This window comes from Nostoc sp. (assembly GCF_036917575.1).
Taxonomy (GTDB): domain Bacteria; phylum Cyanobacteriota; class Cyanobacteriia; order Cyanobacteriales; family Nostocaceae; genus Nostoc.
In genome coordinates, this window is sequence record NZ_JBALDC010000104.1 from 1 (window position 1) to 115343 (window position 115343).

The 115343-nt window shown below is 41.3% G+C and carries 94 protein-coding genes, 26 tRNA genes and 1 pseudogene (1 of these 121 running past the window's edge); 50 read left to right on the forward strand and 71 right to left on the reverse strand.

All coding sequences use genetic code 11. The annotated features are described in order from the left end of the window. Positions 1 to 268 precede the first annotated feature (268 nt). From xylB to V7K79_RS29090, 4 genes are read right to left on the reverse strand one after another with little or no spacing between them, the layout of a single operon-like run. Entirely contained in the window at positions 269 to 1735 is a 1467-nt protein-coding gene (gene xylB / locus V7K79_RS29075) for a xylulokinase (protein WP_335052916.1), read from the reverse strand. Between the two features lie 42 nt (positions 1736 to 1777). After that, positions 1778 to 2128, reverse strand: coding sequence for a hypothetical protein (locus V7K79_RS29080; RefSeq protein ID WP_335052918.1), 351 nt, complete (start codon positions 2126 to 2128; stop codon positions 1778 to 1780). After that, a complete protein-coding gene (locus V7K79_RS29085) occupies positions 2085 to 2240 on the reverse strand; it encodes a hypothetical protein (protein WP_335052920.1) in 156 nt (51 codons plus the stop codon). Before V7K79_RS29085 ends, V7K79_RS29080 begins: the two co-directional genes overlap by 44 nt. A 32-nt stretch (positions 2241 to 2272) precedes the next feature. Further along, positions 2273 to 2506: a hypothetical protein gene (locus V7K79_RS29090; protein ID WP_335052922.1), complete on the reverse strand. Its 234-nt coding sequence runs from the start codon at positions 2504 to 2506 to the stop codon at positions 2273 to 2275. A 150-nt stretch (positions 2507 to 2656) separates the two neighbouring features. Here V7K79_RS29090 and V7K79_RS29095 point away from each other — a divergent pair, with 150 nt between their 5' ends. Beyond that, positions 2657 to 3457: an SDR family NAD(P)-dependent oxidoreductase gene (locus V7K79_RS29095; RefSeq protein ID WP_335052924.1), complete on the forward strand. Its 801-nt coding sequence runs from the start codon at positions 2657 to 2659 to the stop codon at positions 3455 to 3457. Between the two features lie 85 nt (positions 3458 to 3542). On the opposite strand, the gene V7K79_RS29100 is transcribed toward V7K79_RS29095, so the two are convergent. Further along, on the reverse strand, positions 3543 to 4292 hold the full coding sequence (locus tag V7K79_RS29100; protein ID WP_335052926.1) for an SDR family NAD(P)-dependent oxidoreductase: 750 nt from the start codon (positions 4290 to 4292) through the stop codon (positions 3543 to 3545). Positions 4293 to 4543: 251 nt separating this feature from the next. Beyond that, positions 4544 to 8056, reverse strand: coding sequence for a transcription-repair coupling factor (gene mfd, locus V7K79_RS29105; protein WP_335052928.1), 3513 nt, complete (start codon positions 8054 to 8056; stop codon positions 4544 to 4546). Between the two features lie 240 nt (positions 8057 to 8296). Between mfd and V7K79_RS29110 the strand changes: the two genes are divergently transcribed. Continuing rightward, positions 8297 to 9625 carry a hemolysin family protein gene (locus tag V7K79_RS29110; RefSeq protein ID WP_335052930.1) on the forward strand — a complete coding sequence of 443 codons (1329 nt, stop codon included), beginning with the start codon at positions 8297 to 8299 and terminating at the stop codon, positions 9623 to 9625. 192 nt (positions 9626 to 9817) lie between these two features. Here the strand turns inward: V7K79_RS29110 and V7K79_RS29115 are convergent, their stop codons facing one another. Together V7K79_RS29115 and V7K79_RS29120 are read right to left on the reverse strand one after the other, a co-directional pair. Continuing rightward, positions 9818 to 10999, reverse strand: a complete 1182-nt coding sequence (locus V7K79_RS29115) for an aldo/keto reductase (protein WP_335052932.1) — start codon at positions 10997 to 10999, stop codon at positions 9818 to 9820. A gap of 302 nt (positions 11000 to 11301) precedes the next feature. After that, positions 11302 to 17259, reverse strand: a complete 5958-nt coding sequence (locus V7K79_RS29120; RefSeq protein ID WP_335052934.1) for an amino acid adenylation domain-containing protein — start codon at positions 17257 to 17259, stop codon at positions 11302 to 11304. A gap of 2378 nt (positions 17260 to 19637) precedes the next feature. Between V7K79_RS29120 and V7K79_RS29125 the strand changes: the two genes are divergently transcribed. From V7K79_RS29125 to V7K79_RS29135, 3 genes are all read left to right on the forward strand, one after another. Continuing rightward, a complete protein-coding gene (locus tag V7K79_RS29125; protein ID WP_335052936.1) occupies positions 19638 to 21080 on the forward strand; it encodes a sugar transferase in 1443 nt (480 codons plus the stop codon). Between the two features lie 243 nt (positions 21081 to 21323). After that, positions 21324 to 22751, forward strand: coding sequence for an oligosaccharide flippase family protein (locus tag V7K79_RS29130; protein WP_335052938.1), 1428 nt, complete (start codon positions 21324 to 21326; stop codon positions 22749 to 22751). A gap of 67 nt (positions 22752 to 22818) precedes the next feature. After that, positions 22819 to 23922, forward strand: coding sequence for a glycosyltransferase family 4 protein (locus V7K79_RS29135; RefSeq protein WP_335052940.1), 1104 nt, complete (start codon positions 22819 to 22821; stop codon positions 23920 to 23922). Between the two features lie 242 nt (positions 23923 to 24164). Here V7K79_RS29135 and V7K79_RS29140 read toward each other — a convergent pair whose 3' ends face one another. After that, positions 24165 to 24362, reverse strand: a complete 198-nt coding sequence (locus tag V7K79_RS29140; protein ID WP_335052942.1) for a hypothetical protein — start codon at positions 24360 to 24362, stop codon at positions 24165 to 24167. Between the two features lie 88 nt (positions 24363 to 24450). Here V7K79_RS29140 and V7K79_RS29145 point away from each other — a divergent pair, with 88 nt between their 5' ends. The 3 genes from V7K79_RS29145 to V7K79_RS29155 all read left to right on the forward strand — a co-directional run bounded on the left by V7K79_RS29145 (position 24451) and on the right by V7K79_RS29155 (position 29470). Beyond that, entirely contained in the window at positions 24451 to 25146 is a 696-nt protein-coding gene (locus tag V7K79_RS29145) for an O-antigen ligase family protein (RefSeq protein WP_335052944.1), read from the forward strand. 275 nt (positions 25147 to 25421) lie between these two features. Next, the gene (locus tag V7K79_RS29150; RefSeq protein WP_335052945.1) at positions 25422 to 26618 is read left to right on the forward strand and encodes a glycosyltransferase family 4 protein; all 1197 of its coding nucleotides are present in this window, start codon (positions 25422 to 25424) and stop codon (positions 26616 to 26618) included. A 623-nt stretch (positions 26619 to 27241) separates the two neighbouring features. After that, complete coding sequence (locus V7K79_RS29155) at positions 27242 to 29470, forward strand: GumC family protein (RefSeq protein WP_335052947.1); 2229 nt, start codon at positions 27242 to 27244, stop codon at positions 29468 to 29470. 633 nt (positions 29471 to 30103) lie between these two features. Here V7K79_RS29155 and V7K79_RS29160 read toward each other — a convergent pair. From V7K79_RS29160 to fabI, 5 genes are all read right to left on the reverse strand, one after another. Next, complete coding sequence (locus V7K79_RS29160; protein ID WP_335052949.1) at positions 30104 to 31489, reverse strand: choice-of-anchor Q domain-containing protein; 1386 nt, start codon at positions 31487 to 31489, stop codon at positions 30104 to 30106. Between the two features lie 827 nt (positions 31490 to 32316). Then, a complete protein-coding gene (locus tag V7K79_RS29165) occupies positions 32317 to 33786 on the reverse strand; it encodes an SLBB domain-containing protein (RefSeq protein ID WP_335052951.1) in 1470 nt (489 codons plus the stop codon). Between the two features lie 498 nt (positions 33787 to 34284). After that, a complete protein-coding gene (locus V7K79_RS29170; protein WP_335052952.1) occupies positions 34285 to 35268 on the reverse strand; it encodes an ABC transporter ATP-binding protein in 984 nt (327 codons plus the stop codon). A gap of 277 nt (positions 35269 to 35545) precedes the next feature. Continuing rightward, complete coding sequence (hisB, locus tag V7K79_RS29175) at positions 35546 to 36187, reverse strand: imidazoleglycerol-phosphate dehydratase HisB (protein ID WP_335052954.1); 642 nt, start codon at positions 36185 to 36187, stop codon at positions 35546 to 35548. 101 nt (positions 36188 to 36288) lie between these two features. Continuing rightward, on the reverse strand, positions 36289 to 37065 hold the full coding sequence (gene fabI, locus V7K79_RS29180) for an enoyl-ACP reductase FabI (RefSeq protein WP_335052956.1): 777 nt from the start codon (positions 37063 to 37065) through the stop codon (positions 36289 to 36291). A gap of 378 nt (positions 37066 to 37443) precedes the next feature. On the opposite strand from fabI, the gene ntcA reads away from it, so the two are divergent. The 3 genes from ntcA (at position 37444) to V7K79_RS29195 (ending at position 40369) form a co-directional block, all read left to right on the forward strand. Beyond that, positions 37444 to 38115, forward strand: coding sequence for a global nitrogen regulator NtcA (ntcA, locus tag V7K79_RS29185; RefSeq protein WP_094347373.1), 672 nt, complete (start codon positions 37444 to 37446; stop codon positions 38113 to 38115). Between the two features lie 168 nt (positions 38116 to 38283). Next, the gene (locus V7K79_RS29190; RefSeq protein WP_335052958.1) at positions 38284 to 39774 is read left to right on the forward strand and encodes a DUF3084 domain-containing protein; all 1491 of its coding nucleotides are present in this window, start codon (positions 38284 to 38286) and stop codon (positions 39772 to 39774) included. 142 nt (positions 39775 to 39916) lie between these two features. Further along, entirely contained in the window at positions 39917 to 40369 is a 453-nt protein-coding gene (locus tag V7K79_RS29195; RefSeq protein ID WP_335052960.1) for a resolvase, read from the forward strand. 52 nt (positions 40370 to 40421) lie between these two features. Here V7K79_RS29195 and V7K79_RS29200 read toward each other — a convergent pair whose 3' ends face one another. Next, positions 40422 to 40685, reverse strand: a complete 264-nt coding sequence (locus tag V7K79_RS29200; protein ID WP_069070640.1) for a DUF3146 family protein — start codon at positions 40683 to 40685, stop codon at positions 40422 to 40424. A gap of 232 nt (positions 40686 to 40917) precedes the next feature. Here V7K79_RS29200 and V7K79_RS29205 point away from each other — a divergent pair, with 232 nt between their 5' ends. The 6 genes from V7K79_RS29205 (at position 40918) to V7K79_RS29230 (ending at position 44766) form a co-directional block, all read left to right on the forward strand. Then, the gene (locus tag V7K79_RS29205; RefSeq protein WP_335052962.1) at positions 40918 to 41136 is read left to right on the forward strand and encodes a hypothetical protein; all 219 of its coding nucleotides are present in this window, start codon (positions 40918 to 40920) and stop codon (positions 41134 to 41136) included. 411 nt (positions 41137 to 41547) lie between these two features. Next, positions 41548 to 41748 (forward strand): heavy-metal-associated domain-containing protein, encoded by a 201-nt coding sequence (locus V7K79_RS29210; RefSeq protein WP_335052964.1) that lies wholly within the window; start codon positions 41548 to 41550, stop codon positions 41746 to 41748. A 560-nt stretch (positions 41749 to 42308) separates the two neighbouring features. After that, positions 42309 to 43175, forward strand: a complete 867-nt coding sequence (locus V7K79_RS29215) for an aldo/keto reductase (protein WP_335052966.1) — start codon at positions 42309 to 42311, stop codon at positions 43173 to 43175. A gap of 172 nt (positions 43176 to 43347) precedes the next feature. Beyond that, complete coding sequence (locus V7K79_RS29220; protein ID WP_335052968.1) at positions 43348 to 43887, forward strand: GNAT family N-acetyltransferase; 540 nt, start codon at positions 43348 to 43350, stop codon at positions 43885 to 43887. A gap of 83 nt (positions 43888 to 43970) precedes the next feature. Then, complete coding sequence (locus V7K79_RS29225; RefSeq protein ID WP_335052970.1) at positions 43971 to 44171, forward strand: hypothetical protein; 201 nt, start codon at positions 43971 to 43973, stop codon at positions 44169 to 44171. Between the two features lie 109 nt (positions 44172 to 44280). Continuing rightward, complete coding sequence (locus V7K79_RS29230) at positions 44281 to 44766, forward strand: hypothetical protein (protein WP_335053133.1); 486 nt, start codon at positions 44281 to 44283, stop codon at positions 44764 to 44766. 151 nt (positions 44767 to 44917) lie between these two features. Here the strand turns inward: V7K79_RS29230 and V7K79_RS29235 are convergent, their stop codons facing one another. The 6 genes from V7K79_RS29235 to V7K79_RS29260 form a co-directional block, all read right to left on the reverse strand. Further along, positions 44918 to 45613, reverse strand: a complete 696-nt coding sequence (locus V7K79_RS29235) for a Crp/Fnr family transcriptional regulator (protein WP_335052972.1) — start codon at positions 45611 to 45613, stop codon at positions 44918 to 44920. A gap of 2 nt (positions 45614 to 45615) precedes the next feature. After that, positions 45616 to 47019: an amidase gene (locus tag V7K79_RS29240; RefSeq protein ID WP_335052974.1), complete on the reverse strand. Its 1404-nt coding sequence runs from the start codon at positions 47017 to 47019 to the stop codon at positions 45616 to 45618. A gap of 147 nt (positions 47020 to 47166) precedes the next feature. Further along, positions 47167 to 47994 (reverse strand): type I methionyl aminopeptidase, encoded by an 828-nt coding sequence (gene map, locus V7K79_RS29245; protein WP_335052976.1) that lies wholly within the window; start codon positions 47992 to 47994, stop codon positions 47167 to 47169. A 565-nt stretch (positions 47995 to 48559) separates the two neighbouring features. Then, positions 48560 to 51421 carry a M16 family metallopeptidase gene (locus V7K79_RS29250; RefSeq protein ID WP_335052978.1) on the reverse strand — a complete coding sequence of 954 codons (2862 nt, stop codon included), beginning with the start codon at positions 51419 to 51421 and terminating at the stop codon, positions 48560 to 48562. Positions 51422 to 51563: 142 nt separating this feature from the next. After that, complete coding sequence (locus V7K79_RS29255) at positions 51564 to 52007, reverse strand: VOC family protein (RefSeq protein WP_335053135.1); 444 nt, start codon at positions 52005 to 52007, stop codon at positions 51564 to 51566. A 66-nt stretch (positions 52008 to 52073) separates the two neighbouring features. Beyond that, positions 52074 to 52583 (reverse strand): TIGR02652 family protein, encoded by a 510-nt coding sequence (locus V7K79_RS29260; protein WP_442938986.1) that lies wholly within the window; start codon positions 52581 to 52583, stop codon positions 52074 to 52076. Between the two features lie 242 nt (positions 52584 to 52825). Here V7K79_RS29260 and V7K79_RS29265 point away from each other — a divergent pair, with 242 nt between their 5' ends. The 3 genes and pseudogenes from V7K79_RS29265 to V7K79_RS29275 form a co-directional block, all read left to right on the forward strand. Further along, a complete protein-coding gene (locus V7K79_RS29265; RefSeq protein ID WP_335052982.1) occupies positions 52826 to 53353 on the forward strand; it encodes a gamma carbonic anhydrase family protein in 528 nt (175 codons plus the stop codon). 189 nt (positions 53354 to 53542) lie between these two features. After that, complete coding sequence (locus V7K79_RS29270; protein WP_322671746.1) at positions 53543 to 53668, forward strand: photosystem II protein Y; 126 nt, start codon at positions 53543 to 53545, stop codon at positions 53666 to 53668. A 164-nt stretch (positions 53669 to 53832) separates the two neighbouring features. Continuing rightward, positions 53833 to 55104 (forward strand): annotated as a pseudogene (locus V7K79_RS29275) (bifunctional folylpolyglutamate synthase/dihydrofolate synthase); the annotation flags it as partial. Positions 55105 to 55257: 153 nt separating this feature from the next. Here the strand turns inward: V7K79_RS29275 and V7K79_RS29280 are convergent. Beyond that, positions 55258 to 56556, reverse strand: a complete 1299-nt coding sequence (locus tag V7K79_RS29280) for an ABC transporter substrate-binding protein (protein ID WP_335052985.1) — start codon at positions 56554 to 56556, stop codon at positions 55258 to 55260. Positions 56557 to 56708: 152 nt separating this feature from the next. Between V7K79_RS29280 and pilM the strand changes: the two genes are divergently transcribed. The 6 genes from pilM to V7K79_RS30100 all read left to right on the forward strand — a co-directional run bounded on the left by pilM (position 56709) and on the right by V7K79_RS30100 (position 62433). Beyond that, positions 56709 to 57815 (forward strand): type IV pilus biogenesis protein PilM, encoded by a 1107-nt coding sequence (gene pilM, locus V7K79_RS29285; RefSeq protein WP_335052987.1) that lies wholly within the window; start codon positions 56709 to 56711, stop codon positions 57813 to 57815. A gap of 4 nt (positions 57816 to 57819) precedes the next feature. After that, positions 57820 to 58596, forward strand: coding sequence for a PilN domain-containing protein (locus V7K79_RS29290; protein ID WP_335052988.1), 777 nt, complete (start codon positions 57820 to 57822; stop codon positions 58594 to 58596). Further along, entirely contained in the window at positions 58593 to 59357 is a 765-nt protein-coding gene (locus tag V7K79_RS29295) for a pilus assembly protein PilO (protein WP_335052990.1), read from the forward strand. The genes V7K79_RS29290 and V7K79_RS29295 overlap by 4 nt, the downstream gene beginning before the upstream one ends. A gap of 278 nt (positions 59358 to 59635) precedes the next feature. Further along, a complete protein-coding gene (locus V7K79_RS29300) occupies positions 59636 to 61804 on the forward strand; it encodes an AMIN domain-containing protein (protein WP_335052991.1) in 2169 nt (722 codons plus the stop codon). 255 nt (positions 61805 to 62059) lie between these two features. Further along, positions 62060 to 62212: a hypothetical protein gene (locus tag V7K79_RS29305; RefSeq protein ID WP_335052993.1), complete on the forward strand. Its 153-nt coding sequence runs from the start codon at positions 62060 to 62062 to the stop codon at positions 62210 to 62212. Beyond that, entirely contained in the window at positions 62209 to 62433 is a 225-nt protein-coding gene (locus V7K79_RS30100) for a hypothetical protein (RefSeq protein WP_442938985.1), read from the forward strand. Before V7K79_RS29305 ends, V7K79_RS30100 begins: the two co-directional genes overlap by 4 nt. A gap of 61 nt (positions 62434 to 62494) precedes the next feature. Here V7K79_RS30100 and V7K79_RS29315 read toward each other — a convergent pair whose 3' ends face one another. Continuing rightward, positions 62495 to 63115, reverse strand: a complete 621-nt coding sequence (locus V7K79_RS29315; RefSeq protein ID WP_335052995.1) for a Uma2 family endonuclease — start codon at positions 63113 to 63115, stop codon at positions 62495 to 62497. A 111-nt stretch (positions 63116 to 63226) separates the two neighbouring features. Between V7K79_RS29315 and V7K79_RS29320 the strand changes: the two genes are divergently transcribed. The 4 genes from V7K79_RS29320 to V7K79_RS29335 all read left to right on the forward strand — a co-directional run bounded on the left by V7K79_RS29320 (position 63227) and on the right by V7K79_RS29335 (position 67549). Continuing rightward, positions 63227 to 63868 (forward strand): Uma2 family endonuclease, encoded by a 642-nt coding sequence (locus V7K79_RS29320; RefSeq protein WP_335052997.1) that lies wholly within the window; start codon positions 63227 to 63229, stop codon positions 63866 to 63868. A 799-nt stretch (positions 63869 to 64667) separates the two neighbouring features. Beyond that, positions 64668 to 64952, forward strand: coding sequence for an HU family DNA-binding protein (locus V7K79_RS29325; RefSeq protein ID WP_010998076.1), 285 nt, complete (start codon positions 64668 to 64670; stop codon positions 64950 to 64952). A gap of 26 nt (positions 64953 to 64978) precedes the next feature. Then, positions 64979 to 66016, forward strand: a complete 1038-nt coding sequence (cobD, locus tag V7K79_RS29330; protein WP_335052999.1) for a threonine-phosphate decarboxylase CobD — start codon at positions 64979 to 64981, stop codon at positions 66014 to 66016. 81 nt (positions 66017 to 66097) lie between these two features. Beyond that, positions 66098 to 67549, forward strand: a complete 1452-nt coding sequence (locus tag V7K79_RS29335) for a dihydrolipoyl dehydrogenase family protein (protein ID WP_335053001.1) — start codon at positions 66098 to 66100, stop codon at positions 67547 to 67549. Positions 67550 to 67958: 409 nt separating this feature from the next. On the opposite strand, the gene V7K79_RS29340 is transcribed toward V7K79_RS29335, so the two are convergent. Both V7K79_RS29340 and V7K79_RS29345 read right to left on the reverse strand, forming a co-directional pair. Continuing rightward, positions 67959 to 68666: a diacylglycerol/polyprenol kinase family protein gene (locus V7K79_RS29340; protein WP_335053003.1), complete on the reverse strand. Its 708-nt coding sequence runs from the start codon at positions 68664 to 68666 to the stop codon at positions 67959 to 67961. Between the two features lie 84 nt (positions 68667 to 68750). Beyond that, a complete protein-coding gene (locus V7K79_RS29345; RefSeq protein ID WP_335053005.1) occupies positions 68751 to 70520 on the reverse strand; it encodes a DUF3685 domain-containing protein in 1770 nt (589 codons plus the stop codon). A 388-nt stretch (positions 70521 to 70908) separates the two neighbouring features. On the opposite strand from V7K79_RS29345, the gene V7K79_RS29350 reads away from it, so the two are divergent. Both V7K79_RS29350 and V7K79_RS29355 read left to right on the forward strand, forming a co-directional pair. Continuing rightward, positions 70909 to 71175: a hypothetical protein gene (locus V7K79_RS29350; protein ID WP_335053007.1), complete on the forward strand. Its 267-nt coding sequence runs from the start codon at positions 70909 to 70911 to the stop codon at positions 71173 to 71175. A 48-nt stretch (positions 71176 to 71223) separates the two neighbouring features. Beyond that, positions 71224 to 71541 (forward strand): hypothetical protein, encoded by a 318-nt coding sequence (locus tag V7K79_RS29355; RefSeq protein WP_335053008.1) that lies wholly within the window; start codon positions 71224 to 71226, stop codon positions 71539 to 71541. 140 nt (positions 71542 to 71681) lie between these two features. Here the strand turns inward: V7K79_RS29355 and V7K79_RS29360 are convergent, their stop codons facing one another. After that, entirely contained in the window at positions 71682 to 72128 is a 447-nt protein-coding gene (locus tag V7K79_RS29360) for a Fur family transcriptional regulator (RefSeq protein WP_335053009.1), read from the reverse strand. A 733-nt stretch (positions 72129 to 72861) separates the two neighbouring features. Further along, positions 72862 to 74208: a glutamate-cysteine ligase family protein gene (locus V7K79_RS29365; RefSeq protein WP_335053011.1), complete on the reverse strand. Its 1347-nt coding sequence runs from the start codon at positions 74206 to 74208 to the stop codon at positions 72862 to 72864. A gap of 423 nt (positions 74209 to 74631) precedes the next feature. Between V7K79_RS29365 and V7K79_RS29370 the strand changes: the two genes are divergently transcribed. Both V7K79_RS29370 and V7K79_RS29375 read left to right on the forward strand, forming a co-directional pair. Beyond that, positions 74632 to 75102, forward strand: a complete 471-nt coding sequence (locus V7K79_RS29370) for a CRR6 family NdhI maturation factor (protein WP_335053137.1) — start codon at positions 74632 to 74634, stop codon at positions 75100 to 75102. Positions 75103 to 75539: 437 nt separating this feature from the next. Then, on the forward strand, positions 75540 to 76268 hold the full coding sequence (locus tag V7K79_RS29375; protein WP_335053013.1) for a class I SAM-dependent methyltransferase: 729 nt from the start codon (positions 75540 to 75542) through the stop codon (positions 76266 to 76268). 503 nt (positions 76269 to 76771) lie between these two features. On the opposite strand, the gene V7K79_RS29380 is transcribed toward V7K79_RS29375, so the two are convergent. After that, positions 76772 to 77731, reverse strand: coding sequence for a glycosyltransferase family 9 protein (locus V7K79_RS29380; protein WP_335053015.1), 960 nt, complete (start codon positions 77729 to 77731; stop codon positions 76772 to 76774). A 69-nt stretch (positions 77732 to 77800) separates the two neighbouring features. Here V7K79_RS29380 and ispD point away from each other — a divergent pair, with 69 nt between their 5' ends. The 3 genes from ispD (at position 77801) to V7K79_RS29395 (ending at position 79936) form a co-directional block, all read left to right on the forward strand. Continuing rightward, complete coding sequence (gene ispD, locus V7K79_RS29385; RefSeq protein ID WP_335053017.1) at positions 77801 to 78484, forward strand: 2-C-methyl-D-erythritol 4-phosphate cytidylyltransferase; 684 nt, start codon at positions 77801 to 77803, stop codon at positions 78482 to 78484. A gap of 273 nt (positions 78485 to 78757) precedes the next feature. Further along, entirely contained in the window at positions 78758 to 79387 is a 630-nt protein-coding gene (scpB, locus tag V7K79_RS29390; RefSeq protein ID WP_335053019.1) for an SMC-Scp complex subunit ScpB, read from the forward strand. 201 nt (positions 79388 to 79588) lie between these two features. Further along, positions 79589 to 79936, forward strand: a complete 348-nt coding sequence (locus V7K79_RS29395) for a DUF760 domain-containing protein (RefSeq protein WP_335053021.1) — start codon at positions 79589 to 79591, stop codon at positions 79934 to 79936. 255 nt (positions 79937 to 80191) lie between these two features. Here V7K79_RS29395 and V7K79_RS29400 read toward each other — a convergent pair whose 3' ends face one another. Continuing rightward, the gene (locus V7K79_RS29400) at positions 80192 to 81400 is read right to left on the reverse strand and encodes an HhoA/HhoB/HtrA family serine endopeptidase (protein WP_335053023.1); all 1209 of its coding nucleotides are present in this window, start codon (positions 81398 to 81400) and stop codon (positions 80192 to 80194) included. Positions 81401 to 81626: 226 nt separating this feature from the next. Between V7K79_RS29400 and V7K79_RS29405 the strand changes: the two genes are divergently transcribed. Then, complete coding sequence (locus V7K79_RS29405) at positions 81627 to 82520, forward strand: LysM peptidoglycan-binding domain-containing M23 family metallopeptidase (protein WP_335053025.1); 894 nt, start codon at positions 81627 to 81629, stop codon at positions 82518 to 82520. Positions 82521 to 82600: 80 nt separating this feature from the next. Here the strand turns inward: V7K79_RS29405 and V7K79_RS29410 are convergent, their stop codons facing one another. Next, complete coding sequence (locus V7K79_RS29410) at positions 82601 to 83635, reverse strand: isochorismatase (RefSeq protein WP_335053027.1); 1035 nt, start codon at positions 83633 to 83635, stop codon at positions 82601 to 82603. Positions 83636 to 83954: 319 nt separating this feature from the next. On the opposite strand from V7K79_RS29410, the gene ispG reads away from it, so the two are divergent. Continuing rightward, a complete protein-coding gene (gene ispG / locus V7K79_RS29415) occupies positions 83955 to 85181 on the forward strand; it encodes a (E)-4-hydroxy-3-methylbut-2-enyl-diphosphate synthase (protein ID WP_335053029.1) in 1227 nt (408 codons plus the stop codon). 256 nt (positions 85182 to 85437) lie between these two features. Then, positions 85438 to 86721 carry a carboxyl-terminal processing protease CtpC gene (ctpC, locus tag V7K79_RS29420; protein ID WP_335053031.1) on the forward strand — a complete coding sequence of 428 codons (1284 nt, stop codon included), beginning with the start codon at positions 85438 to 85440 and terminating at the stop codon, positions 86719 to 86721. Positions 86722 to 86800: 79 nt separating this feature from the next. On the opposite strand, the gene V7K79_RS29425 is transcribed toward ctpC, so the two are convergent. Further along, positions 86801 to 86986: a DDE transposase family protein gene (locus V7K79_RS29425; RefSeq protein WP_335053033.1), complete on the reverse strand. Its 186-nt coding sequence runs from the start codon at positions 86984 to 86986 to the stop codon at positions 86801 to 86803. 172 nt (positions 86987 to 87158) lie between these two features. Between V7K79_RS29425 and V7K79_RS29430 the strand changes: the two genes are divergently transcribed. Then, positions 87159 to 87362, forward strand: coding sequence for a DUF6887 family protein (locus V7K79_RS29430; RefSeq protein ID WP_335053035.1), 204 nt, complete (start codon positions 87159 to 87161; stop codon positions 87360 to 87362). A 121-nt stretch (positions 87363 to 87483) separates the two neighbouring features. Here the strand turns inward: V7K79_RS29430 and V7K79_RS29435 are convergent, their stop codons facing one another. The 3 genes from V7K79_RS29435 to V7K79_RS29445 all read right to left on the reverse strand — a co-directional run bounded on the left by V7K79_RS29435 (position 87484) and on the right by V7K79_RS29445 (position 90317). Then, positions 87484 to 87894 (reverse strand): DNA mismatch repair protein, encoded by a 411-nt coding sequence (locus V7K79_RS29435; RefSeq protein ID WP_335053036.1) that lies wholly within the window; start codon positions 87892 to 87894, stop codon positions 87484 to 87486. A 163-nt stretch (positions 87895 to 88057) separates the two neighbouring features. Further along, on the reverse strand, positions 88058 to 89785 hold the full coding sequence (locus V7K79_RS29440; protein WP_335053038.1) for a succinate dehydrogenase/fumarate reductase flavoprotein subunit: 1728 nt from the start codon (positions 89783 to 89785) through the stop codon (positions 88058 to 88060). Positions 89786 to 89999: 214 nt separating this feature from the next. Continuing rightward, positions 90000 to 90317 (reverse strand): hypothetical protein, encoded by a 318-nt coding sequence (locus tag V7K79_RS29445; RefSeq protein ID WP_099102821.1) that lies wholly within the window; start codon positions 90315 to 90317, stop codon positions 90000 to 90002. Positions 90318 to 90865: 548 nt separating this feature from the next. Here V7K79_RS29445 and V7K79_RS29450 point away from each other — a divergent pair. Further along, a complete protein-coding gene (locus tag V7K79_RS29450) occupies positions 90866 to 91708 on the forward strand; it encodes a hypothetical protein (protein ID WP_335053040.1) in 843 nt (280 codons plus the stop codon). 57 nt (positions 91709 to 91765) lie between these two features. On the opposite strand, the gene V7K79_RS29455 is transcribed toward V7K79_RS29450, so the two are convergent. The 4 genes from V7K79_RS29455 to pds all read right to left on the reverse strand — a co-directional run bounded on the left by V7K79_RS29455 (position 91766) and on the right by pds (position 95944). After that, positions 91766 to 93088, reverse strand: a complete 1323-nt coding sequence (locus tag V7K79_RS29455) for an ABC transporter substrate-binding protein (protein WP_335053042.1) — start codon at positions 93086 to 93088, stop codon at positions 91766 to 91768. A 296-nt stretch (positions 93089 to 93384) separates the two neighbouring features. Then, positions 93385 to 93476: transfer RNA gene (locus V7K79_RS29460), tRNA-Ser, on the reverse strand. 112 nt (positions 93477 to 93588) lie between these two features. After that, on the reverse strand, positions 93589 to 94521 hold the full coding sequence (gene crtB, locus V7K79_RS29465) for a 15-cis-phytoene synthase CrtB (RefSeq protein WP_335053044.1): 933 nt from the start codon (positions 94519 to 94521) through the stop codon (positions 93589 to 93591). Then, on the reverse strand, positions 94505 to 95944 hold the full coding sequence (gene pds / locus V7K79_RS29470; RefSeq protein ID WP_335053046.1) for a 15-cis-phytoene desaturase: 1440 nt from the start codon (positions 95942 to 95944) through the stop codon (positions 94505 to 94507). The genes crtB and pds overlap by 17 nt, the downstream gene beginning before the upstream one ends. 444 nt (positions 95945 to 96388) lie before the next feature. Here pds and V7K79_RS29475 point away from each other — a divergent pair, with 444 nt between their 5' ends. Then, positions 96389 to 97477, forward strand: a complete 1089-nt coding sequence (locus V7K79_RS29475; RefSeq protein WP_335053048.1) for a glycoside hydrolase family 3 protein — start codon at positions 96389 to 96391, stop codon at positions 97475 to 97477. A gap of 101 nt (positions 97478 to 97578) precedes the next feature. On the opposite strand, the gene V7K79_RS29480 is transcribed toward V7K79_RS29475, so the two are convergent. The 24 genes from V7K79_RS29480 to V7K79_RS29595 all read right to left on the reverse strand — a co-directional run bounded on the left by V7K79_RS29480 (position 97579) and on the right by V7K79_RS29595 (position 100100). Then, positions 97579 to 97649: transfer RNA gene (locus tag V7K79_RS29480), tRNA-Lys, on the reverse strand. Between the two features lie 153 nt (positions 97650 to 97802). Next, positions 97803 to 97885: transfer RNA gene (locus V7K79_RS29485), tRNA-OTHER, on the reverse strand. Positions 97886 to 97892: 7 nt separating this feature from the next. Next, a tRNA-His gene (locus V7K79_RS29490) sits at positions 97893 to 97966 on the reverse strand. Between the two features lie 6 nt (positions 97967 to 97972). Continuing rightward, positions 97973 to 98046, reverse strand: a tRNA-Ala gene (locus V7K79_RS29495). A 92-nt stretch (positions 98047 to 98138) separates the two neighbouring features. Next, a tRNA-Arg gene (locus V7K79_RS29500) sits at positions 98139 to 98212 on the reverse strand. A 6-nt stretch (positions 98213 to 98218) separates the two neighbouring features. Beyond that, positions 98219 to 98289: transfer RNA gene (locus V7K79_RS29505), tRNA-Val, on the reverse strand. 86 nt (positions 98290 to 98375) lie between these two features. After that, a tRNA-Gly gene (locus V7K79_RS29510) sits at positions 98376 to 98446 on the reverse strand. 4 nt (positions 98447 to 98450) lie between these two features. Further along, positions 98451 to 98523, reverse strand: a tRNA-Thr gene (locus V7K79_RS29515). Positions 98524 to 98619: 96 nt separating this feature from the next. Further along, positions 98620 to 98692 (reverse strand) — tRNA-Leu (locus tag V7K79_RS29520). 4 nt (positions 98693 to 98696) lie between these two features. Next, positions 98697 to 98769 (reverse strand) — tRNA-Pro (locus tag V7K79_RS29525). 5 nt (positions 98770 to 98774) lie between these two features. Further along, positions 98775 to 98852, reverse strand: a tRNA-Leu gene (locus V7K79_RS29530). 6 nt (positions 98853 to 98858) lie between these two features. Continuing rightward, positions 98859 to 98935, reverse strand: a tRNA-Leu gene (locus tag V7K79_RS29535). Between the two features lie 6 nt (positions 98936 to 98941). Continuing rightward, positions 98942 to 99017, reverse strand: a tRNA-Gln gene (locus V7K79_RS29540). 3 nt (positions 99018 to 99020) lie between these two features. After that, a tRNA-Gln gene (locus V7K79_RS29545) sits at positions 99021 to 99093 on the reverse strand. A gap of 5 nt (positions 99094 to 99098) precedes the next feature. Then, positions 99099 to 99173: transfer RNA gene (locus V7K79_RS29550), tRNA-Asn, on the reverse strand. A 6-nt stretch (positions 99174 to 99179) separates the two neighbouring features. After that, a tRNA-Phe gene (locus V7K79_RS29555) sits at positions 99180 to 99254 on the reverse strand. A gap of 21 nt (positions 99255 to 99275) precedes the next feature. Continuing rightward, a tRNA-Arg gene (locus tag V7K79_RS29560) sits at positions 99276 to 99350 on the reverse strand. A gap of 4 nt (positions 99351 to 99354) precedes the next feature. Beyond that, a tRNA-Ser gene (locus V7K79_RS29565) sits at positions 99355 to 99444 on the reverse strand. Between the two features lie 4 nt (positions 99445 to 99448). Beyond that, positions 99449 to 99532: transfer RNA gene (locus tag V7K79_RS29570), tRNA-Tyr, on the reverse strand. A gap of 7 nt (positions 99533 to 99539) precedes the next feature. Continuing rightward, positions 99540 to 99610 (reverse strand) — tRNA-Glu (locus V7K79_RS29575). Between the two features lie 57 nt (positions 99611 to 99667). After that, a tRNA-Trp gene (locus tag V7K79_RS29580) sits at positions 99668 to 99739 on the reverse strand. A 6-nt stretch (positions 99740 to 99745) separates the two neighbouring features. After that, positions 99746 to 99818, reverse strand: a tRNA-Met gene (locus tag V7K79_RS29585). A gap of 10 nt (positions 99819 to 99828) precedes the next feature. Further along, positions 99829 to 99901: transfer RNA gene (locus tag V7K79_RS29590), tRNA-Cys, on the reverse strand. A 125-nt stretch (positions 99902 to 100026) separates the two neighbouring features. Then, positions 100027 to 100100, reverse strand: a tRNA-Asp gene (locus V7K79_RS29595). A 185-nt stretch (positions 100101 to 100285) separates the two neighbouring features. On the opposite strand from V7K79_RS29595, the gene V7K79_RS29600 reads away from it, so the two are divergent. Together V7K79_RS29600 and V7K79_RS29605 are read left to right on the forward strand one after the other, a co-directional pair. Beyond that, on the forward strand, positions 100286 to 100408 hold the full coding sequence (locus V7K79_RS29600; protein ID WP_335053050.1) for a hypothetical protein: 123 nt from the start codon (positions 100286 to 100288) through the stop codon (positions 100406 to 100408). A gap of 199 nt (positions 100409 to 100607) precedes the next feature. Further along, on the forward strand, positions 100608 to 101450 hold the full coding sequence (locus tag V7K79_RS29605; protein ID WP_335053051.1) for a polysaccharide deacetylase family protein: 843 nt from the start codon (positions 100608 to 100610) through the stop codon (positions 101448 to 101450). A 34-nt stretch (positions 101451 to 101484) separates the two neighbouring features. Here V7K79_RS29605 and V7K79_RS29610 read toward each other — a convergent pair whose 3' ends face one another. Both V7K79_RS29610 and V7K79_RS29615 read right to left on the reverse strand, forming a co-directional pair. Continuing rightward, positions 101485 to 101874: an alr0857 family protein gene (locus tag V7K79_RS29610; protein WP_335053052.1), complete on the reverse strand. Its 390-nt coding sequence runs from the start codon at positions 101872 to 101874 to the stop codon at positions 101485 to 101487. A 16-nt stretch (positions 101875 to 101890) separates the two neighbouring features. Further along, on the reverse strand, positions 101891 to 102397 hold the full coding sequence (locus tag V7K79_RS29615) for an HNH endonuclease (protein ID WP_335053139.1): 507 nt from the start codon (positions 102395 to 102397) through the stop codon (positions 101891 to 101893). A 437-nt stretch (positions 102398 to 102834) separates the two neighbouring features. Between V7K79_RS29615 and V7K79_RS29620 the strand changes: the two genes are divergently transcribed. The 3 genes from V7K79_RS29620 (at position 102835) to V7K79_RS29630 (ending at position 106633) form a co-directional block, all read left to right on the forward strand. After that, positions 102835 to 103170: a hypothetical protein gene (locus V7K79_RS29620; RefSeq protein ID WP_094347436.1), complete on the forward strand. Its 336-nt coding sequence runs from the start codon at positions 102835 to 102837 to the stop codon at positions 103168 to 103170. A gap of 818 nt (positions 103171 to 103988) precedes the next feature. Then, a complete protein-coding gene (locus tag V7K79_RS29625) occupies positions 103989 to 106037 on the forward strand; it encodes a GAF domain-containing sensor histidine kinase (RefSeq protein ID WP_335053054.1) in 2049 nt (682 codons plus the stop codon). An 8-nt stretch (positions 106038 to 106045) separates the two neighbouring features. Then, positions 106046 to 106633, forward strand: coding sequence for an SRPBCC family protein (locus V7K79_RS29630; protein ID WP_335053055.1), 588 nt, complete (start codon positions 106046 to 106048; stop codon positions 106631 to 106633). 94 nt (positions 106634 to 106727) lie between these two features. On the opposite strand, the gene V7K79_RS29635 is transcribed toward V7K79_RS29630, so the two are convergent. Next, positions 106728 to 106800 (reverse strand) — tRNA-Glu (locus V7K79_RS29635). Positions 106801 to 107130: 330 nt separating this feature from the next. Here V7K79_RS29635 and V7K79_RS29640 point away from each other — a divergent pair. After that, the gene (locus tag V7K79_RS29640; protein WP_335053057.1) at positions 107131 to 109050 is read left to right on the forward strand and encodes a cation:proton antiporter; all 1920 of its coding nucleotides are present in this window, start codon (positions 107131 to 107133) and stop codon (positions 109048 to 109050) included. Positions 109051 to 109098: 48 nt separating this feature from the next. Here V7K79_RS29640 and V7K79_RS29645 read toward each other — a convergent pair whose 3' ends face one another. Together V7K79_RS29645 and V7K79_RS29650 are read right to left on the reverse strand one after the other, a co-directional pair. After that, the gene (locus V7K79_RS29645) at positions 109099 to 109725 is read right to left on the reverse strand and encodes a cytochrome b N-terminal domain-containing protein (RefSeq protein WP_335053059.1); all 627 of its coding nucleotides are present in this window, start codon (positions 109723 to 109725) and stop codon (positions 109099 to 109101) included. 286 nt (positions 109726 to 110011) lie between these two features. Beyond that, the gene (locus V7K79_RS29650; RefSeq protein WP_335053061.1) at positions 110012 to 110707 is read right to left on the reverse strand and encodes an esterase/lipase family protein; all 696 of its coding nucleotides are present in this window, start codon (positions 110705 to 110707) and stop codon (positions 110012 to 110014) included. 584 nt (positions 110708 to 111291) lie between these two features. On the opposite strand from V7K79_RS29650, the gene V7K79_RS29655 reads away from it, so the two are divergent. Continuing rightward, positions 111292 to 112806, forward strand: coding sequence for a hypothetical protein (locus V7K79_RS29655; RefSeq protein ID WP_335053063.1), 1515 nt, complete (start codon positions 111292 to 111294; stop codon positions 112804 to 112806). A 507-nt stretch (positions 112807 to 113313) separates the two neighbouring features. On the opposite strand, the gene petJ is transcribed toward V7K79_RS29655, so the two are convergent. The 4 genes from petJ to V7K79_RS29675 all read right to left on the reverse strand — a co-directional run. Further along, entirely contained in the window at positions 113314 to 113658 is a 345-nt protein-coding gene (petJ, locus tag V7K79_RS29660) for a cytochrome c6 PetJ (RefSeq protein ID WP_335053065.1), read from the reverse strand. A 252-nt stretch (positions 113659 to 113910) separates the two neighbouring features. Beyond that, positions 113911 to 114327 carry a plastocyanin gene (gene petE / locus V7K79_RS29665; RefSeq protein ID WP_335053067.1) on the reverse strand — a complete coding sequence of 139 codons (417 nt, stop codon included), beginning with the start codon at positions 114325 to 114327 and terminating at the stop codon, positions 113911 to 113913. Between the two features lie 245 nt (positions 114328 to 114572). Then, positions 114573 to 115064 carry a photosystem II cytochrome c-550 gene (gene psbV / locus V7K79_RS29670; RefSeq protein ID WP_335053069.1) on the reverse strand — a complete coding sequence of 164 codons (492 nt, stop codon included), beginning with the start codon at positions 115062 to 115064 and terminating at the stop codon, positions 114573 to 114575. 133 nt (positions 115065 to 115197) lie between these two features. Continuing rightward, positions 115198 to 115343, reverse strand: partial view of a hypothetical protein gene (locus V7K79_RS29675; protein ID WP_334910231.1) — the 3' portion only. The gene runs 70 nt beyond the window's last position; 146 of the gene's 216 nt are visible here — the last part of the coding sequence; the start codon falls outside the window, past its right edge — the gene reads right to left on this strand; the stop codon is at positions 115198 to 115200.

Genomic DNA, 115343 nt, shown 5'->3' on the forward strand with positions numbered 1-115343 from the left:
TTATGCTTCTGGATGATTTAGCTCCTAAACTACTTGCTTATTCCGGAAAGTGACAGAAGAGGGATATAGCCGTAGTCACATAGGTTAGGACATAAGGATGGGGTGAAAGAAGAGAGTTAGCAATAGTTTTACCTCTTGCCTCCTGCCCTCTGCCTCCTGCCTCCTGCTATATCATGTCCGGGTAAAGACTTATCATTTAGATCGTAGGGGGCAGGGAGCAGGGGGAAAGAGGCTTTTGGGATTTTTGCACAGAAAGATAATTTAATTCTCAACGAACAGCTTTCAAGGCATCGTAAAGTAGCTTGTAGCGCCCAAACCCTGCTTCATACAAAAGATTTGCCTGTGGCTGTACGACATTACTATCCTGCGGTAAAATCTTGAATGCAGTCTCTAAATTTCGGTAAACACCAATCCCCACCATTGCCAAAATAGCTGCTCCGTAAGCGGCTCCTTCTTCAGCTTTGGGAGCAATGAGTTTTGTTTGCAGAATATCTGCCAAAATTTGTAACCAGGTGTTAGAACGTGCGCCTCCACCCGTTGCTAAGAGTTGATCGATGGGAGCGATCGCACTAATTACCTCTAATGCTGACCGCAAGCTAAATGCAACCCCCTCCAGTACGGCGCGAGTTATATCTGCCTGGGTATGAGCTAATGACATATTCACAAAAGCACCGCGAGTATCTGGATCGAGGTGAGGACTGCGTTCTCCTGCGAGGTGGGGTAGAAATACAACACCACGCGCACCGGGCTGCGATCGCTCTGCCATATCCATTAGAGCAGTGTAGGATATATGCGGTGCAAATGTATCTCGATACCAACGCAGAGAACCACCAGCCGCCAGCGTCACTCCCAGTAGATGATAGCCACCATCCACATGAGAGAACAAATGCACCCGACCTTCAGGATCGGGAATTGGGCGATCGCACGGTGCAAAAATAACTCCCGATGTGCCAATACTCAAACTACCCCGGTTGAGGTTGCTTGATGAAATACCCAAACCGATGGCTGCTGCGGCATTGTCACCTCCGCCTGCAACCACAGGTAATCCGGCTGGGAATCCCACACGGGCGGCTATTTCTGCTTTCAACCGTCCAGCGATCGCGGTAGATTTAATTACCGGAGGGAACAACGCCGGGTTGATATCAAGAGCATGGAGAATATCTCTATCCCATTGCTGATTTGCTAAGTTCAGACAGCCAACACCAGACGCATCAGATGGTTCTGTAAATATTTCGCCCGTTAGCACATATCCCAGATAATCTTTGGGTAAAAGAATTTGCCACAACCGAGTATATGCTTGTGGTTCTTCACTCCGCAACCATAACAGCTTCGGCAGTTGAAAACCCGTAATTGCTGGATTTCCGGTGTGCTGAATTAATTCCTGACGAGGAATAGTAGCTTCAATTTCAGCAACAGCTTTACCCGTGCGTTGGTCATTCCACAAAATTGCTGGTCTAATTGCTTTGCCTTGGGCATCAAGAGGAACCATACCATGCATTTGTCCAGACAAACCGAGGGCAATTGCTCGGTATCCCTCTAGCTGTTGACTCACATTCAACAGAGCAGCTAAACTGGCTTCGACCCAATCCGATGAATTTTGTTCTGTCCAACCGGGTTGTGGAGTTAACAGGGGATAGCTTCTGGTTGCTTGAGCGATAATTTGCCCTTGTAGGTCAACTGCGATCGCTCGTACTCCTCCTGTACCCAAGTCTAAGCCAACTACGATATCAGTCAATTTTGTCCCTCCTATTCCTGTTGCGTTGGTCGGATCAAAATTTCATTCACGTTGACGTGAGGCGGTTGGGTAACGGCATAGGCGATCGCCTTCTGGGAATCTTTCAACTAAGGTATATAAACAATCTTGTGAATTCAGTGCATCCCGCATCCGCTTGTCAAATTCCAGTAGCCCAACCCCGCAGATTCGCCATTCACTACCAGGATTTTGATGAAAATAATTATCCAGGTATAACGCCTGATGTGCGCGATGGAACCCACCAACACCGATATGGACAATACCGTTGGTAATTTGATGGCGATCGTAATTGGGTACGCGAACATTATTTCCTAAATGGGACAGAGATGCTTCATTCAGCTTGATTGTTGAATCTGTGCTGATATTGCTGTTCATGGGATTCATTTTGGGTTAGGTGGTGACGATGAACTTTGGAAATGGCTTCACCGTCGCGATCAAACAGATGGCAAAGCTCACCGTTAATGTAAATCGGAACGTAATCATGCATTTTGGCTAGATTATCTCCGTCTGTTTGCACAACTATGGTTTCGCCACCTGCAATTTTGATGTAGAGAGTTGAATATCGGGATTAGCTGACTCAAATTTGCGAGAAAGCCCTTGCATCACCACCATCTCACCATTATTAACTGTGGCGATCGTCAGTCTAGTTTTCTCGGCGGCTTGCGTTCGCGGTGAGCAAGCATATAGCAGTTGCGCCAGCATCACTCCAGCCATAAATGCAGCTAGTACTTCAGTGAAGCGGCGAATACGCATCGCATAACAACTCCTTTAAATTAAAAAACTGAACAAAATAAGTTTTTGATTTTATGCTCTAATTTTGGGCAAAGCTCAATAATAGAAATCATATCAATCTGATTTTCATCACGGTCATTTGCAACAATTCTTCAATAAGAGGTTGAATCTATGACGGCAAAAGCAACTTATCAGTTTGCAGGTAAGACGATCCTAATTACTGGCGGTGCGGGAGATATTGGCAAGGCAACTGCACACCGTTTTGCTGCTAATGGTGCAGGAATAGCCTTGCTAGATTTGAATGAACCGAAAATGGCAGATGTGGCTGAGGAACTAAAAGGTTACGACGTTCCAGTTGGTACGTTTCGCTGTGATGTTACAGCTAGTGATGATGTTACCAAAGCTTTTACTGGCGCTGTAGAGCAGCTTGGGCGAATTGACTATGTATTTAATAATGCAGGTTATCAAGGAGTATTTACCAAAACTGACGAATATCCTGAAGACGACTTTCAAAAGGTGATCGACATTAACGTTGTCGGCGTTTTCCACATTCTCAAGGCGGCTGCACAACAATTACGCGATACAGGTGGAGGCGCGATCGTCAACATGGCGAGTTACGCAGGGGTGGTTGGGCCACCAAATATGTTGGCTTATGCCGCTTCTAAGTTTGCGGTGATTGGGATTACTCAGACAGCAGCAAAAGACTTAGCTCCCTACGGTATCCGGGTAAATGCACTCTCTCCGGCGTTGATCGGCCCTGGTTTTATGTGGACGCGGCAAACCGAATTACAAGCAGCAGTGGGGTCACAATACTTTGATGCCGATCCCAAGGTGGTTGAGCAACAGATGATTAATTCAGTACCAATGCGGCGTTTAGGAAGTTTGTCAGAGGTAGCAAATGGAGTAGCATTTTTGATGAGCGAAGAGGCAAGCTATATTACTGGGTTTAACTTGGAGGTGACAGGGGGATAATAGAAATTTATACCAATTCGCAATTCGCAATTGATAAATTTAGATGCAGCAAGGCAATCCCTTTACATCTGTCTGTTGCCTTCTTTTAATGTTCTTGTCCCGTTGGTCGGATGAGGATTTCGTTGACATTAACGTGCGGTGGTTGCGTCAGAGCGTAAACGATCGCAGCTGCAATATCTTCGCTTTGCAGAGGTTGAATTGAATTGCGTCGTTCTTGAATCCGTTGTTTGGCAACGGGATCGGTAATTTGGTTGTCAATTTCCGTATCCACCAAACCAGGTTCGATTATCGTGACGCGGATGTTGTCTTTATGGACTTCTTGGCGCAATGCTTCCGAGAGGGCATTTACACCCCATTTGGTAGCATTGTAAACACCAACGCCCGCCCGTGCTGTCCGGCCTGCTACTGAGGAAATATTGACTATATGCCCCGATTTTTGCGCCTTCAACAGAGGCAAAACAGCATGAGTAGCATATAAAAGTCCTAATACGTTGAGGTCAAACGATCGCCGCCAATCTGAGCTATTTCCAGCTTCGATAGTTCCTAATAAGGCAATCCCGGCATTATTCACAAGGATATCGACTCTTCCCAATTCTGCATTGGCCTTTGCCACCAAGTTATTTACCTGAGTTTCATCAGTTACATCAGTGACAATAGGCAATGCCTTGCCACCACTAGCTTCTATGCGTTCTGCTAATGCCTGAATGCGATCGCCACGCCTAGCAGCGAGTACAACTGTTGCTCCAACTGAAGCCAAAGCGATCGCAGTTGCTTCTCCAATTCCAGCTGATGCGCCAGTGATAATTGCGACTTTTCCTTCTAATTTACCTGTCATTTCTGTAACTCCTTAGTAACTGGAATTTAAACTAACGCATGATAAAAGGAGCGATCGCTAACATCTGGTGGTAACTAAGCAAGGTGAATTTCTCCATCTTGATAAATGCCTTCGATAGTTTTTATCATGAGTTGAACTTGAATTGGTGTTTCATTTAATTTTACTAACTAGACTCAAAGAACTGGGCCTAGAATTCCCATCGGCTGAAAATAATATAGGTTTTCATTTGATGAATAATCTTTTTCTCCCAATTAAACAACAGCCGCCTCTAGAATCGCACCTTGCATTCTCCCGAAAGCATCAATCAAATTTTGCAATTGTTGATCTGCTTTAAAAACTCCTAAACCGCGCACTGTAACTTTACCTGGAGAATACACAAAGCGCGTCTTCAGATTGTCTGGTAAATCCGCCGCTAACAAATTCCAAGCGGGTTCTTCCATCGGCGTTTCTAAAACAACGTGCTGCTTGTTTTCTGGTTTAATCCGGCTAAATCCGAGTTTTTTCGCTAACTGTTTAAGTTCCATGACTCGCAAAAGTTGATTTGCAGGGACAGGTAAAGTCCCATAGCGATCGCTCCATTCGGCTGCAATCTGCCTTAATTCTGATTTAGATTTGGCTGTCGCCACCGCCCGATAAGCACTCATCTTTTGATCCAAATCGGTAATGTAATCTGCTGGGATAAATGCTGTCAGGTTAAGGTCAATCTGAGTATCCTCCACTTTCGGAATTTCTTGTCCTCTAATTTCCCGAATTGCTTCTTCCAACATTTCCATGTATAAATCGAAACCGATAGTATCCATTTGACCGGATTGTTCTGCACCCAGCAAGTTACCCACGCCTCTAATTTCCATATCGCGCATTGCTAGCTGATATCCAGAACCTAACTGAGTAAATTCCTGAATCGCTCGTAATCGTTGCCGTGCTGCATCAGATAATGCCCGTTGCTTTGGATAAAATAACCAAGCATGAGCTTGGATACCTGCACGTCCCACACGACCGCGTAATTGATACAGCTGTGCCAATCCAAAGCGGTGAGCATCTTCAATCAAAATCGTGTTGACTCGCGGAATATCTAAGCCAGATTCAATAATTGTCGTGCAAACAAGAATATCTGCATCACCATTACTGAAAGTGAGCATGGTTGATTCTAACTCGCTTTCATCCATTTGACCGTGAGCGATCGCAAATCTCGCTCCTGGTATCACTTCTCGCAAATTGGCTGTTGTCTCTTCAATACCGTCTACTCGTGGAACTACATAAAAAACTTGTCCGCCTCTGTCTAATTCTTGACGAATGGCAGTGCGGATACTTTCGGAATTAATCGGTGAGAGATGCGTTTTAATCGGTCGTCTGGTTGGGGGTGGTGTAGTAATCAAACTCATTTCCCGAATTCCCGACAAGGACATATACAAAGTTCGGGGAATGGGAGTGGCGGAGAGAGTCAGCACGTCTACCTGAGTTTTCAGGCTTTTAATTTTCTCTTTCTGGTTTACCCCAAATCGCTGTTCTTCATCTACTACCAACAGTCCTAAATCGCGGAATATCACACCTTTACTTAAAAGTTGCTGCGTACCAATTACTACATCTAATTCACCTGTTGCCAATCGCTTTTGAATATCACGGCGTTCTTCAGCCGAACGAAAACGGTTGAGTAAACCGACATTTACCGGGTAAGGTGCAAAACGTTCTTTGAGTGTATGGTAATGCTGCTGTGTTAAAATTGTCGTTGGCGCAAGGAGTGCCACTTGTTTACCGGCGATGACTGCTTTGAAAATAGCACGAATCGCCACTTCCGTCTTCCCAAAACCGACATCGCCACAAACTAAGCGATCCATCGGGCGATCGCTTTCCATGTCGCGTTTTACATCTTGTACAGCTTTTAGCTGATCCGTTGTGGGTTGGTAGGGGAAAGAATCTTCTAATTCCTCTTGCCAAGGCATATCATTTGGAAAGCTAAAACCTTGTTGTTGCGATCGCGCGGCATACAGTTTCAACAAGTCTACCGCCAATTTTCTGATTGCTTTGCGGACTTTATTCTTCGTATTTTCCCAAGCTTTACCAGTCATCCTGTTGAGTTCCGGCGCTTTATCACCACCGGCACGGAACCGAGATAAAGCACCTACTTGATCGGCTGCAACTCTGAGTAACCCATCAGCATACTGCACTACCAAGTAATCACGGGTTTCGTTATTAATCGTCAAACTTTCTAGCTTGACAAATTTGCCAACACCATGATTTCTGTGAACCACATAATCACCTGGACGCAGTTTATTGGGATCGACTTGTTTAGAAGTAGCTTTGTGGCGCTTGCGAATATAGCCGGGAGTCGTTAAGGAATGCTGCCCAAAGAACTCCCGATCTGTAACGATTACTAATCGGTATGTAGGCAGAATAAAACCTTCTAATTCCGCAAGCCCAGAATATTTTAGGGCTACGGGAGTATGGTTGATTTTGAGCTTATCTATCGCTTGATAGTCGTGGGGATTGGGGATAAACTGAGCCGGACAATCATGTTCTTGCAATAGCGACACAGAACGTGAAGGTTGAGCAGAAAGCAGCCAGATCGAGAAATTGCGATCGCGTTCTTGGCGGATGGTTTCGGCTAGTTTAGCAAACTGGTGCGGCGTGACTGGAACAGGTCGGCTGGCAAGATTAATCCCATCATTTTCTTCTGAGAGTTCCGATAAATATAAAGTTTTAAATCTGGCAACATCAGCCAGACATTCATCAAAAGAACGGTGGATTTTCGGTACTTGGTTAGACTCTTCCCCAGTCCCCAGTCTCCACTGTTCCTCAGCATTTTCTACCCAGCGATCGCTATGAGCATGACACTGTTCTGGCTCATCAATGGCAATCAGGGTATTTTCTGATAAGTAGTTTAGCAGAGATGCTGGTTGCTCGAAAGCCAACCCTAAAAAGCGACGACTCCCCTCAATCAGTGATGAGTGCTGAGTGCTAAGTGCTGAAGAGGAATTTAACTCAGAACTCAGCACTTGAAACTCAGGACTATTTTTCAGTGCCGCCATGACGATGGGAGCAAAGCTAGTGGGGGTAAGAATTAACTGGTCAACTTTATCAAGGGCGGAACGTTGGGTTGTTGGGTCAAACTCCCGTATTTGCTCAATTTCATCGCCAAACCATTCCAACCTGACTGGAAACTCAGAAGAAACAGGGAACACATCAACAATATCGCCCCGTCGGCTCCATTGTCCTTCCATTTCCACCAAAGGTACTCGTTCGTACCCCAAAATAGTTATTTTCTCACTGAAGCTATTCAAGTCTAATTCCATCCCCTTTTTCAGAGTAAAGCAGAATTGCCCAAAAGCTTCTGGTGGTGGTAAATGAGGTTGCAGCGCTCCTTGAGTAGCTACAATCGCCATCTTAGGTAACTGAGAATTAGAACTTGGAGGTTTTTCTTCCCCATGCCCCATTCCCAAATCCGCCAATACCTGCATTTGCCCCCAACTCATTTCAGTTTCCGGGTCAAAAGGTTCGTAGGGAGAAGCCTCGGAGGTCGGGTAAAAATGTACTGTTTGCCATCCCATTGCCTCCAGTTGTGCGTAAACGCGTCCAGCTTCTTCCAGAGTGGCGCAAACTACAAACAAATCTTTGCCCGTAGCCTGCGCCAATGCCGAAGCCACCAAACCCTTGGGTAGTCGAGGAACGCCATTTAACCGCAATTCTTGTTGTCGGTTTAGCTTAGAAAGAAATTCAGTGGTGAGCGGCGATCGCGCTAAGGCACGCACAATAGAAGAAAATGACATAAGTACTACTAGCGATGGGAGTCTTTGTGGATCAGCAAATCTTAAGGCAGGTTATGTCAACTATTTTAAAAGTGTTAACAGCTTTCTTATTCCTTCAATGGAAGAATAATGTCCAGTGACTAATAAACTTCAGAACTCTAACTACTACTTTGTGTATAGTCAAAGTATTTATCGAAGCACCTTTAATACTAGATACTAGGGATTGAGCTACGTTTGCTCTGATAAGCGGCAATTTTAAACATGTCCTCCATCACTTTTGAAATTTTAATCATTTTGGTGCTAATTCTTGCCAATGGCGTGTTTTCTATGTCTGAGATGGCGATTGTCTCGGCACGGAAAGTTAGACTACAGCAGCTTGCCAATCAAGGAGATCCCAAGGCAATGGCAGCATTGAAATTAGCGGAGTCTCCAAATCATTTTCTGTCAACCGTTCAAGTGGGTATTTCCCTGATCGGTATCCTAACTGGTGCTTTTGGAGGAGCAACAATTGCCAACCGACTAGCAGTCTATGTGCGACTTGTACCTTTGTTAGCACCTTATAGTGAACCAATATCTTTTGGAATAGTGGTTTTGATCATTACCTTCTTGTCACTCATTGTTGGCGAATTAGTACCAAAGCGTCTAGCATTAAACAACCCAGAAAGAATTGCATCGAATGTAGCTATTCCAATGCGTGCTTTATCGGCGATCGCTTCGCCAATGGTATATCTTTTAAGTGCTTCTACAGATTTGATCCTGCGAGTACTGGGAATTACAGCTTCTACTGAGCCGCAAGTCACCGAAGAAGAAATTAAAATTTTAATCGAGCAAGGGACTGAGGCAGGAACCTTTGAGGAAGCTGAACAGGATATGGTAGAGCGAGTCTTTCGTTTAGGCGATCGCCCTGTCAGCTACTTAATGACACCCCGTCCCGATATTGTTTGGCTAGATTTAGACGACTCTGCCGAAGAAAATCGCCAAAAAATGGTTGATAGTGCCTATTCTCGTTATCCAGTTTGTCAGGGAGGACTTGACAATGTACTGGGTGTTATCCCTGTCACTGACTTATTAGCCAGGAGTTTCCGAGGAGAACCACTAGATTTAACAATTGGATTGCGACAGCCTGTATTTGTGCCAGAAAGCACCCGTGGCTTGAAAGTTTTGGAATTGTTTAAGCAAACCATCACTCACATGGCGCTAGTAGTAGATGAATACGGCGTGATTCAAGGATTAGTCACTCTCAACGACATCATGAGTGAAATCGTAGGTGATGTTCCTTCAACGGATGGACAGGATCAACCACAAGCTGTAAAACGCGAAGATGGTTCCTGGCTTTTGGATGGAATGTTACCAGTAGAGGAGTTTTTGGAACTTTTTGGTATGGAAGAGTGGGAATCTGAAGAACGCGGCAGTTATCAAACATTAGGCGGTTTTGTGATCACCCATTTAGGTCGTATTCCCACCGCAGCAGATTATTTTGAATGGCAAAGTATGCGAATTGAAGTGATGGATATGGATGGTAATCGTGTTGATAAGGTGCTAGTTGTACCGAAGGCATCTAAATCAGCAGATACGAAAAAATCTGATTAAGATTGGGCAAACAGGGCATTGGGCATTGATAATTATTGTCTCCTATTTCCCATACGCCATAGCCAATGCCCTATTTATGCAATTTACAGCAGATTTCAAGGAAGGTGAAGTACACAAAGATTCGTCTCAATGCCAGGCATGAAGCCTGTTTTGCTTCTGAATTCTGACTCCTTAATTCTGAATTCTGCTGTATCAAGTGCGAGATAGACGTTTGACTGCTTCACCCGCCAACAACTGATGAGCTTGTTCCAGAAGTTGGGGGATTTTATCGGCGTAGGGATTATGGACGAGACATTGCCGCAAGTCTAATTCGTCTAGCCGATCGGCTTTGTTGCCAGGGAACCACTGACCGCCATTACCAAGCAGGTTGTAGCGCATTTTAGCGTAGTCTATTAGATCATAGGCGATCGCTAAATTCCGCAGCCACAAAATCACCCGAATATTTACTTCACCAGGGGTTTCGTCAAAATTTGGTAGATTTATTTCCCAAGATTTTACCCAATCTTCTCCTAAAGTAGCGATCGCTTCTTCTTCCAACCTTGCTAAAATTGGTGGCAAAATTTCTGCTGCTCGATCTATTAATTCTAAAATCTTCAAGTGTTCATCAAAATCTTGTGGTTTTGCTGCTCCCAAACTCAGGGTATGCACCTCTTGATGACTCAAACAAAACAAATCATTAAATACCATTGGACTCAACGGGGCACAAAGATTTACTAACTTTTGTGGAGGTTTATATAATAAACCTCCTTTATCAGATGGGCTAATAATAAACACCCCCATATCGTGGCGTTTAGCTGCTTCAATTGCTGCCCAATTCCATTGATTAATGTAATACCAGTGCAGGTTCACATAATCAAATTGATTGGTATTAATTGTCTCCACAATTATGTCTGTTGAGCCGTGTGTGGAAAAGCCAATAAATCTAACTTTTCCTTCTGCTTGCAACTGCTGCGCTACTTCCAAACAGCCGCCAGGACGGATACTGTGATCTAACGACTCAGGATGATTAATGCCGTGTAACCCTAAAAGGTCAACATAATCTAGCTGGAGATTTTTTAAGGATTGTTCAAATGTCTCCCGGAATTCTTTCGCATCTGCCTTTGGATTTATTTTGGTCTGAACAATCAACTTTTCGCGGGGAAACTTGGGTAATATTTTCCCCAATTGCATTTCAGAAGTGCCATAACCACGGGCAGTTTCAATATGATTAATCCCAACTTCGACTGCCCTTCTAATAGTCGCTTCCAGATTCGCCTGATTATCAGCAGGAATTTCATGATTGGGAACATCTTCCCACTTAAACTGATATCTCATGCCACCGCAGGAAAACACTGGCATCTGTAATTCTGTACGTCCAAATCTTCTGTATAGCATCAGTGGATTGTAGATTGCTTACCAACTTAAAATCTAAAAACGATAGTCATTCGAGCTTTCAATGCCACAATTATTCCCACTGTTCAATCTGTGACACTAGCAATATTCATCGCATTATTAAATCGGTCAGGTCTTTTGGTTATTGGATTTTTACCAATATTCCAGTTCCACAGAATAATTATCTCACCCTAGTTACTACTAGCAAGAATTTTTCTATTATTCTTTCAAGTTTAGACCAAGAAATAGCAAAATGACCCAGCAGTGCTGAGTTGTCCGAAGCTGAACTCACAGAAAAGTTCAAATTAATTCTTTGCAGACTGAGACTGTGCCTGAGTTAAGCAATTTCTCAATTTTTTGGCTAACACTTGTACATGGGGTTCATTAAGTATGTCAAGGTGAGATCCGGGGATGTAATGGATATCTAATTCTCCAACTACTACCTTGTCCCAGCCAAATTGAGGATCGTATTCTATGCCTATAGCTTCGTCCCGATTTTGATCCTCTGTCCGCAAAAGAATAGCTCGACCAAGGTAAGGTGAAAAAATATAGTCAGTGAGGGCTTGAGTGTTAGTATCTATAACCTTTAAATGCTTGTCAGTTTCAGGTACATGAAGTACGTCTTCCAAGTAACGGTTATATGTATTTTGCAGTTCTTGCTTACGCCAATAGCTCCATCTCACAAGCTTTTGCCAAAGGTAGTTAGGCCCTTTTTGAACAATATTATTTAAATGCAAAAAAACTCGCTTGAGAAATGGCGCCTGCCAGGTATATCCTGGACGACAACTATCAAGCATAACTAAAATGCCTACTTGTTCGCCTTGCTCATGGAATTGTCGAGCCATCTCGAAGGCAACTGTACCTCCAAATGAATAACCTCCGAGAAAATAAGGGCCATGAGGTTGAAGGGTTTGAATTTCTTGAATGTAGTACGCTGCCATATCTTCAATACTGGTATAGAGAGGGTGTTTTCCATCTAGTCCCCGTGGTTGTAATCCATAAAATGGTTGTTCTGTCCCCAGATGCAATGCCAATTCGCGGAAACATAAGACTTCTCCACCCAGTCCGTGAATACAGAAGAAAGGTGGCTTGGAACCGTTGGGTTGAATTTCTACCAGGGATGACCAGCTAGATTTTGATTGGTCTAAGGTATTTACTAAAGCTGAATTTTTTGTTGAATTATCTTCTTCTTGGCAGATTATTTTGGCTAGAGCCTCTATAGTCCCTGACTGGAAAAGAATAGCAAGAGGCAGGTTTTTATTAAATATCTTTTCAATTTGCCAAAACAGTTTTACTGCTAGGATAGAATGCCCTCCTAGCTCGAAGAAGTTATCCTTAACGCCAATGGGCTGGACACTTAAAATTTGTTCCCAAATCTGTGTTAACTGGTGTTCCACTTGATTGCGGGGAGCAACAAAGGTGCCTTCTGGCTCTTGCCTCGATAAGTCTGGTGCAGGTAGGGCACGTCGGTCTACCTTGCCATTGGCTGTTAAGGGCATGGTGTCCAGCACGACAAAAGCTGAAGGTAGCATGTATTGTGGCAATTTTGTCGAGAGGAAGCCCCGGATGTCAGTAATCGCAATTGTTGAGTCTTGATTCGGTATAATGTAAGCCACCAAACGTTGATCGCCAGGAACATCTTCACGGGCAATGACTACAGTCTGGAGTACATCTGGATGTTGGGCTAACACCGTTTCAATTTCCCCTGGCTCAATGCGTATCCCTCGGATCTTGACTTGATGATCTCGGCGACCAAGAATTTCTAAAGAGCCATCTGGACGATAGCATCCGCGATCGCCTGTATAATAAAGCCAATCCTGTTGATCGTTCCGAAAAGGGTTCTTGACAAACCGAGAACGGTTTTCTTCCTGAGCATTAATGTAACCCAAACTGCGGAATGGAGTTCTGATTACAATCTCACCCGGTTCCCCAATACCGCACGGTTGATGATTTGATGTGAAAACCAGTGCTTGGGTTTGAGGCAGAGGTAATCCTACTGGCTGTACACCAGAGCTACACTCAACAGGTACTCGGTAATAACACTTTGCCAAAGTTGTTTCTGTCGGCCCGTAGAGATTAACTATTTCACCTGATTCTGGAAAAGCATCCCGCCACCGAAGTACAAGTGTTTCCTTCAGAGGTTCTCCAGCAAGGAACAACCAGCGTAAGTTACCTAAAGAGACTCCTGACGGCACATTGGCTAACCATAATTGCGCCAGCGAAGGAACTGTGTGAAGTACAGAAATTTGCTCATTTTCCAAATAATGCAGAATTCGAGTCGGTTCTAAGTTATCTTCTTCTTTTGGCAAGCATAGGGTTGCACCACTAGTTAAAGGTAAGAAAATATCTCTAAGAACAACATCAAAAGAAAGGCCAGTTAATTGAGCAACGCGGTCTTGCTGATTAATTTCAAAGGTCTGTCGCTGCCAGTTCAGAAAATGCGCCAACCCTTTATGACACCCCAGCACCCCTTTTGGTACACCAGTAGTGCCGGAAGTAAAGAAAATGTAAGCTGCATCGTTAGCAGCAATTTCAGGTAGATTTACTGCTTCAATGCTCTTTTTGATTGAATTTATGGCTTCTCCTGTGTCTGGGTTGACACAGATGCTAGTCAAAGACTGCCATATATTTTCGTCTTCTGGGCGCTGACCATCAATATATAATATGTATTTAGCTTTAGCTTCCTGTAACATCAGCCGTTGGCGTTGGCTAGGAAGTTTTGGATCGAGGGTGAGTAGCACACCACCACTCAAGAGTACGCCAAGCATACTGGCAATTAGCCCAAAGCTTTGTGTCCCAAATACGGCTACGACATCTCCTCGCTCTACTCCATGAGATAATAAAACCCGTGCTAAGGTTTGAGCGATTTTGCCCAATTCCCCATAATTCCAAGTGCGAAATCCTTGACGAAGTGATGAATGTTCTGGGGTACGATTTACCCAAGAGGTAAACATTGTTGTCGTCAACTCATACTGTGGTTCTGGCAGAATCGCCCTTGGCTCTGGCAGTAAAGGTCGCGCTTCTGGTGTCACCAGAGAATATAAACTAATTTGCCTCTCTGGAGCTGCAACAATTTGATTTAGCAAGTGATGGAATTGATGAAGCATTTCCATCATCCGTTCTGAAGTAAACAGATCGGTGTTGTAAACTAAATCAAGTTGGATTCCTTGATTTTGTTCTGTAACGTAAAGGGTTAAATCGAACTTGGAAGCTATTTCTAGGATCGAGACTGGTTCTATAGCCACTCCAGGTAGTTTCAGTTGGATGTCCCTTAAGTTGAGCATATTAAACCACACCTGAAACAGTGGGTTACGACTGGTATCTCGCTCTGGTTGCAATTCTTCTACCAGTTTCTCGAAGGGCATATCTTGATGGGCATAAGCAGCTAATGCCATCTGGCGGACTCGATTTAAAACTGAACGAAAACTGGGGTTCTTGGTAAAATCAGTCCGTAAAACAACGGTATTAATAAAAAATCCGATTAGCCCTTCAATCTCAGAGCGGTTACGGCCGGCAATAGGAGAACCAATAAGAATGTCTTCTTGCCCAGTGTAGCGGTGCAGTATTGTCCCAAAGGCTGCCAGTAATGTCATGAATAGAGTGACACCCTCCTGATGCGAGAGTTCTGTGAGTGATGCACTCAAAGTCTGTGGTAGCATCAGAGATTGGGCTGCTCCTTGGTAAGTTTGCACTGGTGGCCGTGGTCGGTCAGTAGGCAATTCTAGTACAGTATCAGCACCTGCTAACTGGGTTTTCCAATAGTTAATTTGGCTAGAAAGTACCTCACCTGATAGCCATTGATGCTGCCACACAGCAAAATCGACATACTGAATGGGCAATTTTACCAAGGGAGAAGGCTTACTACTCAAAAAGGCTTCATAGAGTGCTGTTAACTGCTGCCAGAGAATGCCGATTGACCAGCCATCTGAGGCGATGTGGTGCATCATTAACAAGAGTATATGTTCCTGTTCGTCTACTTGGAGCAAAGTAGCTCGCAACATCAAGTCAGATTCTAAGTTGAAAGGGCGTTGCACCTCTTGATTGAGGAAAAATTCTACTTGCTCTTTTGTTACTTTAATGATATTGAGTTCTACTGACCGAGGCGTGCCAATTACTTGTATGGGGCTACCATCAGTTGATGTGATAAAGTTGGTTCGCAATACCTCATGATGGACAACGATCGCATCTAGTGATTGTTGCAATACACCCACGTTTAACTTACCTGTTAAGCGCTGTGCATTGGAGATAATATACGCTCGGCTGTTGGGTTCCAACTGTTCCAGAAACCAAACTCGCTGCTGGGCAAAGGATAAAGAAGCTGATTCTCGGTTGGCTATTTGGAGAATGGTCTGATTTTGGGGATCATTTTCTGGAGTTTGGTTTTGGGCGATTGCTTGAGCTAAAGTAGCGATCGTGGGATTCTCAAATAATAGTTGCAATGGTATTTCTATTTGAAAAGCTTGGCGAACCCTAGACATTACTTGAGTGGCCAGCAGTGAATGACCTCCCAATTCAAAAAAATTATCGTGGATGCCTACTTGTTCCAGACACAAAACTTTCGCCCAAATGTCAGCTAAGACTTTTTCTGTCGAATTTTGAGGTGGAACAAAGTTAGTTGACAGCCTAATATCAGATGTATCCGGTGCAGGTAAGGCGCGGCGGTCTATTTTACCGTTAGGATTTAATGGCAAAGTGTCCAAAAATACAAAGAAACCAGGCACCATATATTCAGGCAACCGAGTTTCCAAAAAGCGACGCAATTCAGTCTGACTAGGAATTCGCTCTGAACTGGCAACAATATATGCCACGAGTCGCTTGTCCCCTGGTACATCCTCTCTGGCTATGACTAAAGTCTGCTTTAGTACTGGATGTTGAGCTAGTATGGCTTCAATTTCTCCTAATTCAATTCGGAAGCCACGTATTTTTACTTGATGGTCAATGCGACCAAGGAACTCAATATTACCATCGCTCAAATAACGTGCCAAGTCCCCGGTTTTGTAAAGGCGTGCCCCAGGTTCAGAGCTAAAAGGGTTGAAAATAAACTTCTCTGTAGTCAATTCTGGACGGTTAAGATAGCCTCGTGCTAGACCAATACCGCCAATGTGCAGTTCACCTGATTCACCAACAGGCACTGGCTGCAAATTTTCATCGAGAATGTAAATCTCTGCATTGGTAATCGGACGACCAATGGGTGCTGTAGCATAATTAGTCCCCTGTTGACAACTCCAGAAAGTAGTATCAATAGAAGCTTCTGTCGGACCATAACAATTATATAAAACATTATCCAAATTCAGTTGGGCAAAGAAGCGTTCTATAAGTTCGCCAGGTAAAGCTTCACCGCCGCAGGTTATGTGTCTAATGAATCGGCAATTTTCAATTCCCTTCTCTTCCAATAAGACACGCAGTATGGAAGGTACTAAAGCCAGAACTGTGATTTGCTGCTCAGTAATTACCTTCACAAGGTAGGCTGTATCTTGATGTCCACCAGGGCGAGCCATGAACAATTGCCCCCCGAAGGATAATGGCCAGAATATCTGCCATACTGAGGGGTCGAAACTAAAAGAAATAGTTAGTAAAACTTTGTCTGTGTGAGTTAATTTAAAAGTTGTTTGCTTCCAGTGGAGTTGATTGCAGATACCGCCGTGAGGAATCATCACACCCTTAGGCTGTCCTGTAGAGCCAGATGTGTAGATTACGTAGATGAGGTTATCCGCTGTAGTTTGATTTACAGGATTTTCTTGACTATTTTGAATATTTCCTTGCCAGTTGAAGTCCAGACAAACCACTTGTGCCTGATGTGGTGGTAAGTTCCTGACCAATTTTTCTTGGGTTAATAATACTGGTGTCTGGGTGTCTTCCAAGATGAAAGCTAAACGTTCTAAGGGATATGCTGGATCTAAAGGCACATAAGCGCCTCCAGCTTTAAGAATGCCCAGTAGTCCTATAATCATCTCTAAGGAGCGATCCAAGCATATACCTACAAGTACTTCTGGCCCAACGCCTAAAGAACGTAGGTGGTGCGCTAGTTGATTCGCCTGCTGATTTAACTGTTGATAAGTAAGTTGTGTATTTTCATATACTACTGCAATGGCTTGGGGCGATCGCTCTACTTGCATCTCAAATATTTGATGAATGCACAAATCCTGATGACGAACTACTTGGGTGTCATTCGATCCCTGTAAAACTTCAGCACCTATCATGTAAGTTAAGGTATCTAACGGAATATTTTTCTTATATTCTGAAGTCTGGCTATTTATCTGCATTTTTTATGTATCGGCTCCATTAGAAAATCCAATTTTTTAAATTATTCATTATTTTAATATGTGTTTATATAAATATTAGATGAGGCTACAAATTAATGCCTTGATGCTGGGAGTATAGAAATACAAAAAAGAAGCCTCTTTAGCTATAATATTGGGAAAATGCTACTAGCTTAAAGGGTTGTGACTTCTGCTCGTAGTATGTCGAGCTAATTATTATATGATCATCTTTATGTATGAAAAATATTTTTAAACATTCAGCTAATCGATTTATTATTCGTGTAATAGCTTATTTCTCAATTTTTACTTAATCTTGTCTTAACTATTAGCTAAATATGAAAATTGTTGGCAATTATTATAATTTGCCAACTTGATCTTTAATTAAAAAATAATTTTTGCATGAGCGTGTATAATATTAATAATACAATATCAGAAAGTACTCTATCCTTTTTTACAAGAGTTTGCTTAATGTGAAAATCATTATTACCGAATCTTCATTGTGTTTATTGATATGTAAAAATAGTGTAAAGTTACAATCAGATTTGCTAAAAGACTTTAGTAAGCTCAACTCAGTGTAAAAAATTGTCATTATAATCAAGAAGGGGCAAAGAGAAGTTTAATCGTTGACTTCCGGCGTTGGGCTACTCTGCCCTAGGTCTCAAAAGTTCAAAAAGGCAAAAAGTAGAAAAAAAGAAGGTTTTAGCCTAATTCATTTTTATACAGAGAAGCCGAAATAGCAGGTATGCTTTTCAAGTCTTCTTACTATCGCGGTTTACAAAATATCCTTTGTAAACCGCTGAAACAACCTATTTACGTTATATACAAGATGATTTGTTTGTACAGTGCGTAAGTTTTATTTATCCTTTTATACTTATTATTCTTCCATGAGTTTAAGTTGAAAGGTTAATTTTTCGTCAGCCGAGACGATAAAAAATCATTAATTTTCATCAAGACTGACGAAAGAGCGTTATATTGACTCAGTGAAACCATCACCAGCATGCTTTTATCTCACTATATAAAGCATACATAAAGTCAAAGTCTTCCACATAAAATTAATAATTAAATACATGTAATATAATATACATTAAAAGCATTGCTTTTTCTTAGAGTGAAAACTTATTCAAGTGTTTTAGTTATAAATAATGACTCGCAGCAAGTCTGATGTTGATTTTTTGACGGTGATATGACCGTGCCTAAGTTCTTAATTTTTAATAGACAAGGATTTAGAGCGGTCTAAAATCCAAATATAGGACACAAAAAGGTACATGAAAAAAATAGACTCTCTCAGGAGGTAAAAATGTTTAAAATGAATATACTGCAAGACTTACAAATATTAAACATTATTGAGCTTAACTTAATTTATTAAGAATTATTTTCATTAATCTGCTACTAATTCTTTTAGATATAGAACTTATGCACTGTACAAAATAACTATCTTGTGAAACAACGTAAATACCTTCTTTCACGCTTTTGTAAATCAATGTTGATTGGGTGCGATTGCCAAAATCCTATCTAAAAATCTAGTTATCAGCTTTGAAAGCTATACATATTATTTTAGCTTTTCTGTTAATAGGTAAGTCATAAAATATACCCATGAAGCTGACTCAAGTTAAATCACAATATTTGTATATGTAAATTTTCGTAACAATAATCAAACTTTTGATGCATTTTATTATATGTTAATTGTGTAATATTTTGTTAAATAAGTAATTATGCGTAAAAAAATAAAGAAGTTTCTAATCAAAACTAAAATAGTATAAGCAAATATGCTAAAGTAATCTATCAAGAAGAGATGTAACTATATCTCTGTTAAGAAGGGTAAATCTGCGATGTTATACCTATTTTTTCGCTTTTGGAAGAAAAGTAAATTATGTCTATCCTGAGTCTTAAGCAAAATCATGGGTTATGCGATCGCTATCTATGATTTATCTATTTAAATAGCCTTGTTACTAAAGTCCCTAAAAATTAGAGATTATTCTCTGGAAAAATTGCAAAAAGAGAGTTAATTATGCTAATCCAGACCAATTATTTTGTATACGTACATTAAAAATACTAATATTGTCTACCTGACCAAGTTGATTGTTAATGTCAGAAATGTTATTAAAACATACTAAGTTAATTTACTAACAAATCCTTTCTACTTTCCTTTAGCATCAAAGCTAGAAATTTACAGGTAAAACAGGATGGACGTTACCATATCAACTAAATTTAAGTAATAAAATCCTACAATATACTTTTAACAAAGAACTTATAAGTTATTCTAAAAAAAAGTCCAAGAATAGATTATAAAGAGCAAGCTTTTTTGAAAAAAACGTGAGTTAAGATGTCACGATTATATGGTTTTTCATAACTTTTTTAACAATACTAGGCATTACTAAGCTATGAGTAATCAAAGCATTGCAACAAATAAATTGAGTGAAGTATCTTCAGATTTACGTGCATCTGCATTTGTCACTGTACGTAAGGGTTCGTGGTGGTTAAGATTAACAACATTGTTTTTAGTAGATTATACTTTGTTGTCCTTAGCTTGGATTTTTGCTGGATATCAATCTTCTTCTGAGCATCTTTCTTGGTATGTACCGAGTCAATATTTTCCGATTTTAATAACTATTGGAATTCAAATCGGATCGCTAGCTATCCAAGGTATTTATCGAGAAGGCCAAAAACGCTATGACTATTGGAATATTATCAAATCGTTAACTTTTGCTCATGGATTAATACTCATTGTTTGTTCTTTGTATAAGCCTGTTGTTGACATCACAAACCCAAGATTGACATTATTATCTTGGTTATTAAGTATATTGTTTATTTGTACTGGAAGATATGCTGTAAATATTACTCTCGAATATTTACGTAAGCAGAAAAAAATCGTTCGTTCTTCTGTATTCATTATTTGCGATCCTCAAGATCGTGAGCAAATTGCTAGCTTTATAAAAAAAGAAAAGCATTATATTGTCTCTGGAACGGCAAATGCTAACTCATTAGATAGATACAAACGTCAGCAAACATTGAGTCAACTTAATGAATTAGGTGTAACAGAAGTTTTTATATCTTGGGATGCTCTAAAAAATAGAATGTTCTTGTGCTGGTTATTTCAAGCATCTGGGATTCAAGTACATATCTTACCAATGGAATTGAAACCAATTTATAGAAACATCGAATTTAACAAGATAGGGGGAATGCCTTGTCTGAGTTTAGATTGCCCAATAATTACAGGTAAAGATTTTTGGATAAAGCGTATTTGTGATTTTTGTTTGGCAACTTTATTTGTAATGTTAATATTCCCGATTTATATAGCTATAGCCATAGCTATAAAACTTGACTCATCTGGGACAGTATTTTACAGGCAAACTCGTATAGGTTTACATGGACAACAGTTTAAAGTATGGAAATTCAGAACTATGAGGTCTGATGCAGAAACACTACAGAAGGAATTAGAAGCTTTAAATGAAACAAAAGATGGTATTATCTTTAAAATAAAAGACGATCCTCGTATTACCCGTGTTGGAAAGTTTCTCCGACGTTATAGCTTAGATGAATTGCCCCAACTTTTTAATGTTATCCTTGGAGAAATGAGTATAGTAGGTCCTCGTCCTCTACCTACTAGAGATGTTGACAAGTTTTCTGAACATCATTTTATTCGACATGAAGTTTTGCCTGGTATTACAGGTCTTTGGCAAGTATCAGGTCGATCTGATATTTTAGATTTTGAACAAGTGATTCACCTGGATATGAGCTACATCGAAAATTGGTCACTTGCTTTAGACTTTGAAATTCTCCTTAAAACAGTTATGGTTGTTTTGAAAAAAGATGGTGCTTACTAAAGAATAAAATCATAGCTGTGCAAATTCAGAATTGTAAAATTTAGGTTACGTATCGAGAAAAGTATTGCAGTCTACAGTTTAGTTGATAGTGGATTAAGTTTATATTTTTCTACCTTGCCGATTAGTTACCTGTTTAAGGGAGATATAGGAGATATAAAAAACTTCTTTCATTTATAAGGATCTATCCGAAACAATTATGGTAAATCAAAATGAACAAATTAAGCTGAATTAAGAATTACAAGAATGGTAGAAAAGTACAAATTCATAAGTAATTCCCTTTCAATGATAATCAATCGGTTAGCACAAAGCATTACAGCATTTGTCTTAACCGCTTCTATTGCCCGTACTTTAGGAACTGAGGCTTTAGGTCAATATCTACTCGCATATAGCTACTATTTTATCTTTGTGGGCATTGCCTCACAAGGGCTAAAGACATTGTTTACTAGAGAACTAGCTCGTGATCCACAAAAAACACCAGTCTATCTAATGAGTGGTACGTGGCTACAGTTAATATTTAGTTTATTTAGTTATGCAGCATTGATAATTGTAGTGTTTTTGCTTCCCTATAGTCCCAAGACCTCGACTGTTTGTTACATAATGGGCTTAACGATCGTTCCTTTTGCGCTTTCTAATATTACAGAGGCGATTTTTCAAGCTAAAGAAAAGATGCATCTGATAGCGATCGCTACAGTGCCGATATATATCCTACGCCTAATAATAATGATTTGGGCGATGCAACTAAAATATGGAATTGAATATTTGGGGGGAATCCTATTTTTTTCAGAAACACTAATTCTGATAATTGAATGGATTTTTATTGTTCCTTTAGTAGAAATACAATGGCAGATTGATAGAAGTTTTGTCTTTAATACAATTAAAGAAGCGCGGACATTTTTTGCTATTGAAGCAATGGCTGTAGTTAGTGGCAGAATTCAAATATTGATTCTTTCATTATTGGGAAATGAACTTTTAGTAGGTTTATTTGGTGGAATAACACAATTACTACAACCCTTTTTGATTATTGCTAATAGTATAACTTTAGCAATATTTCCAAGATTTTCCAAGGCAGTAGAGCAAGGACGGCACAAGCAGAAGCAGATAGCTGAAAATATTATCGAAATTTTATTAATCATTGCATTGCCGTTATACCTTGGAATCTTATTCTTTGGCAAAGATTTATTAATTTTTATCTATAATACTAGCTTTGCTGAAGCAAATATAGCCCTTAGTTTAGCCGCTGCATCACTCCTTTTCTTGCCGTTTGCACGCTCACTGAGTTATTTACTTGTAGCCAATGGTTTCGAGATAGTGAACCTACGTGAAGTAGTTATTACTACTACATTAGGAAGCTTAGGAGGTGTGGTATTAGTTTCGCACTATAAGTTACTAGGTGCAGCTTTAATAGCATTATTAATGACTATTTTTGGTTCTATCCAGTATATTTATTTCACCTATACTCGCTTATTTTCATTAAATTTATGGCGAATATTTTGCCGTCCATTAATAATAAGCATTCTCATGTTACCTATATTTATTTTATTACAAAAAATTAAATTAGATTTTATATTCACTTTACTCATTGCAACTTGCGCCTATTCTTTATTTGTGATTTATTTAGGTATTCGTGCGTTTGGTGGGTTCCGTTTTTTATGGCTAAAATTTTTAAAATAGTAGTAATTGTTGAAAATAGATTTTTACCATTAACTCATTAAACTTGAGCAAGAGTAGAATTTTTATTATGATTAAAGTTGCTTTATTACATTTTAGTTTTGAAGATTACACTATTGAATTAGCAAACAGTTTGGTTAAATATGTTGATTTAACGCTTATTCACCCGGAAAAACTCTCAAATGTATGCGGCAATGTTCTTGATTCTAGTATCCGCGTAATTACCTTTAAAAAACCACGGATTCGCGACCCGCGCAATTTATTGTCTATGTACGCGATGATGCGTATTATCAAAGAAATAAAGCCAGATATTTTGCATGTGCAAGAAACTAACGATCCTTGGTATGATTGGACACTGTTACTCAACAAAATGCCACCATTGGTGACAACTATTCATGATATATTTCGTCACCCAGGGGATAGGATGTCTGTATTCGGTTCAGAGTATACCAGGCGTATTGCTTTCTACCGTTCCCAACAATTGATTGTTCATACTCATCAACTAAAAAAGATTCTAATTGAACAATTCCGTATACCTCAAGAGCGAGTCAATGTTTTACCACATGGGGAACTTGGTAGTTTGTATAAGCGTCGGGGTAATCACAATAGTCAGACTCGCGATCTAAATACATTACTATTTTTTGGACGCATCTGGCCTTATAAAGGATTGAAATATTTACTTCAGGCTATGCCTTTAATTGTTGAACGTATACCTGAAGTCAAGTTAATTATCGCTGGACGGGGAGAAAACATAAAACAATATTTCCCTAATGGTTATGATGAGAAACGCTACGAAATTATCAATGACTTTATTCCTCTTGAAGAAGTAAGTAAGCTATTTCAACGCAGTACGGTAACAGTTTTACCATACATAGAAGCTTCTCAAAGTGGTGTAGCAGCCTTATCTTATGGGATGGGAACACTGGTTGTAGCCTCTGAAGTAGGAGGATTAAGTGAGATAATTCAGCATAAAAAAGATGGGTTGTTAGTTCCACCTTGTAATGTCCAATCTTTAGCTGATGCCATTATTTATTTGTTAAGCGATCGCGACTTGCAACAACGTATGCAAACTGCGGCATTAGCTCGTTGTCAAGAAGATTTAAATTGGTCAAATATTGCTGCTCAAACAGCTCAAATTTATTATAAAGAAATAAATATGCAAAATAAATATTAGTTAATTTATATGAGGAAAATACTAATTTTTGCTGAACAGGCATTCACCGTTTTGAGCTTAATAATGTATTCCGGGGCAATTTTTGTTGTTGTACTATCAGGAGGAGCAGGACAAGAGGATTTAATAGAATATGATAGCTCTTTAATTCGGATTTTTTATTCTTTAATCTACTTAGTTACCTTAGTACTATTAGTTTTGCGTTGGAAGACAACTCTTTATTTCCTTAAGAAAGACTTTTGGCTTTATTTTTTAATTTTCTTGTCAGCTGTTTCTATTATTTGGTCTTTTGAACCATCAACAACATTAAAAAATAGTTTTTCCCTCATTAATTCCAGTTTATTTGGACTATACTTTGCTTCGCGATATAGCTTAAAACAGCAGTTACATTTACTTGCTTGGAATTTTGCAATTATTATAATACTCAGTTTTGTTTTTGCCATAGCTTTGCCTAAATACGGAATACAGAGCGATTTGGATGGCTCAAAGTGGCGTGGAGTATTCACGCACAAAAACGGTCTGGGAGCAAGAATGGTAACGAGTAGTATGACTTTTTTTATCCTTGGTTATCAAACTCAAAGACGTAGTTGGCTTTTCTGGGCAGGGTTTAGCTTGTCAATACTACTCTTACGGCTTTCCGCTTCCGGTGCATCTTTACTTAATCTATTAATAATAATATTGGCATTTTTTGCTTTTCAAATTTGGCGTTGGTCTTACCAGTTCATCGTACCAACCCTAGTAATGATGGCGATTATCAGCCAAAGTTTATATTTTTGGTTGTCTAGTGACGCGAGTATCCTGTTCGGTGCAATTGGTAAAGATGCAACACTGACGGGTCGAACAGAGTTGTGGCCATTAGTAATTGATAAGATTTGGAAGCATCCTTGGCTTGGTTACGGTTATGGTGGATTCTGGCAAGGATGGAATGGTGAATCTGCCGATATTTGGCTTGCAGCTGCATGGACACCAAACCATCCCCACAATGGTTATCTGGCTCTTTGCCTAGATTTGGGTCTTTTAGGGTTAGGAGTATTCTTTTTAGGATTTTGGCGCAGTTATCTGCGAGGATTTGCTTGGGTGCGTAATAGCAAAACAGCATTTGATATTTGGCCCCTTACACATATGACATATATACTTTTATCTAGCCTCACTGAGTCTAACTTAATGGAATCAAATAGTTTGACTTGGATACTCTATGTGGCGGCATCTCTTTCGGTCAGAATGTAAAATCAGATGATTAATCAATATAATTGTAACCAGCTAATAACAGCAAAACTGATAGCTATCATGATGTATATATGCATGTTTATTATTTAACCTAGTTTCGCGAAGTTATGAATATAGGTTCCATAAATAAGGTATATTTTAGACTTGACAAGTGAGTGTTTTACTAAACTGACGTTTCACATTTACCCTGGCTATACCCATAAATTAAGGGTTTTGACCATTTTTCCAAGCGAGTGAATAATTAATTACTAAACTAATTAAAAATTGAAATTATTATGGTATCACCGAAAAAAGTACTAATTATCGTTGAAAATCTCCCAGTTCCCTTTGATAGACGAGTATGGATGGAAGCAACTACTTTGCAAAAAGCTGGGTATGAAGTTAGTGTAATTTCACCTACGGGTAATGGCTTTGAAAAAGATTACGAAATTATTGAGCAGATTCACATTTATCGTCATCCTCTACCACCAGAAGAAAGTTCTGTTATTGGCTATCTCCGAGAGTACAGTTGGGCGATTAACTGGCAATTCCGTCTAGCTCAAAGGGTATGGCGAGAGCGTGGTTTTGATGTCATACATATTTGTAATCCGCCTGATTTACTTTTCTTAGTAGCAGCATGGTTTAAATTATTTCATGGTATATGTATTATTTTCGATCATCATGACCTTAGTCCGGAGATGTATGAAGCTAAGTATCGGCGGCGCGATATTTTTTATCATGGATTACGCTGGGCTGAACGCTTGACCTATGCCACAGCAGACATGGTAATTTCAACGAACGAGTCACATCGAGAGGTAGCTCTTAACCGTGGACACAAGAAACCAGAGAAAGTATTTGTAGTTCGTAGTGCGCCGGATCTTTCGCGCTTTCGCCGAATGCCTCCAAACCCCAATTACCGTGGAGGTAGAAACTACTTGATAGGTTACATGGGTGTCATGGGAGAACCAGAGGGTATTGATTATCTCCTAAGAATGGTATATTACATTGTCCACGAAAAAAATCGCTCTGATATTCACTTTATGCTAATTGGTAGTGGACCTATGGCAGAAAAGCTCAAGGACTTATCTAAAGAGTTAAAAGTGAATGAGTTTGTAGAATTCACAGGGTTTAAGCAAGGTGAAGAACTCTTAGAGCGGCTTTCCAGTTGCGACGTGTGTGTAGAGCCTTCTCCAACATCTGCTTATAACGAAAACTGCACCATGAATAAAATCCTTGAATATATGGCAATGGGAAAAGCAATTGTACAGTTTGATTTGCGAGAGGGAAGACGTTCTGCACAAGAAGCATCTCTTTACGCCAAGCCTAACGATGAGGTGGAATTTGCCGAAAAAATTCTAGAACTTCTAGATTTTCCTGAACATAGAGAAAAGCTCGGAGCCGAGGGACGACGCAGAATGGAGGAGATTCTTGAATGGCAATATCAAGCTCCAAAACTATTAGATGCTTACGAAAAAGTTTGGCAAAGTAGATAGCGGCTTTAACTTTCAGAATTACTATACTAAGTAATTGGATTGAGTAATGAATAGATATTTATAGTCAAAAATTACAAACTGACTAAAAGTTGAGTTTTTTACTTGATTTTGAAATTTTGCCTTTGGCTAAAATAGTTGATTTAATAAAGAATATAGCCGTATAATATCCAAGTAAAAAATCAAGCCTTTGATAATCCAGAGATAAATTTGAATATTAATAGCTAATGCAAAAAACTTTTAGTTGAACGTGCTGTTATTAAAGGGTTAGATTGATTGATAGGATGGCAGTTATAGTTAGGACGTAGTTAACTCATCTAAAATCCCAAAAACAGTTTTTTGCTGAATAAAGGTACACATTTCCACAAAATGGGGATCAAATTTTTAACTTCAATACTTTATACTACAAGACAGTTAAGTATTTATTGCTTCTTTGTCTTTGCGTCTTTGGCGGTTCGTAAAAAAATGATTTTGATAAGGAGTTAAGCCTTAACTTAATCGTATTGGTCTATACTATATTTTATATTGTAAAATTATACATAATCAGTATTGTCAATTGCACTGGTTTGTGACTGTTCTAAGTCAATTTTTAGTTTCTTGCTTAAGACCTGTACTTGGGAAGATTTATGTCAGAAAAATCTATGGAATCTAGAGAATCTATTGATTTAGACCTTAATCGTTACTTGTTGATATTGAAACGGTGGTGGCTACCGGCCTTCAGTATATTTGTGGCAACAGTTATTCTGAGTGCCATATCTACAAAATTCCTGAAGCCAGATTATGAAGCAGAAGGAAAACTGTTATTCAGAGTTCCCAGTTTTAAAGTAGCAGGCAATAGTCTTTCCCCTAGCACTTCTGAAGGAGGAGACTCAGGAGATTTGAAACCATTGGTAGCAACTCAAAATCCTATAAGCAGTCAGATAGAAGTTATTTCTTCCCCAGCTTTATTGCAACCGACAATAGACAAACTACAACTTAAAGACAACGATGGTGAACCTCTCGAGGTAAAAGAACTACTGAAACTCCTGAACTTTAAAATTATTGGTGGGACAGATGTACTGCGTATTGCTTATAAAAGTCACGATCCTGAAGAAGCAGCAGCAGTAGTTAACACAATTATGAGGTTTTATTTAGAAAATGATATTCTGACAAATCGCTCTGAGGCAGGAGCAACTCGTCAGTTTATGGCCAAGCAACTTCCTACAACTCAAGCTGCTGTCAATAATGCAGAAGTAGCACTACGTATATTTAAACAAAAGCATCAGATTGCAGATTTATCAGAGGAAACAAGATCAGCTGTTGCGACTATTGGAAATCTAGATAATGAGATGAATACTGTCAAGGCTCAACTAGATGAAGTAAATGCCCAAACCAATGAACTGCGGCAGAAAGTAGAGCTAAATTCTCAAGAAGCGATCGCTGTAAGTGCTCTTAGTCAGTCACCAGCAGTACAGGGAATTCTTACACAACTCCAAGAAACCGATCGGCAGTTAGCGGTTGAGCGCAGCCGTTTTCTAGATGATAATCCTATAATTATTAACCTAGAAGCAAGAAAAGCTAATTTAAAATCTCTCCTGCAACAACAAGTTGGTCAGACTATTGGCAATCAAACACAAGTTCCCCAGAATCTATTGCAGATTGGAGAACTTAGACAAAGCTTGATACAAAACTTTTTGCAATCAGAAATACAACGTTTTGGTTTAACTCAAAGACTCTCCTCTCTATATAATTCTCGTGCTAGCTACGAACAGCGGGTGAAACTCATACCCCAACTGGCACAAAACCAACGAGAGTTGGAACGGAAAGTTGAAGTAGCAGAATCAACCTATCAAACTCTATTGAAAAAAGTTCAAGAGCTACAGTTAGTTGAAAATACAAATACACCTAGTTCCCGGATTATTGCTCAAGCTTTAGTACCCGAAGATCCTACATTAACCAAAACAGTAATTGTTTTGGTGCTAGGAGTCATGTTCGGTTTATTTTTTGCTACCACAACTGTACTTTTTCTTGCTATGAGAGATAGATCTCTAAAAACACTTAAAGAAATTAGAGATGTATTTGGATATACTTTGCTAGGAATTGTTCCTTTGTCTGTTAAAAAGCTTCGTTCCCGTTATTCAAATGTAGAATCAATATCTCAAACAATTACCGTAAGGGATACTCCCCACTCTTTAACGAGCGAAATGTACCGGATGATTCAAGCAAATCTGAAATTCTTAAGTTCAGATAATTTGCTCAAAACCATTGTGATTACTAGCGCAGTTCCTAAAGAAGGCAAGTCTACAGTTTCAGCTAATTTGGCAGCAGCGATCGCTCAACTAGGACGTCAAGTTTTACTAATCGATGCAGATATGCGAGTTCCTTCTCAGCATCATCTCTGGCAACTAACCAATGAAGTTGGTTTGAGTGAGGTTCTTGTAGGTCAGGCTGAATTTGACATTGCCGTATCAAAGGTAATGGACAACCTTGATGTTTTAACTGCTGGAGTTAGACCTCCCAACCCACTTGCTTTGCTTGACTCAAAACGAATGGCATCACTCATTGAGAATTTCTCATCTCAGTATAAATATGACTTTGTAATTATTGATGCCCCTCCACTACTTTTGGCAGCCGACGCTTTGACTTTAAGCCAAATGACTGATGGTATTTTGTTAGTAGCCCGACCCGGAGTAATTGATTCCAACAGTGCTAATGCAGCTCAAGAGATATTAGAGAGATCCAATTACAACGTTCTAGGTTTAGTAGTCAATGGAGTTATTGATAAAAATGAATCTACTAGTTATCGATATCATTCTCACGAATATTTTAAACCAAGAGAGTTGACAAAAGAGTTTAAGGGACTGGCAAAAAAATAAAGCTTCAAAAAAATTATTTTAGTAGCTATATCATTTTCGGATCAATATTTATTAATAAAGACTGACGCAAAGACGCAAGAAGTTTTAAATAATAAGTAATTAACCGGACTTATAATTATATAGCGCTCTTATATCTGATAAGGTATATCTTCATCAGTATAGGAAACGCTATATTAGAAGCTATAGATAATTTTTAGAATGGTAGTCCGGTTTTTTTAGGTGTTGCTACTCCAGTTTAATTGGGTTCATTAAGGTTTGCGCAAGCTTCGAAAGTAATATAGCAATCCGATTTGATTTCTGAATCATTCGTAGAGGTAAGGGACTGGGGACTGGGGACTGGGGACTCTTAAGAAGGAATAAAGGTGTACTGAGTTTTGTTCAAAAATCAAATATGAGTCCTATATGTATAATTCAGTTTGTTCCGTGCACAAAACCTTATTCATCCAAATCTCTCCGGTAGCCGCACATAATTTCAGCATCTCTATTCTTCTTTTGTTGTTTATGCGGTCGTGCTATTGGGTCTTGTTTTCCCTTGTGGCCCTTCCTTTCCCATCTCCAATTGGTTTGTAGATAAAACTCTTGTTTATACAGAGTTTTATCTACAAACCAAAACCAATGCCATCCTTTTAACTACTATCGGTTTTCGTATGCTCCTCTATCGGGTGCATAACCGGACACACGAGGATTGCCTTGAATATCGGTTTTCAAACTACTCCACTTTAAACCAGTATTAATTGCCGGACTTGTTGGTTTCAATCTAAAGTCACGATCCGAGGCATCAACAAACTGTGGGTCTGCAATGATATCGTGAGATCCTGTAATCTTGATCGTCGAATTAGTGCCATAAACATTGTAGTCATAAGTGACGTTGACATTCTTCATATTGCTATTCACAGCATTACCAGGGGAAGCATACATGATGTTATTGAAAATTTTGACATCAGACGAATAACCAGCATAAATTTCGCCCTTTGCCTTTTTTTGAACATCTGAACTTTGCTGATTCAAATATGCCGTGTTGTTGATAATATCGATATGCTGACTATCATGGGAATGAATACCTGAACCGCCATTTTTGTAGGTGATGTTGTTAGCAATTAAAATCCGTCCTCTATATCCTTTTGAAATATCAACAATAATGCCATTACCGTCTGTAATTCTATTCTGGACAATCCAAGGAACGTACATTCGATTGTTATAGCTCCTGTTATTGGTAACAAATATCTTGTATCCCTTGTTATTGTCAGAACTCCAATTATCAAGCATAGAAATGCCACTGCAACCATGAACTGTGTACCAAGAGTTATTGAAAACAGTGTTGTTATCCACTTTTACATAATCAGCTTGAATTGCTGAGATACCTGCTCCTCCACAATCATGCACTTTGTTGTTCAGAATATTTATGTGATGAGAACGACCTTCGTTTTGTTCTCCAATGCTTATGCAATTCCCGTTAGTAAACTGATTTGATGTGTTATGCTTTTGACTTAAGGCATATTCACGCTTGATGTTAGCATTGTTCCCTATGACCTCCAGCCCATTAATCTCGATATATGAAGCTTTATTTGAAATCAAGATACCATTCCATGTATTGTGCTGAATTTTTGGAAAATGCCCAGGATATGCTTCATATTTAATCCATGCATTTGCTGTTCCAGAACGTTTAATATTTAGCACAGCCCCATCTTGGGGTCTATTCTTGTATTCCCCGTTCATAATCAGTACCGTGTCGCCAGGATTAGTAAGGTTTGCTGCCCTTTGAAGTGTCCTAAAAGCGGATGAGGTAGAAAGCCCGCTATTTCTGTCGTTTCCGTTATTACTAACATAGTATGTTGTCGCAGTTGAAATACGACTGATCAGCTTGCGGTTAGGTAGTGGTATTTCCTGAATAGTCGATGACTGAGGAACATCTTTAAATAAAGACTCTGTTATTTTCTGCCCTTGAACCAGACCTGTTAATGCCCAGGGAAGTACAAGAGATGCGCTCAAACTGAGAAAACCGAAACCATGAATCATCATAGGGAAAAATAGGGTATGTTGCAAAAACTCAATCGTTAAAGGTCAGTAACTCTAGCCTTAGTTAATAACCTAGTATTGGATACAGTCGTATCACTGCCACTTGTAAGTTTATACACGGTTTTATAGGTTTAAACCTGCGCATTTTTGCCGAAATATGGCTGAACCACTTTTTGAGCTTGTGTTCTAAAAAATCGCAAACATCTGATAAAATCACTGAAACAAATATCAGTATTCAGAGTTACCGTATTTATGAACACCAAGCAACCGTACAAATGGCGTCATTTCCAATTCGACATCATTCTACTGTGTATACGCGGTATCTGTGGTTAAAATAGTATATCTGTCATCAATTAGTTAATTTACTTAAATAATTCTTATGATAATAAGAATCACTAAATTACTAAAAATAATTTAGTGACTAGTATTTACGGAATCGGCTTTATAAAATATTCTCATTATCATAAGAAATCCGAGTACTTACAATAAAGATTTTAAAAGCCTATCAATGCATATTAATAATTTACAGTGAAAGTTGTAAAGTTTACAGTATTTTTGTATAAGTAATATTACTTAAAATTATTATAATGACAGATATATAATAGTGGTCAAATAACTTAAAACATTGGCAAATCAGAAGAGAGCGGGTGTCAGAGTATTTATAGCAGACTTGTCCTAACCAGTATCACAGCCTCTATAATACGCAATTTGGAAGAAGCGATACCTTGTAGAGTGTTTGTTATGTGTAACTTGCTTTTGATTAAAGGATAGTGCAATTTTAGGGACGAAGAGGGTTGGCCAACGCCCCCAATTTGCATTTATCTCTTAAATTAGAGTCCGAAAATGTTCAGAAGATTAAGGATAATACCTAGAGGTCCAGTTATAGTGTTTATGGTATCGCCAGTCTTAGCGGAACCAGATCGGTTGACTAGCACAACATCATTATTACGGAGTATAGGATTAGTTTGCTCATTAATCCCAGCGGAGAAATCCACTTTTACTATACGTTTAGTGACAGAACCATTAGGGTTGAGGCGAATTAAATCAACAGCTTTACTACTAGCTCTGGCATCATTAAATCCGCCAGCAGCGAGTATAGCTTGATTTAGAGAGCTATTTGGCTGAACGTCTGTTAACCCTGGTCTTTTAACTTCACCTACCACACCAACCTGAATCCGTGTAGGAGACAAAGTAGTGGTAGCTAATTGAGTAGCTTCTGCGGGGTTAATTTCAGTTGCCGTTGGAATAACAATCGTATCTCCATCTTGCACAATGATGTCTTGGTTAGCATCACCACTCTGTAATAGTTGCCAAAGATTAATATCTATAGATTGTTCTGAGCCAGTTCTTGTAGGTCGGCGTAGCTTGAGATTACGAACATCAGCTTGTGCTGTAATTCCGCCAGCTAATTGAATTACCCGTGTCACATTTGGTAAACCAGTGGGGCTGGCAGTGCCACTGTTAGGGGTTGCGCCCACTTGGCTATCTGTATTACCTGGGGTGACAAGATATGAACCAGGACGGTTTACTTCACCAATAATTGTTACCGTGCGGGGTGTGGTTTGGCTAGCAGCAAAGTTAGATGCAAATATATTGCGTGATTCTGCCACGTTGAAGTTAGTTGCAGTTGGCACAACTATAGTGTCTCCATCCCGCAAGGTAATATCCTGCGATAACTTACCTGTTTGAATAAGTTCCTTCAAATCGATGGTGACGGCTTGCTCTGAAGAACGTCCTATCTTACGCCGTAATTGAACTTGAGTCACATCCGCAGCTAAAGTCACCCCCTGCGCTGTTGTTAATGCGGCTAATACAGTTGGGTATTGTACACCTGGATTGTTCCCAGCGCCACCGCTCAAGCTTAGAGTGTAAGCTCCAGGACGTGTCACCTCTCCAGCAACAAAAATATTGATGGGACGAGGCGATAACAGATTGACTGAGATCAAGGGACGTTTGAGGAAACGAGCATATCTTCTAGCTATTTCGTCAGAAGCTTGTTCAGATGTTAGCCCTAGTACTGACACACTGCCAATTAAAGGTAGGTTAATTGCTCCACCTGGGGGAATTTGATATTCACCTGTATATTCAGGTACTTCAAATACATTTACACGGATGAGATCGCCGCCTCCTAATGAATAATTAGTATCTAATTGTGTTTGTGTGATTGGTGGTTGTGTAGTTGGTGGTAATGGTTGTCCCTGAGCTAGACTGGCAGATGACACAGCGGCATTGACAGCAGTTAACAAAGCCATACCTACAGCTGGCTGAATTATGAATTTAGACAAACTTTTGTTAAGCATATTTACCTGAGACTCTGAAACTACAATCAATAAAGTACTGTCTAAACATTTTTATTTTGACTATACCTAAATATTCAAGTTCCCCGACACTCTTATTTTCCTAAAAAAGTGTAATTTTCCGGAGGAAATTTGTTTATTAAACTTAAATTTTTAGTGAAGTTAGCTTAAAGTTAATGTTGTTTGAATAGAGTAATATCAAAAAATATAGGATTTACGCAACTCAACCCAGTTTATACAATAAATTGTCCCTTTGCCAACAATCAAGTAGTCACAAATAAAGTTTTCTTGTCAAAGTCAATTTGATAACATTTAAAATCTGCAATGAGTAGTAAGGAATTACTAAAATTAGGAACAAGTTCATTAAATAAATATAAATAACCTTGAAAAGATATCGGAATTTTATTTTTTGTGGATTGTGTTGGCAAAGAGAACTCAAAAAGGCAAAATTTTGGGTTTTGTTATTCAAGCCAGTCGAAAATTTCCTATTTGGCAATAAGACTAATTCAATGAGTTGTTTTTTCTTTGGATCTGTTGAATAAAAAATTCTTCTAGAGAGTGACGTGACAAGTTAATGGCGATGATTTTACCTTCCATAAGACGAAGACTGGCAAGAAAATCATAGTAATCATCCTGTAATGTACCGTGCCAGGAACCATCAGGCTCAAATATGAGAGTGGGTATCCATTTTTTGAGAATTTCCCAGTCACCACCTTCACCTTTGACGTAATATGTATTTTTTCCGCCTAAAAGTTCATTGAGGGAACCAGAGCAAACTAGTTCACCTTGAGCGAGGATGGCAATACGATCGCAAATCTGTTCTACTTCACTCAGAATGTGGCTGTTGAAAAAAATCGTCTTACCAGCAGCTTTGAGCGCCAGGATAATTTCTCGCATTTGGTAGCGTCCCACCGGATCGAGACCAGACATTGGTTCATCCAGAAAAACTAAATCTGGCTCATTAATTAATGCCTGTGCCATACCAACACGCTGTAGCATTCCTTTAGAATAGCGGCGCAGGAGCTTTTTACGGGCATCAGCTTGAGATAAACCGACTAATTCCAGCAGTTGAGGAATACGTTGGCGTTGGACACTTTGGGGAATTTGGAATAGCCCAGCAGCTAGCTGCAAAAATTCCCAACCAGTAAGATAGTCATACAAATAAGGATTTTCCGGCAGATAACCAATATGTTGCTTAACACTGCGATCGCCTATTGGCTTACCCAACAACGATCCCCGTCCAGAGGTGGGATGAATAATTCCCAGCAACAATTTTAAAAGGGTGGTTTTACCAGCACCATTTGGTCCTAATAACCCAAAGGTTTCGCCTTTGTAAACCGTTAAAGAACAGTTTTTGAGAGATACGACTTTTTGATTTAGCCAAAACCCAGCGCGATAGACTTTTCGCAACTCAGAAGTTAAGACTACTGGTGGAATGTCTATCGTATTAAGTTGAGAATTAGGGTCATCTACAACAGACTTCATCTTGGTTAAATCACTATTTATCAGCTTGGTATTAATTAAAAATTACCCGTAGGCTGATAATAACCATCACCAAGCTGTGTGTCAATTATCGTGAACTGAAAACTAGGGACTGGCGAAGAAGCAAGGAAGCAGGGGGACAAGGTGACAACGTGACTAAAGTTAGAACTTGCAACAAGTCTTTCCCTTCCCCTTGTCCCCAATTCTCAAGAGTCCCCAAGTCTCTTCTCCATGCCCTGTTTGGCCAATGGCCAATTTCTAATATCCAATTTGACTTTCTTCATAGAACTCCCTTAGAACTGGGAATTATGCCAGCACGTCGGGGGTCAATTTCCACTGCCAGCCGTGTTGCTCTTGCAAAAGCTTTAAATGTCGCTTCAATAATGTGATGGGAATTAATGCCATCCAGTTGCCGAATGTGGAGTGTCATCTGGCTATGGTTCACCAAAGCCACAAAAAATTCTCGCACTAACTGGGTATCATAGGTTCCCACACGCTGGGTAGGAATTTGTAAACCGTAGCTAAGGTGAGGCCGTCCAGAAAAGTCTAGCGCTACCTGAACTAAGGCTTCGTCTAGTGGTGCAAGAAAATTACCAAAGCGGACAATACCTTTTCTGTCGCCTAATGCTTGATTCAAAGCTTGCCCTAAAGTAATGCCTACATCTTCGTTGGTGTGATGATCGTCAATTTCCCAGTCTCCCTGGGCTTGGACATCTATATCAATCAGCCCGTGGGAGGCAATTTGATGCAACATGTGATCCAAAAACGGAATACCCGTTGCTGCTGTGCAAGTTCCTCTACCATCCAGGTTGATGGTAACTTGTACATTAGTTTCGCCAGTGGTGCGGTGAACAGTAGCAATCCGAGGGGTTTGGGTTAAGCGATCGTAGTTTGAATTAACTTGGCGATTGGTTGTTTGCATGGGAAATAGGGCATGGAGAATAGGGCATAGGGCATAGGGAATGAAAAATGGACAAGAATTTTACTAATACTCAATCCCCAATGCCCCATGCCCAAATTATCTTACATTCCCATAATTTCATATCCTGCATCTACATATAGAATTTGTCCGGTAATGCCGCTGGACAAATCACTACACAAGAAAGCCGCAGCGTTGCCTACTTCTAGTTGAGTGACAGTACGTCGTAGAGGAGCTACTTCTTCTACGTGATGAATCATATCCAAAATCCCACCCACTGCTGAAGATGCCAAAGTACGGATGGGACCTGCGGAGATGGCATTCACGCGAATATTTTGCGGCCCTAGTTCAGCAGCCAGGTAACGCACACTCATTTCTAACCCCGCCTTGGCAATTCCCATAACGTTGTAGTTGGGGATTGCTCTGACACCACCTAAATATGTCAGGGTGACGATACTACCTCCCTCTGTCATCAAAGGTTTAGCTGCGCCACTTAACTGCACTAATGAGTAAGTACTAATTTCTAAGGCGGTGTTGAAGCCTGAACGAGAGGTTTGGCTAAAATCTCCACTTAAATCGTCTTTGCTGGCAAAGGCCAGACAATGGATCAGAATATCTAGCTTTCCCCACTGTTCGCCAATTGTCTCAAAGGTAGATTTAATTTGTTCGTCATCTTGGACATTACAGGGAAGAAATAAGCTGGGGTTGAGGGGTTCTACTAATTCCGCGACTTTTTTCTCCATCTTGCCACGTTCATCCGGCAGGTAGGTAATACCCAAGTTTGCTCCAGCTTTGTGCAGCTGTTGGGCAATGCCCCAGGCGATCGAGCGGTTATTGGCAATACCTGTAACAAGGGCATTTTTTCCAGTCAGATTCAGCATATAAATTGTTAATGCGATCGATCATTAGGAGCATACTAGAATCTGAGGCGAATTTATCTTTGTTTTATACAGGATTGACAAAAATGAATATTGGTAAGAGTGTTTGCTGTGACAAAAATCTTGATTTTTCCTAAAGATATTCTCAAGATATCTTTATTTATTCTTCAAAAAACCTTTTAAATACACCTATTGGAACTACTTATCAACAATTAGTAGCTGAAAAGATCAACAATTATGTATCATTATAAACAAAGAGTTATGAAGAGATTAGTTTGAGTATAGGAAAGTACAGAAAGGTTGACGGTGCTTTATTCATTTATCGGGTGTATTCTTAGGTAATCAGTTTTTGTTTTTCCGGCATTGGGTAGGGGAAGGGAGATGATCGTGACACAAGATAAAGCCCTAGCAAATGTTTTTCGTCAGATGGCGACCGGGGCGTTTCCGCCAGTTGTGGAAACGTTTGAACGCAATAAAACGATCTTTTTTCCTGGCGATCCTGCCGAACGAGTTTATTTTCTTTTAAAAGGTGCTGTTAAACTTTCCAGGGTGTATGAGGCAGGAGAGGAAATAACGGTAGCGTTGCTACGGGAAAATAGTGTTTTTGGTGTATTGTCATTGCTGACAGGAAATAAGTCGGATCGGTTTTATCATGCAGTTGCATTTACTCCTGTGGAATTACTGTCGGCACCAATTGAACAAGTGGAGCTAGCACTCAAGGAAAATCCAGAATTATCAATGTTAATGCTGCGAGGTCTGTCTTCGCGAATTTTACAAACGGAGATGATGATTGAAACTCTCGCTCACCGAGATATGGGTTCTCGATTAGTGAGTTTTTTGTTAATTCTTTGTCGGGATTTTGGCGTTCCTTGTGCAGATGGGATCACAATTGATCTGAAGTTATCTCATCAAGCGATCGCAGAGGCAATTGGTTCAACTCGTGTTACCGTTACTAGGCTACTAGGAGATTTGCGTGAGAAAAAGATGATTTCTATTCACAAAAAGAAGATTACTGTGCATAAACCTGTTACCTTAAGTAGGCAGTTCACATAAAAACAATTGGAGAAAGCGGAATCGGCGCGTGTTGTATTTTGAAAAATGACACTAATAGCTAGAGGTAAATCTAAAATTGAATAATTTCAGCTATTGCCAATTTCCGCTTCTTTCCAGACAATGCTTAAAAGTAGTAGGCTGTATCTGAAAGGATTTCGGTAGCTAAAGATGACCACCGGATACATCCTCATCGCAGCAATTTTGATTCTGGGAGGCGTAATTGCCACTGTCGGCGATCGCATCGGCACACGAGTTGGCAAAGCTCGCCTCTCACTTTTTAAACTTCGTCCGAAAAATACTGCTGTATTAGTAACAATTTTTACTGGTGGTTTGATTTCAGCATCAACTTTAGGGATTTTATTCGCTGCCGACGAAGGCTTGCGAAAAGGAGTCTTTGAATTAGAGGATATTCAAACAGACCTCAGACAGAAGCGAGAACAGCTAAAAACCGCAGAAACTCAGAAAAGTCAGGTAGAGGGTGAACTAAACCAAGCAAGAATTGCCCAAGCAAAGGCACAACAAGACTTGCAGGCAATTAACCAATCCTTGCAGGCGGCAAATGCAAAACAGAGGGAAACACAAGCTCAGTTGAACCGCACAATTAGTCAACAAGCCCAAACCCAAACTCAACTCCAACGCACTCAAGGTCAGCTAGATCGGGTTGTGACTCAATACCAAAAAGCCATAGCTGAATTGCAAAGCGTTTACAACCAGAGAAAGGAATTACAGGCGGCAGTTGAACTACTGAAGACAGAACGTCAACGGCTTTATGCAGAAGCGAAAAAAGCCATTGACGAAGCTAAAACAGCAATTGAAAAACGCGATCGCGAACTTGCTAACCGTCAAGAAGCTATACAAGTGCGCGATCAAAAAATTTCCCAACTCGATCAACTAATTCAAAAGCGTAATGTAGAAGTTGCAGCACGAGAGCAAGTGATTGCCAAACGGGAATCGCGCCTCAAAGAATTGGAAGCACAGCAGGAGGAACTAGAACAGGAAGTTGCCAGACTGGAAAAATATTATCAGTCCTACCGCGACCTGCGTTTGGGTAAGCTAGCCTTAGTTCGCGGTCAAGTTCTATCTGCTGCTGTAATTCGTGTTACTCAACCTGCTGCTGCTCATCAGGCAGTGGTACAACTTTTACAAGAAGCCAATCGCAACGCCAATCTGGAATTAAGCGAGCCTGGTGCAAATCCTGCAAATGTAGAGCTACTGCGTGTGACCCAGGATAGGGTCGATCAACTGAGCAAACAGATTGGCGATGGTCAAGAATACGTCGTGCGAATTTTCTCTGCTGGTAATTACGTTAGGGGAGAAAAGCAGATAGAATTTTTCGCGGACACAGCCCAGAATCAACTAGTTTTTTCGGGAGGCGCGGTGCTAGCCACGACTACTACTGATTCCAAAACCATGACATCTTATCAGTTACAGCAGCGTCTAGAAATACTGATTTCTGCTTCCCAATTTCGGGCCCGAAATGCCGGAATTGTCGAAAATGTGCAAGTAGAGGGGACTTTTTTGCGCTTTGTTAGCCTATTAAGACAGTATAATCAACCTTTGGAGATCAAAGCGATCGCAGCAGAGGATACTTATACAGCTGGGCCATTGAGAGTAAAATTAGTGGCGATAGTTAACGGAAAAATTATTTTTAGTACTTAAAAAATTATTTGCACACTGTTATTAGTAAGATTTAAACATATTGAACAGCAGCAAAAACAGTTGCTGTAGCTACTTTTTTATCTAACAGATACGATGCGTAGCAAGATCCCTGTAAGGATACATTTCTAATTTTTAATTTCTTATGAATTTCCGGGAATTTTCACCAACGCAACCAGTCATTTTGGGGTTTGATCCAGGTCGAGATAAGTGTGGTTTAGGGGTGATGGGACTGGATCGGCAACTGTATTATCATCAGGTCTTGCTAGCAAAAGAGGCGATCGCTACCATTGAGACACTACGTCAAAGGTTTCCCATCTCTTTGATGGTCATGGGCGACCAAACTACAGCCCAACAGTGGAGGCAGAAATTATATCAAGAATTGACAGAACCCCTGAGCATTATTTTAGTGGATGAGCGCTACACAACCTTAGAAGCACGCGATCGCTATTGGCAAATGTACCCGCCCAAAGGGCTAATAAAGCTATTACCACAGGGTCTACGACAGCCACCGAGACCCATAGATGACATTGTTGCCATCCTTTTAATCGAAAGATACCTAAATCGCCTCACTGAATCAGCAGCCAGCCAATTTTAGATTTTTTCTTCAATCTAAAATCCAAAATCCGAAATTAAATAACTCCTAAGTTTTAAAGTTCCGCCCGAATCGTAAAAGCATAGTCTCCTCCAGGCTCTAGCTGGTAATCTTGTTGCTCCAAGAATCGACCAAGGGGTTCTTTGATCAAGGCGCGACCTTGGGAAGGCTTGACGGCAAGTTCTCCCCGGCGAAAATGCCACTGGAAATGCCACTCAAACTCACCCGCACTGACTTCGCCCTCAAGGAAGCCGTGTTGCCAGGATTGGCGGGTAATTCTGACGTGGGCAATGGTTTCTGGCAGACGTTTTGCACTCACAATGCTTTATGTCAAGTGTGAAATAACAGCCGATGATGTAAGCGATTTATTTTATTTACTAAACATATCTTAATTAGACAAACTGACAAAGTGGGTATTTGTAGTTGACTAGGTTGTGTTTATAAGCAAGACAACTTCGGTATCCTGAAGCCGCGCCACCGATAGCGTAAGCAAGCTGTCTTTTGGAGAGTCATAGCTAGTCATAGAGATTAAAAAATAAATCAAACGAGAAATGCTAATTTTTTCGTTGCTTGTAGCGATCGCACTTCCACTACTAGCACATTTGAGTAATCATTTCCATTGGCAACGTGAAGCAGTTTATAGCGTCAATACCCAAATTAGAAGTGTGCAACACTCGGATCATAATTGCGTCACTGGAGGTCTTTATTGCGAAGTCCACAGTATATCTATGCCGCAAGATAGCTGTTTTTTGGATTTATATGTACGTTAAAAATCAGGCAAAAGTACCTGAGGTATACAATAAATTAAAAACTACAGAGAAAAAAGTTTCGTGATTTACGCATAGACGTTTGTACAATTGGGTAGCGCTGCAAAAGCAATTATGTTGAACACCAACCATTAGAAAAGCAGGAGGAATGTCTCGTGGAGCCTCTAGAACAAACTAAAAAATGGCTTTTTATCAGTTAATAGTACTAAGTGTATTTTCATAAATTACTTTATCTATTTTGGCCTTTGATTTGGTTTTACTGCTTAGGTAATTTGTCAATAATAATTTAGGTATAACTATTTTTTATTACTATTTCTGTCATGTCCAACTCCATAACTCCAGTAAGATGTTGCTCACTTTTAAAATCGATATTATGATTGAATGTAAATTCCAGTTGGCGTAACGAGGTAAATAATGGCAATTAAATTGAAAGTTCCAGATATTAAAGGTGAAGAGTGCGCCAAGAAAATAACTAAATCTATTCTGACTATGGAATCTGATGCCAAAGTAGACGTGAACGTAGATACTAAAACTGTAACTGTAGATACTGAGGCTTCTGAAGAGTCAGTTAAACAGATAGTTCAAGCTGCTGGTTTTACTATAGAGGGCTACTAATCAAATTTCTAAATTTCTGAAGAAGTTTAGATGAATTAATTAGCCAGTACAATTGTGTAATGATATTTACGTCCGTTAAACGGACGTAAATATTAATAAATCACTATAATCGAACGCGAATATTTTTCCTTTAATAGCAAGGCAAACTGAGTTAAATATCAACAAGCTTAAATAAAAGTGGAATTCAGTAAGACTCAATTAAACACGAATTTCAAAAAATTAAATTTTAACTTTATTTTAAAAATTATTAAAATTTTTGCACGATTCAAAAGTCTTTACCTTGAATCATTCTCCCATGCTTGCGAAAAATACTTTGAAATTGGCTGGCTTTTTCCTAATTGTGGGAGAAAGTATTGAGGGATATAGCAAGATTGGGTAGGGTAGGTAAATTTTTAGAAGTTAAAAGCAATCGACGATTGTCATCAAATAGTATGATATCTCTACACCTTACATCAAGAATAATTATATTCACTTCTCGTCCTTAAGTTTAAGTACTAGGGAGGATTTATGATGAATAATTAACTGATAAATAATTGGTACAGAAAGATATAGCTAGAAATATGGAAACTAAACAGCTAGGAAAAACTGGTATCTTTGTGAGTGCGATTGGTTTGGGTGGTATGCCTATGTCAATTTCTAATCGCCCTCCCGAATCGCAATCAATTGAAGTTATTCATCGTGCCCTCGATGTGGGCATTACATTTATTGACACTGCCGATTCTTACTGCAAAGATGAGTCAGATAAGCACCACAATGAACGGCTAATTCACAAAGCACTTAGTAGTTACAAAGGCGATGTTAGTCAAGTGATTGTAGCAACTAAGGGCGGGTTAATGCGTCCCAATGGCAACTGGACAGGCAATGGCAACCCAGAACATTTGCGCCAAACAATTCGAGTCAGTTTTGAGGCATTGGGTAATACTAAACCTATCGACGTTTGGCAATACCATTCTCCCGATACTAATTTCACCATTGAAGAATCCCTAGCGCCAGTTAAAGAAGCAGTAGAGGCTGGTTTGATTCGGTTTGTGGGAGTTTCTAACTTTTCCGTTGAACAAATTAAGCAGGCGCAGGATGTAGTAGATATTGTCTCGGTGCAGAATCAATACAGCCCTTGGCAACGACAGCCAGAAAATGACGGTGTATTGAAGTATTGCGAACAGCAAGGATTGACCTTTTTACCTTGGAGTCCCTTTGGTGGTAGTCGTCGCCATCAGGACTTGCAGGATATTTCTGCGATCGCTAAATTAGCTAAAGAAAAAGGCGTATCGGTGTATGATATCGTTTTAGCGTGGTTGCGTTCCAAGTCGCCTGCTATTTTACCAATTCCTGGTGCTAGCAAAGTTTCGAGCATTGAAGATTCAGCAGAAGCTATCAATGTGAAACTATCTGATGAAGAAGTGCAAAAAATTGATCGGGCAACTTAATCATTCGGCGTTGCTAATTAAATATATAAATCTGGGTGTAAAGACGTTGCAATTTAACGTCTTTACAAACATATTGAAATCACGCAAAATCATTTTTATATCTAAATTCGGCAACGCCAATGATTCCACTGGCTAACGTAGATGTGGTAGAAGTTGCCTATAAAAAAAAGACATGATATTAGAAACACACCGCTTGCTAATGCGTGACTTTGTAGAGACAGACTGGCAAGCGGTTTTTGCTTATCAATCAAATCCTTTGTACTTGCGTTACAACTACTGGACACACCCCACACAGAAGGATGTTTGCGAGTTCATCAAAATGTTTATCAATCAGCAAAAAGAGCAACCAAGAACAAAGTTTCAGTTAGCTATTATCCTCAAAGAAGAAAATCAACTGATTGGTAATTGTGGCATCCGTGTAAATGATCTGAAAATGCAAGAAGCAAATATTGGCTATGAACTAAATACTCAATATTGGGGACAAGGTTATGCAACAGAAGCAGCACAAGCCATTTTAAAGTTTGGTTTTGAAGAACTGGGAATGCATCGCATCTGGTCTTGGTGTGTTTCAGAGAATGTTGCTTCTGTAAAGGTATTAGAAAAAATTGGTATGCGTCGTGAAGGTCATCTGCGGGAAAAAGAGTTAATCAAAGGCAGATGGTATGACAACTTTCTTTACGCTATCCTTGACCACGAGTGGAAAGCAAACTAATACTGCTTCTATGAGCTATCTCAGAGACAATATCATAAATTCTTGAGAAATTGAGGATAAGACAAGTTCAGAGGGTCGCAGACATGACCAATACTATCCTTAATTTCCAAACAGCTACCGTACACAAAGTCTTAGCAGCAACGGATAAAAAATATCTCGCTCTTAGTGGACAAATAGCTACAGATAAATTATTTCTGTGGGCAAACTTTCAACCTGAGAAGATTATCAGCCTTTGTTTAAGGTTCATAATCCAAAACTACTTTAATCTGGTGTTTTTGTTTTGATGTTTGCTAATGCACGTGATGCTTTAAAAGCTGAAGAAAACCTAACATTTTTGCTCACATTCTCTGAGAAAGTCGTAGGAATAATTAGTTATTTATGGAGTCTGAAAAAATGCGATCGCTACTTTTAACTTTTGCTCAACATTTAAATCTATCTGAAACTCAGTTGCAAGAAATACTTTCACAACCTTTAACTGAAGTTCTCACTTTACCTGAATTGCTACAAGAATTAAACAGCTTAGATACCAATTTACTTAAAAAAACCTTGCCGACAGCAGGAGGAGTTTTAGCTAAGGAATTACCACCTTTTTATAACTGGCTAAAAAATGAGTTGGGAGTCAAGCAGGTTCCTGATAGTCCCGATCACACAACAACATGGGTAATTGGTTTCCTTCATAATCAAGAAAGTTTAACTCATTTAGTTGACTTACATCGTCCAGTACCTCCTCTGGCTTTAGAAGCTTCTATTCCCCGCTTGGTAGGGATATTTGAAGGTGTCGAAGATGTGCAAGTTCGGCAAGAATGGCAAAAAGCGATCGCAGCTTTATGTCTAGTTTTAGTTGTTGCTGCACGCGAACAAGATAAAGTCGCAATCTAAATTGCTGTCCTTTGCGTGTAAGGGCGCACAGCTGTGTGCCCCTACTAATCTATAGCAGGAGGCAGGAGGCAGGAGGCAGAAGGCAGGAGGTAAAACTATTACTATTCCTAGCTTTCACTCTTTTCAAATGTCCTAACCTATGTGACTACGGCTATATATCTCCAGAAGCGATCGCATCTAATTTATCAACATCAAGTATGATAATCGTCCCACCACGACGATAAGCAATTACCGACTTGAGACTTTTAATTAATCGCACACATTCTTCGTAAGTAATGCCACTACTTCGAGCCATGCGATAATAAGATAATTTGACTTTTAAACATTCGCCTTGGGAAGTAGATTCAGTTCCAGATTCGGCAGCAAAATATTGTATTAATCTGGCAAGGCGAACAATAGCTCTTTCAGAAACTAATCCGTGGACTGTTTCATGTAATTGCTGAATTCGACTGTTAAAAACCATCAACATTTGTAAGGCAATTTCAGGATTTTGACCAATAGCTTTTAATAAAGTATCTCGCTTGACAGTGAGAATTTCACAATCAGATTCAGCAGTGACAGTTGCCGGAGAAATTCCATTTCCCAACAAAGCTGGAGCCGCAAAAATTTCCCCAGCAGCTAAGGCGCGGAGAATTGTTTCTTTTCCCGATGTTGCTGTTTTAGTAACTTGAATCGATCCACTAACAACAGCGTAGAGTTTTGCTGGTAAGCGATCGCTTTCATGAAGAATAATCTCCCCTTTGCGATAGCCTTGTACCTGAGTGTCAGGTTGCAAACCGATCTTCTCTGCTGTTTCTAAACTCGCAAACACGATAATTTGCGAAAGTTGTTCCAGAGATGCCTGCATAATTAGCTCGATATTGCCCAAGCTGGACGACGATCGATCCAAGGTTTAGCCGCTTCTAATTGTGCTGCTAGGCTGATAATTGTAGCTTCAGCCGCAGGTTTACCAATTAGCTGCACGCTCATGGGTAAACCCTTACTATCAAAGCCTACAGGAATTGCGATCGCAGGTTGTCCAGTTGCATTCGCAGGTGGACAAGGGGCAACCCACCTAATAATATTTTGGAATGTCTCTTCTTGACTCAGCGAAGCCCATTCCCCAACGCGGATGGGTGAATGTAGATAAACTGGCAATACCAGCACATCCACGGTATCGAAAAACGCCACGATCTGACGTGCTACTACCTGCATTTTAGAAACTGCTTGTAAGTATTGGGCAACAGAACCTGTGCGTGCAAATAGCCAGCGATTTAATGGTTGTAAAGCTTCAACAGGAAGTCCTGATGCAGCTACCCCAGCTTGCCAAACGATTTGAAATGGTTCAACTAAACCACTAAAATCTGGGGATTTTTGTTCAACGTGATGACCGAGTTGTTCTAACAACTGAACTGTTTGGCGGACACCTTGCTGACAGTTCGCGTCAGCTTCTCCCAAAGGAGAAATGCTAGTGTCAAAGGCAATTCGCAAAGCACCAAGTTTTGTCTGAGTGGCGGCGAGAAATGATGGTTCGGGATCTGGCAACCAGTAAGGATCGCCTGTTGTATACCCAGATATAGCATCCAAAAGGGCAGCAGCATCAGCCACAGTCCGGGCGATTGGCCCGTTGACGGCAATTCCAGCCAGACGTTCGCCTACGGGTGCTTTACTCACTCTGCCCCTTGATGGTTTAATTCCTACCAAACCACAACAAGCCGCAGGCCCCCGAATCGAACCACCGCCATCAGAACCTTGAGCGATCGCACACAATCCCGCCGCTACCGCCGCCGCCGCGCCACCACTGGAACCGCCAGGGGTATATTCTAAATTCCACGGATTTCTGGCTGGGGGAAAACCCGCAGGTTCGCTGTATGGGAATGAACCTAATTCAGAAGTGGCTGTTTTACCAAGAATAGTAAATCCAGCTTGCTTAATCCGGGTTACAACGCCATCATCATAGTTAGGAATATTGTTCAGTAATGCCGGATTTCCATAAGTACAAGTAACACCTGCTACTGCATTGAGGTCTTTTATGGAAATCGGCACGCCAAAAAATGGCGGTAGTTCTGAGGTAGTTGTCAATAATTCTGTTTTGGCTTTGGCATCTGCGATCGCTAATTCTGCCGTTACCGTAAAATAACTTCCTAATTGGGGATTTAATTGCCCAATCCGTTCTAAATATATTTCTACCAACTCTAGCGGTGATATTTCCTGGCGACGAATCAATTGCGCCAACTCTAGTGCTGGGGTAAATGCTAAATCAACTTCATTCATAGGTTAGTGAATAGGTAATTTTGTCTTTCTGTGGGATTTTTAAACTGAATCAAATTAACCTGTGGAATGTGGGTTAAAAAAATAAAGAGATAAATCGCCCTATTTCGACGCTTCACCTCTTTAACAACAGATAATTACAACTATCAATTACACTTTAGAACGGTCAGTTAAAATCTCATAACCAGTCTCCGTTACTAAAACTGTATGCTCAAACTGAGCCGACAAGGAATTATCCATAGTGACTGCTGTCCAACGGTCAGATAATGTTCGTGTATGTCTGGAACCCGCATTTAAAATTGGCTCAATTGCTAGTGTCATCCCCGCCCGGAGTTTAACATTTGGCATCTCACGAGTACGATAGTTAAATACCGAAGGTTCTTCATGCAGGTTACGACCGACACCGTGTCCAGTGAATTCTTCGACTATACTAAAGCCGTTAAATTTCACATGATCTTCAATTGCTCCAGCTAAGTCAAGTAAGTATACACCAGCCTTTACTTGCTCAATGCCTTTATATAAAGCTTCTTCTGCTACGCGAATTAATTTAGCAGCTTCTTGCGTCACTTCACCGACAGCAATTGAAATGCAAGAATCACCATGAAAGCCTTGGTAATAAGCACCTGTGTCTACTTTTAATACATCCCCAACGCGAATCACTTTCTTGGGGCTAGGAATCCCATGTACTGCTTCATTGTTAATGCTGGAACAGATAGAACCTGGAAAACCGTGATATCCTTTAAAGCTAGGTGTCGCACCCATTTCGCGGATACGCTTTTCTGCATAAGCATCCAAATCAGCTGTTGTCATTCCCGGCTTTACTAGCTCGGAAATTTCTTTTAGGACAGTTGCCACAATTGCCGATGCTTTCCGCATGATTTCAATTTCACGCGGCGATTTAATTTCAATTCCTCGGCGCTGCTTTTTCGCAGGTGCAGGCTGAGTTGTTTGAGAAAGTAAGTTACTGAAAATGTTCATGGCAAATTAATAATTACTGGTGACTCTGATGCTGAAGTATCAATGCTTTCTCTAGATTAATTGAGAAATAATATCTATAATTTAAATTATTTTAATCTTTGATAGAGATTCTTTATTTTGGGCGCTAATGTATATAGAATAACATATTTGCATACTCCTAATATGTTGGGCTTGAATCAAAAACGCCCTAAGTTATTCACGATACACTCTGGGAGTTAGTACAGTTTCGTCTAAAATCAGGGATTTTAGTTAGCTGAATTACCCAAGCTAACTGTAATTTCTGTAGCTGGTTACTTGAGCAAATAGCTAGACAAATTTGCCGCGATCGCTGGAGTAGCAATGAAATTTCGAGCTATGATAAGCGCTAATATCACGTAGCTATGCCGTAATATTTATACCTAAGCAAAAGTAGAGAAAGCAACAGGTTTAATTACAATTTTGTAAAACTAGTGATAAATTTTCATCACTAGTTTTCAAAAGGCAATAGTGATCAGAAACAATTTATAGATAGCGGAAAAAACCACTTTACCCATTCTTTATATTATCCATGTTACAGTGCCCATCTCTACCTAATGCTTTTTTCTGCTAACACAGATGGCCCAGCAGTAACCACCACAATTTGATCTGAGTGGAGTAACTCACGAGCCGCTTGATTAACTTGGGTAAGGGTGACTTTCTGGATTTGCTCGGTGAAGGAGTGCAATTCTAGTTTATCTAGTCCGTATACCTCATTCATCAGAATTCTATCTGTTAATTCCTCTGGGTTTGCCAGGGAAACGTTGTAATTGCTGATGAGAGTGCGTTTAGCTGTTTCTACCTCCAGTGCGGTGACACCTTGTTGATGGATTTGCTGTAGTATTTGGCGGGTACTAGCGATCGCTTTACTGCTATCTTCAGGACTTGTCTGCATCTCAATCAAAAATGTCCCTACATTCTTCCCGACTTGGAAGGAGCTATAAATTCCATAGCTCAAACCTTGGCGATCGCGCACTTCTGCACCTAGTCTACTAGATAAGGTATCGCCTCCCAAAATCTGGTTCAATACTAAAGCTGCATAAAATCGAGGATCGTAACGGTTAATACTTGTGTAACCTATATAAGTTACAGCTTGGGCTTTATCTGGTAAAACTGGGTTGACAGTGACGATTTTCTTCGGCATTGCCACTGGGGGATATTTTAATGTGGGTGCTTTTCCCTTAACTTCCCAGTCTCCAAACTTATTTTTAATCAGCGATCGCACTTTGTCTAGATCAAAATCTCCCACCAGCGCTAGCACTGTTGTATCTGGACGATAATGTTTTGCTTTGAAATCAATCACATCCTGGTGCTGAATCTGCTGTAAACTCTCCTCTGTGGGAAAAGTATGTAAGGGATGTTTTTTCGGATAAATTGACTGAATAAATACTCTTCTGGCTACTTCTGATGGCTCATCTAATTCCAGTTGTAGTTCGGTTAAAGTTTGTTGGCGATGCAATTCCAACTCTTTGACTGGAAAGTTACTATTTTTTACAACATCTGCCAATATCTCTAAAAGTATCGGCAAATCCTCTGCTAAACTATCACCTTCGATATGCACACCTTCGCGGTAGGTTTGAAAGTCCAGACTTGCCCCACGTTCTCCTAAAACTTTAGCAATAGTAAAGACATCCTTGCTATTAGTGCCATTGAGCAAATTCTCTGCCACAAAAGCAGCTAATCCAGCTTTGTTCTCTGGCTCGAATTCCGTCCCAGCTTGAATATAACCGCTCAAGGTAACAGTGGGAGTACTGCGATCGGGTAACAATAATATCCGCAGTCCGTTAGTAAATTTAAATTCATCAGGTAAAATTTGGGCAATCGCATCTGTAGCCAAATCCACAGGCGGTAAATATTTCATCACCTCAGAAAAAAGCACGGGTGCGCCAGGAGAAAAATTTTCTGTAGTTTGGGCTAAGTCTGGTTTGTCAGCAACTTCTTTTATCTGCTTCTGGGTTGGTTCAAAAAAGCCAACTGTCCGCGTTTCTTTTGTCAGGTATTTGTTAATCACAGCAACGACATCAGCCGACTCCACCAGACGGACAGCAGCCAAATAACGGTCTGTGTAGCTATAATCACCAACAGTTGTCTCATCAGTACCCAATCGCATTGCTTGAGAAGTGATATCACGGTTACTCAAAATTACATCTGCTGTTAATTGAATTTTGGCTTGTTCTACTTCCTCAGAAGTCACGCCTTTTTCTGCTACATTGGCGATCGCACTAGTCAACATTGAGTCAATTTTTTTCAAATCTTGTTTAGAACCAGCCGTTACTAACACCTCATACCAACCAGATTCTCGCAAACTGGTGACGGATGCTGTAACTTCACTAGCTAAACCTGATTCCACCAATGCCTGATACAGTCTAGAATTACGTCCTTCTGTCAAGATGTAATCCATCACATCCAGCGCCGGCACATCCGGTTGATTTGCATCTGGTAGCGGATACACAACTTGTAACAGCCGCCCTGCTCCCGGTTCTCGCAATACTATGGGAGTGCTGAGTGATGTTAGCAAAAGCGGGGCGTTTAGCCCGTGCTGAGTTATGAGTGATGGAGAAATAACTCCTGCCCCCTGCCTCATGCCCTCTGCCTCCTGCCTCGCTAATTTGCCAAATACCTCTTTAATCGTTTCGAGAGTGTTTGCAGTTTGAAAATCTCCAACAATCACTAAGACAGCATTATTGGGACTGTAAAAATTGCGGTAATATTTTTCTACCTGCTCAACTTCAAATTTCCCGACATCAGCTTTTGTGCCACCTACAGGCAACCCATAAGCATGATTGGGAAACACCGCTTGCATAACGGCACGGTTGAGGCGATATTCTGGACTATTTTCGTAACCTTGCAACTCGGAAATTACTACCCGCTTTTCACTCGCTAATTGTTCTGGTAGAATCTGGGAATTTTGCATTCTGTCAGCTTCCAGCACTAAGAGCGCTTTCAACTTGTTTCGTTCCACAGTACTGTAATATGCAGTTTGATCGTAGCTGGTGAAAGCATTGGAATCACTACCTAAAGCACTAAATAAACGTCCAAATTGAATTGGACGATTTCGAGTGCCTTTAAACATCATGTGTTCTAACTGGTGGGCAATGCCATTCACACCCGGTTCTTCGTTGCGTGAGCCAACCTTGTACCACACCTGCACCGTCACCACTGGCGCAGTATGCACTTCTTTTGTCAAAACTGTTAGACCATTCTCCAGCACTGTTTTGTGGACATTTTCTGTCAGTGTCGAGGGCATTATTCTTTTTGCTAGCAAGGTTGACTGATATTTTTCTTTATTAGTAAATATAACTGGATGTTGACTATGAGCAGGTCGATCGCTCAACAAAAAAACAGCTACTAACCATAAACTTAAAAGTAATAACGGCAAAGGATATTTATAAAATTTGGAAAATCCATACATGTATTTAGCAGATATATCTGTAAATTAAATTACATAATTATTTGGGAGAGTCTTCATAGTTTAATCTGGTAAAAAAATCTGTTACTTCAGTAACAATACAGAAAAACAATATATTAGCAACAAAGGTAATAAGAAAGCTAAATTATGGGAGTTTTGCTAAAACCCGAATGAATTCCAGAGGTAAGCCATCGGTATCAGCGATGAAAGCCACTTCGTAAATGCGATCGCCTATTTGCTGTTGCGTCGGTTCTAAAAGTACCTTCAACGGTTCTAATCCTTCGGTTTGACTCTCAGCAGCCAGTAATACACGTTCTTGCAAACTTGTCAACCAGTTAGGTAAATCTGGTGTAATCTCAGTTAAATCGAACGAGAGATGATAGTAGCCCACATAATGTTCGTCAGCAAACGCATCTGAGGCTGGTTTTGGTTCGGGAATTTGGATCAGTTCAATTCTGCCGCCCAATCCTTCCATCCAGCAAGCTAGGGTGTAGCCTGTGGTAAAGCGTTCTGAGATTGTAAACCCTAAATGTTCGTAGAAAGCGATCGCTCGATGAATATTCGCAGTCCGAATAGAAGCGTGGTGCATAATTTGTCCTTTGTCAGTTGTCATTGGTCATTTGTCAAACGACCAATGACCAATGACTAATGACGATTATTCAAATAACCTGAAATAAGGGTAGCGTACAGGGACACCAGGCTCTTTTTCCAAGTCAAAATTAATTACTTCCCAACAGGCATCATCTGAGGTATCGGGGCTAAACTCCACGGGTAAACCGTACAAACGCGCAGCAGCAGCTTCTGGTTGTCCAGAACGCCAAGGCGTGCTGCGTTCTAAATAGCCACTCATTAATTCCTGATAGCGTCGAGCAATAATCACTCGTGTTGCTCGAAAGCCTTGGGTATAGAGCTTATCTAATGCTTCGTGAATTTCAAAGCGAATACCATCAGGATGAGTATGTTGTCTATACCATTCATTATTCCACCTTTGCCAATGACGCCCCGATTGCAAATGGATTAACTCTCCATTTTTAGGATTAGCTTCAAACGCGCCATGACGAGAACACAAATAGGTATCTGTTAGTGTCAGCGCCGGAATAGTCTGGCGACAATGGGGACACTGTATTTCCGGCCCAAACATCGGGTACTGCAAACCTGGATTCATCATGAAGTGCGTACAAACATAGTTTTGTCTTCACCAGCACTGGTGGGTTGGATTATACACTTCGGCTCAACCACTTTGGGTTACTTGCTCACTGCTGCATAGACACGGTGTTGCAGCAGGAACATTGTTCACTAGTGTTTTCCTCAGCGTAGAGGCTTGACGCTGTGATATCCTGGTTGTGCAACCAGCCTCAAAGGTTGGAGTTTCTCCAGTGTTCCTGGGTACCATATTCATATTCTATCGTGTCTACCGCTTCTTACTGGACATCTCCTGATTTTTCTCAAGCTGCCTTCATTGCGGACAATGCTATTGTTATCGGTTCGGTAAATATAGCAGCAGGAGTGAGCATTTGGTATGGAGCAGTGGTTAGGGCAGATGTAGAACAAATTGAAATTGGCGAATGCACAAATATTCAGGATGGTGCAATTTTACATGGTGATGCTGGTTTTCCAACAATTTTAGAAGATCATGTTACCGTAGGGCATCGCGCTGTAATACATTCTGCTTACATTGAGCGTGGAAGTTTGATTGGCATTGGCGCAGTGATTTTAGATGGAGTACGAGTGGGTACTGGTAGCATTATTGGTGCTGGCGCAGTGGTAACTAAAAATGTACCGCCTTTTTCTCTAGTTGTCGGTATTCCTGGTAAAGTGTTACGCCAAGTAACAGACGTTGAAGCCGCAGAACTGATTGAACACGCCAAACGTTACCAAAAGTTAGCTTTAGTTCATGCTGGTAAAGGTACTGATATTGGTTTTAGCAAGGCTTAGGGAGTAGGGAGATGGGGAAGCAGAGGAGCAGAGGAGCAGAGGAGCAGGGGGGAAATGCCCAATACCCAATACCCCATAATTTAAACATTCTTTACATATCTAGTTGGAAAAGTTGCCCACTTCGGCTAAAAATAAAAATGAGAGCAGTTGACAAAACTTTAATTTCTAATTAAAAGAGAGGTTCTAGATATGGATATCGATTTCCGTATAGCAATCGTTTTAGCACCAGTAGTCATTGCCGCTAGTTGGGCAGTGTTTAATATTGGCGCTGCGGCTTTAAGACAATTTCAAGGCTTTTTTGATCGGGAAGCCTAAATTAGGCTCAATATCATCATTGTTTAACCGACTGTTTTTATTTACGGGAACAGTCGGTTTTATTCATATAGATTAATGGGGTATGGGCATTGGGCAATAGTTCTTCTTTGCCCTACTTCCTCTGCTCCCCTATTCCCTACTCCCCCACTCCCTACTCCCATTTCTTGGATATCGATTCTGTAATACAACCACTGCAACGCTTTGGCGTCCATCTGGGACTTGATCGCATTGTCAATTTATTGGCAAATCTTGGCAATCCTCATCACCAAGTTCCGGTAATTCATGTTGCTGGCACTAATGGCAAAGGTTCAGTCTGTGCCTATCTTTCCTCAGTACTCACTGAGGCTGGTTATCGTACAGGACGTTACACTTCCCCCCATTTAGTTGATTGGACAGAACGTATTTGTCTGAATGAACAGCCAATTTCCTCAGAAGAATTGAGTCAATTATTAGAAAAAGTTCAAGCGGCTATTCGTCCTGATGAGGAATCGCCAACTCAGTTTGAAGTAATTACGGCTGCCGCTTGGTTATATTTTGCCCAGCAAAAAGTTGATGTGGCTGTGGTAGAAGTCGGACTAGGAGGGCGCTTAGATGCTACTAATGTCTGTTTAGAACCTCTGGTTACGATTGTCACTTCTATTAGCCGGGAACATTGGCAGCAACTTGGCCCTACCCTTGCTGACATTGCTAGAGAAAAAGCAGGTATTTTAAAATCTGGATGTCCCGTTGTGGTTGGGCCATTACCACCAGAGGCAGACAAAGTGGTGCGATCGCGTGCCTTAGAATTACAATGCCCGATTTTTACACCTCAACCCGCCCGTCAAATCGCTACAGGATGGGCAGAATATCAAAATATTCAAAATTCAAAGTTAATTAAATACCCTTTGCCATTAGCGGGACAGATTCAGTTAACTAATTCCGCTTTGGCAATAGCAGCTTTAGAAATTCTTCAACAACAGGGTTGGCAGATTTCAGAAGAAGCCATAATCAACGGCATGGCTAAAACTAAATGGCCGGGGCGGATGCAATGGACTACTTGGAAAAACCATAAATTATTACTTGATGGCGCTCATAATACCGCCGCCGCCCAAGTTCTCCGCCAATATGTTGATAGCTTAGACGCAGTTAATCCAAAACCCGTAAATTGGGTTATAGGAATGTTTGCCGATAAGGATCATACTGATATTTTTACCGCCTTACTGCGGCCAGGCGATCGCCTTTATCTAGTACCAATACCAGTAGAACCTTGGCCCGGTAGAACTTCTGCTGATTTAGATTACTTATCAAATCTAGCTTATAGCCTCTGTCCCGAATTAAGCGATCGCCAAATCCATCCAGATTTATTCACAGCATTAGCAGCCGCAACTTTAACCGCTACCACAGAAGATTTAATCGTTTTGTGTGGTTCCCTTTATTTAGTAGGCGATTTTTTACAAATAGAGAATAGAGCATTAAATTTCTTCCCCAGTCCCCAGTCCCCAGTCCCCAGTCCCCAGTCCCCAGTCCCCAGTCCCCAGTCCCCAGTCCCCAGTCCCCAGTCCCCAGTCCCCAGTCCCCAATCCCCAGTCCCCAGTCCCCAGTCCCCAAATTTACCTTTGATTCCACTCTTGCGCCGCATCCTCTACAGCTTTATCTACAGTCTTCTCGCCTAACATTGCTGCTTGCAAGTTTTCGTAAACAGCCTTTTGCAGTTTGTTGAAATCTTTTAAGGTAGGGGTTAATATTTCAGCCTTTAGCAGTTCTTGAGCGCTCATAACTCGCGCTTTTTCTATTGTTGAAGCATTAGCTGGAACATCTTTAAAGTAACTATCAGATAATGCTTTGACTGTAGAAGGTAGAACATTTGCAGCTTTGGCAAAGGCCAACTGATTTTCGTCATTGGTGACAAATAAAGCAAATTTCACAGCGCCGTCTGGTTGTTTGCTATCGCGGGGAATAACTATGTTCATTACCGCAACGTTTTTCTTACCTGTGTCACCAGTAAGTTGAGGTGCTATTTCAGAAGCTTGAGCGATTTTTGGGGCATTATTAGCGATCGTTTTCAGGAACTCTGGCCCAGAAGCGAGAAACGCCGTCTCTCCAGATTGGTATAAATCGATCGCGTGGCGATGTCCTTGAGTCAAAACTTCTTTAGGAAGCAAACCTTTTTTATACAAGTCTACCCAATATTGAAACGCGGCTTTCCCTTGTGCTGAATTAAACGCTGCTTTACCTTCAGCATCTATAAGAGTGACTCCCATTTGCACGAAAGATTCCAACACTTCACCAGAATCTTGCGGTACGAAAGTTACAAAAAAGGCATATTTCCCTGTCTTGTCTTTAATTTGTTGCGCTGCTTGTGTCAATTCTGCGTAGGTTGCAGGGACTTTGTTGATACCTGCCTGTTTTAATAAATCAGTGTTATAAATGGTTAGCCGTGTGGTGAGATACCAGGGAATCCCAAAACTCTTGCCATTAAGCGTGCTTGCTTTCCAGATATTCGGCAGATAGGAGGAACGTACATCATTTGGGACTTTTGCATCTAAATCTAACCAGGCATTTCGTCCGGCAAGTTGGGAAGCAAAACCCGGATTTAAGTTAACTACATCAGGTGGCGTTTTTGCGGAGACAGCTGTTAATATTTTGTTCTCCATTGCTGCCCAAGGTACATCAACCCAGTTAATTTTTATACCGGGATTTTGTGATTCAAAATTTGCAATTAGGCTTTTGAAGTAGTCGGTAAATTGAGGTTGGAGTTGCATTGTCCAAAACTCAACAGTTCCCGCTCCTGAAGTAGCTTGTTTTGTACTTGTATTAACATTACCTGTGCTGCAACTTACAACCCAACTGGTTATTAAGCCAAGCAGTACCAAGGCAACAAGTTGTTTAAATTTTCGCAATTGAATCATTTTCCCAGTATTTTTACGCTTGATCGGTGTGAAAAGCTTAGACAGAATTGTTGAGATTGTAGGCTAAATAAATTACCCGTAAAGACGTAATGTATAACGCCTTTACTGCAACAAATTTAAATTTTCAATTTAGCAGTCCAGCGGGCACAACTGTGGTAAAAAGCTTCAATAGTCTGTTTGGCAAATCGAAAAAAGGAGTAGGTATTGAGCTTGCTCCCGAACGGGTAAATGTAGTTCAGCTACGCAAGCAGGGTCAAGGCTTGAAATTAGAAACCTATACATCGGTAGCAGTTCCAGAAGGGATAGTTATCGATGGTCAAATCCACGACCCTCCAGCAATGGCGCAATTAATCCAGCAGGCGCTAACTGAGAGCAAAATCAAAACTTCTCGTGTTGCTACTGGTGTCCCAGGACGAGATTCTATCGTTCGGATTATACCAGTGCCAGCAGAGTTAGATGATAAAGAACTGCGAGAAATGGTGCTGAACCATGAAGCAGGTTTGTATTTACCCTATCCTCGTGAAGAGGCTGATGTAGATTATCAGAAACTTGGGTACTTTGTAGATGAAGATGGCATTGAAAAAGTACACGTACTCCTAGTTGCTACCCGTAAGGAGATAACGGATACCTATATAAGTACATTCGAGCAGGCAGGATTACAAATTGATGTTTTAGAAATTAACAGTTTTGCTCTGATTCGGACTATTCGTGAACAACTGCGACAATTTGGGCCGCAAGAAGCAGCAGTACTAGTTGATATCGAGTTCGATAGTACAGAAATCGCCATCATCGTTAACGGAGTACCGCAATTTTCGCGCACAGTCCCCATCGGGACTTATCAGATGCAAACTGCCTTAGCAAGGACAATGAGCTTGCCTACATCACGAGATATGGAACTGTTACACGGAATGGTTATTCCTGCAACTCCCATAGACGGCGGCAAAACTGGTGTTACCGAACTCGATCCTGGTATGGCTGCCATATTAAGAGTCTTGGGAGAATTAACGGATGAATTGCGCCGTTCCATCGATTTTTACCTGAATCAAAGTGAAAATTTGGAGGTAGCGCAGATTTTATTAGCTGGGCCAGGAGGTGGACTTCAACAGTTAGATGAATTTTTTACTCAACGATTGAGCTTGCCAACTACCCAAATAGATCCAATTGGGTCTTTATCTTTGGAAGTGGACACCGATAAATATCCACAGGTACAACGCTCTGGCTTGGCGATTGTACTCGGTCTAGGAATGCGGGAGGTGTAACAAAATGTACAGCCTAGATGTTAACTTTCTTAAAGACCGCCCAGCATACCAGAACAAGCCAGAGAGGAAGGGAGGAATATCCCTAAAGTTTCCTACGGGAGATTTAACACTACTGTATGTGGGAGTTGCAGTAGGTGTAGGTCTTCCAGCTTTATTAGGAGTTGCTTGGTGGTTGCTGCAAGGGAAGATTGTTGAATTAGATGGTCAGATTGCACAATTAGATCAAGAAAGCAAGAGGTTAGATACAGAAATAGGAAATATTAACAATATTAAAGCCGAGACAAACGCAATTAAAGGGGAAACCCAAGCTTTAGTAACTGTATTTGACCAAATTCGACCTTGGTCAGCAATGCTGCAAGATTTGCGCGATCGCATCCCAACGGCAGTGCAAATCGAGAGCATCAAGCAAATCCCACCTGTAGCAGTAGCGGCAGGTGAGCCACCGAATAATCCCGCAGGGGGATTAGAAATTAACGGATTGGCTCGTTCTTTTAATGATGTCAATGATTTTTTATTGAGTTTACAACAGTCTCAGTTTTTGAAGTCCACAGAAACCAGAATTCTGACAGCAACATTAGTAGATGCTCCCTTAACACCAAGTGCGAGTCAATCTTCTAATAATGTAATAATTAAGCCACCTCAAATAGTTAAATACACTATTCAATCGACCATGAACAGCGTTCCAGCGTCGGAATTAATTAGAGAGTTGGAAAAAAAAGGCACAGTGGGGTTAGTAACTCGAATTCGTAATATGCAACAAACAGGAGTCATTTCAAAATGACGCTGAGTGATGATTTAAATTTTGGCGAACAAGGTGGAGAATTTGACCAGGCAACGCCAGCCGCACGTGTGGTATTTGGTATTGCTCTCACACCAAAAATTATTGGGATCTTGGTCGGGGTAATTGGTTTAGCGGGAGCAGGTTATATATTATTAAACTTGTTGATGCCAGCTTGGGAAAGCTATCAGCAGCAGCAAGCCAAAAGCTCTGAACTGCAAGGGCAAATTGAGCAAAAAAAAGCCAATATCAAACAGATTGATCAAGTAAAAGACGAATTAGCACAGGCAAAGCAGCAAAAAGTTCAAGTTTTAAGTTTATTTGCTAACGAAAAAACCTCTGATACATTGCTATTAGATTTGAACCGCTTAATTGAATCTGGCAATACTGCAACTTCTATTAACGCAGTAAGAGGCAAACTGAACAAATATGTGCCAATCTCCCAAAAACCAGAACCGATTACTGATGGAAGTCTAGGACTAGAGGTTAACGGTAAGCTGCAACGCAGTACTATCAACGCTGAGATTACAGCAACTTATGAACAAACACAATCGATAATTCGTAACATTGAGCGGTTACAGCCTTTGTTAATAGTTAAAGATTTTCAAGCAACTTTGGCTCCAGCAGAGACAAGATCCCCATTAGATAAAACGCCGATGCAGGTAGGCCCCGCAGCGATTAATACATCATTCCAGTTACAGGTATTGATGCCACTTAGTCCAGAAGAAATAGCCGCAGCAGCTAAAGCTGCCCCGAAAAAGTAGTCCAATTACAGCTAGGACGAATAGAATTCGCGGCTATACAAGCGTAGACAAACCCTTCGTGCAGACTAGGAAATAATTGAGGGTTTTGAAATTCACGTTCGCCTTTGGCGTTCCCGTAGGGTAAGTGGGTAAAGTCTCGTGTAGTCAAGCCAGCGCTGTTTTTTCTAAAAAGGAGAGACTAACCCCAATGGGATTTCCCCATAAGCAATTGGCGTGTGGTTTCTAACCGTCTACTCAAAATGTATGTAAACAAGGTTTTATAAGGTGAGGAATGAACTGTGAAACAACTTCACGGTAATAGTTTTATATTAGGTACTGCCGCTTTTGTATTTCTGTCAGCTCAACCAGTTTGGGCACAAATGAGCGAAGTTACTGGTGTGCAATTAAATCCAGCTAATGGTGGAGTTAGTGTTGTTTTGAAAACTTCTTCAGGGTCGCGCCCGCAAGTTTTCACTACAAAAAGAGGCAAGGCTTTAGTCGCGGATATTATTAATACTCAATTACGATTACCACAAGGTAATAGTTTTCGTCAAGATAGCCCAGCACCAGGAATTGCGTCTGTTGAGGTTAATCAGCTTGATGCTAATAGCATCCGAGTGACGGTAACTGGTAGCAACAACATACCTAGCAGTCAACCGGTGGTGCGATCGCCAAATGGAATTACACTCAGCTTTAGCCCTGCAACAGGCACTACAGCATCAGCACCAACTCCAACAGCCCCAATATCCACAGCTCCACCTGTTACTACTCCAGTCCAACCTGGTCAAAATCCAGGTGTTCTCGTTCCTAACCCGGAAATCACGATTGACGGAAAACCTGCACAAGCTGCTGGCCCCGGTCAACCTGTAAGTCAGGCTCCACCTTTCTTACCGAGAGCCATCGCTCCACCAGTGGGAGATATTGCTATTTCTGCTACCGATGCTTCTCCTAGCACTGTTGACTTAGCAACTCAGGAACGTGTACCTCGTCTAGTACTACGAGATGCCCCAGTGCGTGAGGTTTTGTCATTACTTGCTCGTGCTGCTGGTTTGAACTTGGCTTACGTAGGAGGTGAGCAAGGTGGTGGAGGTAAGCCAGGTGCCGGTGCCAATGCACCAGCAGTTTCTCAAACTATTTCTTTAGATATAGAAAATGAACCAGTGCAAGATGTGTTTAACTACGTTTTGCGCCTGAGTGGTTTAGAAGCTAACCGCAGTGGTCGTACAGTTTTTGTCGGGGCTAGATTACCTAATGCTACGCGTGATATGGTTGTACGTAGTATGCGACTCAATCAGGTAACGGTGGGAACCGCTCTGAATTTTTTGGTTGGCTTAGGAGCAGAAAGTGCCGTCAGCCGCGAACGACAAGTTACTAGTGTTAGTGCTATAGCCGTAGGTACTACGGCTGCTCCCATCACCCAAACTCAGACGACCACTGAAACCCAAGTTCAACCTCTACGCGTTGACTTTCAAGACTCTAGTCCATTACTAAGAGGTTTACAGGCATTAGGAGACGAGCGCACCAATTCTGTGACCTTAATTGGCCCTCCTAGACTGATTGAGATTGCAATGGCTCAACTAACTCAGCTTGATATCCGCCGTCGTCAAGTGGTAGTCAATGTCAAGATTATTGATGTCAACCTCTCGAACATTCAGGACTACAACACTAGCTTTTCTTTTGGGGTTGGTAACAATTACTTTAGCAATGATGGTGGTGTAGCAACTCTAAATTTTGGCGGTGCTAGAACACCTACTAATACTGAAGTAAGAAGTAGTGTTACTAGTACACCAACGATTCTAGATCCAAGAGCTGCTTTGACTCCTGCATACAGGTTTACCAAATCTCTTCTCGCTAGCTTGCAGGCTCAGGTTACAAATGGCAATGCCAAGATTTTGACAGACCCAACTTTAATTGTGCAAGAAGGTCAACAGGCTCTGGTGAATCTTACTCAAGAAGTAGTAGGAAATATAACCCTCCAAACTACAGATACTTCTGGTGGTTCTAGGACAGAAAGAACAATTGAGAAACAAAAAGTGGGCTTAACCTTGAACGTCAAAATTGAGCGGATTGACGATAATGGGTTCGTTTCTCTATCGGTTGCTCCTACTGTCAGCGCTCCTTCCGCCTCACAAGATACAGGAAATGGACAAATTATTTTAGTGTCTGAGCGCTCCCTTACTTCTGGCTTAATTCGCTTACGAGATGGTCAGACACTAGTCCTGAGTGGTATAATTCAAGACCAAGACCGGACATCTGTCACCAAAATTCCTATCTTAGGCGATCTTCCACTGATTGGTTCGCTATTTAGAAGTACAAACAGACAGAACCAGCGTCAAGAGGTGATTGTGTTACTCACACCTCAGATTATGGATGATTCTGAGAACTCCTCCTACGGCTATAACTATACCCCCAGCCCAGAAGTACGACAAATTCTTGAGCGTCGTGGGTTGAAGGTTCCTGGTAGGTAATAAAGATGATAAGCAGGTAAGTCACCTCTGGAAAAGGCTCAGATTCCCGACTTTTTTAAGAAGTCGGGGATTTTATTGCTCACGAGTAGGATTAAGTTTAAATGTCATTCTAGAAGAATAAAAATACCCAATCACAATAGAACTAACAGTAGTGGGTAAATACTAATGAGTTCAGAACAAGAGTTATTAACAAAGTGGCGTTCTCTTCCACAAGAAAAATAAGAAGAAGTTTTAGATTTTATTGAATTTTTTAGTTTGAAAAACTCTGCAAATAAAATTCAATTAGGCGAACGTTTGCAGCAAATTAGCACTAATATTGTTGCTTCTGGTAAACATTCATTAGATGAAGATGAAATCGAAAAAGAAATTGCCAGTCGCAGAGGTGGGCTACAGAGTAGAGAAGAATGAAAATAACTTATATTGATTCAGGGGTATTAATCAGCGCAACAGATGGTGTTGGTATAATTGCCGAGAAAGCCCTTGAAATTGGTTGCTTAATCAATCGAAAAAAACAGGAAGTAGAACTTTATCGTCCAGTACAAGACGTGGAAGTTTTAAAATCTCCTCAAACTATTTCCAGGGAAAATATTTTATCTGGTTTTGTACTTGATCTACAACGAATTTGGTAAAATGTTCAGTGTAAATACTTTCATTTTTCACATACTTATAAAACAGCAAGTGGAGTTGTGGCTACGTTGGTAGACCTCCAGCTTGAAAAATCTGTTCGGCGATTAAATTCAATTCTGGGAAAGTAGGCGAGACGATGCGATTACTGCCTCTAAATTGAGTGACTTGGTATTCACCATCGATTAATTGATAAATAGATATAGTAGGCTGTTTGGGGTTGCCAGTGAACTTTTTAGCGCCTAGACCAAGATAATCTACAACCCAGTATTCAGGAATTCCAATACCCTCATACTTACCCTGTTTTGTGTAGTAGTCATCATCCCAGTTGGTACTAACAACCTCAACTACTAAAGGAATTGATGCAGCAAGACTTACAGTTGATTCTTTTTTCCATAGCGGCTCATTTATCAAATTAGAGCGATTGAGTAATAGCACATCTGGGGAATAGCCAGATTCTGAATTAGTTGGTTTAATGAGCGCGGTTTTGGGGATTGTATAAGGTAGAGCATTGCGAACGTATTCAATAGCAATTTTTTCAACCAAAAACCCGACAATATCCTCATGGTCTCCTGCTGGTTGTGCCATTTCAACAATCACTCCATCATGTAATTCATATCTTCCACCTTCGGGTCGCCAAGCTGCAAAATCTTCAAAGGTTACTAGTTTTGGTATGGCTTGAGTCATAATCTATCACCCCTAGTATTTGTTTCGATCATATCGCTTTCTTCCATTCAGCCTTAACAGTAATATTAAGGGGTACAGTACTCGAAAAAGTTTGTTGCGGAGAACTTAACTATGGTGGCAATAACAACATCCGCAGAAAATAGGGTTTTACTCCACAACATCAGCTGGCAAACTTTTAAAATCATGCTGGCTGAAATGGGTTCAGAACGTAATTCCCGATTTGCTTATGACAATGGAACGATAGAAATTATCACCCCACAGATCCCGCACGAGAACTCAAATCGCTTAATAGAGGTTTTTGTTGGGGTATTGTGCGAAGAGTTGGGCTGGGAAATTAAACGCGCTGGTTCATTAACTTTAACGCGGGATGATTTGCAACGGGGAGCCGAGCCAGATAGTAGCTACTACATCCAAAATGAAGCATTAGTTCGAGATAAAGAAAATATTGACCTCGCCACCGACCCGCCCCCTGACCTGGTGCTGGAAGTGGAATATTCCAGGTCTGCAATAGACAAGCTGAGACTTTATGCTGCGATGAGAGTCCCAGAATTTTGGCGTTATAACGGCAGTGTGTTGCGAGTCTACACACTTGCAGGTGGGCAATATTCAGAAGTCGAAACCAGCCCTACTTTTGCGCCTGTGGCAGTGAAGGAGATTCCTCGGTTTATCCAAGAAGCGAAGAACAATGGGGAAATTGCTACTACCCGTGCTTTTCGGGTTTGGGTGCAACAGAAAGTTTCTGCTAGGGATTAACTCATTCCAGCATTTTTCTTATCAAGGACTTGCAAAAAATAAATAATCTCAAAGTACATGGAGACAGCTAGGGGTGCAAGGCTTTGCGCCCCTACGAGCGGATGTTTTTTAACTAGAGGTTCCTAAGGGTTTGTTGAGTGCCTGCGTTCATCATACTCCTACAGAAAAGCAAACTACGCCAAACAGCACTAGAAGAAGTTGTCATAGCGATCGCTACCACAAATGTTAAGAAAGATGTGACTAATGGATAACCTTGTAGAGAGAAGCTTTAATTTTTATCCTTTCCCTAATAAAGAAGCTTGTTATGAAGTTGAATTTCGGATTGAATTTTCCATATCAGATGAAAAGTGATCAAAATCGCCGACTTTTTAGAGAAATCAGGAATCTGAGCCTTCAATTTCCATAAAAATTGGTTAATTTCAGCAATAACTCTTCAACATCGGTAATGAATGCCAACAAATATTGACTATTTCCCACCTCCCCACTTTCCTGTTTTCTTGGCAATTGCGGGATTTATTAGGTATTTTTTCCTACTTTTGGGGTGGTTTTTAGGCAAACAACTACCCTAAAATTACAAAAAATCCTGAAATCTATATAAATTAATGGTTTCATCTATCCACATCAGGCTACAACACCTTAGAATGATTCATTGAAAAGTCGAGCCGATGGGATGTACAGCCGTTTTGAGAAAAAATACTCCCAAAGGATGATTTTTGTATTTCCGCGAGTCAAGATTTCAGTACAAATGTATTAATGTGCGTCCGTACTGAAATCTCAAGTAAACCTTCAGGAGTTTGACATGAACAAAGGTGAATTAGTTGATGCCGTAGCTGAAAAGGCTAGTGTTACCAAGAAACAAGCGGATGCAGTCTTAACTGCCGCTTTGGAAACGATTATTGAAGCGGTTTCCTCTGGTGATAAGGTGACATTGGTGGGATTTGGCTCATTTGAATCACGGGAACGTAAAGCCCGTGAAGGTCGCAATCCGAAAACAAATGAAAAGATGGAAATTCCAGCGACGAGGGTTCCTGCTTTCTCCGCAGGAAAACTGTTTAGAGAAAAGGTAGCACCCCCAAAAGCATAGGTTCTGTCTTCGGGAACTTTTTTTTAATGCGGCAACCTGCACACGGGGGAAATTTAGCCTGGGCAGCAGCACTGGCTGGCTGTCCCCCTGATGCTATTCTGGATTTTTCTGCTAGTATCAGCCCGTTGGGGCCTCCAAATAGCGCGATCGCTGCTATTAAGTCCCAAATTGGTAATCTTAAGCACTATCCAGACCCAAATTATAGTGAACTGAGACTAGCTCTCAGTCACTTCCATCAATTGCCGTCTGAGTGGATTCTGCCGGGTAACGGCTCCGCAGAATTACTCACTTTAATCGGTAGGGAATTAGCTCAATTAGCCGCGACAATTTTAATCACTCCAGCCTTTGGCGACTACTACCGAACCTTGGCAGCGTACAACGCTAAAGTGCTGGAGTGTCCTTTGTCATTGGTCATTCAAAAAGGACAAAGGACAAAGGACAAAGGACTATTGCTGAATAATCCCCACAACCCAACTGGAAAGCTATTTTCACGGGACTCTATTTTGCCCTACCTGGAGCAATTTGCTTTGGTTGTGGTGGATGAAGCATTTATGGATTTTGTGCCGCCTAATGAGGAACAAAGCCTGATTCCGGTGGTGCAGGAATATCCAAATTTAGTAGTGTTGCGATCGCTAACCAAATTTTACAGTCTCCCAGGACTGCGATTGGGATATGCGATCGCACACCCTGACTGCCTAGCTAAATGGCAGCTATGGCGCGATCCTTGGCCCGTAAACACGCTAGCTGTGGCGGCGGCAATTGCGGCACTCCAAGATACGGAGTTTCAGCAGCAAACCTGGGCATGGCTACCACCTGCACGAAACCAACTGTTTCAGGGTTTAGCTAAAATCCCAGGATTGCAACCCCAAGCAAGTGCTGCTAACTTTTTACTGGTTGAGTCCCAAGAATCTACTTCCCAGTTACAGCAACAATTACTCAACTATCACCAGATTTTAATTCGTGATTGCCTTAGCTTTAAAGAACTAGGCGATCGCTTTTTCCGGGTTGCTGTACGTGAAGAGTCTGATAACCAACGCTTACTAGCAGCGCTAAAAGAGAGTTAGGAGTTATAAGTTAAAGAAGGGTTTTAATTCTTAGTTCCTAACTCTTAATTCCTAAATCTTAATTCCTAAATCTTAATTCACGTGACCGTTGACTACGATGTTGTAATTATTGGCGGCAGTCTTGCTGGATACTACGCTGCCCTTGCTGCAACCCAACTACGTGCTACAGTTGCCCTGGTACAACCCAAAGTAGGCTACGGGTATACTCATCACCATGTTCTTACCGAAATTGGTAAACTAACGCAGAAGTTGAAGGATGCCGCTAGTTTTGGTATTCATACCATACATACAGATACCTCAGAAGAATGCCACATATCTATGGCATGGCAAGAAGCGATGCTGTATGCTCAATACGTCGCCTCAAATCTACAAGAACAGCATTCTCCAGCCATCTTAGCCGCGCGGGGAGTCGATATTATCGTTGGCAGTGGTCAATTTCAATCTTCACCCCAATTGGCTTTTACCATTAACAATCGCTTACTACGCGCCCGTACTTATTTGCTGGCCAGTGGTTCGCTTCCAGAAATTCCTGAGATTGAAGGATTGCAAGCCACTGGTTATCTAACCCTTTCTAATATTTGGCAATCCTTACAGGGAGGGACATTACCCAAAAATTGGCTAATTATCGGTGGAATTCCTCAAAGCATTGAAATCGCTCAAACTTTAGCCAGGTTTGGTTGCAGTGTGACGCTGGTGGTCAAGCATCAATATATTCTTCCATATCTAGACCCGGAGATAGCTATGTTGCTTCAGGCACAGTTGGAAGTCGAAGGTGTACGCGTCCTCACCAAAAAACCAGTAACTCAGGTGAGGCTAATTGAGAATAAAAAGTGGATTCAAGCAGGAGATAAGGCCATTGAAACTGATGAAATTTTAGTAGCGACTGGACAACAGCCGAATCTTGAATCTTTAAATCTGGCAGCAGTAAGTGTGAAATGGCATCAGCGTAGCTTAGTTGTGAACGATAAGCTGCAAACTACTAACCACCGTATTTATGCTTGTGGTGATGTAATTGGTGGTTACGACTTTGGCAATATTGCTAATTATGAAGCAAAAATTGCGCTAAACAATGCACTCTTTTTCCCCAGGTTACGAGTAAATTATCGCGCCATTCCTTGGGCGATATTTTCTGTACCGATGCTGGCGCAAGTGGGTTTGACAGAGGCACAGGCAAAACGCCTATTTAGCCAAGATAAAATTTTAGTTTTGCGACAATATTTTAAAACAGTGGTAGCAAGCCAACTTCGGAACGAAACCACTGGGATGTGTAAAGTAATTGTGCTAGACAACGGCGAAATTTTGGGAGCTTCGATATTGGGAGCAGAAGCTGGCGAATTAATTAATTTGATTGCCTTAGCAATATCACAAAAAATTAAAGTCAAACATCTAGCAAATTTATCTCCTGCCTATCCCAGTTTCTCAGAAATTCTGGAACGAACTGCAAGAGAGTGGAGTAAGCAAAAGTTAAATACCAACATTCCTTTGCAAGAGTTTTTAGAAGGCTTCTTCCATTTCTGCCGCAATTGGAATTAGCATTTACGCCCGGAGTTTTCACTATAATAACTTAAAGAAGGTGCTAATCTTATTGAAGATAAACATCAAGTTATAAAATTTATTCTTACTGTATTTCCATGTAGTAAAAATCATATAGTTATCTCAATCAGGAAGTGTGTGTTTTCAATCACAGACATATTGTGTCTCTTAACACTGCCAACTTCAAAATAGTAGTATAAAGAAGCAGTACTCCAAAGTTAGGTGTTAAAAATTAGGGGTATAAATCACCGATTTAATATTGCAATACCGATAGCGCAGCGTTAGTGAGCTGTCGAGCGTTACAGCCCGCCGCAGACATCGCAGTGAAATAGCTGTTTTTATTGAGAATCTACATTATGAATAGCTGAAATTTTAGTCGTAGACTGGGAACGAGGTAATTGGGAGTGCTTTAAAAACCCCGCATGAAAATCCAAACTACTCCTGCCGCTGTTAGAGGTACGCTGAGGTTATCTGTGCCGTGGGGTGAAATTGCCTCTGCTAGGGTTGCGAAAGTAGCAGTTACCACCGCCGTCAACAATGCCCATCTTAAACTTAAAGGTGTTGCGAAGGGACTCAGCAACGAACCAGGTAGCAGTAACAGCACCAAGAAAATCACTACTGTACTCGTGATAAACATTGCTGCTGAACCTTCCCAGGAACGTACAGAACTTCCCACTTGATATTTATGCTGCCCAAAACGTCTACCAATTAATGCTGCTAGTGCATCACCCCAAGTCATCGCCATTATCCCTGCTACCGCAATTGGAGCGCTATCTACTGGCCCCTCTGGTCGCCACAGTAGCCCGAACAGCAGTGTCACTGAGATAGCGAAATAAACTGTACCGGGTGAGCTATCTTGGGTATCCATTGCGCCAATGATTCGGTAGCGGTAGAACAGGTAGTTCAGTCCGATAAAGGTGGCAAAAGGTATAATTCCGATTTCCCAGTTTCTAAACAGTAGCAGGACGCCGAAAACCCACATTCCTGCACCAATATGGATTACTTTGCGAGTCAAATCTGGCTTTACAGCAAACAGCTTACGCAATCCCTCACCAATCACAAGCAGACTGGTAGCGTAAACATAAGAAATTGCTAGCCCGATAAAATCATTTGTCATTTGTCATTTGTTATTTGTCATTTGTCATTTGTCATTTGTCATTGGAGAAAGACTTATAGAAAGCTGCTCCTCTGCTGCGTTGGTTCACTTAGGTCGATCGCTATTTCGTCTAAAGTTCTTTTCTACTGACGAAACGCTACCGATACCTTGAAGAATACCACGACCGATTAAACCTAAACCCCGACCAACTATTTGGGTAAGGATAAAAACTATACCGCTACCGACAAAAGCTACTAGCGATTTTAGACGCGGTGCGATCGCATCACTAAATTCTAGGAGCAATGTTACTACTAAAGGAATATTAGAAAGTTTTATTAATTCTTGATTTCGAGGTGCATAAACTGAAGTATTGGCAATACCACGAGGTACAATTACAAATAGTTCATAGCGACTTTCAAAAACTGCTTTTGGCTCGTTTATATAATTTTTCAATCTATATTTCCACGATAAATCATTTCTAAATTGTTCAATTTCTCTTGTGGAAATTAATTGGCGCCTATAAAATTTCTGCTTAATCTCTTCTACATCTGCTAAATAATTTAACAGTGGTTGCACTACTCCATTTGCTACCTGAATCAACAAGTTCTCTAAAATCGCTAATGCTTGCGACTTTGATTCAGCGCTCACTACTGGATATGAAGTATTATCAATATTCAATTCTGTTTGAAATAAGAGATAAGAATAAAATTCACAAACTAGCGGAATTCTTTGAAGAATGTCTCTTTGCACAACCTCTATATTTTGTAACAATAAGTTAATAATTTCTATGTTTTGATTAACTATTTTTATTCGAGAAAACTTTCCAAAAAAATCTATAATTGTTACTTGCCATAAATCACATAATAAGGTAGTTTTTAGTTCATTTAATTGATTAATTTCTATTTGAGAAGTGCGCAGTTCATCCAACTGTTCAGCTAATTTTTTTAGAATCAGATAAAGTAATTCCCGTTTTTTATCTTCACGAAGGATATCAATTTCTAAAGGTATATTTGTAACATTTTTTAAAGGAAATTGAAGCTTAGTAACACAAGATGTAAACAAGGCAGATTGTAGGGTTCCCGGACTAAGTAAAGGTGATACGATTTGCCTTTGCTGAATGGTACTGCTTAATGAAGGAGTTAAAGGCGGCTGATTAGAAACTAGAATCTGTTCCTCTTGCCTTTCTTGTAATGAAACCAACAACCGATTTAGCAACCAACGAGCCGCTAGCAGTTCTCGCCGCTGTCCAGCTAGAATCGCTCGGTCTAGTACTGGTAGTCCAGGAACTTGTAATTGTGTTGTTACTGCGGCTAAAGTAGCATCAATATTAGTGATTCCTGACAAACGTAAATTATTTCGCAGTTTAGAGAAAGGGAGTGAGATGTGGGGAGAAACGCGATTAATTGCTTCTGTACTGGGGGAATTAGGAGTTATTATTGCTTGCGTGTCCTGGAACCAATAGGAACCACCATCTGCAACTTCTTGCATGGCGGCGACTAACTCAGTTAGTGGTGTACCTTTCGAGCAGTAGCCATTTACACCAATAGATTTCGCAGCTAATAGCAGTCCTTGTTCTTGAACAGAACTGAGGAGCAAAATTGGTAAGTTGGGATATAAGGCTCTGATTTGCCGACAGAATTGTAAACCTAATTGTTGACTAGTGATGGAGCGACCATTACCAAATTCCAAAACTACTAAATTTACCTGATTATGGTCTTTTTCAGCAATTTCTGCTATAATCTGCAAGGCAATGGTGTAAGTTTCTACAACTGCGATCGCTTCTAGGTTAGGAATTGCTTCTAAGGCTACCTGTAATCCCAGACGAAAAATCGGATCTTGGTCGATTAACAATAATTTTAGAGGGCGATCGCTCATAATCCACTCAATTAGATCAGCACTGTTTTTTACCAATTAGAAAACAGCTTTGATACAAAACTTTGTCTTCCCCATTGTCACCTGTTTTCGCAAACAGATAAATCGATCATAATTGCCTTATGCAGCCTTCACTGTGTAATTAAATGAACCTGAGTATTCGGCACTGGTTAGCAGAACGTTATATCGCAATCAATTAAATCAAAGGCTTTTCTGAGGGGCAATTAGCAGGTATTGCCTACCATATTGTTCAGGATATGGAAGTCAAAAGCCTGATGCCTTTAGATATCTGTACCTTGGTAGAGGTTTTAGAACTGCCTTTGAATATTGTTTGGGAAGAAATCAGAGTCAATGGTTGTTGGGTTATCCGCTAAGTGGTAGGAGCAAAACAATGCTACTGCGTTCGGGTACGGCTCATATCCACCGGACTCCAGAAGCGATGGCTAATTTACTAGCCGGTTATCATCCCCAAAATTTACTTGAGCAGATGCAAGCGATCGCTCTCAAAATTTTACACTTGCAACGTCATCAAATTAATCTAGCTGGTGAATTTAATACTTTACCAGCCTTTTATAGCAGGAGGCAGGGGGCAGAAGGCAGGAGGCAGAAGGTAAAACTATTGCTAACTCTCTTCTTTCACCCCATCCTTATGTCCTAACCTATATGACTACGGCTATATTTCAAAATTTGGGATGTAGAAAGCTCAGTGAAAAGTAGTTTAATTGAGTTTTCGCATCTCAAGTTAGGCGAATCTCTTTGTGCAGATGCGATTGCTGCTCAACTTCAACTTCTGACTCAGTACCAAGATGAAGCTTATGGTACGTCTACTTTTGTACTTGATTCTCTCAGTAGCGTAGCCCAGAATATTTACAATTTACTAGTTTACGGAATACTTAGCCAAGAAATTGAAGAACTAGCGATCGGACTAATTGAAAGCTGTGAAGGCGCAATTTTGCCAGTAGATTTAGATGATGATGATGCCGATGATGAGACAGTTTTTGGCAATAATTCGATTGGGCAATAGGGCATTGGGCATTGGGCATTGGGCATTGAGAAGAGACAAGGTAGATAAGGAAGAGGGGGAAGATAAAGGAGAGACTTGTTCAATAATTCCCTCTTGTCACCTTATCACCTTGTCCCCCCTGCTCCCCTACTCCCCAATCCCTAACCCTCCTGCGGATTGCGGTAGCCAAAAAAGTTAATACTGTACTCAGTAATCCGCACTCCTGTTTCTTCTTCAATTTTGCGGATCAAATCTTCTGGTAGTTCCACGTGAACATCAAGAATTTGATTTGTATCCACACAGTTTATATGACTGTGAGAGTCACTAATATTGCCGTACAAACGCCCATCACAGCGTTCAATACACTCAATGATGCCTTGACTGGATAACGCTTCTAAATTTTGATAAACAGAAGTATGACCGATCTCTTTACCTTCGTGGTTCAAGCGATCATAAATCTCTCTTGCAGCAAGATGTTCATTTGCTTGCCAAAGTAATTCCAGAATAAAACGACGCTGACGACTGACGCGCATACCCAAGATTTGACAGCGCTCAAGTGCATCTTCTAAGGAACGAATTGGTTTTGTAGAAATTGTTTGATTTTGCATATTACAGCTTATTAACTGTTGGAGGGATTTTCCGATCTAAATGTTTATTGGTTATTTAATATATGCAATGATATTGCACACCGCTGTTTTACCTGCACTTATGTTTTGGCTTTTGATGCTGCGGAAGTGACAGGTGGCGATAATAATTTTTTTGCTTCTTGACGGCTACTTTGTCAGACCTTAATCTAAAACAAACTCATTACAACTTTAACTTAAAATTGCTGTAAATGTCCACCTTGGGGCAGGCGTTGCCTTTTCCAAGTGGGATAATTCTAATGACATACCATGTTAATCGTGTAGTAATTTTTTAGTTAAGTGCAAGTATTTATCGTAATTAAAAAGTAACATTTAAGTGTAGCAAAATCCAGTGTACGTGAGTGGCGATGGACAGCAACTCATATCAAGACTAGGAACTAGATGTATATTTGTTATAACCAGTGAAAACTAAGCAAAAGTATCAAATAAGTTTGAGAAGGTTAGACTTGTGTATAAACCTTGTATAGGTCAGCAAAAAAGTTTCATACCAATTCGCTATAAAGATGCATTAATATCTATTAAACGAACTGCCCTTTGTCTCCCCTCCTTGTAAGCGGGGAGGGGAGACAAAGGAGTGGGGTGCAATGACTGTGGGAATCACAACTAATTATGCGGACATGATATAAGAGGTAGTTGCCAACGGCAACTACCTCTTACCCCCTCAAGTATTTATGAAAAATTTTGCACTCTGTTTCGATTAATACTGCTGTAGTAACAATCCTTCATCAGCATCCAACGCTGCTAGGGGATTTTCTGTATCTATCGATGAAACTTGTGCTTCTAGCTTGTCACAACATTCACGCACTAAACGCAAACCGTCATCTAATGGAAGTTGAGCAGTTGTTGGGGTAAACTCTTGCAATATCCCAGCTTCTATCGTCTGATAGCGATCGAGGTGTTTGCTCACTTTCGCCAGAAAATTTGCTCCTTCGCCACCTGGAGCGCTCGCAAACTGCAAAATTGAATCGACATAAGCCTTAACTTTGGGGTTTTTAACTCCCTCTGTAGCCGAGGTATAGAGCAATTCCCCTGATAGATATTCAAAATCTGGTACATACAGGCGATCGCCAACTAGTTCAAATATCTGCATTTCTTTCGCTGGTCTAACTGTTAATTTCTCACGCCTGACTCGATCAGCCGCCTTCTCAAGCAGTGTAATTACAGCTAATATTACCAGAGGATAGTTACTATCTATACATCTAATTTCCACTGTGCTGAGATTGTTGAGTCTAACTGGATTCCAAGCTGACTTGAGTAAGCTGACTCCTGCTTCTTTGAACAGGTTCGGTTCAATTCCGGCTTTTTCCATCGCTTGCAACCAAGCATAATAACGAGCAAATTGCTGTTCAACTAAACCCTCCACACTCAAGGCATAAGGCATGAGTCCGCCGACTGGCTGTAAATCAGTGTAAACTCCTTCCCAGCCAAAGGTTTCACTACCTCGATAACGAGTTGTGTGCGCGGCTAGTCCGATCGCCTGTCCTTCATAAAAGGGACACGCCCGCGTCAGAGAAATGAGTGCTGAGTCGCAAGCTGTAGCTAAATTATAGATATTTAGTAGTTCTTCTCGGTCTTTTGATGTCGAGTTGTAGGATACTGCAACACTAGGGTCAATTACCCCAGGCGGGACTTCCAAATGCAGGTGTGTACCTGTACATTTGCCGGCGTGTAAAAATTTCTCATAGCCGACAGTCCGCGCTTGGATATGGTAATTAGGCTGATCGCGCATAACTGGCGTAATGTGCAAAGGGTAGCTAGACAGAGGGTAAAGGCGTAAACCCATCTGTTGTGCCACAGAAAGCGCCAATTTGAGATTTTTGAGATAAACTCTTGCTAGTTCTGTACCAGTGTCGGCAGGAGGTGTGTTAATTTCTACCATGCTTTTGACGAACTCTGGCACAAAGTACTTTGGGTTTAAACCTTGTGTTTGCGCCATTAAGTGACAACTTTCCAAAAACTCATCAGCGCGATCGCTCAAATAACCAGTCTCATCTACCAGAAAAAATTCTTGCTCAAGACCAATACGACGCTTTAATACATTCATTTAGACCTCCACGAGAGCATAATATTTTACCTGCTGCCATGACGCATCATGAAGTGTTTCTACCTCTTCTAATTCCCTGTCTATACATCTCAATTCGGATTTTGAAAGCTAAATCTCCTAAACTACCATCTTCCAGAGAACTTATCCCACTATTCTAAAAATGCCTACTTCTTTTATAAAATTACTTCCAGCAATGGCAAAAAGATGAAACATGGCAAGAAATTCATCAGCGGTTACGTTTGTGGGTAAGGGTAAGCCAAAACCGAGAAGCATCCCCAGCCAGGCAATTATGCACGGCCAAAGTGTTGAGACTACCAACTTTGGTTTGTGCAACTAAAGGTCAATCTAGCGTCAATCCCTGAAAGCTGCTACTGTAGATTGTCGATCCTACAGTTGAGCATCAAGAAAGTGGCTGCTGAATCAATGACAATCGCGATCGCACTCAATAATGACTTCATTAACAATCTGGATCTGTCCCCTGCATCAACGGTGATTGAAAAACTGCTGCAAGATGGGGTTGCATCCCACGAACAGCAGCTACGCTTTGATGTCAATTACGATCTCCAACCTGGCGACCCACGGGAACTCTCAGAAATTCCAGAGCTGCGCTTGTGGTTTGTGCGTCTAGATGCCAAATATCCCTGGTTGCCATTTTTACTAGATTGGAAAGCTGGAGAATTTGCTCGTTATGCCGCCATGCTTGTACCACACCAGTTTAGTTCCCAAGAAGGTATTCAGTATAATCCTGAAGCCTTAGAAATATTTTTGATGCATAAAATCTTTACTTTAGGTGACTGGCTTAAACAACAAGATATTCCCAGCCTCTCGCGGCTGAAGTCTATGGCGCAAATTCTAGGTTATGAACTAGATGATGGTTTTTTTGAAATATTTTAAATAGCTAATAGGTGATGGAAGAGTTTTGAGAAAATTTTCTTCGTTTTGGTGGACTGTGTGAAGTTGTTCTTCTTAGATTACAATATCGTTCAGTTAAGCCCTAAATCCTCTGTAGAGAAGCGTTAGCGCATCGACACGAAATATAATTTCGCGCCTCTATTTGCCGAAATCAATACCAAAAACTTAACTAAATTGTATTAATACATAGTATATTTTGCGATATTTAAAACATCCTTTAGGGATGAAATTTTTATCTATCTAAAAAGATATTTTTTAAATTAACTATAGCAAATATGCTGATATAGAAACCTGTTTCTTTTCTGTAAAAGAAATAAGTTACATTTGATACTTTTTACTTAAAGTGCTTTCAGTAGTTTGCAAGATACTGAAAGAGCAATTTTGTAATCAAACAAGCTTGAGAAAATGAGGGTTTTGGAATGAAAAATTTAGTACCTGAGCGTGCAACATCTGAAGAAGAACGTTTCCAAGATGACTATTATTCTTACTTTGAATCCACAGAAAATGTCACTCGATACACACCTACAGGTGGTTTTTTAAGTAACGCTTTTCCAGAGAACTCATTCTCTTTATTAGATTTAGGATGTGGTAATGGGGCTTTAAGCAAATATCTTCCGACTCGATGTGACTATCTAGGAGTCGATCACAGTGAATTAGCTATTGAACAATGTTTAAAACTCTACCCAAATAGAAAGTTTGTTACCAAAGATTTGTCGCTTTTCCTGGCTGAACTTGTTGAAAAGAATCAAAAATTTGATGCAGTTGTGCTAGCGGGTTTATTATTTCACAGCATTAACAAAGAGACCCAAGAAAAAAAAGACGATCAAGAAATTATTCAATTTTGCTTGAATAAAATACTAAACGACAAAGGATATCTCGTTCTCATTGTACCTTTTTGCTACGGCGATCATCCATCTCACAGTTTGTTTGTTCGAGCAGAGTGGCTACAAAAGTCAATAGAAGAAATGCTAGAAATTGCTAATGCAAAAATTGCTCACGAAAATATATCTCTACAAATTGGTTTGGACAAGAGGGTTCGAGAGCAGAAAGCAATTCCTGACTGGTTTGTTTCCGATAGTAATGCTGATTATCCCAGTATATTTGTGGGAACATATATGGCAAGCTGGACATTTATTGCTTGCCTCTAATTAATACCATTCTGGATTTTAGATGTGTAATTTGACCTTGAACTATAGAGATACAAAATTGTCTTTATCTTGCTGGACTAACACATATCGAAGGATTTTGGGTTTAACTGAACTGTGTTGGGCTAGGTGGAAAAGGTTCTTAAACTCAAGTTAGGTGAAGAGATTCCCAATTAAAAAATCCAATTTTTTAGGATGTATTCGTGAGCGGGTAATATCATTTTACTAAATATCTGATACAGATAAATAGGTAGGGGCATACAGATGTATGCCCCTACAGCAAATTAATACGTTGCAAAAATTTTTGGAAATGGCATAACGCACTAGAATAGATCGATTTGTCTAAATAAAAGCTGAAAGCCGTTCCCAACTTGTGATAACGGCTAAGTGAGAAATTATAGAGCTTTTTATTTCTATGCAATATACATTCACCTCTCTCCTGTAAAGAGAGAGGTTTTGAGGCTTACTCTCTGTTCTAGGTATCTAAGTTTGGGAAAACTACTAGTTTAGCCACCCCAAATTTTTTCTAAAACTGTGTTTGGTGAAATATCCGCCGTTTTTCCCGTGAGGGATTCAATAGCCAGGAATTTATCGTTTTTCGGCAACAACTTAGCTGGATTGCTGGGCCCAAATACAGCAATGGTATAGGTTTGAACTGCAACACTAAGTTGTAGTGCCGCGCTATCAGTAGATAACATCAAATTTGCTCCAGCAATTATGGCAGTTAACTTACCAATATCATCTGGGGCAGTCACCTTGATATCTGGAGAAGACTCCAAAAGCGATCGCACAAACAGATCATCATCAAGTCCCTTAATAACCACCACGGGTAGATCGGGCTGCTTTTGTTGGAAGGCTTGAATAATTTGCTGCCAACTTTCAACAGGGTAGATTTTATCTAGTTCTTTAGCCTGTAATAACTGGCCAGAACTGCCATGAATCAAAATATAGCCTGTTTCATGAACTCCTAAACGTTTTTGTTCCTTTTGTGCCCACTCAATATCTGGTTTTGGTACATTTACTGCTAACTCTGGGACAGGGCTATTTATTTCCAACGGTTGCAGCAAGTCGTGATATACTGCTGCCGCATATTGGGATGGTTTGAACGGCACAGTATGGGTAAGAAAACCCGATCCTTTGCCTTGATAACCAATGCGTATAGGAATTCCCGTTAACCAGAGTAAAAGACCTACCAACCAATTTTGCTTAACAGCAATGGCAACATCGTATTCGCGATCGCGAATTGTCCCCACTAAATTACCCCAATCTGCCAGACTATTACGGTCATTAAAATCAAAGTACAGCACCTCGTGAACTGACTTGCTCACTCGGTAGGCAGCCTTTGACTGGGGTTCAACAACGACATCTATCTGAGCGTCAGGGTAATGGCGCTTCAGGTCATCTAGAGTCGGAAAGAAGAGAATTTGGTCGCCAATTCCGCCAGGTACAAGGGCTACTACTCGCATAATATTTATTGACGCTTACTCGCTCCCTATTTTAGGGGAAAATATATAGCTTAAAGATTGAGGAATTCTGTGTATTTACTAATTCCAGCTGCGGGAATCGGAAAAAGAATGGGTAGTAACCGCAATAAACTCCTACTACTCGTGCGATCGCAACCAATTATTGCCTGGACTTTATTAGCCGCAGAAACCGCCAGTACAATCAGTTGGATTGGGATTATTTCTCAGTCTAGCGATTGGCCAGAGTTCAAAGCAATTATCGCCAATCTAAAGCTGACTAAACCAGTGGAATTGATTCAAGGCGGCTCCACCCGTCAAGAATCTGTTTACAATGGCTTGCAATCTCTGCCAATAGCCGCAGAACAAGTGTTAATTCATGATGGTGCCAGATGCCTAGCTACACCAGATTTATTTAACTCTTGTGCCGAGGCCATTCGCCACTGTCCCGGTTTAATTGCTGGTGTACCCGTCAAAGACACCATCAAAGTGGTTGATGAGCAAGGCATAATTCAAGAGACACCCGACAGACGACAACTATGGGCAGCACAAACTCCTCAAGGATTTGATGTCAAGTTGTTGAAACAGTGCCATGCTGAAGGAGTTCGTCAAGGTTGGGAAGTAACAGACGATGCTGCTTTATTTGAAAAGTGCGGCATCGAAGTCCGAATTGTCGAGGGAGAGGAGACAAATTTAAAAGTGACCACTCCCCAAGATTTAGCGATCGCAGAATTTATTCTAACAAATAGAGGCTTTTGAGGAAGCGAACAAGGAAATATAGTACAAATTATTTCCTGTCACCATATTTCTTAACCCCAATGCCAAATTTGAAAGTTTTAAAAAATACTTTGACAATTTACGATATGATGCCACACACTTGTTGATTGTTAGTTGTCATGTACTAATGACCAATGACTAATCACCCTTCGGGTGACGCTCCTGCGTCGTTAACGCTGCGCTAACGCCAGTTGCTCATGGGGGAAACCCCCAAGACCGCACCATCTTCACCAATGACTAACTACTAATGACTAAATGATTACAGCCACAGCGACGAAGATAGAAGCAATTCTCTATTTAAAGGGTAAACCCTTGTCGCTCGGCGAAATCGCCGAGTATGCCGCGTGCGATCGCGCCACTGTCAAAGAAGGCATAATTGAACTTATGGACAATTATGCCCACCGAGATAGCGCTTTAGAGGTCATAGAAACCCCAGATGGTTACAGTTTGCAACTACGATCTGACTTTCATGATCTAGTGCAAACAATGATACCAGTAGAATTGGGTGTAGGTGCATTGCGAACTTTAGCAGCGATCGCCCTTAATAGTCCTATACTCCAAAGCGACTTGATTAACCTACGCGGTTCAGGAGTATATCAGCACGTTCCAGAACTCGTTGAACTTGGTTTCATCCGCAAACGCCGAGATAGCGATTCTCGCTCCTACTCGCTCCAAGTAACACCGAAATTTCATCAGTATTTCCAAATCGAACAACTTCCGCAAATACTCTCTACCAGTCAAAAGGAAGAACAACTAGAACTAGAACTAGAACTACATGGAGTGGGGTCTAGGGCATGGGATATGGGGCATGGGGAAAATGAGGGGAATGAGAAAACAAGGAAGCAGGGGACCAGGGAGGAGAAGGGGGACAAGGTAACGAGGTGACAAGGTGACTAAAGTTAGAACTTGCAACAAGTCTTTCCCTTCCCCTTGTCCCCAATTCTCAAGAGTCCCCAAGTCTCTTCCCAACGCCCTGTTTGCCCAATTCCCAATTCTCCCTCCTCTTGACTTATACCTGTGGTGAATACGCTACCCTTGTACTATGGTTTAAAGTAGAGTTAGCAATTAAGCTAAATAAAACTGCCAATGGTGTTTAATCCTGACTTTTTGAATGACAACTCCGAGGAACACCCTAATCAACTTCTTTCCGACCACTCTGAGCAATACCCTAATCAGTTACTCAAATATCTACAGCATCAGTCTCCTGATGTTTTAGCTAGGATTGCTCAGTCCGCCAGTCCCGAAATTAAACAAATCATCTCGCAAAATGTCCAAGGGCTAGTGGGGATGCTCCCGGCAGAAAATTTTAACGTGCAAATCACAACAGATCGGGAGAATTTAGCTGGACTTCTAGCGTCAGCCATGATGACGGGGTATTTTCTGCGCCAGATGGAACAAAGAATGCAGTTAGAGCATTTGTCTAATGATCAATAATTCAATAGTCAGTAATCAAACATTCTGCGACTATTGACCAAATAATGACTAATTCGTAATTCGTAATTAAAAAAGGTATAGTAGCTGACACTGAATGAAAATTTAGTTGTCAACAAAATATTGATGGAGAATTCAATCTTCCACTGAGAGCGCAGCTTTAGCGAATCTGCGTACTGCTACAGAGAAGCAAGCTAGAAAGAGCATCTTGTAGGTAAGAATTACGAATTACGAATTATCAATTACGAATTATTTTGACTACTTCCTTTCAGGATAAGCTCCTGATTGAACTTTAAAGGTTTGAATTTTACCGCTGCGGTTGACTTCGATCGTTAAAATGTCTCCAACTTTGCTCGACTCTACCAGCCTTTGAACTTGGGCTGAAGTTTTGACTGGTTTACCGTTAAATTTTTGAATCACGTCTCCAGGAAGCAGTCCTCCACGCTTGGCCGGGGAATCATCTGTAACTCCTTTAATCACAATTCCAGCATCCTGCTGAATGCTCAGTTGATTTTCTTGATTAATCTGCTGCTTTCTGATGGGAGAAAGGTCTGCCATTTCAATACCCAAGAAAGGATGTTCCACACGCCCTTTGGTAAATAGTTCATCAGCGATGCGGGCGGCGGTTTCAATGGGGATGGCAAAACCGAGTCCTTGAGCATCAGCGCGGATGGCAGTGTTAATACCAATCACTTCGCCTTGGGCGTTTAATAAGGGGCCACCAGAATTACCAGGATTAATTGCGGCATCAGTTTGGATAAAGCTGACTCGCTTATCTGGGACACCAACTTGAGTGCTAGTGCGATCGGTAGCGCTGATAATGCCGATAGTAACAGTATTATCTAAACCCAGAGGATTGCCAATAGCGATCGCCCATTGTCCTGGGATCAGGTTTTGCGAATTGCCCAATTTTACCGTTGGCAAATCATTCGCTTGTATTTTCACTACCGCTACATCTGTTACAGAATCAACTCCTACTACCTTACCCTCTAAACTTCGACCATCCTTGAGGGTAACTTGTACTGTATCTGTATCTGCCACTACATGAGCGTTAGTGAGTAGTTCTCCATCTTCACTCAAAATAAATCCCGATCCTGTACCGCGCTCAATGCGTTCTTGAGGAATTGGTTGGTCATCCTCTCCAAAGAATCGCCGCAATATGGGATTTTTCAATGCGTCAGAGATGGGATTGGCTACTTTGCGAGTGGCATTAATTCGCACTACAGCCGGGCCAACTTTTTGCACTGCCGTTGCAATAAAATTCACGTTATCGCCACCAGTAGCCCCAATCCCTCCGTTAGGAGAATTCGGAACTACGGATTCTGGAGGCGAAGCCATTGTGACATTTCTTAGCTGTTGGAACGAGCGATTTTGTGGAATGAGATAGCGACTGCCAAACAAACCTGCACCACCGCCAATTACCAGTAAAAATACATAAACCGCCAGTTGCTTTAAAGATAACTTCATAATTGTTTTGCTCAAGAACAGCAATGCAGTTGCTAACTTCTAAGTGTAGTCAAGCTAACGGCAAGTGGACAGATCAATTTATGAGAAATTAGGGATTGGGTACTGGGTATTAGGTACTGGGGATTATATATTCTCCCCCTACTTCCCTGCTTCCCTGCTCCTCATCTCCCCACTCTCCATTTTTCCCATCTAAAATCTAAAGTTAATGCGCTATTGACCTGTATACATGACTTTACCCTTTCGTCAACTGTTTCTCTGTAGCTTAGTTAGCGCCTTGAGCCTAGTAAGCATACTGCCATACTCAAACAGTGCTGAGGCTGCTGTGGATGGTTGCTCAACTCCAGCCCTATCTCGCTTCCAACGCCATAAAGTTGTTCCTGGCGAAACTTTAGAGAGCATAGCGCAGCGCTACAATCTCATTCCGACAACTATTATTGGCATGAATCCAGCTTTGCAAAATGGTGCAGCTGCCGCCGTTGGTAGTGTGCTTCAGATTCCTCCCTACAATGGGATTGTAGTCGAAGTGCCTCGCAATCAAACTTGGCGACAAGTGGCGACACAATACAAAGTTCGTGCTGATAGCCTGTTTGAGGTGAATGGCTGCCAACAAAACCCCAGAGTCGTGTTTGTTCCGGGGGTAAATTGGTCGCCTAATGGTGTTGTAACTAAGTCACCTTTACCTACTGATGCAGGTACACCAAACCGTGCATCCTTGTCTGGATATCCCTTAGCACAAGTGGCAAATGTGGGATTAGCTTATGGCTGGCAAATTAATCCTGCGACAGGTGAAGTTTTCTTCCACAGTGGTGTTGACTTATTAGCACCAGTTGGTGCTAATGTGCAAGCGATCGCACCTGGAACTGTAGCCTTTGCCAGCGATCAAGGTTCTTATGGCAAATTAGTCATTATTAACCACAGTGGCGGACTTCAAAGCCGCTACGCCCAGCTTGACAGTATCAAAGTTACTGTCGGTCAGCAAGTGAAAAAAGGAGACTTACTAGGAACAGTAGGCACTAGTGGAAAACCAACATCCACTCAACCGCATCTCCATTTTGAAGTGCGTTCTAGCTCATCTCTGGGTTGGGTAGCACAAGATCCCAAGGGTTATTTGAAGAAATAAAGAAATGGGAAGTAGGGAGTAGGGAATAACGAATAAAAGACAAGGGAGACTACTAAACCCAATGCCCAATGCCCCATACCCTATGCCCAATTCCAAAATTCACTAGATTTGACAATGTGCATTCCTGCCTCTGCAAACCTTGTAAATGCTGCATCTGCCTGTTCTGTATAGTCCACAACACCAGGTACAACAACCGGGGAAGTGCAATCTTCTAGTAGATAGATTTTTTTCGCCAGAGTAGCATCTACCTGTTTAATTTCTGTTAATAAATCGTCAATTGTCCAAGCGACGCAGTGACTTTTAGCTTGACCACCAATAATTACTGCATCATATTCTAAAAGTTGTTTAATCAACAGCGTGTTCTTTTGAGCAAGTGGACGTTGTTCAAAATCTTCCAACACTTCTGGACGTAAGATGGAATAATTTTCTGTTAAAGGATTTTCACCTTTAATTTCAAATTGTGTTTGACTCTGACGCGCTATACCGTGGAAAAATACCGCTTCTTCTATCGATGAAACTAAAGCATGACCGATACCACCCAACATAGAATGATAAGGCCAAATAGTGAGAGGATATTTACCGTCTTGACTAAGTTTTTTAAGGTAATAATAAGCGTGTTTTTCTAATAATTCATAATCTCCATTAGTAACAGTGTTAGCAACTGCTGGGTTGACTTTCCAGATACCTTTCTCAATATCTGCTGGTGTGATGCTAGTTGCTGCTGGGGTGGGATGTTCTCCCGCAGCGTTCACCCAAAAGATTGGATGGAAAATTTGCGTTGTAGTGTGAGTATCTAAAGTTGGTACAATTTTCGTAATTATTCCCAAGTTTCGATAGATAAACTCAGATAATCTGAGGTTATCATCCACTGCTGCATTCCCAGATTTTCCACCTACAAATAATTCAAATCCAGGGATGCAGAAGGTATTTTGGACATCAATTAACAGTAGGCAAATACGGGTTTTATCTAAAGATGTAGGTTTGATATCGTGTTGTTTCGCCCAGATTTCAGCTTCAGCAGCACGTTCTTGGTAAGGTACGCGCCAGACTTTGCCCACTTCTTCAGGGTTAAAGTGTGGAGGAATTAGTAATTGGGGTGTTATTTGGGTGTTCATAATTACAGCCGCCTTTATTCTGTAATAACATCTATGATTTCAATCCCGAAATTTTCTCAAATCTAAATTAAATAGTATATTTGTATTATAAAAACATGATTTTAGCGATCGCACTCAAGTTACTCAGTTAAAAAGATTTTTAAGCGATATATCTTTACAAAAGAGTAAAACTCCTGAATTGCTCTTTGTTTCTTTGCCTGCCTCCTTCTCCATTTTTTTCTATATTAATCGTCCAAAAAAGCGCTAGCTGTGGCAATCTGGGAAACAGAGATTTATTAAATCTGATATTTTAGCTACAGCAAATTTACCTAATCAGGTTATGCAAACTCTGCCCACAGCAAACCCTTCAAGCATCACATCACCTCAAGCCAGCTTTGATACAACTATCAAGCGGCGAAAAACCCGTCCTGTAAAGGTGGGAAATGTCACCATTGGCGGTGGCTACCCCGTTGTGGTGCAGTCAATGATTAACGAAGACACTCTTGATATTGATGGTTCCGTAGCTGCTATTCGTCGTCTGCACGAAATAGGCTGTGAAATTGTCCGCGTCACAGTGCCGAGTATGGCTCATGCTAAAGCTTTAGGGGAAATTAAACAAAAATTAATTAAAACTTACCAAGATGTGCCAATTGTGGCTGATGTCCATCACAACGGGTTAAAAATCGCTGTGGAAGTCGCCAAGCATATAGAGAAAGTACGGATTAATCCGGGCTTGTATGTGTTTGAAAAGCCAAACATCAATCGCACTGAATATACTAAAAGCGAATTTGACGATATTGGCGAAAAAATCCGCGAAACCTTAGAACCTCTAGTAGTTTCTTTGCGCGACCAAGGTAAATCGATGCGAATTGGGGTAAATCACGGTTCCCTGGCAGAGAGGATGCTATTTACTTACGGTGACACCCCTGAAGGAATGGTGGAATCTGCTATAGAATTCATCCGCATTTGTGAATCTTTGGATTTTCACAACTTGGTAATTTCCATGAAAGCTTCAAGAGTACCAGTGATGGTAGCCGCCTATCGCCTCATCGCCAAGCGCATGGATGAACTGGGTATGGATTATCCGCTACATTTAGGCGTTACCGAAGCCGGTGATGGGGAATACGGGCGAATTAAATCCACAGCTGGTATTGCCACGTTACTTGCTGATGGCATTGGCGATACAATTCGCGTCTCACTTACAGAAGCACCAGAAAAAGAAATTCCCGTCTGTTATAGCATTCTCCAAGCTTTGGGATTGCGAAAAACGATGGTGGAATATGTTGCTTGTCCTTCCTGTGGACGCACTTTGTTTAATCTAGAGGAAGTGCTGCACAAAGTCCGGGAAGCTACTAAACATTTAACTGGGCTAGACATCGCAGTTATGGGTTGCATTGTCAACGGTCCCGGAGAAATGGCAGATGCCGACTATGGTTATGTTGGCAAAACACCTGGTTATATTTCTTTGTATCGTGGTCGAGAAGAAATAAAAAAAGTCCCAGAAGATAAAGGTGTAGAGGAATTAATTAACCTTATTAAGGCAGATGAACGCTGGGTAGAACCTTAAAGGGGCAGGGGAGCAGGGGAGACAAGGGGACAAGGGGGACAAGGAGAAATATATTGAAAATCTCTCCTTTGTCTCTTCTCCATGTCCTGTTTGGCCAATGTCCCATTCCCAAAAACTTTATATTTTTTAGCCACTAAGGTCGTCTGATTGTCAAGTATATTGTTCAAATTAAGAATACATACTTGGTCTGTAAGTGGTAGCCTGTGTTAGATTGAGCATACTGACTATAAATTTTCCCTCTGATGCAGCTGTCATTATGGTGACTACAAAAAATATACTTGTTTTGGGTGCTACGGCAGTGACACTCTCCACGATCGCTTTTACTAGCTGTGGCATTCATTCCCAAGGTCAGGCTTTATTTAAAGCAAGTCCTAAAGAATTAGTAGATGAAGTTTGGCAAATTGTTCAGCGCCAATATGTAGACGGTACTTTTAATCAGGTAGATTGGCAGGCTGTTCGTAAGGAATACTTGAGCAAGTCCTACAGTAATCCGCAGGATGCGTATAAGTCGATTCGGGAAATGCTGAAAAAGCTAGATGATCCGTACACCCGATTTATGGATCCATCGGAATTCAAGAATATGCAGGTGGATACCTCTGGAGAATTGACAGGAATTGGGATCACCATTAGTCAGGATGAAAAAACCAAGCAATTGGTTGTAATTGCGCCAATCGAGGATACACCAGCTTTTAAAGCTGGTGTTTTGGCAAAAGATATCATCCTCAAAATTAACGGCAAAGATACCAAGGGGATGGATACCAATCAGGCAGTATCCTTAATTAGGGGTGAAGCAGGATCGAAAGTCAGCTTGACTATTCAGCGCGATACTAAGGTAAAACAATTTGACATTACACGGGCGCGAATTGAAATCCATCCAGTTAAGTTTTCTGAAAAGAATACCCCAGCAGGCAATCTCGGTTACATTCGTTTGAACCAGTTTAGCGCCAATGCTGGTAAAGAAATGCAAACTGCGATCAAAAATTTAGAAAACAAAAAGGTAGCTGGATATATTCTCGATCTGCGTGGTAATCCAGGTGGTTTACTTTTCTCCAGCGTGGATATTGCCCGGATGTGGATAGATAAAGGTAAGATTGTCTCCACTGTTGAACGCCAAGGAGAGGCAGAAAAAGAAGAAGCAAACGGACGAGCCTTGACTAATAAACCATTGGTGGTGCTGGTAGATAAAGGTTCAGCTAGTGCCAGTGAAATCCTTTCAGGAGCTTTGCAGGATAATAAGCGTGCTACTTTGGTCGGTACTCAAACCTTTGGTAAGGGACTAGTACAATCGGTGCGTCCCCTAGAAGATGGTTCAGGATTAGCGGTAACAATTGCTCATTACTATACCCCCAATGGCACAGATATCAATCACAAAGGCATTTCACCAGATGTGAAGGTGGATTTGACCAAAAAGCAGATGGAGGATTTGTGGCTCCATGAACGTGACAAACTAGCTACTTTAGCAGACCCTCAATTTGCTAAAGCAGTGGAAGTGATAGGTAAACAAATTGCTGTTAAAGGTACACCGACAGCAGAAAAATGAAGAGTTAGGAATAAAGTTAAGACTGAATTGTAAGGAGTTAGGAATAAAGAGCGTCACTGTCAACTACCTAACTCCTAACTTAAACTGGTTGGCACTTTCCAGCTCTTATAAGTCCAACACGCCGAGCGATCGCTTCTTCTTGCGAATTAAAAGGCCCCCACTGTTCTATAATTTCTAAATTATCGTCGCCAAGTTGGTCGCTGGGGATAATTTCACAGTTTCCACCAGAACGCTTGACAATATACAAATTTTGTGGATTGCTCATATTTGAAATAAAGATTTTGTTTTTATAGTAAGAATTTTACGGCATACAGAAAATATCTTTGCACTTACTGCTAAATCCGACATTCTGTAGGTGCGATCGTAGAATTCTGTAGCTTTTTTGCTGACCAGTTATATATAGAGCTAGAAATTACACCAGATAGTAGTATACAACCATGAAGAAGGTAAACTATGCAGCAATCAGCGACCAAGAGCTAAAGAGTTACTTTATCACCTACAAGGATGATAAAGAAGCCTTTTATGCTTACATGGATAGACGAAAATCTCGTCATTGTGATGCTGCAATAAAATTAAACGATCCGGCTTGGGAAGCAAAGATAATAGCTGTGATTCAGAAACAATTAGGTTCTGATTGTTGAAGAAGTCAGAATTCACGAGTCAGAATCAAGACGCTTGATTTTTCTTTTAGAGCTTAACCTACTTGAGAGCTGTTAAAGGTGGGTGATACCCACCTTCTGCTTACCAAATCCAATATCTCTCTTACTGCAAATATTCTCGTGTTAACTTGTTATTACCAAAAATTTCCATGTCGTATTCAATATTATCTAGAAGAATTGAGAAATTTGTTCTGTCATAGTCTCCTTCACAGAAAGTTTCGATGCACAGATCATTGTCATCATCAATATATACTTTCATAAATAGGAACTCCGAATTCAATTCGTTCATATATTCCAAGAGGTGTATTCTCTTAACATTTGGCTCAAGAGAATAAATAATTCTAATTAATACTCCTCTAGCTGAAATAAATTTAACAAAGAAATTTGGCTTTCTAGGATGACGGCATACAAGTAAATCATCCCCTTCTTCAATATGATATCCATTAAACTCCAAATGATTACGATATCTTGCTAAGGAATGGGCTACAGAATCACTTATACTGATTTCTGACATGGTTTTAAGCCTCACAAATTTTTTATATTAACAGGTGAACTAAACTTATTATTCCCACCCAATCTATAATTTGATCAGCACTAACACCAAAACTCATATTTTCCTTGTGTCTTTGTATCTTAGGGATTAAGAAAAGCATTTTTTAACCCCTAAGTCCCAATAATTAATACTTCCGCTCTTTCGGTTCAAACATGGTAATCTCTACCGGTCGATATTGAATCTCAATTCCGGCTGGTGAATAGTAAGCCATTGTGTGTTTGAGAAAGTTTGTATCATCTCGCTGGGAATAATCTTCGCGGAAATGAGCGCCACGACTTTCTTGGCGATTTAGGGCTGATGCCAAAATCGTCTGCCCTACTACCATCAAACTTCGTAATTCTAAGGCTTCTACGAGTTCTGTATTCCAGCAACTACCTTTGTCATCTAAATAAATTTGAGGATATTGCTGTTGTATTTCTTCTAATTTATGCAAACCTTCAATCATTAATGCCTCAGTGCGGAAAACACCACAGTACTCAGTCATACAATCCTGAAAAGCTTCACGAACTTGGTTAATACGGTACTGTCCTGGTTGTTCTAGCAAAGCTTGAATTTGTTGCTGGGCTTCTGTTACATACCGTTGCTCATCTACAGAGGGTAACTTACGTTTTTGCACAAATTTGGCGATCGCAGCTCCAGTCCTTTTACCATAAACCACGCATTCCAATAGTGAATTACTGCCCAAGCGATTCGCCCCATGTACAGAAACACAAGATGTTTCACCAGCAGCAAAGAAAGCATCAACAAAACCATCGCCACTACTACGAACTTGACCCTCAGTGTTAACTGGTATACCACCCATACAATAGTGAATTGTCGGGCGGACTGGCATCGGTTGAGTTACTGCGTCAACACCTACTAAACGATGTGCTTCTTCCCAACAGAAGGGAACGCGACTCATAATTTTTTCTTTGCCTAAATGGCGTAGATCCAGATAGACAAAGGGGCCTCCAGCACTTCCATTGAGATGAATACCATGTCCGGCGCGAATTTCGTAAGCGATCGCTCGTGAGGTAATATCACGAGGAGCTAGTTCCATCCGACTAGGTGCATAATTCGCCATAAAGCGATCGCCTTCACTATTAATCAGGTACGCCCCTTCTCCCCGTACCGCTTCTGAAATTAGTACCCCTACCGGATATAAACCAGTGGGATGAAACTGGACAAATTCCATATCTTCCAGGGGTAAACCTGCGATCGCAGTCATTGCCAAACCATCACCTGAAGAAGCGTAATCATTAGAGGTAGTATTATAAACGCGACCATAACCCCCGGTGGCAAACATTACCGCCTTAGCGCGTACCACCTCAATACGTCCATCCAAAAGATGGAACATTACCACACCCTTCGCCTCATTTTCTTCTAAAATAAGACGCATCACATACCACTCTTCGTAAACTTGCACCCCATAACGCCGCAAATTGTTAACCAATTCGTGCAAAATCGCATGACCGGTTTTATCAGCAGCGTAGCAAGTGCGGTTATGGGAATGTCCGCCAAAAGCCCTTTGGGCAATACGTCCATCGGGTAAGCGAGAGAACAAGACGCCGAGATGTTCCAAGTCAATCACCACATCTGGCGCTTCTTGGGCGAGGATCGCCACAGCATCTTGGTCTGCCAAGTAGTCAGAACCCTTGACAGTATCGAAAGCGTGTGCTTGCCAGCTATCTTCGGAATCAACATTTTTCAGCGATGCTGCCATACCACCTTGAGCCGCAACCGAGTGCGAACGAATTGGGTGGGTTTTTGCAACCACAGCAATATTTAAACTAGGGTCAGTGCGGGCAATTTCTACAGCAGCGCGACATCCCGCCAATCCACCTCCGACAATAATTACATCGTGTTCCAGCATAATTAGCCCTCTGATTGCAAACCACTGCTGTTCTATTGTAGAGACGTGATTAATCAGCTAGTTCGTTGTAAAAATCGGATCTCTACAAAAAAATCCCTGCTTATAGACAGGGACGTTATAAAAAATTTTGAAATTAGGAGTGAAAAGTTAAAAACAAAGAGTTATGGCACAGATAGAGTGACTTATAACTCATAACTCATAACTCCTAACTATGTTAGCTAGTTGCTTGTACAGGTTGTTGCTGAGACACATTACCTGGTATGGGTTCCATTTTGGTTCCCGGTCCTACAGGACTGACTTCAATATGATTTAACAAGGTAGTGACAAACGCAAACAACAAGAAAGGTAGCGATAGCAGAACGACAAGACCCGCTGTTGCTAAAGCGTACACGGGCCGCTTGGCACCCATCAGCGCCAAAGCTGATGCCAAACTTAGGGTAATTGTAATCAACCAAACAATTATTTGACCGTAGATATCACCGAAAGTCAGGGTACAGACAAACCGATACTTTTGAATATTATTTTCGCTCATCACATTTGCCTCAAGTCTCTCCTAATAGGTTCTACGTTAGAACTATGTTTGACTTGTAGGCAATTTCTAAATATTTTTGCAAGCTTTGTAATATCACTTCACAATTTAGCTGCCTTTGACAGCAAAGCAGCTATACTAAAAAACTTTTTCTTTTCATCGGAGAGGTTGCAATTGCGTTGGCGCAGCCCGCCGTAGGCATCGCCTCCTCAAAAAATACTATCTTAGTTTTAGGCAAAGAGGCTATTTGTCATCTGTCAAATTCAGGATATTCAAAATAAATATATAGCAATTCTATTTAATTTCTGAAAATTGCAAGCCACAGATTCACAACTTAGTAAAAGTTGTCAGGGATCTTGTTTTTCACGAATGATTCAAGATTGCTATAATATTTAGTTTTTTGCTAGTAAATATTAACTATAAAAATCAAGTAAAGTGCATTGATGTCAAACCGATTTTTTGATGTTAAATTTTGAGTATTGCCCGAACTTGTTGACTAAATCAACATAAAACCTTTATTTTTTCGTGGCAACATTGTTTTAGGAGTGAATGTGAATACTATTTTTCTTCGTAAAGGTGTTTTTTGGTTGTCAAGTTTAGCTGCTCTTGCATTTTTGAGTAGCGGTTTATCTGCAAGCGCCCAGACAGTAGACAAGGTGAGTAGTCAGCCATTAACTGAACCTTCCGCAACCGTAGCCTCTCCCAACGAGTTTAGTCCAGAAATAGACACTGAAAGCCAAAATCTCTCCACAGAAATAATTAAAACTTTTACAGTTACAAATTTAACTAAGGTAGAGCAGTTACCCAACACTGCTATACAAGAAAACGCCAGTGTAACACCCACACCTGTTCCAGGCACAGTGTCAACTTCATCTGCGACGCTTACCTCTGAATTTGTCCAACCAACTTCTCAAACTACTGTTCAACCATCTGCTACCAAAGTGGCGCAATCGGATATTGATTTAGGTAGAACTACAAATGGTGGTAGTAGCTATCTTGGGATCGCTGCTAACATTGGTTTGAGCGGTGGTGACACGTCTTTGGGCGACGGTAACTTTGCAGTAGTTAGTAAAATCGGACTGACAAATTCTATATCAGTGCGACCCTCAGCCATATTTGGGGATAACACCACAATTTTACTGCCAATCACCTATGATTTTACCTTCAAACCAGCAGATGCTTTTAGCGAACCATTAGCGATCGCGCCTTACGTCGGAGTGGGTGCAGCTTATAAAACTGGTGATGATTCGCAATTTGCCTTTTTGGCATCTGCTGGTATTGATGTGCCTTTAACTTCTCAATTTACAGCAACGGCTGCTATAAATGCCGGTTTTTTCGATGAAACTGATGTGGGCTTGTTATTAGGAGTTGGTTACAACTTCAATGGACTTTAAGAATTAGGAGTTAGGAGTTATTAAGATTAAATTCATAACTCCTAACTCCTTTGTTTTTTATTTAGGGGTAACTTTGTCAATCACTTTGATTGTGCCATCATCTCCTACTGTCCAAACATCGTATACACCGACAACATCGCCGTTAGCATCAACATCTACATTGCCACTGGCTCCTTGGTAATTAATCTTTTTACCATCTTTAAGTAACTTCAGTCCCTCGCAGACATCAGTAACTTCTGTACCAGGCCCATCAGCAACTTCCCGGATTTTGCTGGCTATACCAACGCCTGTATTTTGTTTAGCAGCTTGCGCCGCCAATGTCAATAAAGCAGCTGCATCCCAAGTTTGAGGAGCGTATTCCCCTGGTGCACCACCCTTTTTATCCTTCCACAGCTTATTGAAAGCTTCTAATGCTTTACCATCGGAACCCGGTACTGTACCGATTGCTCCAGTTAAGATATATTTACCATCACCGCCTTTGCCAACTTGTTCGGGAAAAGTTGGTGATTTAACCCCATCTGTTAATAGAATCTGTACTCCCTTCGCTACACCTTGTTGATAGGCGGCTTTCAGGAACAGACTACCAGTTTCCGCATAGAGTACAGCCAGGACTGCATCTGGCTTACCAGCAAAAGCAGCAGCCGCTTCTGTATCAAATGTTTGGGCTTTTGGATCGTAGCGCACAGGCTTATCTTTATTAACTATAGTTCCACCTAATTTTTCAAAAGTTTGCACAAATGCTTTTTCAAACCCTACGCCATAGTCGTTATTAATCACGACTGTAGAAACTCGTTTGAAACCTTTTTTTCTGGCAAGTTGGGCTAAAGCTAATGCTTGGTAAGTATCGGGAGGGGCTGTACGTGCCCAAAAGCCTTTATAGTCGCCTTTTTGGGCCTTTTCAGTAAATACAGGACTGGTACTACCAGGGGAAACCAGCATGACTTTATTTGGTGTGGCAATGGAGACTGCTGCACTAGAAACGCTACTGGCAAAGGAACCAACTACACCTGCAACTTTATCCAAAGTTGCTAGTTTGGTCATACCGGCAGCTCCAGCTCTTGGGTCGGTTTGGTCGTCTACTTGCACCAAAGTAACAGGTTCACCATTCACCCCACCGCAAGCGTTGACTGTATCGACAAGTAAAGGCACAGAACCTAGCATCTGCTGTCCGACAGAAGCCAAGTCGCCTGTTGTTGGTAACAAAGAACCAATTTTTAGTCCTTGAGTAGTGCTTGTTGTAGTTGAGTTTGCCGCTGGGGTAGCAGTACTTCCGTTGTTAGCTGTACCGTTGGGGGTACTGCTATCACCACAAGCCCCAACTAAAAACCCAGTTGCGAGGATAGTTATACTGAAGGCTAAGGCGGTACTAATTTTTTTCATAAATTAATCTCACTCCTCAAAATATTTAGGAGCCTAAAAATATAGCAGGAGGCAGAGGGCAGGAGGTAGGAGGCAGGAGGTAAAACTATTGCTAACTCTAGTATTCACCCCATCCTTACGTCCTAACCTGTGTGACTACGGCTATAAGATCCAAACTATATTTGTAACTTAGCTGGATCTGATCGAGACTCCAAAGGATAAATCATATCATCCATCTTTGGGAGCAGGAGTACTTACCCCGGCATTAATATTTATGTTTTACACAGAATACACTCCGTGTATCAAAGATTAAAAAACGGAGAGGGAGGGATTCGAACCCTCGGTACGGAGTTGCCTGCCGTACAACAGATTAGCAATCTGCCGCTTTCGACCACTCAGCCACCTCTCCTGACTCACGAATAATAAAGATAGCAGGTTTGTTAGGGAGAGTCAATAGGCATTAGTCATTAGTCATTAGTTATTTACAAAACACTAAGGATTAGGGACAAATGACTAATTATTTAAAGAACTTGCGATCGCATCCAAGCTATGGGCAAGGTGCGTAGCTTTTTCCACTGGGGAACGTAAGCCCGTTGACTGAATACATCGTAAGCGTTGCGTTCAATCACCTCCAAAATTTGACCGTACAGCATTGATGCTGCCCACACAGGCCAACGAGCATCTGATGCTAAGTAAGTAATTCCCCGGTCGGATGTAGTGTAAAATTGGCGGGCGCGGTCAATTTGAAAGCGCATCAATGCTTGCCAACGCTCATCTACCACACCATTGAAGAAGTCTTGCTCGGTATAGTTGAATTTTGCCAAATCTTCAAGGGGAATGTAGATTCGTCCCCGTTTGGCATCTTCTCCCACATCTCGCAGGATGTTGGTGAGTTGATTGGCAATTCCCAGAGCGATCGCTTCTTCTGTAGGAACATAAGGTTGTTTGTTCTGGTGCCAGGGAGCGGTGTATATGGTGTTATCTACACCCATAACTGCTGTTGACATTAAGCCAACAGTGCCAGCAACACGATAACAGTAGAGGTATAATTCCTCAAAAGTTTCATAACGACTGCGATATAAGTCCATGCGCTGACCGGCAATCATATCCCGAAATGGCTGAATGTCCATCGGAAAGCGCTGGAGAGTATCAACTAAGGCGACATCGTAATTTTCTAATGGGCGTCCCGCAAAAATCGATTCCAGCTGCTGTTCCCATAGGTCTAGGGTTTCTGGCGTGGTAATAGCAGATGCGGGGCCATCCACCAATTCATCTGTACGGCGACACCAAGCGTAAATTGACCAAATAGATTGACGTTTTACCGGACTCATCAGTAAAGTACCCAGGTAAAAAGTCTTGGCATACTTTGCTGTGAGATGCCGACAAAGTTTGTATGACTCGTCTACAGAGACCAGCGTTTTCATGCGCGGCGGGGAATCAGGCAGTTGCAGCATTCGTTGCGGGCGGTCGGGTGAGCGTTTGCAGGTTTGAGGAATTTGCTACCGGGAGGGCCTCAGAAATCGCCTGCGCTGTTAGCTTACCAGAAAGTACGGCACCTTCCATACTGGCTAAGTAGCGTTGCATGGTGTAATCCCCGCTGAGATAGAAATTATTAATGGGGGTTGTTTGCGAGGGACGGTACTGTTGACGACCAGGGGTCGCTTTGTAAACTGAACGGGGCGTTTTCACCACATGAGATTTCAGCAATGTTGCTGGATTGTCTCCCCCAAAGTGATCGGGGAAGAGTTTTTCTAACTCGGCAATAGTTGCAGCCACAATCTCCTCATCGGATTTGGCAATCCAATCTTTTGCCGGGGCTAGAACTAATTCCAGCATTGAGCGCTCAAGGTTGGCGTATTCACGGCAGGTATTGCTCATATCAGCATAAACGCTTAGGAGGGGCGATCGCGAGAATAGCAAGTGATCAATTTGCGTAAGTTTACGATCAAACCACAAATGCACGTTAATCACAGGCACGCCTTCCAACCCTTTTAGCTTTTGGAAAAACTCCATTTCTTTCCAAGGTGCTGGCAAAATCACCTTCAGAGGGTCAACCGGCATGGCAGATACATACAAATCCGCCGTGAAAACTTCATCTTCGTCTCCATTCAACCCCCGAATCAAGTATCCTTTGACGCTACCATCAGCGTTTAGCAAAATCTCTTTCAAAGGGGCATTCAAGCGGACTTTTCCACCGCGTTCGGTGATGTAATCTACTAGGGGCTGACACAATCGTTCTGTTGGCGAACCATCCAAAAAGGCCATTTTCGAGCCTTTTTTTTCTTGGAGGAAACGATTGAGAGCAGTTAAAAGAATGGTTGCCGAAATTTCATCTGGACCAATGAAGTTCAGCGACTTGGCCATAGCAATAAAAACTTCTTTATTGACCCGTTCTGGAATATTGTGTTTACGCAGCCAATCTGTCCAGGAGTATTTGTCCATTTCTTCAACGTACTTTTGCCCCTGAATCATGGCTGGCAATAATCCGATGCCAAAGCGAATTTTTTCTGGCCATGTCAGCATGTCGTTGTTTCGCAGAATTGCCACTATACCATTAATTGGTGCCGGCAAATCTGGGAAATCAAAGCGACTGTAAGTACCTGGTGCATCCGGCTGGTTGAAGATCATTGTGTGTTCTTTCCACTGCAATCGATCTTCAATGTCCAACTCTTTGAATAACTGCAACATATTAGGATATGCGCCAAAAAAGATGTGCAGACCTGTTTCGTACCAGTCTCCATCAGCATCTTTCCAAGCAGCCACTTTACCGCCTAGAACGTCTTGACGTTCCAAGACAATGGGTGTGTGACCTGCGTCTGTAAGATATTTCGCGCAGGAAAGTCCTGCTAGTCCCGCTCCCGCGATCGCTACTCGCATGTAACCCTACTGCTTTTCAATATTTCTTAACCGTTTTATCGTTTTCATTATACGTTGCAATCCGTTACATTTGGCAGTTGTTGTGCGATCGCTTCCCCAAAAAACTTTTGCCAAGGGGAATTTTACTACGCGCACCTGCCCAAATAAATTGCCAATACTATTATTGGCAATAGCTTTGCACCGTACATATTATCTATATTTACATGCAAGTGATTTCGGGAAACAAAAGTATTTCCTTTGACTGAAAATAGCTAATTTTAAAAGTTATCTCAAAGTAGTTGATTTCTTTGCTAATTTGTGTATTTATTATGAAAAAATATATAGGGTATTGCTTAAGGACTACTTTGAAAACTTTCCTCTCCCTATAAGGGTGTAGGATAAATGTTTATGTCCTCTAGGTTGAACAACCAAGTTGTTTACCTGACAACTTATAGGTAAAAGATTATGAGTGTATCGCAGGAGCTAAGGCGCTTTGGACATCACCTAATTTTAGGTGTTTCCGGCACTACATTAAGCGATGACGATAAACGCGCACTCAATGAATTAAAACCGATTGGGGCGATATTTTTTGCTAAGAACTTTTTGGATGGCACCCCATATCAGATTTGGCTGGAAAGCTTCAAAAATTTAAACAGGCAAATACGAGAATACACTGAACGTGATTCCATGTTCATCACTCTCGATCATGAAGGAGGTCGTGTAATTCGTACACCACCGCCAATTACCCGCTTTCCTCATGCCTTATTGCTGCGATCGCACGCTTATGAAGTAGCAAAAGCCACAGCGATAGAATTAAAATCACTGGGAATCAATTTATCTTGGGCACCTGTAGCAGATATTTTTTCCCATCCTGACAACCCCGTGATTGGGTCTCGCGCCTTTGGTAACACTCCCGAAACTGCTGCTCAAGGTGCGCGTGACTATTACTTTGGACTTCGAGATTCAGGAATTTTGGGATGCGCCAAACACTTCCCCGGACATGGAGACACCAGCAAAGACTCTCACATTGAGCTACCAATACTGAATTTAACTCTAGAAGACCTGCGACTTCGAGAACTTATACCTTTCAAAGCTTTAATCGAAGTCCAGATTCCTTTGATGATGACTGTCCATATCTTATTTCCTAAAATAGATCCTGATGTACCAGGAACGCTTTCCCAACCTATCCTCAAAACCATACTTAGAGAGGAACTTGGCTTTGAGGGAGTGGTTGTATCTGATGATTTGGATATGAAAGCTATCTCAGATATGTTTATAAAAGCTGGTACTGTGGCGCGGTCATTAAATGTAGGCTGCGATCTGTTTATTGTGTCGCGTAATATTAATTCATCATCTATCGAAAGAACTTATCAGATTGCTGAAGATTTTGTCGATTCTCTGAATAACGATAGCTTAGATGAAACAGTGGTAGAAGCAGCTAGAGAAAGAATTGAGAAACTACTGGCAGTAACACCGCAATATCCCATATATGCTTTGGATAAAGATGTATTATTGCAACATGCTCAATTAGCGATCGCGAGTTGCTATTCATAACCCAACGAGCATTCAAGTTGTACGTTAGCAGTTGCCAAAAGGCTAACTAAAATTGCATTTCTTAATTTTGAATTTTAAATTTTGAATTTTGAATTGTTTAATGGGTGGTATAGGGGTCGAACCTATTTCTGCGGGTTAAAAGCCCACTGCACAGCCGTTATGCCAACCACCCTGGTTAATTTAAAAAAGAAATGAGCAAGTGCGATCGGATTAGATCGCAAGCGTTGTAACACCAATGTTAGATATAAATCCACCTGGGAGGTACTGCCCCTCCTATTTCTGTGTTATCAGCACAGCGCCTCACTTTTCGGCTTCAGGTGGATAGCGGAAGATGGAGGAATCGAACCCCTACAGTTGCCCATACCCTGGTTTTCAAGACCAGTTGCCGTCCATTCAGCGGCATCTTCCATTCAGGGGCGTCCGACGGGACTTGAACCCGCTCTGACTGGTTCCACAAACCAGTGCCTCGACCACTTTGGCTTCAGACACCATCAGTGGAATCAATGGGACTTGAACCCATGACCTCCTGCTTGCAAGGCAGGCGCTCTAGCCAACTGAGCTATGACCCCATCAAAAAAGTAAGAAGAGCAAAGTAAAAACTAAAAAGAAAGAAAAATAATTAAATTCATTCTTTTGACTTTTAACTTTTGACTTGTTTAGGCGGGAGTGGTAGGACTTGAACCCACAACTTTCGAGGTAGAAGCTCGAAGCTCTATTCCATTGAGCTACACTCCCAATATTTGGTAGTCCTGGCATGAACCCGCAACATTTTTCTTGTAAGGAAGACACTCTACCAATTGAGTTACAGGACTACGCAAGCGAGTGGAGGGAGTTGAACCCACGCACTGAGTATGGCGCACTCAGATGCTACCGATTACATCACACCCACAAGTTTCAGAGCGGACGACGAGATTTGAACTCGCACGAAGACGTTGGAAGCGTCTCATGCTGCCGTTACATCACACCCGCATCAAGCTGGTAACAGGAATTGAACCTGCAACCTACTGATTACAAGTCAGTTGCTCTGCCAATTGAGCTATACCAGCACTAATTTTGGTGACGAGGGCAGGAGTTGAATCTGCTGATGTCCAAGTTATGCAGCCCCATAAGCCAGCGTTGCTTCATCCCCGCATATTCACCAATACCCCTGACTGGATTTGAACCAGCAACCTCTTCGTTCTAAGCGAAGCGCCTCTTCCGTTGGGCTACAAGGGTAAAGTCTGAGTGACAGGGATTGAACCTGCGACCTGGAGTTCCCAAAACTCCTGCGCTCCCATCTGCGCCACACCCAGATATTTGGTACTCCTGGTGGGAGTCGAACCCACAACGAAACAGATTTTAAGTCTGCCACCTCTTCCAATTGGGCTACAGGAGCAAATTTTGGTACTCTTGGTGGGAATCGAACCCACAATATACCGTTTTTGAGACGGTAGCCTCCTCCTGTTGGGCTACAAGAGCAGAGTTTGGCAGCCCCACCAGGACTCGAACCTGGAATCATCGCCTTCAAAGGGCGCTATGTTGCCAATTACACTACAGGGCTTTATTGCCAGGGCAGGGTTTGAACCTGCAACCTCATCGTTCAGAGCGATGCGACTTTCCAATTCGTCCACCCGGCAATGAATGGCTGCCTCAGTAGGACTCGAACCTACAACCGCGCGGTTAACAGCCGCTTGCTCTGCCATTGAGCTATGAGGCAACGAAACCCCCCAGATCGGAATCGAACCGACGACCTCCTGTTTTTCAAACAGGCGCTAACTACCAACTGAGCTACCGGGGGATAAAAGAAGAGATCATGTAACGAGAGCGGAGGGATTTGAACCCTCAAGTCCTCAGTTTCGTAGACTGAAATGTTATCCGATTACACCACACTCTCAAAACGGAGAGAACAGGATTTGAACCTGCGACGGGTATTAGCTACCCGCTTCCTCTTAGCAGGAGGACGCTTTTAGCCACTCAGCCACCTCTCCACAGTGGGTCGAGCAGGATTATGAACCTGCGTGCAAAAAAGAACAGTTTTACAGACTGTCGCCTTCAGCCAGACTCGGCCACCGACCCATAATCATTCCCTCGACGAGAATTGAACTCGCATCTGTGCTTTGAAAGAGCACTGACTTAACCATTCGTCCACGAGGGCATTAATTTACCGAATTTTAGATTTTGGATTAAATTTTTTAATCTAAAATTGTCTGACACAGGGACTAGGATTTGAACCTAGAACATCGGATTTGGAGTCACGAGGTGTTACCGTTACACCATCCCTGCATTTAATGGCAGTGGCGGGATTTGCACCCGCATATACCAGGGTATGAACCTGGGGCTTTGCTGATTAAGCTACACTGCGATCGCACCAGAGGCTGAGGTGAGATTTGAACTCACGATGTCGGTTTTGCAGACCAACGCCTTCGACCACTTGGCTACTCAGCCATTTGGCAGTCCTGACGAGATTCGCACTCGCAATCTTCAGCTTGAGGAGGCAGCGCGTTGCGGAGGGAACCTCCGTTGTAGCGACTGCCGCTGACGGCTTAAACTATTTGCCTACAGGACTGCAACCAGGGTGACGGGACTTGAACCCGCAACATTTCCGCAGACAACGGAACGCTCTAGCCAGTTGAGCTACACCCCGATTTTTTGGAATATGTGTCTAAACTTTTATGTTTTTAGGCACATATTTTTGGTGAACTTGCCCATTTCTTATTTAGTTTTCAAGGTTCAGAAAATTTACTTTTAACTATTAGAAACTGTTAGGAAAACAATCTAAAATCTAGGTAGAAAATCTGTTGTGTATTACAAATATATTCAGTGGTTTTGATGAGTGCAAATTTAGAACTTTTTTCGTTTATTGCCTCTACTGCGGATGGTTTGCAAGTAGAAGCAGCTTTGTTGACTGGGAACTCTGGTTTATTCCAACGCCTGTCTTTTAGTTGTATGTAGAACATAACTTTGACTCTGAGAAGCTTTGTTTTTCGCCTTACTACATTTATACTACAAAATACTACAAAAGGTGTCAAGGGGTTTCAGAAAAATTTTTTGAAATTATCTATAAAAGCTTCTGCACTTATATTTGGGGTTATTAAACCTTCTGAAAAGTCAAACTACAGCTTATGATTGGGTGAATCTTTGAAAGCCTGACGTGAAAGACAACTACCTCAACCGACAACAGATAATTAGTCTTGTCGCGATCGCCTCTAGTATTACAGCTTGTAGTATTGCTCCTGGCACTTCCCCACAATTGGGGTTGAATCAGCCGATAAGTAAAAGCCATGCTGCACAAGTTCCAGCAAATGGCCAAGTTAATGTTCAGCTACCACCATCAGCCAAAGTAGAAAACCCTACTTTTACAGTCCCAGCTAAATTTCAGGGAAAAACAGTTTATCGGGTGCATCCCAGGAACAACGAGAAGGTTATTGCTCTAGGCATTGATGATGGCCCCTGGCCGAAGACAACTTTAGAAATGCTGGATATCCTCAAGCAAAATGATGTTAAGGCGACATTCTTTTGGGTAGGACAAGCCTTGCAAGCAAATCCTGACCTAGCCAAGCGTGAAGTAGCTGAAGGACACGCCATTGGCAACCATACTTGGCATCATTGGTATCGGCGAATGGATGAAGCTACAGCCAAGAGTGAAATCGATCGCACTTCTGACTTGATATACAAAACTACAGGAGTTAAAACTGCTCTGTTTCGTCCTCCTGGAGGTTTTTTAAACAATGGACTAGCCGCTTACGCCAAAAACGAGAAGGACGCTGTAATTATGTGGTCAGTAACTTCAGCTGATACCGATCCTCACGGCAAACCTCAGGCATTTGTAAATAATGTCCTGAAAGGCGCGAAACCTGGTTCTATTGTTTTAATGCATGACGGTGGTGGCGATCGCCACAGAACTGTAGAAGCTTTGCCACAAATCGTCAGTGGACTCAAACAGCAAGGCTACCGATTTGTGACAATTCCCGAACTACTAAAAATGGCGCAATAAAGGGTGAGGAAAATTTCTCACCCAACTATTTCGTTTATTCACTCATGACAGAAGCACAAGATTGAGCTTCATGCCAAAGTTTTTGCAAAAAGAACTCAGCGCGATCGCTCATAATAGTGACAAACACGCCGACAGAATCCTTAGAATTAGCTGATAGCCAAGAACCCCGTAGGGTGACTTCTATATATTCGGCATCACACGCACAGAGGGCAATGATTTTTCTGTCATCTCTTTTGACCTCAGACCTAAGTACTTCTACTCCTGGCAAATAAACAGGAAGCAAAAAGGAAGCGGTAGTGGGTTCAATAGATAAACCTTGCCCAACTCGCAGGGCGAAAATCACTCGTTGCGCTATCCATTCTTCTAGCGACAAGGTGACACATTCTAAATCAAAACTGCTTTCAGTGTAAGTTAATTTCAACATTCCTTATGCTCTCCTGTTATTCCAGGTTTGCTTGCATATCTATCCAAAACTGTTCAGCAAAAGAAATCGCGGGGTGGATTGGCGCTTTTGGTTTGGTACGCAGTTGCATACCAGCTTCAAACAGGATGCGATCGCCTTTACGGGAGTTACATCTTTCACAAGCTGCGACTACGTTATCCCAAGTGTGAGAACCGCCTTTAGAACGTGGCATCACATGATCTAGCGTTAGATGTTTGCTGCTGCCGCAATATTGGCAACTGTGATGGTCTCGTCGCAATACTTCCCGCCGATTGACTGGCGGAACTTTCCACATCCGCTCATTAGAAGTGATTGTCAAGCGAATATGTTTTGGCACATCAATTACCAAACTAGGTGAGTGAACTTGCCATCCGCTTTCTGTGGTAAAACCCAGCGGTTGCGCCTTGTTGGTTACTAACAGCACAATCGCCCGCTTGATATTGACCCGACATAGTGGCAAGTAATTTTGAGAGAATACCACCACAGATTGCTCTAACACTTGCATTGCGTTCGCGCCGCGCATGGAAGATATCGTCACAGCTTAACTCCTTATAAAAAAACCCCCGCTTCAAGTTTTCGGTGAAGCGGGGGTTAGAATTGACCGGAAAATTTTCTGGTTTCATATCGCTACAGGATTCCTTTGCCTGTACCCCCCGCTTCTTTGATCTAGTTGTGGTTTTGCAATTAGTGCACTAATGGCTACATACTTATAATCATCATTACCTTCTGTAATTTGCCTATGATTTCGACTACCATCGCCCATAAATAAATACTCCACTTCCATAGCAGCTGATTCCCAATTGGTTTTGCAATTGGTAGCGGACAAAATTGAAGTAGAAATAGGGTAAATGGATTTCACAGAAAATTTCACCTATTGAACATTCCTTTAAACATACTACACTTGTATTACTATCCTGTCTATACCTTCAAGGAGAAAAACTGATGCATACGATCGCTCGCACCCCAACCACCGATATGGAAGTTACCAGCATTCGCTTAGAGCGGGAACTCAAAGACAAGCTCAAAGAAATAGCTGGGAATCAGGGATATCAAGCTTTGATCCGAGATATCCTTTGGAATTATGTCCAGCAAAAATCAGGTGAGTGGAAGCCTCGATTTTCGCGATCCGACATTCGAGCTAGCATAGCTGCCACAGCTCAGCAAGAAGAACGCTGTGTACTTACAGGTCAACTAATTCAACCCCAAGAACCGATGTTGTTAGGACTGACGAGGAATGGCGACATGGTTCCTCTGAGTGTCGAGAGTTTGGCTGGATAAACTTCGTCCATTTTGAAACCTGGAGTAGGGCGGGCTGAAAAGCCCGCTACTAACAGCAGGGGGTACAAAATACTCTTACTAGTTTAAAAAGTATAGTTCTCAAAATAGATGTGGTTTAGTTTTATATTCAGACGAATGCAGCCGAGTTATTAGTAAAAATAACTCGGCTGCATTCAAAATTTGGCAAGAACTACTGTGACATCTGATCAGCAAGAATTTAAGCTCTACTCTAAATCTCTGTCACAAGTTGGAAACAAGACGCTTACGAACTCGTTACCATCGTTACACTATCAGTGTAGGTCTGAACGCAATTGCGTCTCGTTGGCGCAAGCTCTATGTAGAGAAGAGAAGCATACAGAGCAAGAGCAACCTCCTCGTGTCTCCTTCACTTTTATTGATATTTTACTGAGAGTTACGGAGATCAAAGAGTAGCTTGTTAAACTCACTACTTTTTTCAATAAATGTAATAAAGCTTTATAAAGCAAGTTACGTAATTTTACGCTTTAAAAAAGTTAATTTTGCTGTAATTCCAGAGAAATTACGGTTTGTGTATACTTACAGACAAGATAAAGTTAGTGAATTATTTCAAGATAAAGCAGTTAAAAATAAGCTAACTTAATCATTTATAGGATATCTTAAGTATTCTATTACTTATGTAACAATGTAGCAATTTGCTTGACATAGGGGAATTTGGCCATCTGAGATAGAAAAGGGCTATAACAGGTGAGAGAAAGTATTCATACAAAATTTGTTAATTATCAAGGTGTAGCAACACAACTAACGGTGAAGAATATGCCAAGAGGTTGGGTGCAAGAACAATGGGGTTATTATCCGAGGGCGTGCCAGAAATGAAAAAGCCTTTCTCATCGCCGCCACATTACGTAGATGACATAGACCGACTACAACCTTACCAAGTCAAGCTGATGCAGCATCAGGAAGAACCTGCCCGCGAGTTGGTACAAAAGATTAACCAAATCATTGCTAATAACTCTGCTACGGCTTTGATGCTGCAAGAGATTGCCCAATTGCTAGGAGTTGCTTTTCAAGTAGATTGCTGCTGCTTGGTTTCAGTAGCGGATGAAACATCAGACGAAGCAACTACTACTAATTGGTGTGCTGATGAGTATCTAGGGTTACCACACCCAGAAGAAATGTTTTCGATGGAACAGTTGCTTATGCACTCGCCAGTGCTGCAATGTGCTGCCCAACCATTAACTATTGAAGACATTTCCATAATTCAGAACAGTCTGGTAGTTGGGTGTCAATATTTACCACTACCGATAAAAGCGGTTTTGGCAATTCCCACTCGGTTTGGTGGCAATAATAATGGAGTGATTAATCTGATTAAATTCCAACCTTATGAATGGAGTGAATCAGAAAAACAATTGCTCAAAGAAGTGGAGTCGGCTTGCGCGATCGCTTTTTCTGGAGTAGCACAAGCTCAACAAATTACTCATCAAGAGCAGTCCCTGGAAAAGAGCAAGCAGCATCAAAACTTGATCAAGCAATTAACTCTATTAAGTCGTAGCAACTTGGAGCTCAATCAAATGCTCCAATTAGTTATCGCCTCGACAGCCGAATCTCTACAGGCAGATCGGGGTTTGCTTATATTACTAAAATATACAGATCCATTATTTAAGACTCAAGCTAAAAAACAAATCCCGAAAGCGAAAGCTACTGTGATTGCTCAATGGGCTAAAGAAACACAAAATTCTGGCACTAGTCAACTAGATACTTCAGCTCAGTCTTTCTTGATTTCAGACTGTGGTTTATGCCAGCGTGCCTTCATGGATTCTGGAAAACCAGTAATCTTCGATGACTATACAAACCAAAATGAAACCTTGACAGCTGCTCCATTCTTTGCAGTAGAAAAATTGCCTGCGGTACTTTTAGTGCCATTGGAGAGTCAAGGTAAAATTTTAGGATTCTTGGTGCTACAGCAATCTGTGATTCGCAGTTGGCAACCAGCAGAATTAAATCTTGTGGAAATGGTTTGCGCTCAAGTGAGTAATGCCATAATCCAGTCACAGACATTGCGCCAAGTGCAAACCTTGGTAGATGAACGGACGGCGAAACTCCAGAGTAGTTTGGAACTCCAAGCGAAATTGCATGAAAGAACACGGCAGTATGTCGAGCAGCTGCGAAAACTCAATGAACTCAAAGATGAATTTATGAGTAACATGAGCGATCGCCTACGCTACCCTTTGACAAATATGCTGATGTCAATAAAAAACTTGCGTTTGCCAGGAATCGCACCAGAGCGTCAGGCTAAATATCTGGATATTCTTGAACAAGAATGTTCAAAGGAAATCAACTTGATTAATGACTTATTGACCCTGCAAAAGCTAGAGTCGCCTCACGAAGCCCCGCAACTAGAATCTATAGATTTAAATACTAGAATTCAGGATATAGCAGCATCTTTTGAGAAAAAACTTGGCGAAAAAGGATTAAATATTTCTGTAGATTTGCCGGAGGAATCGCTCAAATTGCAAACTGAACTAGAGAGCTTTGACCGCATCCTGCAAGAATTACTAACGAATGTCTGTAAATACTCAGTGCCTGATACAATAGTCCACCTTGAAGCTGCTCACCGAGTTGATCGACAAATCGATCAAGTTATCATAAAGGTGACGAATACAGGACGCGCCATCTCTGAAGAAGAAGCGACCTACATTTTTGATAAGTTCCGTCGGGGAAAAGGGCGTTGGACTCCAGGGACTGGCTTGGGACTTGCTTTAGTCAAGTCTTTAGTGCAGCATCTGAATGGAGCGATCGCTGTTGAAAGTCTGCCAATTTCGGATTCTGAACAGAGCGAAATTTGCTTCACCTTGACTTTGCCCCAATTTTCTGACGAAAGCAAACCATAATTCTGAAAGTGACTAAAAAACAGAACACAACAGAGAACCCTGATTTGCAGTCTTTAGCTAATGACACCAACCTAGAGGAGGATTTGCCTGCTAAGGTAGAAGTTCAAATTGAGAAAATAGCAGAGCGACAACGGCAAATCAGTGCTAAAATCCAAATTCCTCACCCAATGGAGCAAATTTGGAAGGTTCTGACAAATTATGAAGCCTTACCTGACTTCATCCCCAACCTTGCCAAGAGTTGTCTAATCGAGCATCCCAATGGTGGAATTCGACTGGAGCAAGTAGGCTCCCAACGCTTGTTGAATTTGAACTTTTGTGCGCGGGTAGTTTTAGATTTGGAAGAATGCTTCCCTAAAACAATTAGTTTCCGCATGGTAGAGGGAGATTTTAAAGGCTTTTCTGGTAGCTGGTGCTTAGAGCCTTATTCTTTCGGTGAGTATCTAGGAACAAATCTGTCCTACACAATTCAAGTTTGGCCTAAACTCACTATGCCAGTGGGAATTATTGAAAATCGCCTGAGCAAGGATTTGCGGTTAAATCTTTTGGCTATTCACCAACGTGTAGAAGAACTAGCTAGCAAAGAACCGTATTCATAACAACAATTAAACCATCATTCAGGTGCATTCTTGGATGATGGTTTTTATTGCTAGATTTTAAACAAAAAAGCTTTTGCTTTTTATTATTGTTAAGTACCCCCAGGGGAATTCGAATCCCCGTTACCTCCGTGAAAGGGAGGTGTCCTAGGCCTCTAGACGATGGGGGCATTGGACTCAGACCTTTTATAGGCTAACGAATTTTCTTGTCTTTGTCAACAGGTTTTGCCAAAAAAAGTTTCTGGCAGCTAAACTGGGTGGAAGCAAAACCTTAAATAGGATACAAAGATATGGAGGCAGATAAAAAAGTCCGTAGATGCTCGTGCGATCAGCCGCAGGATGCGTCAGCATTGGGCGCTGAGAATTTCGGGGTATACAACACATATCTAAAAAACGCTGAAGATAGCAAGGAACAAAGGGTATGATGTTGTACCCTGTAGAGTTTATATCTACGGTTTTTTTACAAGAGATTTTGAAATAAATCGCTCAAAATCTACAACATGGAAGCATCTTTTGAAATCACCATACAGATGGCGATCGCTGTCTTTGCAGGCATTAGCGCCCAAGTGCTGGCTGCATACCTTCGTGTACCCAGCATCGTCTTGTTATTGCTATTGGGCATTTTGTTTGGCTCTGATGGCATAGGGCTATTGCATCCCCATTCGCTAGGCACTGGACTGGAAGTTATAGTCGCCCTGGCAACGGCAATCATTTTGTTTGAAGGCGGACTTAACTTGGATCTGCGTGAGTTAGGTAGAGTTTCAGTTAGCCTACAATTGCTCGTCACTCAAGGAACGTTAATCACCCTGCTTGGCGGGAGTATGGCTGCTCACTGGCTGGGGGAATTTCCCTGGAACATAGCTTTTCTCTATGCTTCCATAGTCGTGGTGACAGGCCCAACCGTCGTTGGGCCATTGCTCAAACAAATCAATGTAGATCGACAAGTGGCAACAATTTTGGAAGGAGAAGGGGTTTTAATCGACCCTGTAGGGGCTATCCTCGCCTTCGTTGTCCTCGATACGATTTTGAACGGCGATGCTGATCCGATCAATGCGATCGTCGGTTTACTTATACGTCTGTGTGTTGGAGCAGCAATTGGTGGTGCTGGCGGTTATCTGATGAGTTTGATTTTCAAACGCGCCAGTTTTCTGTCATTTGAGCTAAAAAACTTAGTGGTGTTGGCGATACTTTGGAGCTTGTTTACCTTATCGCAGATGATCCGCAGTGAATCGGGAGTCATGACAACAGTAGTTGCAGGAGCAGTCTTTGCTAACTCCTCAGTCCCAGAAGAACGTCTGTTACGCAGCTTTAAAGGTCAACTGACAATTCTCAGTGTCTCAGTGCTATTTATCTTATTAGCTGCTGATTTATCGATTGCGAGTGTGTTTGCTTTGGGTTGGGGTAGTTTATTCACCGTTTTGGTACTAATGTTTGTCGTTCGCCCGATTAATATCCTCTTGTGTACCTGGAACAGTGACTTAAACTGGCGACAGAAACTGTTTTTAAGCTGGGTGGCTCCAAGAGGAATTGTTGCTGCCTCTGTAGCTTCTTTTTTTGCGATTTCGTTGACACAACGCGGCATTAACGGCGGTGATTCGATTAAAGCTTTAGTATTCCTGACAATTATCATGACTGTTGTCTGCCAAGGGCTAACAGCTGGCTGGGTTGCTAAATGGCTGCAAATCACCTCCAAGGATGTAACTGGAGCAGTGATTGTCGGTTGTAATCCTTTGAGTCTTTTGATTGCCCGCTTTTTTCAAGAACGGGGAGAAAACGTGGTGATGATTGATACTGACCCTGAATGTCTTGTCCAAGCTGAGGCGCAAAATCTCCAGGTTATTGCTAGCAGTGGGCTGGATGCTGCTGTTTTAGAAGAGGCAGGACTTGGCTCTATGGGCACTTTTTTGGCGATGACAAGTAATGGTGAGGTGAATTTTGTTTTGGCTCAACGAGCAGCTGAGGAGTTTAAACCCCCGCGCGTCTTAGCTGTTTTTCCCCGCGATCCGCAAGCGAGTATCTCGGCTAGTAATAAAGTTAATCAAGCTTTTATCCCAGACTTAGCGATTAAAACTTGGAATGAATATTTGAATGATGGACGAGTGAAATTGGGAACAACTACGCTAGATGAGTTGGAGTTTTCGACTCAATGCGATCGCATTCAAGAAAAGATTCAGACTGGGGTGTTGATACCGCTATTGGTAGAACGAGCAGAACGCTTACAGGTAATACCAGCTAACCAAGATTGGGAAATTGGCGATCGGATTATTTATCTGTTGCATGACCCCAGACCTAGCCTTTTAAAACGCTTATCTGGTGCTACCCAATCCACTCCCCTTTCTCTAGAAAAGTTACCAGAGGTTGAAGACTTATCTCTTACCCAATTATCTCAACTTTCTATTAGTGAGGCTCCTGGGGGATAAGGCAGGGGAGCAGGAGAGGAATTGCTAACTCTTGAGTGTTTGTTAGCTTTAGGAAGAAATAAATTCGCTTTCTAGTTTTGGCGCTTTTTGATACATTTGCCATTCTTGCCAGAGCAAAGCAGACAAATGTACTATGGCGAGAATTAGCGTTACTACCGAAATCAGATAACTGTGGATTGTGTAAAGGTGTTCGACAGTAATTGTGTTAATCGCTCCACCACCAGTCAAGATTTCGCGTAGTTGCCCACCAATCAAAGGAATGGCTTCAACAGTTCCTAGCTCAATGCTAAAACGCCAGTAACCTTCCTGAGTCCAATCTAAAATCATCGCTGTCCAATCCAGCCCGATCGCACTCAGGGTTAACAAAATCACACTAATCCAAGCAGCTAGCCAACTCTTGCGAAATTGCCGACCTAAAAACATCACCACAATTTGAATTAAGGCGATCGCAATTACCGCATTACCAGCAATATCATGCGCTCTCCAAAACAACCAGCCGTATGCCAGTTGTGTATTAATCATTTTCAATGAGTTATAAGCTCCGCCTGCTGTCGGTTCATAGTAAAAAGAAAGCAAAATTCCGGTAGAGATATAAATTAAACACAGAGTCAAAATCACGACTGATAATATCGTCGCTATTCGTCGCAAAATTTTATCGAACTGGGTGCTTTGCATAGCTCACCCCTCCTGTTCTTAAGTAAATATTTATTCTTGTTACGATTTTAACTAAGAAATTTTAATAAATGTTACTTTTATTATATAAAATTGAAGAAGAATTCAGAATCGATTAGTGGAGGATTTAGACCCACCACTTTCTTGTTGACCAATAAATCTTCTCTTTCAGAGACGTTGCGCGAACGATTTAGTGGGGGTCTTAAACCCCTTGATTCATTCGTCAGTCGTACAGAATTCATGCTGAATTCTGGCTCCTGACTCCTGAATTCTTTCTTGATAAAGTTTTTTAAAACAAATATTGCACCCAAGCTTTTAAGGGTTCTGGTGAGCCATACCAAATTCCAGGACTTCTGGGAGAATGCTTCACGCCTTCAATCACCAGATTTTCTGCCCCCTCTAAATGAGCAGCTTCAATGGGTGTAATGCCATCTCCCCAAGTATTGCCCTTTCCACAGGTTAATTGGTAACTACTGTAAGCTAACCAACTACCAGGCCGCCTTTCCCCAAAGATAGTTTTGCCAGCTACACAAACGTAACGAACATTTTTGTAAAAAGCTCCTGGGTAGTTATTGGTGACAAAATCTAGATTGGAGCGTGTCCAGCGTTCTTGGCTGATATGAGGTGTACCCAAGGTGATCAGAGTAGCAACCAAAGGATGCCCTTGGCAGAGAAATGGCTTGACATCACCGCGTGATAAATAGGGCTTTTCTCCCATGTAGATGCGAGATATCCAACCTCCAGCTGAGTGACCAATTAAGTTAATTTGAGTAGCATTATGTTGCTCTAATATATGCTTGATTGTGTAATCGAGTTGTTGCAGAATCAGGGTTACAGGTCTTCCTCCCAAAGTGGGGAGCCAGTCACGCCTTCGTAATGGTACTGTAACTGTGGGAAAATCTAACTTTTGTAGGGATTGTTCTAGCTGGCGATAAGCGATCGCACTTTCTAAATATCCAGGTAAAATAACTGTCGGTAACGGCATTTGAAATTTTGAATGTTTTTTTGAAAAAGTAGTTCTGATTCAGGAGCTAGAATTGCGATCGTCTGACTCACTCCTTAAAGAAAAACCAATAGCTTCGGTGGGTTTTAAAGTTAGAATGTCAATAAAATTGTGCAACTTGCAACAGTTTGAGATCCTGCCGATGTGGTAGTATTTTAAAATAGGGGCCAGTCCAAGATAAGCACGTGTGTAATATGTTACAAAAGCCTTGTTGACTGAGAAACAGTAGAAAAAACAAGGTAACTTTGGCAGATGTTTTGATGCCTTCAAACTTGTGCGTTTACTTAAACTCTATAAGACTCCTAGATATTAATTTTAATTGTGTGCGTCATAACAATAAAAAATCAAAAGTAGTAATTTTTCAAATATCTCTTTAACAAGCTCGAATTTTGAAAATTTATGATAGAGCGTCATTGATTAATTAAAAACTTGAATAAATGGCAATTTTAGCGTTTTGATTGTCAGTTGAGGAAGTTATTATTTCCTTATGAAGAATGCATATATTGCAATATCGAAAAGAGAAAATCGCTAGTCAACTGCAACTGAGTGAGTGAACGATAAAAGCTATGTCTTACGTCTCCCTGCTGAAAAATATACCAGAAATCTTAAGCCAGCCAATTGGGATAGCAGCTATAGCCTCCCTTGGTATCCACGGTGCGATCGCCATGATCGTACCATTGATGCCGATGGAGTCTAACAAGCCTAAAGAAACAGCATCATCCAAAACAGTTGGACTTTTGGAATTGAGCCAAGTAGACCAAAACCGTTTGCCGCAAACCACACCCAAAATTGGTTTACAACAATTACCTCCTGTCGCCCCACTTGCCGCTCCAAACTTTAGCCTCCAACCGGGATTAACTCCATTAGCGCCATCACCATCAAGTCAGCTGATATTACCTCCGTTACCAGCATCATCAAATAACTATCGAGTCTCTTCCTTGCCTACAAAGCAGTCTTTGCGGATGATTCCTAGTGATAATTTGCGGTTTGATGCGTCTAAATTTGACACTTCTAAATATAATACCAGCGCCAGATTCTCTCGACCAGTTCCTCGCGTGAATGTGAGTGAGAACGTCGCCAAATACGAGCCACCTAAGCCGCTAGCTGTAAGTAGGTTGCCAGAATTGCAGTCGCAGCAAATACCTGCTGATCTTCTGCGGAATGCCCAACCTCCAATCTTATCTGACAGTACACCCATTGAAACAGCACAGGTAAATACAACTTCTGTGCCAATTGGGCCAATGACGCAACCAATTCCAAATGCATCGTCTGCTATTGCTCAAAACCCGCTGATAAATTCTGTAAAACAAGCTCCAGTAAATGGGGGTACTTTAATTGGAACTAGGGGAAGCACGCTACAAACAGCCGATTTATCGACGAAGGGAACTCAACAGGCAATTGCACAGCTAGATTCCTACGCCAATCTGAGAAAGGAAGTCCAGCAACAATACCCTAACGCTGAACAAAAACCAGTCATCCGCCAAACATTATCCACGAATAAGTCAAATCTTGAAGGTGCTGTTTTGGGTGTATTGGTTGTAGATCCTGATGGTAAAGTCTTAGATATCAAATTTCAAGACAAGTTAATTTCCCCGGAATTGCAATTAAAAGCAAGGCAATACTTTAACAAGCAATCCCCCAAGGGAGATAAACAGATTAGTTCCTATCCATTCAATCTACGTTTCCAAAACACTACGAGCAATCTGACTGGAATTAATCAAGAGCAAAAGCCCTCGTCATTATCTGCACCGGGAATCAATAACAATTTGATTACCCCCTCATCAGCAGCTACTTTTAAACCATTACCTAATTTACAAATCAGAAATAACCCCCCTACGTCCTCACCAACAGGTACTTTTAAACCATTAACTACACCAGCAGCTACTCCCAAACCATTATCTGAACTGCAAATTAAAAATAACCAGTTTACGCCTTCATCGGCAGTTACTACTTCTGAACCCTTCTTGTTGCCGAAAATCAATCAGGGCCAGTCTACGTTTGCTGCTGAATCGGATAAAAAATTAGTAGAACGGTTACGCGAAGTCAAGGAAAACAGACAAAAGTCTAATTCAGAAAAATAATCACCTGTTGATGATTTTGGATTCAGGTAGGGGTAATGAATCTAGACGTATTCGCAGCATCTTATAAGCAAGCGGCGACTCTGAGAGTTCTCCTCTGGAGAACTCTCAGAGCTTTTTACCTACCTGAAAATCATTCTTTTCGACTATTGTTTGCGTCAGTCCTGTTTAAAATACAATACGCTTGAGTTAAAGTTATTAGACTTCTGGCGTGAATCAATGAGCTTTCAACCTTAAGTCCCTTTCCCAAGCTTGGGAGAAGAGTTTGGGGTGTCTCTACATCAGGGTTTTGGGTTTAAAATATTGTTTTTAGTAGTTGACGAATAAGCGATCGCTAATTTGTCATAGATAATACTTAACTTAGAAATTTGTTAAAAGCTTCCAAGAAGGAAATGTACTGAGGGATTTTTAACAAATAAATTCTCCAATGTTTTGGGATGAGCATCTAGCTGGCTAGTAATTAAAGGTAAGCAAATGCTCACCCCACAAAAACTAGATGATATAAACACTTTACCAGCCTTGTTCTGCATTGTAAAAAACGTAACTAGCTACCTCCAAAATCTCCTCTGAACTTAACTTGCTTTTAAAGGGAGGCATGGCATTTTTACCATTTTGCACTTGGTGGATAATTGCCTGGATCGAGTCTTGATTGTAATTTTCTAGGTATTTTGACAATGCTTCCTTTTTCAAGGTTTTCTGGCTAATAAGGATGTTACCGCCACCTATATGGCAAGAAGCGCAGTTAGCCTCGAAAATTTTAGCACCGTTGGATATTTCGGCAGCTAGTGCTGGACTAATGAATGTAAATTTGAATAGAGCGATCGCCGACAGTAGAATTAATAAAAGTATTCTCAACAGAATTTCCTCGCAACAAGCCTCCAGCAAGAGTATAAACGCGATTAACCCCTAACTAAGTCAAATTTGATCAAAATTGGCGGTAACGAGTTCACTCCTTGATCGCTACGGATTGTTTAGCGTCTTAGAAAAGGATAGGACTCGTTACCGCCATTTGTATATTTTGTGCGTCACTCTCTCTAGAAGTGTAGCGTGTGGCGATGAGCTAATTTCACTGAGTAATCATCTCGTGTCAAACGCTGGTGTTTCTAGCTATTGGACAGTGATTGTACCAACCATACCAGCACCACGATGCGGTTCACAGTAGAAGGTGTAGTCACCAGTAGGTGCGTCTGCTGCAAAGGTGGTTGTTTCCTTTTGACCGGGACTCATGAGCAACTTCTTATGAGACAGAGATTTGGCTAGATCAGCGCTCTTAGAGGGGTTTTTGGCAGCATCAAACACTACATTATGGGGAGGAACTTTATTGTTCACCCATTCAATTGTGTCACCTGGTTTGATGGTCAACTTTTTCGGTTCAAATGCTAGCAGTCCTTTATCGCTACCCAATTTCACCTTGTAGGTTTCAGCCGAAGCACTGGGAGTAAATACAGCAAAGCTGCTAACAACTAAAAGGATTGTCAACACAGCTAAACTAAGGCGTCGCCAGCTTGCCGAAATTAATTTCATAGCTCTCTCCTAACAAACAATTTTTTTCCCTTTCTCATTTTAAATAAAATCAACACCAAAATATGACAATCTGTCATAGATCAATTTTTTTTAAGAATGGAGAGCAATTTATGATTGCCAAAAGCTGTCCACTAAGTAGTAAATGGGGAATGGGGAATGGGGAATGGGGAATGGGGACTAAATATCTTTCTAATGCCCTATTCCCAATGCCCAATGCCCTATTCCCAATGACTCAACTTTGGGATTTAGTAATAGATTTTCCCGCCTCCCCACTTAGTACCAACGATTTTAGGTTGTAAGAGAATATGACCGGCGATCGCCTCCAAGTCATCATCCGTCAGATTTCGCACTGCTGTGAAAATATCTGCGCTCTTTAGACTGGGGTGTATTTCGGAAATCTCTTCTTCCCCGTCGTAAGTAGTGGGATTTTTCAGGTAATCTACTAAACCTTCAATGTTGTTACGGTTAGGTGTTGCTAGTGCCAAGTCCTCTGGAGTGAGTCCCACGTTTTGGTTTGTCTTGGTAACTCCACCAGCATGACATTGGGCGCAAGCGTAATTAAATAAGCGTTTGCCTTCTTTGACTTGTTTAAGGCTGAGTACAACGGTATTACCCTCAGTATTTAATGGCACTGTTCGGGTAGCTTTGTCCAGTTCCACTGCTGTCGCGCTACCGACAATCAACTGAAACGAAAGTAAAACAGTAGCCACAACAACGCCAATTAGTCTTATAAACATGTTTCCTCTTAAAGATTTTGACGCTCAACACAGCTAAGAACGCGATTCTCAATCTCCAAGCTGCTAATTGCTAATGACTCATGGTTTTTTATCATTAGCTATCAGTTATTAGCGAAAGTTCTGAGATAACCCTTCAGGGGACTTCGTGATCACCCACCAAGTCGTTAGTACCTTTGGGGCGTATTTCAGACGATATTTGGGAAATAATTGCCTTTGCATCTTCTAACGCCAAACGGGTCTTTTGGTGTTTGTAGGCGATTCCCAGTTGGTTGCACAGAG

Coding starts and splice junctions, on each gene's coding strand:
- V7K79_RS29080 (WP_335052918.1), bottom strand. CDS start 2,128: ATGAACAGCAATATCAGCACAGATTCAACAATCAAGCTGAATGAAGCA.
- V7K79_RS29085 (WP_335052920.1), bottom strand. CDS start 2,240: ATGCATGATTACGTTCCGATTTACATTAACGGTGAGCTTTGCCATCTG.
- V7K79_RS29090 (WP_335052922.1), bottom strand. CDS start 2,506: ATGCGTATTCGCCGCTTCACTGAAGTACTAGCTGCATTTATGGCTGGA.
- V7K79_RS29095 (WP_335052924.1), top strand. CDS start 2,657: ATGACGGCAAAAGCAACTTATCAGTTTGCAGGTAAGACGATCCTAATT.
- V7K79_RS29100 (WP_335052926.1), bottom strand. CDS start 4,292: ATGACAGGTAAATTAGAAGGAAAAGTCGCAATTATCACTGGCGCATCA.
- mfd (WP_335052928.1), bottom strand. CDS start 8,056: ATGTCATTTTCTTCTATTGTGCGTGCCTTAGCGCGATCGCCGCTCACC.
- V7K79_RS29110 (WP_335052930.1), top strand. CDS start 8,297: ATGTCCTCCATCACTTTTGAAATTTTAATCATTTTGGTGCTAATTCTT.
- V7K79_RS29115 (WP_335052932.1), bottom strand. CDS start 10,999: ATGCTATACAGAAGATTTGGACGTACAGAATTACAGATGCCAGTGTTT.
- V7K79_RS29120 (WP_335052934.1), bottom strand. CDS start 17,259: ATGCAGATAAATAGCCAGACTTCAGAATATAAGAAAAATATTCCGTTA.
- V7K79_RS29125 (WP_335052936.1), top strand. CDS start 19,638: ATGAGTAATCAAAGCATTGCAACAAATAAATTGAGTGAAGTATCTTCA.
- V7K79_RS29130 (WP_335052938.1), top strand. CDS start 21,324: ATGGTAGAAAAGTACAAATTCATAAGTAATTCCCTTTCAATGATAATC.
- V7K79_RS29135 (WP_335052940.1), top strand. CDS start 22,819: ATGATTAAAGTTGCTTTATTACATTTTAGTTTTGAAGATTACACTATT.
- V7K79_RS29140 (WP_335052942.1), bottom strand. CDS start 24,362: ATGGCAAAAACAAAACTGAGTATTATAATAATTGCAAAATTCCAAGCA.
- V7K79_RS29145 (WP_335052944.1), top strand. CDS start 24,451: ATGGTAACGAGTAGTATGACTTTTTTTATCCTTGGTTATCAAACTCAA.
- V7K79_RS29150 (WP_335052945.1), top strand. CDS start 25,422: ATGGTATCACCGAAAAAAGTACTAATTATCGTTGAAAATCTCCCAGTT.
- V7K79_RS29155 (WP_335052947.1), top strand. CDS start 27,242: ATGTCAGAAAAATCTATGGAATCTAGAGAATCTATTGATTTAGACCTT.
- V7K79_RS29160 (WP_335052949.1), bottom strand. CDS start 31,489: ATGATGATTCATGGTTTCGGTTTTCTCAGTTTGAGCGCATCTCTTGTA.
- V7K79_RS29165 (WP_335052951.1), bottom strand. CDS start 33,786: ATGCTTAACAAAAGTTTGTCTAAATTCATAATTCAGCCAGCTGTAGGT.
- V7K79_RS29170 (WP_335052952.1), bottom strand. CDS start 35,268: ATGAAGTCTGTTGTAGATGACCCTAATTCTCAACTTAATACGATAGAC.
- hisB (WP_335052954.1), bottom strand. CDS start 36,187: ATGCAAACAACCAATCGCCAAGTTAATTCAAACTACGATCGCTTAACC.
- fabI (WP_335052956.1), bottom strand. CDS start 37,065: ATGCTGAATCTGACTGGAAAAAATGCCCTTGTTACAGGTATTGCCAAT.
- ntcA (WP_094347373.1), top strand. CDS start 37,444: ATGATCGTGACACAAGATAAAGCCCTAGCAAATGTTTTTCGTCAGATG.
- V7K79_RS29190 (WP_335052958.1), top strand. CDS start 38,284: ATGACCACCGGATACATCCTCATCGCAGCAATTTTGATTCTGGGAGGC.
- V7K79_RS29195 (WP_335052960.1), top strand. CDS start 39,917: ATGAATTTCCGGGAATTTTCACCAACGCAACCAGTCATTTTGGGGTTT.
- V7K79_RS29205 (WP_335052962.1), top strand. CDS start 40,918: ATGCTAATTTTTTCGTTGCTTGTAGCGATCGCACTTCCACTACTAGCA.
- V7K79_RS29210 (WP_335052964.1), top strand. CDS start 41,548: ATGGCAATTAAATTGAAAGTTCCAGATATTAAAGGTGAAGAGTGCGCC.
- V7K79_RS29215 (WP_335052966.1), top strand. CDS start 42,309: ATGGAAACTAAACAGCTAGGAAAAACTGGTATCTTTGTGAGTGCGATT.
- V7K79_RS29220 (WP_335052968.1), top strand. CDS start 43,348: ATGATATTAGAAACACACCGCTTGCTAATGCGTGACTTTGTAGAGACA.
- V7K79_RS29225 (WP_335052970.1), top strand. CDS start 43,971: ATGACCAATACTATCCTTAATTTCCAAACAGCTACCGTACACAAAGTC.
- V7K79_RS29230 (WP_335053133.1), top strand. CDS start 44,281: ATGCGATCGCTACTTTTAACTTTTGCTCAACATTTAAATCTATCTGAA.
- V7K79_RS29235 (WP_335052972.1), bottom strand. CDS start 45,613: ATGCAGGCATCTCTGGAACAACTTTCGCAAATTATCGTGTTTGCGAGT.
- V7K79_RS29240 (WP_335052974.1), bottom strand. CDS start 47,019: ATGAATGAAGTTGATTTAGCATTTACCCCAGCACTAGAGTTGGCGCAA.
- map (WP_335052976.1), bottom strand. CDS start 47,994: ATGAACATTTTCAGTAACTTACTTTCTCAAACAACTCAGCCTGCACCT.
- V7K79_RS29250 (WP_335052978.1), bottom strand. CDS start 51,421: ATGTATGGATTTTCCAAATTTTATAAATATCCTTTGCCGTTATTACTT.
- V7K79_RS29255 (WP_335053135.1), bottom strand. CDS start 52,007: ATGCACCACGCTTCTATTCGGACTGCGAATATTCATCGAGCGATCGCT.
- V7K79_RS29260 (WP_442938986.1), bottom strand. CDS start 52,583: ATGAATCCAGGTTTGCAGTACCCGATGTTTGGGCCGGAAATACAGTGT.
- V7K79_RS29270 (WP_322671746.1), top strand. CDS start 53,543: ATGGATATCGATTTCCGTATAGCAATCGTTTTAGCACCAGTAGTCATT.
- V7K79_RS29280 (WP_335052985.1), bottom strand. CDS start 56,556: ATGATTCAATTGCGAAAATTTAAACAACTTGTTGCCTTGGTACTGCTT.
- V7K79_RS29290 (WP_335052988.1), top strand. CDS start 57,820: ATGTACAGCCTAGATGTTAACTTTCTTAAAGACCGCCCAGCATACCAG.
- V7K79_RS29295 (WP_335052990.1), top strand. CDS start 58,593: ATGACGCTGAGTGATGATTTAAATTTTGGCGAACAAGGTGGAGAATTT.
- V7K79_RS30100 (WP_442938985.1), top strand. CDS start 62,209: ATGAAAATAACTTATATTGATTCAGGGGTATTAATCAGCGCAACAGAT.
- V7K79_RS29315 (WP_335052995.1), bottom strand. CDS start 63,115: ATGACTCAAGCCATACCAAAACTAGTAACCTTTGAAGATTTTGCAGCT.
- V7K79_RS29320 (WP_335052997.1), top strand. CDS start 63,227: ATGGTGGCAATAACAACATCCGCAGAAAATAGGGTTTTACTCCACAAC.
- V7K79_RS29325 (WP_010998076.1), top strand. CDS start 64,668: ATGAACAAAGGTGAATTAGTTGATGCCGTAGCTGAAAAGGCTAGTGTT.
- cobD (WP_335052999.1), top strand. CDS start 64,979: ATGCGGCAACCTGCACACGGGGGAAATTTAGCCTGGGCAGCAGCACTG.
- V7K79_RS29340 (WP_335053003.1), bottom strand. CDS start 68,666: ATGACAAATGATTTTATCGGGCTAGCAATTTCTTATGTTTACGCTACC.
- V7K79_RS29345 (WP_335053005.1), bottom strand. CDS start 70,520: ATGAGCGATCGCCCTCTAAAATTATTGTTAATCGACCAAGATCCGATT.
- V7K79_RS29350 (WP_335053007.1), top strand. CDS start 70,909: ATGCTACTGCGTTCGGGTACGGCTCATATCCACCGGACTCCAGAAGCG.
- V7K79_RS29360 (WP_335053009.1), bottom strand. CDS start 72,128: ATGCAAAATCAAACAATTTCTACAAAACCAATTCGTTCCTTAGAAGAT.
- V7K79_RS29365 (WP_335053011.1), bottom strand. CDS start 74,208: ATGAATGTATTAAAGCGTCGTATTGGTCTTGAGCAAGAATTTTTTCTG.
- V7K79_RS29370 (WP_335053137.1), top strand. CDS start 74,632: ATGACAATCGCGATCGCACTCAATAATGACTTCATTAACAATCTGGAT.
- V7K79_RS29375 (WP_335053013.1), top strand. CDS start 75,540: ATGAAAAATTTAGTACCTGAGCGTGCAACATCTGAAGAAGAACGTTTC.
- V7K79_RS29380 (WP_335053015.1), bottom strand. CDS start 77,731: ATGCGAGTAGTAGCCCTTGTACCTGGCGGAATTGGCGACCAAATTCTC.
- scpB (WP_335053019.1), top strand. CDS start 78,758: ATGATTACAGCCACAGCGACGAAGATAGAAGCAATTCTCTATTTAAAG.
- V7K79_RS29395 (WP_335053021.1), top strand. CDS start 79,589: ATGGTGTTTAATCCTGACTTTTTGAATGACAACTCCGAGGAACACCCT.
- V7K79_RS29400 (WP_335053023.1), bottom strand. CDS start 81,400: ATGAAGTTATCTTTAAAGCAACTGGCGGTTTATGTATTTTTACTGGTA.
- V7K79_RS29405 (WP_335053025.1), top strand. CDS start 81,627: ATGACTTTACCCTTTCGTCAACTGTTTCTCTGTAGCTTAGTTAGCGCC.
- V7K79_RS29410 (WP_335053027.1), bottom strand. CDS start 83,635: ATGAACACCCAAATAACACCCCAATTACTAATTCCTCCACACTTTAAC.
- ispG (WP_335053029.1), top strand. CDS start 83,955: ATGCAAACTCTGCCCACAGCAAACCCTTCAAGCATCACATCACCTCAA.
- ctpC (WP_335053031.1), top strand. CDS start 85,438: ATGGTGACTACAAAAAATATACTTGTTTTGGGTGCTACGGCAGTGACA.
- V7K79_RS29425 (WP_335053033.1), bottom strand. CDS start 86,986: ATGAGCAATCCACAAAATTTGTATATTGTCAAGCGTTCTGGTGGAAAC.
- V7K79_RS29430 (WP_335053035.1), top strand. CDS start 87,159: ATGAAGAAGGTAAACTATGCAGCAATCAGCGACCAAGAGCTAAAGAGT.
- V7K79_RS29435 (WP_335053036.1), bottom strand. CDS start 87,894: ATGTCAGAAATCAGTATAAGTGATTCTGTAGCCCATTCCTTAGCAAGA.
- V7K79_RS29440 (WP_335053038.1), bottom strand. CDS start 89,785: ATGCTGGAACACGATGTAATTATTGTCGGAGGTGGATTGGCGGGATGT.
- V7K79_RS29445 (WP_099102821.1), bottom strand. CDS start 90,317: ATGAGCGAAAATAATATTCAAAAGTATCGGTTTGTCTGTACCCTGACT.
- V7K79_RS29455 (WP_335053042.1), bottom strand. CDS start 93,088: ATGAAAAAAATTAGTACCGCCTTAGCCTTCAGTATAACTATCCTCGCA.
- crtB (WP_335053044.1), bottom strand. CDS start 94,521: ATGCTGCAACTGCCTGATTCCCCGCCGCGCATGAAAACGCTGGTCTCT.
- pds (WP_335053046.1), bottom strand. CDS start 95,944: ATGCGAGTAGCGATCGCGGGAGCGGGACTAGCAGGACTTTCCTGCGCG.
- V7K79_RS29475 (WP_335053048.1), top strand. CDS start 96,389: ATGAGTGTATCGCAGGAGCTAAGGCGCTTTGGACATCACCTAATTTTA.
- V7K79_RS29600 (WP_335053050.1), top strand. CDS start 100,286: ATGAGTGCAAATTTAGAACTTTTTTCGTTTATTGCCTCTACTGCGGAT.
- V7K79_RS29610 (WP_335053052.1), bottom strand. CDS start 101,874: ATGTTGAAATTAACTTACACTGAAAGCAGTTTTGATTTAGAATGTGTC.
- V7K79_RS29615 (WP_335053139.1), bottom strand. CDS start 102,397: ATGCAAGTGTTAGAGCAATCTGTGGTGGTATTCTCTCAAAATTACTTG.
- V7K79_RS29620 (WP_094347436.1), top strand. CDS start 102,835: ATGCATACGATCGCTCGCACCCCAACCACCGATATGGAAGTTACCAGC.
- V7K79_RS29625 (WP_335053054.1), top strand. CDS start 103,989: ATGGGGTTATTATCCGAGGGCGTGCCAGAAATGAAAAAGCCTTTCTCA.
- V7K79_RS29640 (WP_335053057.1), top strand. CDS start 107,131: ATGGAAGCATCTTTTGAAATCACCATACAGATGGCGATCGCTGTCTTT.
- V7K79_RS29645 (WP_335053059.1), bottom strand. CDS start 109,725: ATGCAAAGCACCCAGTTCGATAAAATTTTGCGACGAATAGCGACGATA.
- V7K79_RS29650 (WP_335053061.1), bottom strand. CDS start 110,707: ATGCCGTTACCGACAGTTATTTTACCTGGATATTTAGAAAGTGCGATC.
- V7K79_RS29655 (WP_335053063.1), top strand. CDS start 111,292: ATGTCTTACGTCTCCCTGCTGAAAAATATACCAGAAATCTTAAGCCAG.
- petE (WP_335053067.1), bottom strand. CDS start 114,327: ATGAAATTAATTTCGGCAAGCTGGCGACGCCTTAGTTTAGCTGTGTTG.
- psbV (WP_335053069.1), bottom strand. CDS start 115,064: ATGTTTATAAGACTAATTGGCGTTGTTGTGGCTACTGTTTTACTTTCG.